Genomic DNA, 115,343 nt, shown 5'->3' with positions numbered 1-115,343 from the left:
AGAGATATTGTTTCAATCGGTGCTAGACCAATAAATTTATTAAATAGTTTACGCTTTGGTGAATTGTCAGAAAAACAAAATCGTCGATTATTACGTGGTGTAGTAGCCGGTATTGGCGGTTATGGCAATTGTATTGGGATTCCAACAACTGCGGGTGAGATAGTATTTGATGATAGATATGATGGCAATCCATTGGTCAATGCAATGTGCGTAGGTATCATTGATCACGATAAAATTCAAAAAGGTACTGCTAAAGGCTCCGGTAATTCAGTTATATATGTGGGATTAAAAACAGGACGTGATGGCATTCACGGTGCTACTTTTGCATCTGAAGAACTAAGTGAAGATAGTGAAAGTAAGAGACCTTCAGTACAAATTGGTGACCCATTTGTTGGAAAAAAATTAATGGAAGCAACTTTAGAAGCAATAACATTTGATGAGCTAGTAGGTATCCAAGATATGGGGGCAGCAGGATTAACATCATCATCTTCTGAAATGGCTGCTAAAGGTGGAAGTGGTTTACATCTACAATTAGAAAAAGTTCCAACAAGAGAAAAAGGTATTTCACCTTATGAAATGATGCTTTCTGAAACTCAGGAACGCATGTTATTAGTAGTTGAAAAAGGATCTGAAGATAAATTCTTAAATTTATTTGATAAGCATGAATTAGATAGTGCTGTTATCGGTGAAGTTACAGATACAGATCGTTTTGTACTTACATATGAAGATGAAATTTTCGCTGATATACCCGTACAGCCATTGTCAGATGAAGCACCTGTTTACGTGCTTGAAGGTGAAACTCCTCAATATAATGAACCTAAAAATGAATACAGTGACATAGATGTCGAAGATGTATTTAATCGTTTACTCATTCATCCAACGATTGCTTCAAAACGTTATTTATACGAGCAGTATGATCAACAAGTTGGTGCGAATACTATTGTCAAACCGGGCTTACAATCATCAGTTGTTCGTGTTGAAGGATCAAATAAAGCAATTGCTTCTACGATAGATGGTGAAGCACGATATGTCTTTAATCATCCATACGAAGGCGGAAAGATGGTAGTAGCAGAAGCATACCGTAATTTGATTTCTGTAGGTGCTACACCTTTAGCGATGACCGATTGTTTGAATTATGGATCACCGGAGAAAAAAGAAATTTATCAACAATTAGCAGATTCTACTAAAGGTATGGCTGAAGCCTGTGAAATATTAAAGACACCAGTCGTTTCTGGCAATGTATCCTTGTATAACGAAACAAAAGAAACTTCAATATTCCCAACACCAGTCGTAGGTATGGTTGGTTTGATTGAAGAAATTGATTATTTCAATGATTTTACGCCAAAAGTGGGTGATACGCTTTATGTTGTAGGCGATACATTTAGCGATTTTGGTGGGAGTCAAATTGAGAAATTACTTTTCAGTAAGGTGAATCATGAAGTTGAAACCATTGATTTATCAAATGAAGTCAAAAGAGGAGAGTCGATTAAAAGGGCAATACGTAATGGTATAGCATCCCACGTACAAACAGTGGGTAAAGGTGGCCTGTTAATGACTTTTGCTCGTATCAGTGCACATTATCAAATGGGCTTAAATGTAACTTTAAATCTAAAAAATGAGCAATTATTCAGTGAAACGCAAGGGCGTTATGTAGTAGCAGTAAAAGGTGACCAACCTTTAGATATCGCAGATGCTATTAAAGTTGGTACATTAACAGAAGATGGAAAATTTGTAGTTTCTAACGGGGACACGTTAATTTCACGTGATGTGAAACAATTGAATGAACAGTGGGAAGGAGCAATTCCTAAATGTATGACTACAACGGATTAAACGAAGAATGTGGCGTTTTTGGTATTTGGAATCATCATGAAGCAGCACAATTGACGTATATGGGTTTACATAGTTTACAACATAGAGGTCAAGAAGGCGCAGGTATGGTGTGTTCTGATGGACAAAAACTCACTGGAGAAAGAGGGCTTGGCTTATTGACTGAAGCCATTTCAGATACGCAGTTGGAATCATTTAAGTCCTATCAACATGCGATTGGTCATGTACGATATGCGACATCGGGGAATAAAGGTATAGAGAATATTCAGCCATTTTTGTACCATTTTTATGATATGAGTGTCGCAGTTTGTCATAACGGAAACCTTATAAATGCACAAAGTTTAAGAAAATCTCTTGAGCATCAAGGTTCTATTTTCCATTCTTCTTCAGATACTGAAGTAATCATGCATTTAATTCGTAAAAGTAAAGCGCCAACCTTTGAAGCAGCGTTACAGGAAAGTTTACGAAAAATAAAAGGTGGTTTTACATTTGCGTTATTAACAAAAGATGCATTATATGGTGCTGTTGATCCAAATGCAATCAGACCTTTAGTTGTAGGAAAAATGAAAACAGGTGCTTACATCATCGCAAGTGAAACTTGTGCTATAGATGTTTTAGGTGCAACGTATGTAAGAGATATCCATGCAGGTGAATATGTGGTTATCAATGATGAAGGTATTCGAGTAGAGTCTTATACGAGACATACGAATACGGCGATATCAGCTATGGAGTATATTTATTTTGCTAGACCAGATTCAACTATTGCAGGAAAAAATGTTCATGCGATTCGTAAACAATCTGGTAAACAATTAGCGTTAGAAAGTCCAGTTGAAAATGCAGATATGGTTATTGGTGTACCTAATTCTTCACTCTCAGCAGCCTCTGGTTATGCTGAACAAAGTGGTTTGCCATATGAGATGGGGTTAGTCAAAAATCAATATGTAGCGCGTACATTTATTCAACCAACTCAAGAATTAAGAGAGCAAGGTGTAAGGGTCAAATTATCGGCAGTAAAGGATATCGTACAAGGCAAAAATATCGTCTTAGTGGATGATTCTATTGTTAGAGGCACGACAAGTAAGCGTATAGTACAAATGCTAAAAGATGCTGGAGCTAATGAAGTGCATGTACGTATTGCTTCTCCTGAATTTATGTTTCCAAGCTTTTATGGTATAGACGTTTCAACTACTGCTGAACTCATATCAGCGAGCAAATCACCATCAGAAATCAGTGAACATATTGGTTCAGATTCTCTGGCCTATCTAACTGTAGCTGGTTTAATAGATTCAATTGGTCTTGATGTAGATGCTCCTTATAAAGGATTATGTGTAGAAAGTTTTACAGGTGATTATCCTGCTGGTCTTTATGATTATGAACAAGATTATTTTGAACATTTAAGCGAACGTCAAAAAGAATATTTAGCAAATCATAAACAATACTTTGATAGAGAGGGTAATTTAAATGTCTAAAGCATACCAACAAGCAGGTGTTGATATTAGTGCAGGTTATGAAGCGGTTGAACGTATGTCAAGTCATGTTCAAAGAACAATGCGTAAAGAAGTCTTAGGTGGATTAGGCGGTTTTGGTGCTACATTCGATTTATCACAGTTAAATATGAAAGCACCATTACTCGTATCTGGAACAGATGGTGTTGGTACTAAATTAAAGTTAGCGATTGATAATGACAAACACGATACGATAGGTATTGATGCAGTAGCGATGTGTGTCAATGATATTTTAACAACTGGTGCAGAACCATTGTATTTCTTAGATTATATTGCAACACATAAAGTTGTTCCAGAAGTTATTGAACAGATTGTTAAAGGGGTTAGTGACGGTTGTGAAGCTACAAATACAGCACTGATTGGTGGCGAAACAGCTGAAATGGGTGAAATGTATCATGAAGGTGAATATGATTTAGCAGGATTCGCTGTAGGAGCTGTTGAAAAAGAAGCGTATATAGACGGTTCAGCCGTGAAACCAGGTGATGTAATAATAGGTCTTGAATCAAGTGGTATACACTCTAACGGTTACAGCTTGGTACGTAATTTAATAAAAAAATCAGGTATTAATCTACAAGACAAATTTGATCAAAACCACACATTTTTAGATATCTTTTTAGAACCAACACGACTATATGTCAAGCCTGTATTAGCTGTAAAAGAACACGTAAACATACATGCGATGACGCATATTACTGGTGGCGGATTTATTGAAAATATCCCAAGAGCATTGCCTGAGGGTGTAGGTGCAAAAATTGATGTAACTCAATTTCCAACACCAAAGATATTTGAATGGTTGCAAAAACAAGGCAATATTTCGACTAAAGAAATGTACAATGTATTTAATATGGGGATCGGTTTCACCTTAGTTATTGATGCTAATGATGAAGCTAAAGTATTAAATTCGTTACAACAAGCACAAGTAAATGCATATAGAATTGGTGAAATTGTTAAAAGTGAAGCGCCAATTCATTTGACGGGGGTATGAAAGTGACAAAAATTGCTATCTTTGCTTCAGGGTCAGGAAGTAACTTTGAAAGTATCATGTCACAAATAGAAGCAGGTTATTTGCCGAACATTGAAGTGACTGCTTTATATACGGATCAGGTTAATGCTTATTGTATTGAGCGAGCAAGAAAATATCATTTAGATGTACATATTAATGAGCTTAAAAACTTTGATTCTAAAGCAGATTATGAGCGGAAAATCATTGAATGGTTAACAACCGAAAAAGTTGAATGGATTATTTTAGCTGGTTATATGAAATTAATCGGTGAAAATATATTAAATGCCTATCAAAAACGTATCATTAATATTCATCCTTCATTATTGCCGAAATATCGTGGTAAAGACGCGATTGGTCAAGCATTAAATAGTGGTGACAAGATCACAGGCACAACAGTACATTTTGTAGATAGTGGGATGGATACAGGAGAAATTATAGAACAACGTACATGTGAAATAAAACCGGATGATACGAAAGAACAATTAGAAGAAAGAATAAAAGCAATTGAACATGAATTGTATCCAGAAGTTATTTCAAAAATTATTCAATAAGAGGTGCCAATAAACATGAAAAAGGCAATTTTAAGCGTATCTAATAAAACAGGCATTGTCCCTTTTGCACAATCACTCCAACAGTTAGGTTATGAGTTATATTCGACTGGTGGTACGATGCGAACGTTAGTCGATGAAAATATTGCAGTTAAATCTATATCAGAACTTACACATTTTGACGAAATTATGGATGGGAGAGTCAAGACATTACATCCAGCCGTTCATGGTGGTATTTTAGCTGATCGTAATAAACCAGAACATTTAGAACAATTAAAAGAACAGCAAATTGATTTAATAGACATGGTTGTTGTAAATCTATATCCATTCAAGGAGACTGTTGCCAATCCAGATGTTACAGAAAATGACGCGATTGAAAATATAGATATTGGTGGGCCTACTATGTTACGTGCAGCAGCTAAAAACTTTAAACACGTTACTACTATTGTTCATCCATCAGATTATAATGAAGTGATTGAAAAACTAAAATCAAATCAATTAGATGAATCTTATAGAAAATCATTGATGATTAAAGTATTTGAACATACGAATCAATATGATAATGCAATTGTTGATTTCTTTAAAGAAAATAAAGAAAGTTTAAGATATGGTGAAAATCCACAACAACAAGCATCATTTGTAAGAACATCTGATGCCAATCATACGTTAGGTGGCGCGAAACAGTTGCATGGTAAGCAATTGAGTTATAACAACATTAAAGATGCAGATGCGGCGTTATCTTTAGTTAAGCAATTTGAAACACCTGCTGCAGTTGCAGTTAAACATATGAATCCTTGTGGTGTAGGTATTGGAACAAATATTTATGAAGCTTATCAGCGTGCATTTGAAGCGGATAGCCAATCCATTTTTGGAGGTATCGTTGCTTTAAATAGAACCGTTGATGCTACTTTGGCTGAAACGCTGCACAGCATATTCTTGGAAGTGATTATTGCACCGAAATTTTCCGATGAAGCGTTAGCGATTTTAAATAAAAAGAAAAATATTAGATTATTAGAAATTGATATGACAATTGATAATAATGAGCAAGAAATAGTATCTGTTTCAGGTGGATATTTAATACAAGATAAAGACAATGTATTAATCAAACGTGATGATTTAAAAGTCGTTACAGAAAATGCACCTACAGAAACTCAATGGGATGCAATGTTGCTTGGTTGGAAAGTGGTTGCCTCTGTTAAAAGTAATGCGATTATCCTATGTAACGATAAACAAACAGTCGGTATTGGTGCCGGTCAAATGAATCGGGTAGGATCAGCACAAATTGCAATAGAACGTGCGATTGAAATTAATGATAATGTCGTAATGGTATCAGATGGTTTCTTCCCGATGGATGATACGGTAGAACTAGCTGCGCAACATGGTATTAAAGCGATCATTCAACCAGGGGGTTCAATTAAAGATCAAGATTCAATAGATATGGCTAATAAATATGGCATTGCAATGGTAACGACTGGCATTAGACACTTTAAACATTAAAATATTGGAGGCAAAATTATTTATGAAAGTACTAGTCATTGGCACAGGCGGAAGAGAACATATTTTAGCACACAAGTTAAAACAATCTTCACTCGTAAATGAAATTTTTGCAATTCCAGGGAATGACGCAATGTCAGACATTGCAGATGTACATTGTGAAATAGCGGAAACGGACCACACTCAGATTGTTGAATTTGCTGTTGAGCATGATATTTCGTGGGTGATTATTGGCCCTGAACAACCACTTACAGAAGGTTTAGCAGATAAATTAAACGCAAAACAAATTAAAGTGTTTGGGCCAAACCAAGCAGCGGCTCAGATTGAGGGATCAAAATTATTCGCAAAGCAGTTAATGCAGAAATATCATATTCCTACTGCAGAATATAAAGAAATATCAAACAAATCTGATGCACTAAATTATATTGAAACATGCCAGTATCCTATCGTATTAAAGAAAGATGGTTTGGCAGCTGGTAAAGGTGTAATTATAGCTGAGAATTATGGTGAAGCTGAAGCAGCGGTTCATTCACTGTATCCACAAGAGCTTGGCACAGTTGTCTTTGAGCAATTTTTAGAAGGTGAAGAATTCTCATTGATGACATTTGTAAATGGTGATTATGCCGTGCCATTTGATTGTATTGCGCAAGATCATAAACGTGCATATGATGACGATAAAGGGCCTAACACAGGTGGTATGGGGGCGTATTGTCCTGTACCTCATATAGATAAGGAAGTACTTAACCTCACGAATGAAATCATTGCACAACCTATAGCTCAAGCAATGTATAAAGAAGGTTATGAATTTTTTGGCGTCCTTTATATTGGTGTGATTTTAACAGCAGATGGTCCGAAAGTAATAGAATTTAATGCTAGATTTGGCGACCCTGAAGCACAAGTATTACTAACGAGATTGGAAAGTGATTTAATGCAACATATCTTAGATTTAGAGGCTAAAAAGAAAATAGCATTTAAATGGAAAGATTCGTCTGTCGTTGGTGTAATGCTTGCTTCTAAAGGGTACCCTGGAAATTACGAAAAAGGTAAGACTGTTTCAGGTTTTGATTTAAATGGTAATTATTTTGTCAGTGGTTTGAAAAGAGATAAGGATAAATTTGTCACCAATGGTGGTCGTGTCATCTTAGCATTAGGAGAAGGTCATGATATTACTAGTGCTAAAGCAAATGCCTATAAAGCTGCAGAAAAAATTCAAAGCGATGGACTATTTTATCGAAAAGATATTAGTAATAAAGCAATAAAACATTTATAAATATTAAAAAAAGTCGTAATTTCTATTTAGAAGTGTATAGAAATTACGACTTTTTAAATTTTGAAACTGTATATCGTAAAAGCTATGTGTTCACAGATCAATCTATGTAAATTGACATATAAAAAGATAAGACAAAGTGGTTTAGTTTTTGTCTTATCTTTTCTTAATTGGATAGTAATGAATTTTGGATAAAATAAGGTAATCGTTAATATATATTTTTTATACGAACATCGTTTATACCTGTAATCGGTAAGTGAAGTGCTAAGAAATAAGCAACAACCAAAATGATGATAAAAACGATGATTAATAGAAAGTCTTTATACGAGAAAGGTGTATGATAATAGTAGGTGCGCGGACCATCTTTAAAACCTTTTTTCTCCATTGCAACAGCAAGTTGATGAGCTTTTCTAATGTTTTGGCTTAAAAGTGGAATCATAAGATGTTTGATTCTACTAAATAAATTATAATTTTGTTGAGAGATAATTTGATATCTCATTTTTAAAGACTTTCTAAGTTGAACTAAAGTGCTAATCATTAATGGTACCATTCTTATAGCAGCCATAAAAGCATAAGCAACTTTAGGCTTAACTTTTAAATGTTGCATTAGGCTGTAAAAGACCATTACAATTTCAGAAGTGAAAGCAATTAAAATACCGAAAAATGAAACGGTTGTTGTACGTAACGCTAAATGCAGCCCTCTAACTAAACTTTCAGTACTAATTTGAATAAATCCTAATTTAAACAATATATGAGTGCCTTCACCATAAAAAATCATGAATAAAGCTGAAATTAGGCTGAAAGTTATAGTAAAGAAAATAAAAGCAAATGTTATTTTAAATTTTATACCATTGAACATTAATAAAAACAGGAACATCAATAGACAAATATAAATCATAAAATCGAATTGATGTACAAATATAACAAAGAAAAACAAAAAAACAGCTAATGCTAACTTTGTAATGATATTCACATCATCCATGAAAGAGTAGTGTTTTTTCCACATTTCAAACATGATGCTCACCTGCTATCTCTAGAATTTGTTTTTGACTTACACACAATTTACGTGTTGGATAGCGTGCGATAATTTCAGGATCATGTGTAACCATAATAATTGTTTGGCCATCTCTAACGCGTTGTTGGAATAATTTAATTAAATTAAATGTATTATGACTATCTAAACCGAATGTTGGCTCATCTAATAAAATATATTCTGATGTAGAGCTTAAAGCTATAGCTACACTCAGTCTACGTTTCTGCCCGATTGACAGTTCATAAGGGTGTTGTGATTGAACATCTTCTAAATTTAACATTTTAAGCATTTGAATTGTTTTTTCTTCAGCTTCTGATATAGAAGGATAATTAGCTTTGTTTTGTATAAAAATTTCTTTGTAAACTGAATTCGCAATAAATTGAATTTCAGGATTTTGATATACAAGATACATATTTTTAGCAGCTTCTTTGATTTTAGTAAGCTTTTTGCCATCAAAAGACATTGTGCCTTCATATTTAATAAGTTGCATCATCGATTCTAATAAAGAAGTCTTGCCTGAGCCATTTGTACCGGTGATTGTAATCCATTCGCCACTAGTGATATTAAGTTTTGGTATATCGATAAGTGTCTTTTTACTTCTTTTTATAGTGCCTTGTTCAAAAAGAAATAGATGCTCATTGGCATATTGAATATTAGATTGCTGTAAATCTATAGGTAAAGGTGCTTCATCCCAAGCTTTTGGATGCCAAACGCCATATTCGGATAAAAGGTGTTCATAGTTGTTTAATATGTCAGCTGGTGAGGCATCACCAATAATAACACCATCATAGTTTAATAATATTACACGATCGATATGCTGCCATATATGTTCTACTTTATGTTCAACTATAATCACAGTTTGATCTTGCCATAACGCTTTAATCTTATTCCATAATTCTTCTGTTGATGTTACATCTAACATCGCGGTTGGTTCATCTAGAAATAAAGTATTAGCTTGTTGTAATAATGTTTCTGCAATTGCTAATTTTTGTTTCATACCGCCACTTAAATTATTGATATATTGGTCTTTATTGACGTTTAAATCAACAGACTCGAGTGCTGATTCAATCAATGCATCCATTTTATGTCGTGGCGTTTGTAAATTTTCAAGGACAAAGGCGAGTTCCTCATATACCTTTGGCATACAAAATTGGCTATCAGGTTCTTGAAAAATAACACCACAATCTTGATCAATCTCTAATTTATCGTATTTCATTGGCAAATCAATGAGATTTGGTACGATACCACTTAAAACATTCAATAACGTGCTTTTACCTGAACCAGAGGGACCAAGTATAAGCACCTTCTCTTTATCTTTAATTTCAAGTGATAAATTGTCGAATATTTTCTTTTGTCCATTTGGATATTTAAGACGTAGATTTTCAGTGACTATCAACTTTTATGCTCCTTATAAATTGTCATAATCTTTTTGTGTTGCAGGTCTGAATAATTTGGTTACGCCAGTTTGATCTAATATTTTCACAATATAATAGGACAACAATCCAGCCACAACAATACCGCTAATCAATCTAAATACGATATAAAGTGTTAAGTTCCATCCTGCAATTTCTCCTAAATAACCATAAGCAAAATCAAGAGGAAGTGTCGCAACAGATGCTAAAAATCCTGCTAACATAGCTACCATTGCTGAACGTGATTTATATCTAAAAATAGCGAAAATAATCTCACATGCTAATCCTTGAAGTAATGCATAGACCATTGTTGGAATATCAAATCTTCCCATGACAATTGTTTCACCTGCACCAGCAGCAAATTCAGCTAAAATCGCAATACCAGCTTTTGGTATAATCAAATATGCAACAATCGCAGCCATAAACCATGCACCATATGTTAGTTCTTCAATATGAAGACCAGAAACTTGCACTGCCTTATATACTAAAGTCCAAATATTATAGACGATAGCAAACACAACAGCTATAAGTACGGTTACTAAAATTTCTGATAGTTTTAAACCTTTTGACATAAATTCTCCTCCAATAAAAAAACGCACAACCATCTAGAAGTTGCGCGTTAAATATAGGCATACGGATACCGAAAAACATATCACGATACACTTTCCTACGCTAGTTTAATCTAGATCAGGTTCAAAGGGTTTGAGGGTATACCTCATCTCAGTCACTAAACACCCCTAGTGCGAATATTAAATTTAATTTTAACTATAATGTATGACTTTTAATTAGTTATGTCAAGGTGTATTAACGTTGAATTTGATATTTATGACTTCAATCACAGCACATAACATAAGGTTAAATAAAGACTTTTTGTATAGTGCATTGGGTGATGTGGCAGTGTGGTTTTGTTAATTTAAGTTTGTTTAATTCATCGTTTTTAATGAAAAAGGGAATTGTCAAGTTCAGTTACATATCACAATAAATACATGATGTAGTGTAATTTATAAGAAAGTGTTTTTAATTATTGTCCAAATATATCATTGTTAAGATGTTGTTGTGTGCTTCATCCATTTATTCATATGTGTGTCAGAGTATAGTCTCGAATCATATTTTGAGTAAGAAGTATGAAAATCAAATGACATGATATTAAATAAAGGACTAAAACCATGTAAAAGTGGTTTTAGTCCTTTAGACTAATTATGAGATTGATGTTTCAGATTTTTTAATATTAACCTTGATAGTATGAACAAAAATTAAATGCTATTGTTCACTTTTAATTTAAATTATAATGTTCATATAGAAATCAAGCACATTTAGTTTAATCTAAAGTATCTTGAATATTTTTTTTCGTTTCTTCAGTACTATCTTCAGCAGATTCTTTTTTATCTTTCAATTTATCTTCAGCTTCTTTTGCTTTTTCAGCTGCTTTTTTATTTAATTCTTCTTTACTCATAGTTAAACACTCCTTCAATATTCAAATGACTTATGTTTTCAATATACCACTTTATTTGGAAACTAAACCACAAAGATCTAACTGTATATTACGTTAAATTTGAAATATTTGTTTAATCGATTATGTTTGGTGGAAACTTGACTGTACAACTATTTTCTATCATACTATAGACTTATTTATTGATTTATTAAAGACAAGAACTAAATGTTAATATATAATAACTTTGAGGTGAATGGTATGTCTTTTTTAAAGAAACACGCTGAGATATTATATAGTTATATAATAGGCATCGTTTCGCTCTTCACAGGTCTCATCATTTTAATAAATTTATCTATGGTCCATGACTTAAAGGATAAAGGTAAAATTGAATTACATATTCATAATGTTTGGGATTTTATAAATGCATTTTTTGCAGAAATCATAAGAGTCATGAGTAATTATATAGGGAATTTCCCTGTTATAAGTGCAGTATTAATTATTTTATTTGGTATTGCGGTCATCTTACTCGGATTCACGCTATTAAGAACAACAAGATATGATTATGATGTTTCAATCTTCTTCTTAGTGATAGGTATACTGTTCTTCATTATAACACTTATTTTAATGACACAAGTTTATAGCTTCTTTGCTATCATTTTTATTATCCCATTTGTAGTTCATATTGGGTATATTGTATATAAAGATGAACTAAATCCAGATCACAGAAAATATCATTATTTATTAATTATTTTCAGTTATGGGATAAGTTATTTAATTACGCAAATCGTATTATATGGAAGAATAGATAGCGACGAAATTATTCCTATTGATATTTTGAGTGTAAATACATTCTTTTTATTAATGTGGTTACTAGGTCAAATGTCAATTTGGAATTTCTTGTTTTTAAGAAGGGCACTTCCTTTAACAAAACAAGAATTAGGTGAAGAAGAACCTGAATTATCTAGAACAAGCAAAGGTACAGTTACAAACCAAACGAAAGAGCATTTGAAAAGTTTACAAGATAAGACAACTGAGTTTACTCGGAAAACACGTAGAAGTGTTGATATTCAAAAATTAAGAGATAAAAAAGACAAATTTATCGAAAAATGGAAGAATATTATTGATATACAAGAGGATGATATTCCAAATTGGATGAAAATTCCAAAATGGGTTAAGTCAGCTTATGTAGAAATATTTTGTGGTGTTGTATTATTATTCTTTACAATTATAGAATTTAATAATAGAAATGCTTTATTTGTTTCAGGTAATTGGGAAATTTCTCAAACACAATATGTGATTGAATGGATTACCTTATTATTACTAATGCTGATTATTATTGCTTATATATTAACGACATTAACGAACTTCTTGAGAGATAAATTCTATTATCTGCAGTTGTTTATGGTTAGTATATTATTTTTCAAATTGTTAACGGAATTTATGAATATTATGGTTCATGGCCTATTATTGTCAATTTTCATTACGCCAATATTGTTTGTGATGCTAATCGCAGTAATTGTATCATTTATTATTAAATTGCGTGAACCTTCAAAAGATTAACAAGTAAATAAACTTTTAAAGGACTGGCTATTGCTAAATGCCAGTCCTTTTTGATTCATGATTGAAATAACACAAAAGATAAAAAACAATAATACAATGTTTGAATTGAGAAATCATTCAATTATAGATAAATGATGTTACGATATTTCTTGAGATGATAGAATAAGAAAGCATAAATTATAAAATTAGAAGAAAGGCTGACATATAATTATGAAAACTGCCGTATTAAATAAAGGTAAAGAAACGAAATATCTAAATGGATATCCATTAATCGATGATGATGACGTGTATGCGCATGATCATTTAAAAGAGGGCGATTTATTCTCGTTAGTAAATGATGAACAAACCTATATTGCAACTGCGTACGTCGGAAGGCAACATAAAGGACTTGGATGGGTATTGAGCTATGATGAAAATGAAGTGATTAATACTCAATTTTTTGAGAGACTTTTTGAAATCGCAATACAAGAAAGAGCGTATTTTTATAATATTGAAGGTACTAATGCTTTTAGAATATTTAATGGTGAAGGTGATGGTGTAGGTGGTCTAACTATTGATAATTATAACGGACACTTTTTAATACAATGGTATTCTAAAGGTATTTATAAATACCGTTATCAAATTTTAAATGCATTAAAAAATACCTTAGAATACAAATCTGTGTTTGAAAAAATGAGATTTAAAGATGCCCAAATAGCTGGAGGGTTTGTTGATGGGGAAGCACCAGAATTTCCTATTATAATCGAAGAAAATTTCACATTTTATAATGTGGATTTAAATGATGGTCCTATGACAGGTATTTTCTTGGATCAAAAAGAAGTACGAAAGAAATTAAGAGATCATTTTGCTGAGGATAGGTATTTGTTAAATGTGTTTAGTTATACTGGTGCTTTTTCAGTTGTCTCAGCAGAAAAGGCCAAAGTCACTACTAGCGTTGATTTAGCTAACAGATCACGCACATTAACAGAAGAAAATTTTGGCTTAAATGCAATTGATCCAAAGACACAATATATATTTGTAATGGATACCTTTGATTATTTTAATTATGCGCGCCGTCATGATTTACTTTATGACACAATCGTTATTGATCCACCTAGTTTTGCAAGAAATAAGAAAAAAACATTTTCAGTATTGAAAGATTACGATAAATTAATACTAGGTGCTTTGGAAGTACTTTCGCCAAATGGAACTTTATTATTGTGTACGAATAATAGTACATTTTCATTAAAAGCATTTAAAAAAATGATTAAAGATACATTGAATAATGCAGAAGTTGATTTTGAACTATCAGAGGTAATGGGGTTACCAAAAGATTTTAAAACACATCCACACTATAAACCATCAAAATATTTGAAGGCTATTTTTGTAAATATACAGTAATTTCTGTGAAAGAGGGTAATATTTTTACAGTACAAGATTTTACCAAGGAGTGAATATCATGAGTTTTAAAAATAAAATAACTAATAATGTAACACAGAAAGTCGGAAATAAAGTTTTAAATATTGAAGATATAAAAAATAAAAGCGATATACCAACGACTAACATAGAATTAGATGAACGTCGTCAACGCGCTCAAGCTATAGTGAGAAAAAAATCAATGTTATCTTCAAGTGTTAGTATTGTACCAATACCAGGCCTTGACTTTGGTGTCGATATCAAGCTAATGAGAGATATTATAGAAGACGTTAATAAAATCTATGGTTTAGATCACAAACAAGTAAATTCAATGAGAGAAGATGTAAAAGAACGTATTTTTACAGCTGCTGCAATACAGGGGAGTCAATTTATAGGTAGAAAAGTATCTAATGCCATATTAAAAGTCGTTATTAGAGATGTTGCAAAACGTATGGCTGCTAAACAAACAAAATGGTTCCCACTTGTAGGGCAAGCTATTTCGGCTTCAATCAGTTATTACTTTATGAAAAAAATCGGTGATGATCATATTGAAAAATGTGAAAAGGTTGTTAAATCTTTAATGTAATGGTGGAGCGTTTTCATAAAAAGTAACAATATTCATTGAATATTGTCATATCATGGGTGCAACGAATTGAATTTATATGTATAATTTGGTAATGTTATTATATAAAACTATGCTAGGTTTTATAATAAACTAACGATTCTAACTATACGAAGGAGACATCATATTATGGAACAAAAATCATATGTAATTATTGACGAAACAGGTATTCATGCACGTCCAGCTACAATGCTTGTTCAAACTGCATCAAAATTTGATTCAGATATTCAATTAGAATATAACGGTAAAAAAGTTAACTTGAAATCAATCATGGGTGTTATGAGTTTAGGTGTAGGTAAAGATGCTGAAATTACAATCTATGCTGATGGTAGCGATGAAACAGATGCAATGGAAGCGATTACTGATATCTTATCTAAAGAAGGATTAACTAAATAATATGTCTAATTATATTAATGGCATTGCTGCTTCAGATGGTGTAGCAATTGCTAAAGCATATTTATTAGTTGAACCTGATCTTTCATACGATAGTGAGAAGATTCGAGATGTCGACGCAGAAATTGCTAAGTTTCAAAATGCTATTGAAACATCTAAAGTTGAATTAACAAAAATTAGAAATAATGCTGAAAAAAATCTTGGTGCTGATAAAGCCGCTATTTTTGATGCACATTTACTAGTCTTAGATGATCCAGAGTTAATTCAACCGATTGAAGATAAAATAAAAAATGAACAAGTTAACGCACCAACTGCGCTTTCTGATGTAACTGGACAATTCATTACTATTTTTGAAGCGATGGATAATGAATACATGAAAGAGCGCGCTGCAGATATTCGTGATGTGTCAAAACGCGTTTTAGCACATATATTGGGTGTGGAATTACCAAATCCTAGTATGATTGATGAAAGCGTTGTTATTATAGGTAATGATTTAACACCTTCTGATACTGCTCAATTAAACAAGGAATTTGTACAAGGTTTTGTTACAAATATTGGAGGTAGAACTTCTCACTCAGCAATTATGAGTCGCTCACTTGAAATTGCTGCAGTAGTAGGAACGAAATCAATCACGCAAGAAGTTAAACAAGGTGATATGATTATTGTTGATGGTTTAACTGGCGAAGTGATTATTGATCCTACAGAAGACGAAGTCATTGCATATCAAAACAAGCGTGAACGTTTCTTTGAAGATAAAAAGGAACTTCAAAAATTACGCGATGAAGAAACAACAACTGTTGATGGTGCTCATGCTGAACTCGCTGCTAATATCGGTACACCAAATGATTTGAAAGGTGTAATTGAAAATGGCGCTGAAGGTGTCGGATTATATCGTACTGAATTTTTATATATGGGTAGAGACGAAATGCCGACTGAAGATGAACAATTTGAAGCTTATAAAAAAGTACTTGAAACAATGGAAGATAAACGCGTTGTTGTTCGTACTTTAGATATTGGTGGAGATAAGGAACTCCCATATTTAAATTTACCAGAAGAAATGAATCCATTCTTAGGATACCGTGCGATTCGTTTATGTTTAGATCAACCTGACATTTTCAGACCGCAATTGCGTGCTTTATTACGTGCGTCAGCTTATGGGAAATTAAATATTATGTTCCCAATGGTAGCGACAATTAAAGAATTCCGTGATGCGAAAGCATTGTTATTAGAGGAAAAAGAAAATTTAACAAATGAAGGTATTGAAGTATCTGATGATATAGAAGTTGGTATCATGGTAGAAATTCCTTCAACTGCAGCATTAGCAGATGTTTTTGCTAAAGAAGTAGATTTCTTCAGCATCGGAACGAATGATTTAATTCAATATACAATGGCCGCAGATCGTATGTCAGAGCGAGTATCTTACTTGTATCAACCATACAATCCAGCAATTTTACGTTTAGTACAACAAGTGATTGATGCTTCTCATAAAGAAGGCAAATGGACTGGAATGTGTGGAGAAATGGCCGGAGATGAAATTGCTATTCCATTACTATTGGGCCTAGGATTAGATGAATTCTCTATGAGTGCTACATCAATTCTTAAAGCACGTCGTCAAATTAAAGGATTAAGTAAAAATGAGATGGAAGAGTTAGCGCAAAAAGCGATTAACTGTGCTACTTCTGAAGAAGTACAAGATTTAGTAAGTAATTATACGAAATAAAAAAAGCTGGTAATTCATTATATAATGGATTACCAGTTTTTTAGTTATATTGCGATTTATTTTAATACTAAGCAGATATACATATAACAGTGGATAAGGAGCATCTATCTACTTGCTCATTTTGTTTAATATAGCTGAAATTAGGTTATGGTTAGTTAAAACAACTAAAGTGATAAATTGCTTTATTAGCCTAGTTGATTTAGGTTATTTTATAGAGTTGTAAAATTTAATGCGTTGTTTCAATATTTAAAACGTGGTTAATTTTATCCATATCAACTTGGTACATTGGTTCACCATTCAATAATATAAAGGGTGTTGCAAATGCATCATAATCAATCATTTCATTTCGATATTGCTGATTAGCAATGTTTTTTTCTATATATTTAAAACCTTTATCAGTTAAATAGTTTTTTATAAAGGTGCAAGGAGGACAATCATTTTGTGTGTAAATGATGATATCAGTCATTCAGCATCAATCCTTTCTACAAAGTCATTTTCTTTAATAGTAAGTGACTTTTAATTATAATTCAAGCTATAAAATTACATGTAATTGGTCATTAATTTGTCACTTAATTCTGAGTTTAACTAATTTTAAAACATAGCCATTGGGTTTATAATGAATGGACGTTGTGATTTTTGTCACAAATAAATTAAAAAGGTGATATTATGGATTCAGTTGAATTAGCTCGTTTTCTAACTGCAATGACACTTGCAGTGCATATCATATTTGCAACAATAGGTGTAGGTGTACCATTGATGTTTGCAGTTGCTGAGTTTTTAGGGATTAAAAAGAATGATCCCCATTATATAACGTTAGCCAAAAGATGGTCTAAAGGTTATACGATTACTGTGGCAGTGGGGGTTGTAACAGGTACGATTATAGGTTTACAACTGTCATTACTATGGCCAACATTTATGCAAATGGGTGGTCATGTGATTGCATTACCATTATTTATGGAAACATTTGCATTTTTCTTTGAAGCGATTTTCTTAAGTATATACTTATATACATGGGATAGATTTAAGGGTAAATGGACGCATTTTTTAATTAGTATACCAGTGATTATTGGAGGTTCTTTCTCTGCCTTCTTTATTACAGCGGTTAATTCATTTATGAATACACCGGCTGGTTTTGAAATTAAAAATGGTAAAATGATAAATGTTGAACCTTGGGTAGCAATGTTTAACGACTCATTTTTAATAAGATCTTTTCACGTTGTAACGACTGCTTTTATGACGATGGCTTTTGTACTAGCTGCCATTGCTGCATTCAAATTAGTGAAAAATAAGTTTAAAAAAGATGCAGAATATCATAAAAAAGCTTTAAAATTAACAATGATACTTGGCGTTGTCTTTACGTTAGGTTCTATGTTGGCAGGAGATTTATCTGCAAAATTTTTACATCAAGAACAACCAGAAAAATTAGCTGCGTATGAATGGCATTTTGATACGGAATCCAATGCTGATTTAGTGCTTTTTGGTTCTTTAAATGAAGAAACACAAGAAGTAACTGGTGCAATTAAAATTCCGAGTCTACTTAGCTTCTTGGCTGATAATAATGTTAATACTAAGGTGAAAGGCTTGGATGAATTTCCAAAAGAACTACATCCACCGATGATTGTCCATTATTATTTCGACTTAATGGTGTCGATGGGCGTGTTCTGTTTAATTGTTTCAGCTGCTTTTGTACTAACATTATGCTTTAAAAAATTACGGAAATTCACTTATTCCAAACCAATGCTATATGGCGCTTTATTAACTGGACCTGCAGCGATGTTGGCAATAGAATTTGGTTGGTTCTTAACGGAACAAGGTCGTCAACCTTGGATTGTGCGTGGTTATCTAAAAGTGGCTGAAGCTGCCACTCAAGCAGGTGGTTTAACGTTCGTAACAATATTATTTGGTATATTATATTTAATATTGATTGTTACTTCTTCTTATGTACTAATAAGGATGTTTAAAAATAAACCAGCATATAAAGAATTTGAAGTAACTTCATCGGAAAGAGGTGATGCATGATGATATTCGCATATATAGGTATCACAGTACTATGGATATTCTTATTTTGTTATATTATTGTTGCATCAATTGATTTTGGTGCTGGTTTCTTTACGTTACATGCTAAATTGACAAAACAAGATAAAAAAATAAACCATTTGATTGCACGTTACCTTAATCCAGTTTGGGAAGTTACGAATGTTTTCTTCGTATTCTTCTTTGTAGGAATGGTAGGGTTTTTCCCAGATTCCGCGATGTATTTTGGCACAGTATTGCTCTTACCAGCATCAATTGCGTTGATATTGTTGTCCATAAGAGGTGGCTTTTATGCTTTTGAAAACTATGGACCAGACACAAAGCTACCATGGCTTGCACTTTATGGTTTAGCAGGATTATTCATACCAGCTGCATTAGCCACTACATTAACGATTTCTGAGGGTGGTTATATTACCGGTTCAAGCAACCATTTAGATTTAAATTGGTTTGAATTATTGTTAAGTCCATATTCATGGTCAGTTGTATTTCTTGCAATCATATCTGTACTTTATATTTCATCTGGATTTTTAACTTATTATGCTTCTAAAGCGAATGATAAACCAGCTTATGATTTATTAAGATACTGGTTCTTATTTTGGGGACCACCAATGATCGCTATTTCATTATTTGTATTCTTATCGTTAAGATTGCAAAATGAAACGCATTTCTATACAGCGGTATTTGATTATTGGTGGATGTTTGCACTCAGCTTTTTATGTTTTGCTGGTACAATGTTACTCACATTGATGAAAAAATGGCATGGTTTTGCATTTGTCTTAGTTATTTTACAAATGGCTTTTGCGTTCTTCGGTTATGGTGTAAGTAAGTTACCATACATTTTATATCCATATATTCGTATAGATGAACATGTTGTGAATAGTGGCATGGCTATTGCTTTAATCATCGCATTTATTTTAGGTTTACTTTTACTAATTCCATCGCTAATATTATTATTGAAATTATTTGTTTTTGATAAAAAATATGTTGAAGGTAAAAAATAGACGAATATACTTAAATATAGTAGCGATGTTTATTGTTTAAGCTACGGATATTTGATATATTTCAATTATCTTATTTTTGGAGGACGCATATGGATAAAGAATATGTGGTTATAGGTTTAGGTCGTTTTGGCGGTAGTATTGTTAGAGAATTAAATGCTTTAGATATGGATGTTATGGCGATTGATATGGATGAAGCGCGTGTGAATGAATATAGTGATATTGCCACACATGCGGTAATTGCTGACACAACTGACGAAGCTGTGATGAAAAGTTTAGGCATTAGAAATTTTGATCACGTAATTGTTGCAATTGGTGAAAATATTCAATCGAGTACGTTAACGACTTTAATTTTAAAAGAGTTAGGTGTTAAGAAAGTAACGGCAAAAGCTCAAAATGATTATCATGCAAAAATTTTAAATAAAATTGGTGCAGATACCGTTGTTCATCCTGAAAGAGATATGGGTAGGAGAATTGCACATAATGTAGCTAGTGCTAGTGTTTTAGATTATTTAGAACTAGCAGATGAACACTCAATAGTAGAAATTAAAGTTAGTGAAAAAATGGCAGGACAAACCATTATAGAATTAGATATTAGAGCGCAATATGGTATAAGTATTATTGCCATTAAAAGAGGTAGAGACATTATCGTATCTCCAGACCCAAACATAAATATTGAAATTGGGGATATTTTAATTATGATTGGTCATGATAATGACTTAAACCGATTTGAAAAAAAGATAGTAAGATAAAAATTAATATATGAACTAACGTAGAAGAGGTGGAACAGAACAGTGAGTGATGTCCCACACTCTTCTTTTTTGTGTAAAGTGTATTCTTTAAGGGATTTTGATATTTGTGAATAGACAAGTTATACGAAGGTTCAAACTTAACTTTTAATTAATGTACTCAGTCAAAATAGCAAGTGTTTAATATAAAAATGCCTCATCCATTACAAATGGATGAGGCATTGAGTTTGATTATGATTTGGTTGATTGGTCCGTTTGGTTACCATCATTTTTTTGTTTTTGTTTTGCTTTCTGAGCGATGTTTTTATTATCTTTGTTGTTAGTATCTTTTGTATTTTTGTTTTGAGATTTACTATTGTGTTTTTTTGAATTGTCTTTTTTCTGATTTGGTTTATTTTGTGTTTTTTTATTTTGAGAAGATGTATTATCTTCATTTACCTTCATGATCACTGGTAAAATCATTGGTTTACGTGCAGTTTTTTCAAATAAATACGGCTGTAGTGTTTCAATGATTGATGATTTAATTTGATGCCATTGTATTTCTGGATTTTGATTCAGTTTAGAAATAACATCTGTTTTGATTTTTCTTTGGGCATCATAAATTAATTGACCAGATTCACGCATATAAACAAAACCACGAGAAATGATGTCAGGACCAGATAGTAATTTGTTCGTTTTAAAGTCTATACTAACAACGACGATGACTAGGCCTTCTTCTGACAATAGTTTTCTATCTCGGATAACTACGTTTCCGATATCTCCAATACCGCTACCATCCACTAAAACATTGCCAGATGGTATTCTTCCAGCTTTTCTAGCTGAATTATGTGTTAAAGCTAAAACATCACCGATGTCAAAGATAAACACGTTGTCTGGTTCCACACCACATTCAATTCCTGATTGGCCATGTGCTTTTAACATGCGATATTCACCATGAATTGGGAGGAAGAATTTTGGACGTAACAAGCGTAACATTAATTGTTGATCGCCTTTAGATCCGTGACCAGATGTGTGAATATTTGATACCTTATTGTGTATGACTTCAGCACCTGCTCGGTATAATGCATTTATAGTGCGGTTAATACTTTTAGTATTACCTGGAATAGGTGAAGAACTAAATACTACAGTGTCTTCTGGAATAATTTTAATTTGTTTGTGTGTACCATTAGCAATTCTTGATAGAGCCGCCATTGGTTCACCTTGAGACCCAGTACATAAAATTAGTAATTCATGTTTAGGCACACTATTAATTTTATTTGGTTCTATAAAAGTTTCAGGTGGTGCTTTAATATAACCGAGTTCCATACCAATTTTAATATTGTTTTCCATTGAGCGACCAAAAGTTACAATTTTACGATTGTGTTTAATTGCAGCTTCAACAGCTTGTTGAACACGATAGATATTAGATGCAAAAGTAGCAAAGATGATTCTACCGCTACAATTACGGAATATCTTTTCAACATTTTGGCCAACTTCACGCTCACTCAATGTAAAGTCAGGAACTAATGAATTGGTAGAGTCTGAAAGTAAACAAAGGACACCTTCTTCTCCAAGTTTTGCCATCTTCGCAATATTTGCTGGTTCACCAACTGGTGTAAAGTCAAATTTGAAATCACCAGTATGAACAATATTGCCTTCTGGTGTATTAACGATAACACCATATGATTCTGGGATACTATGTGTTGTTAAATAGAATGAAACTTCGAAATGTTTAGATTTAATAACAGAGCTTTCTTCGATTTCAACAAGTTCTGTTGTTCTTAACAAGTGATGTTCTTCTAATTTATTTCTGATTAAACCTAAAGCTAATGGTCCACCATATATAGGCACGTTTATTTGTTTTAATAGGTAGGGCACACCACCTATATGGTCTTCGTGGCCGTGTGTTATGAACAGACCAACTATTTTGTCTTGATTCTGTTCTAAATAAGTAATGTCAGGAATCACGTAATCAATTCCTAATAAATTATCATCAGGGAATTTGATACCTGCATCTATAATTACGATTTCATCCTGATATTCTACGGCATAAGTGTTTTTTCCGATTTCACCTAAGCCACCAAGGGCATATACCGCAACTTCATTTTTATGAATTTGTTTCATTACTCAGCTTGCTCCACATTAAAATGATCTGATTGTTTTTCATATTTTAAATGTGCGCCCTCAAGTTTAGTAATAAACTCGATATTGTAATTACGGTCTTTCAAATATCTTCTTACTTGTTCTTCTGATTGAGCTTCAACATAAATTGTTTGTGTGTGTTCTCTTACGACTACTTCATCTTTGTTATGTTGAAAAAATACTTTAAATACTGCCATTATATCTATTTCCTCCTAAGTTTTGGTTAGATTATTTTTATAAACCCTGAAATGTATAATATTTTGTGAGTTTCTCAATTTTAAATAAAATAAATTTCACTAAAAGTGAATTGAAACTACGTTTTATATAAAGAGAACATACGAGCAGTTGCCCAGTATGTTTCTAGGGTCATTTTAAATTCGTTCGTATAGAAAAATACAAATAGAACATATTCGTATGTTTTCAGTTATTTCTCATTTTACATGATGTAGTAGAATAAATAAAGCAGTTTTATTTTCTGCTAAAGCTTAATATGTAGAAAAAAGTGATTCACTTTATAAAAGGTATTTAACTAAGTAAATTTAGGCTACATATATTCAAATATTAAATGAATCATCATATAGCTTGAGTCAATAATAAAAATTAATTATGATTAAAAGGAAATATAATAATTAATAATTTAAAATAGAAAGTAATAGTAGAAAGTAATAAAGACGAGATGAGGATGATTGATATGGATAAAGTGAAGCGTATTGTTGAAGATATTAAAAGTGAGAAACAACGAACTGACAAGGTCTTTCAAGATATTACATTTGAAATACGTGCGGAACAAGTTATCATGTTTTTCAATTATAATGAAATCATTGACACTGTAAATGAAGATCAAAATTATGTGAAACACAATCATGACCCTGTATTTATTGATATTCAAGAATTAAATGCTTTGAAAAAAGAGTTACAAGAGCTCAATATTATATACCATGAAAGAAGAGACGACTTTATGTAAAAAGAACTGTTAGTAAGCGTACGCGATTGGCACGTTTACTAACAGTTCTTTTTTTATACTTCTACTGCATCTTCATGAGGTTGCAATGGATGTTCTGAATCTATGTGATCATAAAACATGATGCCATTAATATGATCTATTTCATGTTGAACTACAACGGCTGGATAACCCTTTAAACGTAATTTGACATCGTTACCATCTATATCTTTTGCTTTAACAGTAACTCTATATTTACGGTGTACTAGGCCTGGTATATTTTCGTCTACGCTTAAGCACCCTTCACCAGTAGGTAGATAAGCTTCTTGAATGCTATGACTCATAATTTTAGGATTCACTAACATCAAGTCATAACTTTTACCTTCGCCATCATCCGGTAAATAAACCGCAATCATTTTTTTAGAAATATTAATCTGTGGCGCTGCAAGTCCGACACCAGAACGAAGACCATATTTATTAGCAGTTTCTTCATCTTGACTATTTATTAAAAATGTTCTCATAGCTTTTAATGTTTCTCTATCTTCATTTGATAATGGAACCTCGACATCTTTAGCTTTTTCGCGTAGCGTAGGATGTCCATCTCGAATTATATCTTTCATTGTTAACATTTGTTCATACACCTTCCTTAATATAAAATATACCAAAGATTACCAAATAAAATACAGTAATTCATTTGATTTATTAAAATTTATTATATAATATAGCACACGAAAAAGGAGGATTTTTCAAAATGAAATTTAAATATGGTATTGGTGCCATACTAGCTTCCACAGTACTTATAGCTGGATGTACAACGGATAAAGGTGAGATTAAAGATTACAATGAAAAGATACAACAAGCATTTGATGAAGAAAAGCCTGTTTCTTCAGTAGGCAAAAAACTTAACGAACTAGAGCAAGAAAAACAAAAACTTGTGAAAAAAATCAATGGTAAAGACCAACAAGAAGCAAAACAAACTTCTGAAAAAATTGTAGATAATGTTGAGAAAAGAAAAAAAGAATTTAAAAAAGAAGAAAATGCTTTAGAAAATTCAGAAGAAGCGTTTAAAAAAGCTCAAAAACATTTAGATAATATTAGTGACAAAGATAAGAAAAAAGAAGTGAAAGAGTTAAATGATGCTTTGAAAGATAAATATAAGGCACATGATAACTATGCAAATTCATATAAAAATATTATGAATAAAGAAAAAGATTTATTTGAATATGGCTCACGTGATCAAGCTAATCAAGAAGAAATGAATAAAAAAACAGAAGCTGTATCCAAATCATATAAAACTATGGACAAATCATTTAATAAATACAAAGACGCAATAGAAAAAGTAAATAAAGAAAAACAAGATGTTGATAATTTAAATTAACATGAAAATGCTATTAATTTGAAATTTAATGTAAATAACTATAGCATTATAAATGAGGGCGCTTACATTCATTTGAACATTGACGCTTTGAAACTTGAGAATAATATAGTACAGCAAGTTTGAAATTAGTGATACAGTTTTAAAACTGTACCTATTTACTGTATTACAGAACTTTTCATATTTGTTTAACAGTGAAACAGTTTTGTGATACAATGTTAAAGGATAAAATGAATTTCTATTATACGGGAAAGGTATGGTGAATTGAATGGCTCCGAAATTAAAAGCCCAATTCGATGCAGAGAAAGTATTGAAAGATACTGAATCTCAATTTGAAATGATCCAAATTTTGGATGAAGACGGTAATATCGTTAATGAAGATCTAGTACCTGATTTATCAGACGAGCAATTAGTAGAATTAATGGAAAGAATGGTTTGGACACGTATTCTTGATCAACGTTCTATTTCTTTAAATAGACAAGGGAGATTAGGATTCTATGCGCCTACTGCTGGACAAGAAGCTTCACAATTAGCTTCACAATACGCATTAGAACAAGAAGACTTCATTCTTCCTGGTTATCGTGACGTACCACAATTAATTTGGCAAGGTTTGCCATTAACTGAAGCGTTTTTATTCTCTAGAGGCCACTTCAAAGGAAATAGAATGCCTGAGGGTGTTAACGCGCTAAGCCCACAAATTATTATCGGTGCACAATATGTACAAACTGCTGGTGTTGCACTTGGACTTAAAAAACGTGGGAAACAAGCTGTAGCAATCACATATACTGGTGATGGTGGTTCTTCACAAGGTGATTTCTATGAAGGTATTAACTTCGCTTCAGCTTACAAAGCGCCAGCAATTTTTGTGATTCAAAATAATAACTATGCGATTTCTACGCCACGTAGTAAACAAACAGCTGCTGAAACATTAGCTCAAAAAGCGATTTCAGTAGGTATTCCTGGCATACAAGTAGATGGAATGGATGCACTTGCAGTATATCAAGCAACTAAAGAAGCGCGTGATCGTGCTGTGAACGGTGAGGGTCCAACACTTATTGAAACAATTACTTATCGTTATGGTCCACATACAATGGCTGGTGACGATCCAACGAAATACAGAACTTCAGACGAAGATTCTGAATGGGAGAAAAAAGATCCGTTAGTTCGTTTTAGAAAACATCTAGAAAATAAAGGTCTATGGACTGAAGAGAAAGAAAACGAAGTAATCGATCGTGCGAAAGCTGAAATTAAAACTGCTATTAAAGAAGCGGATAATACAGAAAAACAAACAGTTACAGACTTAATGGAAAATATGTATGAAGAAATGCCTCAACATTTAGCAGAACAATATGAAATCTACAAAGAGAAGGAGTCGAAGTAACCGATGGCACAAATGACAATGGTTCAAGCGATTAACAATGCGCTTAAAACCGAATTACAAAATGATGAAAATGTCTTACTTTTCGGTGAAGACGTCGGTGTTAACGGTGGTGTATTCCGTGTAACTGAAGGATTACAAAAAGAATTCGGTGAAGACCGTGTATTTGATACACCTCTAGCTGAATCTGGAATTGGTGGCTTAGCTTTAGGTTTAACTACACAAGGCTACCGTCCAGTAATGGAAATCCAATTCTTAGGATTCGTATTTGAAGTATTTGACTCTGTTGCAGGTCAAATTGCACGTACACGTTTCCGTTCTGGTAACTCAAAACAAGCACCAGTAACAATTCGTGCTCCATTTGGCGGTGGTGTCCATACTCCAGAACTACACGCAGATAATTTAGAAGGTATCTTAGCGCAATCACCAGGATTGAATGTAGTTATTCCATCAAGCCCTTATGACGCAAAAGGATTATTAATTTCTGCAATTAGAAGTAATGACCCAGTTGTATATTTAGAGCACATGAAATTGTATCGTTCTTTCCGTGAAGAAGTTCCAGAAGAGGAGTATACAATTGAAATTGGTAAAGCAAGTGTCAAACAAGAAGGTAATGACATTACTTTAATTGCTTACGGTGCCATGGTACAAGAATCATTAAAAGCTGCTGAAGAGTTAGAAAAAGATGGTCATTCAGTGGAAGTGATTGATTTACGTACGGTACAACCAATCGACTTAGAAACGTTAGTTGCTTCAGTAGAAAAAACTGGACGTGCAGTTGTAGTTCAAGAAGCACAACGCCAAGCTGGTGTTGGAGCAACAGTTGCTTCAGAATTAGCTGAACGTGCAATCCTATCATTAGAAGCACCAATTGCTCGTGTAGCTGCTGCTGATACCGTTTATCCGTTTACTCAAGCAGAAAATGTTTGGTTACCAAACAAAAACGATATCATTGAAAAAGCAAAAGCAACATTAGAATTTTAATAAATATTAATAAGTTTGGGATAGCTTTTGAAATGTTATCCCAGCTTCAATTATTAATAATAAAACAGCATGAGATTGCGAATCATAAGTTCCGTTCTCATTTTCTAATTTTTGACTAAATATGAATTTTTAGGAGGATAATAACGTGGCATTTGAATTTAAATTACCCGATATTGGTGAAGGTATCCACGAAGGTGAAATTGTAAAATGGTTTGTTAAAGCTGGAGATAATATCGAAGAAGATGATGTTTTAGCTGAAGTACAAAATGACAAATCTGTAGTAGAAATCCCATCACCTGTGTCAGGTACAGTAGAGGAAGTACTCGTAGATGAGGGTACAGTAGCTGTTGTCGGCGATACAATTGTTAAAATTGACGCACCTGATGCAGAAGATATGGAATTTAAAGGTAGCGATAGCAGTGAATCTGCAGAAGAAACAGAAGCAGAACCTGCTAAAGAAGAAAGTTCTGAAGCAGCTGCGACACAATCATCAGCTGATGCAGATGTAGATGAAAACAAACGTGTTAAAGCAATGCCTTCAGTACGTAAATATGCACGTGAAAATGGTGTGAACATTAAAGCTGTTGTAGCTTCAGGTAAAAATGGACGTACAACGAAAGAAGACATTGATGCATACTTAAATGGAGATGCAAGTGCAGCTTCAACTGAGAGCGCACCTGAAACTGCAGAAGAAACTTCTGCGAGCGCAGCACAATCAGCGCCAGTTTCTAGTGAAGGAGAATTCCCAGAAACAACAGAAAAAATTCCTGCTATGCGTAAAGCAATTGCAAAAGCAATGGTGAATTCTAAACACACTGCACCTCACGTTACTTTAATGGATGAAATCGATGTTCAAGAACTATGGGATCACCGTAAAAAATTCAAAGAAGTAGCAGCTGAGCAAGGTACTAAATTAACATTCTTACCTTACGTTGTGAAAGCACTCGTTTCTGCGCTTAAAAAATATCCAGCGCTTAACACAGAATTTAATGAAGAAGCTGGCGAAATTGTACACAAACATTATTGGAATATTGGTATCGCAGCAGATACAGACAGAGGTTTATTAGTCCCTGTTGTAAAACATGCTGATCGTAAATCTATGTTCCAAATTTCAGATGAGATTAATGAATTAGCTGTAAAAGCACGCGATGGTAAATTAACTTCAGATGAAATGAAAGGTGCTACTTGTACTATTAGTAATATTGGATCAGCAGGTGGACAATGGTTTACACCAGTGATAAATCATCCAGAAGTAGCTATCTTAGGTATTGGTCGTATTGCCCAAAAACCTATCGTTAAAGATGGTGAAATTGTAGCTGCGCCAGTATTATCATTATCATTAAGCTTTGACCATAGACAAATCGATGGTGCTACTGGACAAAATGCAATGAACCATATCAAGCGTTTATTAAATAATCCAGAATTATTATTAATGGAGGGGTAAAACATGGTAGTTGGAGATTTCCCAATTGAAACAGATACTATTGTAATCGGAGCAGGACCTGGAGGATATGTTGCAGCAATTCGTGCAGCACAATTAGGTCAAAAAGTAACAATCGTTGAAAAAGGCGAATTAGGCGGTGTATGTCTTAACGTTGGATGTATTCCATCAAAAGCATTATTACACGCATCTCACCGTTATGATGAAACTAAAAACTCTGAAAATTTAGGTGTTATTGCTGAAAGTGTTTCACTTAAATTTGACAAAGTTCAAGAATTCAAACAGTCAGTAGTTAAGAAATTAACAGGTGGCGTTGAAGGATTATTAAAAGGTAATAAAGTAGAGATTGTTAAAGGTGAAGCTTATTTCGTAGATAACAACAGTTTACGTGTTATGGATGAGAAGAGCGCTCAAACTTATAACTTTAAACATGCAATTATTGCAACTGGTTCTAGACCAATTGAAATTCCTAATTTCGAATTTGGCAATCGCGTTATTGATTCAACTGGTGCTTTAAATTTACAAGAAGTTCCTGGTAAATTAGTAGTAGTTGGTGGCGGTTATATCGGTTCAGAACTAGGTACTGCTTTTGCTAACTTTGGTTCAGAAGTTACTATTTTAGAAGGTGCTAAAGATATCTTAGGTGGCTTCGAAAAACAAATGACACAACCTGTTAAAAAAGGTATGAAAGAAAAAGGCGTTGAAATTGTTACTGAAGCAATGGCTAAATCTGCTGAAGAAACAGACAACGGTGTTAAAGTAACTTACGAAGTTAAAGGTGAAGAACAAACGATTGATGCTGATTATGTATTAGTTACTGTAGGTCGTCGTCCAAACACTGATGAATTAGGCTTAGAAGAATTAGGTCTTAAATTCGCAGATCGTGGATTATTAGAAGTAGACAAACAAAGCCGTACTTCTATCGACAACATTTTCGCAATTGGTGATATCGTTCCTGGGCTACCGTTAGCTCATAAAGCGAGCTATGAAGCGAAAGTAGCTGCTGAGGTTATTTCTGGAGAAGCATCAGAAGTGGATTACATTGGTATGCCAGCTGTATGTTTCACTGAACCAGAATTAGCACAAGTAGGTTACACTGAAGCCCAAGCAAAAGAAGAAGGATTAGAAGTTACAGCTTCTAAATTCCCTTATGCAGCTAACGGTCGTGCATTATCATTAGATGACACAACTGGATTTGTTAAATTGTTAACACTTAAAGAAGATAATACACTTGTTGGTGCGCAAGTAGTTGGTACTGGGGCTTCTGATATTATCTCTGAATTAGGTTTAGCAATTGAATCTGGTATGAATGCTGAAGATTTAGCATTAACTGTACATGCTCACCCAACTTTAGGTGAAATGTCTATGGAAGCTGCTGAAAAAGCATTAGGATTACCAATTCATACAATGTAATAATTTATAAGCACAAATTGTTATGCTTTAGAAGTTTTTACTTAAGTGATTAGGAAGTATGCACAGGGACACTGTTCTCGCACTTTCAAGTCAATGTTCAAACATTTAAAGGCGATAACAAATATATAGGGCGGGAATAAGAAATCAATTTAATATATTGGTTTCTGTCCCGCTCTTTTTTTACTTTTTTAAAATTTTGATAACTACTTGTTAACAAAAGGGAGTGTAATGATATGGAATATTCATATCCTATTGATCTTGAATGGACAAATGAAGAAATGATGCAAGTGGTAGCTTTTTTTAATGCCATTGAGCAATACTACGAATCAAAAGTTGAGGGCAAGCTTTTGTTAGAACGCTACAGTCAATTTAAAAAAGTAGTTCCAGGTAAAGCTCAAGAAAAGCAAATATTTAAAGAATTTGAGAAGCAAAGTGGCTATAATAGCTACAAAGCTGTAAAATCAGTCAAAGAGGCTTCTAACCAAAAATATTTTAGCTCAGAATAAATTTAACTATTGTCATATTAGCCATATTTTGATACTTTTATTAAGCACTAAACATAATGTTTGATAAAAGTAAACAAAATATGGTTTTTTGTGTAGAGCATGCTAACGTTGTGATTAACAATTAAGCTTTAAATGTGTAAAAGTAGAAGTTATAAAATAAGGTGACAAAATGAAGATAGGGAAAAAATTAAAAAATCTAAGAAATATTAAACAACTTACTCAAAGTGAGTTAGCAGAACGTACAGATTTATCTAAAGGATATGTCTCGCAAATAGAAAGTGAACACGCTTCACCAAGTATGGAAACTTTTTTTAATATTTTAGAAGTGTTAGGTACGACCCCTCGTGAATTTTTTAATGATTCAGCAAATACTAAGGTGTTATATAAGAAAAATGAGCAAATTCACTATGATGAATCTGATAGAGGATATTTATTGAATTGGCCAATTACACAATCAAATAATTTCGAAATGGAACCTTTAATACTTACTTTAAGACCCAATGCATCTTATAAAAGTTTTGATCCTTCAGATTCCGACACATTCATATATTGTTTACAAGGTGAGATTTCGCTTTTATTAGGGAGTGATTATTATCACGCTGAAGAAGGGGACGCGTTATATTTTAAAGCAAACCAAATACATAGGTTAAAGAACCTTACGTCACAAGATGTGAAAGTGATGGTTGTTGCAACAGCATCATATTTATAGGAGGACAATACATGAACCCTTTATTGACATTTGAATCGGTAAGCAAAGCTTACGATGGAACTCAAATATTAGATAACATAGATTTAAATATTGAATCTGGACATTTTTATACACTATTAGGTCCATCTGGTTGTGGCAAAACTACAATTCTCAAATTGATTGCAGGCTTTGAACAAGTTGATCATGGCCAAATCATTTATCAAGGAAAATCAATTAATCAAGTTCCTGCTAATAAGAGAAAAGTAAATACAGTTTTTCAAGATTATGCACTCTTTCCGCATTTGACTGTATTTGATAACATCGCATTTGGATTAAAAATAAAAAAATTAAACAAGGAAGTCATTAAAACTAAGGTACAAGAAGCTTTAAAATTAGTGAAATTAACTGGCTTTGAAAACAGAATGATAGAAGGCATGAGTGGCGGACAAAAGCAAAGAATTGCGATTGCGCGTGCTATTGTAAATGAACCTGAGATTTTACTTCTAGATGAATCATTATCAGCACTAGATTTAAAACTAAGAACTGAAATGCAATATGAATTAAGAGAAATTCAATCTAGATTAGGCATTACATTTATATTTGTAACACATGATCAAGAAGAAGCATTGGCACTAAGTGACTATATATTTGTAATGAAAGATGGAAAAATACAACAATTTGGTACGCCGATTGATATTTATGATGAACCAGTAAATCGATTTGTTGCTGATTTTATTGGGGAATCTAATATTTTGCAAGGTACGATGGTCAAAGATTATGTCGTTAATATTTACGATCAATCATTTAAGTGTGTTGATATGGGAATTCCGAGTCAACAACAAGTTGAAGTCGTTATCAGACCAGAAGACATTGCATTAGTATCTCCTGGGGACGGGTTATTTGAAGTGACTGTTGAATCCATGTTATTTAGAGGTGTGCACTACGAAATCAATTGTGTAGATAGAAAGGGTTATGAGTGGATGGTGCATTCTACAAAGAAAACTGAAGTAGGCAGTAAAGTAGGTTTATATTTTGAACCAGAAGCGATTCATATTATGGTACCAGGTGAAACTGAAGCAGAATTTGATAAACGCATTAATAGTTATGAGGTAAATGATAATGCGTAAAATAAATGGATTTTTATTTGTACCATACATTTTGTGGATGATTTTATTTATTGTTGTGCCTGTTATTTTGTTAATTTATTTTTCTATGATTGATATCCATGGTGATTTTAGTTTAGAAAATTATAAACAAATGATGACAACCAAATATTTTTTGATGTTATGGGACTCTGTATTGTACGCTGTACTTATTACGCTGACTACATTACTTATTAGTTATCCAGCGGCGTATTTTATTCGTACATCAAAACATCAGAATGTATGGTTATTGATATTAATTATACCTACTTGGATTAATTTACTTCTAAAGACCTATGCATTTATCGGATTGTTCAGTCATGATGGTATTATCAACCGAATATTATATAGTTTACACTTACCTAGAACGGAACTGTTATTTACAGGACCAGCGTTTATAATTGTAGCAAGTTATATTTATATTCCATTTATGATTTTACCAATTTTTAATAATATGAAAGACATACCAAATAATTTATTACAAGCTTCAAGTGATTTAGGTGCTAGTCGTTTAGCCACTTTTAAAAAAGTAATCATGCCTTTAACTAAACGAGGTGTATTAACTGGAGTGCAAGTTACATTTATTCCTGCACTTTCTTTGTTTATGATTACAAGGTTAATTGCTGGAAATAAAGTGATTAATATTGGAACGGCGATAGAGGAACAATTTCTTGTAATTCAAAATTATGGAATGGGTTCTACAATTGCATTATTTCTCATTCTCTTTATGGCATTTGTCTTAATCATCACAAATAATAAATCTACAAATGGAAAAGGGTGAATCATATGAAATGGTATGGCAAACTATATATCGGTATATTAATTGCAGTATTGTACATCCCTATACTGTTTTTAATGTTTTATTCATTTAATTCAGCAGGTAATATGATTCATTTTGAGCATTTTACATTAGCGCACTATCTATCTTTATTTAACAATGACAGATTGTTATCGGTTATTTTTAATACGATTGCAGTGGCATTATTAGCTGCTGCAATTGCAACGGTCGTCGGAACAATGGGAGCCATTGCTTTATATCATTTAAGGAATAAGAAATTAAAAATTTCATTACTAACTTTAAATAATGTGCTAATGGTTTCTTCCGATGTTGTTATTGGTGCATCATTTTTGATTATGTTTACAGCAATTGGTCACTTTACAGGGTTAGGTCTTGGTTTTATCACTGTGCTCATTTCACATATTGCATTTTGCATTCCAATTGTAGTGATAATTGTGTTGCCTAAATTATATGAAATGAATGCACATACGTTAGATGCTGCTAGAGATTTAGGTGCCACTGAGTTACAAGTGTTAAACAAAGTGATGTTACCACATTTATTCCCAGCAATTCTTGGCGGTTTTTTTATGGCATTAACTTATTCATTAGATGATTTTACAGTTAGTTTTTTCGTTACGGGAAACGGATTTAGTGTATTATCAGTAGAAGTTTATGCTATGGCTAGAAAAGGTATAAGTATGGAAATTAATGCGATATCGACTATACTTTTTATAACAATAATCATAGGTATTCTTGGATATTATTTGATACAAAAAATTATCAAACGAAATAAAGCATTGAAGCAGGTGACTCAACAATGAAACGATTTTTACAATTAATCTTGCTCTCAATTTTTGTTGGATTACTATGTCTATGGATAAGTCAAAAACTCACTGAAAAAGAGCACTCTGCTTCAGGTGAAAAAATATATGTGTATAATTGGGGAGAATATATTGATCCAAGTTTAGTAAAAAAATTCCAAAAGGAAACTGGTATTGAAGTTGTGTACGAGACGTTTGATTCTAATGAGGCTATGGAAGCCAAAATACGCAATGGTGGAACAAATTATGATGTTGCTTTTCCAAGTGAATATACGATAGAAAAAATGAAAAAAGAAGGTTTGTTATTACCTTTAAATCATGAGAAAATACCAAATATAAAAAATTTAGATAAAGATTATATGAACATGTCATTTGATAGAGATAATCGTTATTCAGTACCATACTTTTTTGGTACAGTTGGTATTTTATATAATAAAAATGTGTATCCAAAAGATAACTTTAATTCGTGGGAAAGTTTATATAACCCAAAATATGAAAATGATATTTTATTAGTGGATGGTGCAAGAGAAGTTATAGGTTTAGGTTTAAACAAATTAGGCTACAGTTTAAATGATAAAAAAACACAACACTTAGCAGAAGTTGAACATGATTTGAAACAAATAAGTCCTAATATTAAAGGTGTCGTTGGTGATGAAATAACTATGATGCTTGAACAACATGAAGCAAATATCGCGGTTGTGTGGAGCGGTATAGCAGCGCCAATTGTGCAAAATAATAGCGACTTTGATTACGTGGTACCTAAAGAAGGGTCAAACTTGTGGTTTGATAACATGGTTATTCCCAAGACTGCTCAAAATAAAGCAGGTGCACACAAGTTTATCAACTTTATGTTAGATGCACAGAATAGTAAACAAAATACGGAATGGGTAGCTTATGCAACACCTAATAAGACTGCAAGAGCACAATTACCAAAAAATATCAAAGACGATGAACGATTTTATCCTTCAAAACGTACACAAGCAAGATTAGAAGTCTATAAAGATTTAGGTAAGGATACATTAAGTGAATATAATGAACGCTTTTTAAATTTTAAAATGTCGTTAAATTAAAGCGTAGTATAGTAGTTATTTTATCGTTTATTCGATATAATAGTTTGATAAGTAGTATAAGGAGTTGTATAGAAATGTCAGGAGAACAATATACTCAAGTTAGGCGTCCAGTGAGTCGACTAGCAGAAAAGGTATTGGGTTGGTTGAGCTGGATATTCTTACTATTATTAACAATCATCACAATGTTTATTGCACTAGTTTCTTTTAGTAGTGAAAGTTCTATTCAAAATTTAGAAACGTCGTTAAATGGTAATGATTTTATTCAGCAAATACTGGCGAATAATGGATTAAATACGATTCAATTCGTTATTTGGTTACAAAATGGTATATGGGCAGTTATCGTATATTTTATTGTTTGTTTATTAATATCGTTTTTAGCTTTAATATCAATGAATATTAGAATATTATCTGGTTTTTTATTTTTAATAGCTACAATCGTAACTTTACCTTTAGTTCTGTTATTTGTACCACTCATTATACCGATTCTATTTTTAATAGTGGCAATTATGATGTTTGCACGCAAAGATAAAGTAGAAATGATACCAGCATATTATTCTGGTGGTTATCAAGGTGGTTATAATGACTATGGACAAGAAAGAAAAGCAGAACCAAACCCTGAACCAAGAACAGAACCAAACTCACAATATAAAGCACAACAAGATACTTCTGACGTAGAACAACCATCAAATCAAGAACAACAATTAAGAAGAGGTGGGTATAGTTCCGAAGTTGCTAATAAAGTAAATTCGGATATCAATTCAAAAGAGGAAGAACCTCAAGTACTATCTCGACAAGCCAAATACAATTATAAATCAAAACAGCAGTCAAATGATAATGATGAAAATCTTCAAAATGACCTAGCAGATCAAAACTTTGATAGCCAAGCCTCTGAAGAAGAAGCTAGACGTAGACAAGAAGCATTTGAAAAAGAACAACAACTTCAACAAGAAGCATATGAAGAACAACAGCGAATCAAGCAAGAAAAGGCTGAGGAAGCTGCCAGATTGAAACAAGAAAAAGCAGAAGAAAAAGCTCGGATCAAGCAAGAAAAGAAAGCACGTAAACAGCGTGAAAAAGAAAGACGTAAGCAACAACCCAGTGCAGTTAATCAACGAAGAATGAATTTTGAAGAACGAAAGAAAATCACAAGTCAATCTGCAGAGTCATCAGAGAGTGATGAAGAACAAAACCAATCAAGTAAGAATATGCAAAGCGAAGCAGCAGATACAGATAAAGAAAAATAAAGCATGTATTTTATTATGCTATGCATAAAAAAGAGCAAATCCAAAATGGATTTGCTTTTTTTTATATGAATATTTGACAATTTTGACCGTTCACAAAATCACTATAATAATGAAAACATACAGAAATCGTCATTAAACAAAGGTATTAGATTTAAAAATAAACAAAACAGCAACTTCAATAAAGAAATTGCTGTTTTATTACTCTGTATATATTTAAGTAATATGTTTACATAAGTTCTTTAAATGTTTCTAATATTAAATATACATTTAATAAGCTTAAAATAATGATTAATAACCACGATATCGTATTAACCCAAGTTCTGTTTTTAAATTGTCCCATTAAATAACGATTGTTTGTTGCCAATTGTAAAGGTATTAATGAGAATGGTAAAGCTAAACTTAAAAATACTTGTGAAAATACTAGTAATTGTTCAATTTTAGCTTCATCACTTTTAAAAATAATGATACAGAATATAATTGGTAAAATTGCAAGTAGACGTGTAACAAGTCTACGTAACCAATTTGGAATTTTGAGGTGTAAAAAACCTTCCATTACAATTTGTCCAGCCATCGTACCAGTAATTGTAGAATTTTGGCCTGATGCTAATAAAGCAATTGCAAATAAGGTACTCATAATTGTCCCCATAGAAGCTCCTAATATAGGCTGGTTTTGTAAAGCATGATATAAATCGTAGAAACCACCTAATTGATCAGTGTTAACACCATAAAATAAGGCTGCACCTAAAACAAGTAATAAGCAATTAATAATAAATGCGATCGAAAGTTGAATATTAGAATCCATTGTAGCATATTTGATTGCATGTGCTTTTGATTTTAGACTATTTCTATCATACATTCTTGACTGCACAATAGAAGAGTGTAGGTATAAGTTGTGTGGCATAATTGTAGCACCAATAATCCCAAGTGCAATAAACAACGCGCTATTATTCGTTATGATTTCTTTGCTTGGTACAAAACCACTTAAAACCTCATTGACATTTGGTGAAGCGATAAACACTTCAAATATAAAGATCACAAGTACAGTGAAAATTAACGTACCTACGATTGCTTCTATCTTTCGGAAACCAAATCGCATAATAAAGAGTAATAAAAATACATCTAATACGGTGATAAGCGCACCAACAAGTAATGGAATGCCAAACAATAAATCTAATGCTATCGCACTTCCGATTACTTCTGCGATATCGGTTGCAATAATTGCTAATTCAGCAATAATCCAAAACACAAAAGATAATGGTTTATTTAAGTAATATTTTGTAGCTTGTGCTAAATCCATACCTGTAGCTATTCCTAATCTTACCGTCATACTTTGTAGTAACATTGCTGATAAGCTAGAGAGTAAAATGACGAATAGCAAAATGTATCCAAATTGTGCACCACCTTGCATTGAAGTAATCCAGTTACCTGGATCCATGTAACCAACTGCTACTAATAATCCTGGACCTAAATAAGATAATAACTTTTGACTAAATTTACCATTGGTATTAATAGAAACCGTATTGTTGATTTCTTCTAAACTTTTATTATGCATTTTTATATTATTAGTCAATAGTGATACCTCCTATACTTCTAACTAACTTTTTATAGATTACTCCAAAAAAATTATTAGGTCAACCTAACAAAGAAAAATTGTTAGGTTAAAATTTTACTGCTTTTAATTTTTTATTAGTAAATTAATATTTTGAAATATAGAAAATAATACTTTGTAATTTTGTAATATTGTTAAATTTGCTATGATAGTGATAATGAAAGAATAGGAGGAAAAAATGATGAATCGGAAAGCAGAAAAAATCCTTGCTTGGATTGCAAACGGTCTTAGTTTATTATTTTTAATACTCATGATTTTGGGGTTAATTTTATTGAATTTTCCCGAATCCAAGGAAGCATTAAATCAAATATATGAACAGCAAGGTATGTCTATATCAGCAGATGCACTTAAAGCGTCGATATTAATGCAAGGTGGATTTTTATTATTCGCGACGATTCTAGGATTCTGTGGTGTTTTTACAATTAAAGGAAACAGAATTTTAGCTGGGTGTCTTTTAATTGCAGCGGCTTTAATTAGTATTTTTACTGGTAATTTTATCGCATTAATACTTTGGATAATTGCTGGTATTATGCTGTTAGTAAAAAAAGACAAAATTCAATCACAATATCAAATGAAGTCAAATGACAATAGTGAAAATGGCAAGAATAATGATCCACGACAAAAAAGTGACATGAATCCAGAGCAAGAATTAAAAAAGAAAAAAGATGAGGATCCATATATTTATTAAATTATGTGAACGATTCGTACCATTAAAAGATTTATAAAAAATTGAAAATATACGCTAACTGCTAACAAAGTATTGTCTATGTTAGCAGTTTAGTTATGAGTATAATTTTTGGATTTAATATGAATACAGACATAGAAATTAAATAAATATATTTTTTTGCTTCGTCCGTTAATTTAAAGTTAGTTAACGAAATACGTTAAAGTACATTTATTAACATAAAAAAAGAGTCTAGGTCGACTCAACGATTTCCTAAACTCTTTCATATTATTCTTTTTTTAATTCTAATCAGCATAACTGGAGTGGGACGACGAATTTTTTAATAAAAATAAATTTCTGTCCCACTCTTTTTATAAGGTCTAAGCTATTTATACCTTGGTTGCTTTATAGAATCGGAGTTAAACATTATTTATAAAATTTTAATAACTGTGCGAAAGTCTCTTCTAAAAAGTTTAAGAAAGCTTTATCTGTTTTTAATTCATTCGCATTTGGGGCAAGTGTGCGTGCAACAAATAATTCACCTTTTTTCACTTTTTTAACACGATCAATTGCACTCTGTATATCATCGTCTGACATGTTTGCGATGTAAGTTTTTTCTTGAGACATGTGGTCCAAGCTTAAACTATAATCGGATGGTAAGTTTTTAAGGGTTTGAAATTGTTCTTCAAAAACCTTCACACGCTGCGCTTTATCTTTTGCTTCGTGCATAACACCATACATGACAAATAATTGGTTTTCAAAAAGACCTATTTGAAAATGAGGTAACATTTTATAACCGCGATTGTTAGTTGCAAATGCAACCCATGTATCCTTAGGCGGATTTACACTTCGTCTTGCATGTTTAGCAACGTGAGGATAAAATACTTCTCCTGTTGTTGCCTCTAAATATTGGGAAAAATATTCTCCTAATTCATGTAATTGTGGTCGAACATGTTTATTCAAAGCTTCCATTCTGTTATCTAAACCATCAACAGTAAATGCTTTAAAATCGTTTGCTTTAAATGTATATTTAGCCATTTTAACCTCCTAGTATGTAATTATTATTTTTATTTTAGCACAATATTATTCTATAAACATTGCCATTGCATTTTTCTTTGAACGATATTACATTGCACAGAAACGTGTATAAACCTATGAATCAGGGTAAAAACATAGTATTATTAACTAATATGATATTACATACAATTGACTATTTTAAATATATAGAACTTTATCTTATTAAATATTAATGAAAAGTGAGTCGTGAAAAAGGAGAGGGATACAATGACTGTTTATGAGTTTGCAAAAGGCCTTATTTTAGAAGCGGGCATCAATGTAAAAAAAATCATGAAACAAGGTATAGAAATAGAAACTAAGTCAAATCCCAATGATTTAGTGACGAATGTTGATAAAGCGACTGAAAAGTATATTTTTGACAATATTAAGCAGACTTATCCAGAACATTTAGTAATTGGTGAAGAGGGACATGGACATGACCTTAAAGATGAATCAGGTATTGTATGGGTTGTTGACCCAATCGATGGGACGTTGAATTTTGTACATCAAAAAGAAAATTTTGCAATTTCTATAGGCATATTTAATGATGGCAAACCATATGCAGGATTTGTATACGATGTCATAAATGATAAACTTTACCATGCAAAAGTTGGAGATGGTGCATTTGAAAATGGGAATTCGTTATCTACTATTCAATCGAGTCCTTTAAAAACAAGTATAATTGGTATTAATCCAAATTGGCTTACAAAGCCAAAGTTAGGTGAAGTGTTCAAACCAATTGTGGATGAAGCTAGAAGTGCGAGGGCTTATGGCTCGGCTGCCTTAGAAATTATTCATGTAGCTACGGGTAAATTAGGAGGCTACATTACACCTAGATTACAACCTTGGGATTTTGCTGGTGGTTTAATCATTTTGCAAGAAGTAGGTGGCATAGGCACAGATTTAATGGGAAATGCCTTGTCCATATATGAACCGAGTTCCATAGTAATGGCAAATCCTCAATTACATGCAGAACTATTAGAATTTCATTTTCAAAAAAATAATGAAATGATAGAAGCATTACAAAAACGATTAAAACATTAAGATGATTGTTTTGAATCATATAACTAATCAAATTTTAACTTTTAAAGTAAGTGATGTGATACAGAAAGTCAATGATGGTTTAATTAGTAGCGTGTTAAATACAAACTTTAATGCATTTTTAAATAAAATTAACATATAAAAAAGGACAGAAAATACATTTTTTAATGATTTTCTGTCCTCATTTATTTTATAATTATAACCAATTATTCTCACGATATTTCTTTTTTAAAGTGAAACCGCACCCAAATGTTGCAATGAATAGTATAAATGTTAAAATCATCATTGGAACATTTGTAGCAGCGATACTAAAGCTAAACAAAAGCAAAAATATAACAGCTATGATAGCGAGTACCCAGAATATTGATTTAGATTTTTTTTGTTGCATCCCAACCACACCTTTATAGTTTTCTTTAACCAATTATATGATATAATAAAAAAGTTGCAAAGAAAAGTGGGAATTTACTCGAGAAAGGAAATTATATAAAATGACTAAAATAAGAGAAGATGTTCGTAATATCGCAATCATCGCTCACGTTGACCATGGTAAAACAACATTAGTAGATGAATTATTAAAACAATCAGGAATTTTCCGTGAAAATGAGCATGTTGATGAGAGAGCAATGGATTCTAACGACATAGAAAGAGAACGAGGCATAACAATTCTTGCTAAAAATACGGCAATTAATTATAAAGATAACAGAATCAACATTTTAGATACACCTGGACACGCCGATTTCGGTGGCGAAGTTGAACGTATTATGAAAATGGTTGATGGTGTAATCTTAGTTGTAGACGCTTATGAAGGTACAATGCCACAAACACGTTTCGTATTAAAAAAAGCACTTGAACAAAATTTAAAACCTGTAGTAGTAGTAAATAAAATTGATAAACCTGAAGCTAGACCTGAAGGTGTAGTAGACGAAGTTTTAGATTTATTTATTGAATTAGAAGCTAATGATGAACAATTGGATTTCCCTGTTGTTTATGCATCAGCTGTTAATGGTACTGCAAGTTTAGATTCTGAAAAACAAGATGAAAACATGCAATCACTTTACGAAACAATTATTGATTATGTGCCAGCGCCAATTGATAATAGAGAAGAACCGTTACAATTCCAAATAGCATTGTTGGATTATAACGATTATGTTGGACGTATTGGTGTAGGACGTGTATTTAGAGGAACGATGCGTGTTGGTGATAGTGTATCTTTATTAAAATTAGATGGCTCTGTAAAGAATTTCAGAGTAACTAAAATTTTCGGTTATTTCGGATTAAAACGTGAAGAAATTGAAGAAGCTTATGCAGGCGATTTAATTGCTGTTTCAGGTATGGAAGACATTAACGTAGGTGAAACTGTAACACCTAATGATCATCAAGAGCCTTTACCGGTTCTTAGAATAGATGAACCTACATTGGAAATGACATTTAGAGTTAATAACTCACCGTTTGCTGGACGTGAAGGTGACTTTGTAACGTCTCGTCAAATTCAAGAGCGTTTAGATGAACAATTAGAAACAGATGTATCATTAAAAGTAACTCAAACAGAATCTCCAGATAAATGGATAGTTGCAGGACGTGGTGAACTACATTTATCTATTTTAATTGAAAATATGAGACGTGAAGGTTATGAATTACAAGTTTCAAAACCACAAGTTATCTTAAGAGAAATTGATGGCGTTAAATGTGAACCATTCGAACGTGTACAATGTGAAGTACCACAAGAATATACAGGTGCTGTCATAGAATCATTAGGTCAACGTAAAGGTGAAATGCTAGATATGGTGACTACTGATAATGGTTTAACTCGTCTGATATTTATGGTTCCAGCACGTGGTTTAATCGGTTATACTACTGAGTTTATGTCACAGACACGTGGCTACGGTATTATTAACCATACTTTTGAAGAATTCAAACCTCGTGTTAAAGGCCGTATAGGCGGTAGAAGAAATGGTGCGCTTGTGTCTATGGACAAAGGTCAAGCAAGTTCATATGCGATTATGGGATTAGAAGATCGTGGTACGAACTTTATGGAACCAGGTACTGAAGTATATGAAGGTATGATTGTCGGTGAACACAATCGTGAAAATGACTTAACAGTAAATATTACGAAAGAAAAACACCAAACTAACGTACGTTCAGCTACAAAAGATCAAACAGTTACAATGAAACGCCCAAGAAAATTAACTTTAGAAGAAGCATTACAATTTATCAATGATGATGAATTAGTAGAGGTAACGCCTGAAACGATTCGCATTAGAAAAACAATTTTAGAAAAAGCAGCGCGTGAAAAAGAAGCAAAACGAATCAAACAATTAATGCAAGAAGAAGAGTAATTAGTAAATCATCATAGTATTGGAGCAATAAATACTTTTGATTAACATGGCAATGTCAATTTCTATTGGAATAATATAGAGATTGATGTTGCTTTTTTTTATGATATTCACTTGTTAAGTAGTAAAAATGATCTGTATTTGGTAATATAATTAGTTCGATTTTTAATTAATTAGGCGTTTTAGTAAAGCAGAGGTGTTATATTAACTTATAACTTTTATACACATGACATCAAATTAAATCATTTAATTGTATTTATTCATGATAGATAAATATTTTGATTTTGTAGCGAATATCTTTGATAAGTAATCGTGAAATCTAGAATAGTAGTTACTGATAAAACTTCAAAGTATATCATGAGTTGCTTGAGTATACAGGATCAGTTTTGTTTCACATCAAGAAAGTTAATTGATAAGCAATGGTGATATAAAACAAACCCTATAAAAGTTTCAAATTGATAGAAACTTTCACAGGGCGTATTTTAAGGTTAAGGTTCCAGTTGACTTATAAAATATTAACAGTCGATGACGATGGTCAAAGCTATTAATGATTGCTAATATGATGAAGCTATATTTTGCTTTTTGGTTTAAAAGATGTGTAAGTCTGTACAAATAGATTATCGATGGTCGAAGGTTGTTGCTTGATTACGTTGTTTTGGTGTATCCAGACGACTTTTACATTCGTCGCACATAAAAGTGTGCATTGGATCATTTCTTAATCGTTTAGCTTCTAATGTATTTTGATCAATGAATACTTCGGTATCACAGATAATACATTGCACTTTTATCATTTAAATCACCTCGATGTGAGTAACATACTTGAACTCATATGAATAACCTTGTTCTGGAATATAGACAAAACTATCTACGAAGTTATCTTCATAAAGTCTTTTACCATCACGAGCGAATTGGAAGAAAAGATATGGTAGTAAATCTATTGGCACTTCTATTGAGTCATTATCATTAAATAAACGTATTGCTTTCGCATGATCATAAGGCTCAGCATTTTTGAAAAATGGTGACATATTAATTACAAATGAATTTTCTAAAACTGCTCTTTTTCTATATTTAATTTCTGAATTAAGTGTTGGAGGATTTGTTTGTCCTTCTAAAATTGCACGATTCCATTCCCGATTGTCATCGAAATTGATTGGTTTAGTGCCGTCAAAAACACCACTCTCTAAATCTTCTAATTTAACTTTTCTATCATCAAATATCCAAGTTGTACTATCTAAAGTAATTGGAAATTTAACTTCACCCTTAATTTGAATCATAATCCCACTCCTAATGTATTATAAAAATTTTAAATAAAATGAATCGACAAAAAGTTCAGCCGTTACAATAATTGACATTTTTGTGAATTTAGACGTAATTAAATAGTTTATATCATATGAGATGCTTCATATAAATAAAAATGTCTAATTGCATGAACGCTCATAGCACAATGATTTGTGTAGTTCGTTTCATTAATTATATATGTAGCTAAACTAAATATATCACTATTTCTAATATTATCATAAATAACTAGCCTTAGTATATTACTGAATTCGCTTGCTTTTTCTGTATCAGTAAGATAAACTTTTACATATAAAGTTACAATTGATAGGGGGAGTATGTCATGGTAAAGGGCCAAAAATTAAACAGTGCGGCATATGACCAATTAAATAAAGATGCAGACAGGATTCTTCAATTGATCAAAGTTCAAATGGATAATCTTACATTACCTCAATGCCCATTGTATGAAGAAGTTCTTGATACGCAAATGTTTGGTTTACAAAAAGAAGTTGATTTTGCTGTTGAACTAGGCTTGGTAGACAGAGAAGCGGGCAAAGATTTAATGCTTCGTTTAGAAAAAGAATTGTCCAAATTGCATGAGGCATTTACAAACGTTTAATTGGATTCAGTAATTTTAAAAGTATAAATTTATTTTTACTAAATAAAATGATATAAAGTGAAATTAAGTAGTTAAAAAACTACATAAGATATTTGAAGTGGCTAAGATGTCAATATTATATTGATTGTATCGTAGCCACTTTTTTTGTTTGATAACAAAGGATGTATCAGTATATTAATGATTGAACAACAAATTATATTTGTTCGAAAAATGAATACAATTTTTGATATACTGTTAAAGGTACAATTAATTTAAAAAACAATTTCGGTTTTTAGAATAACGTAACGTTTCTGAAACTTTTATTAAAAATGATTAATATGTAAAGAATATATAAAATAGAATTGGATGATATGTCGAATGAATAACATAAAGAGTTTTTTTCAATATATTAGCAAGAATGCTAAATATATTGATTATCCGTTAGTAATTACATATTTGTTGTTATGTCTCATTGGCTTAGTCATGGTATATAGTGCAAGTATGGTTGCAGCCACTAAAGGTTCTTTAACAGGCGGTGTACCTGTGACAGGAACATATTTTTACACTAGGCAATTAATGTACGTAATTATGAGTATCATTCTTGTTTTTATTATGGCTTTTGTGATGAATGTGAAGTTTTTGGAAACAATTAAGTTTCAAAAATGGATGATGCTTGGGATTATCTTATTATTAATGGCAACGCTTTTAGTAGGAAGTAATATTAATGGTTCGAAAAGTTGGATTAATTTAGGCTTTATGAATTTACAAGCTTCAGAACTGTTGAAAATTGCTTTGATATTATATATTCCATATATGATTGAAAAGAAAAGGCCAAAAGTTTTTAAAAATCCTAAATTAATGACTTCACCAATCATTTTATCTGCTATTTGTATTGGCCTTGTGTTTTTACAGCGCGATGTAGGGCAAACATTATTAATTTTAATAATTTTTTTCTCAATCTTATTTTATGCAGGTATTGGCGTTCAAAAATCGCTAAAATATGGTTTAATTGTTCTTACAGGTGTTGTACTTATTGGTGGCTTATTTTTACTCATAGGGCTCGTGCCAGATTATTTAACGGCTAGATTCAGTACCCTTACAGATCCATTTAGTAATGAAGGTGGCACAGGTTACCACATTTCTAATTCATTAATTGCAATTGGTAATGGAGGATTGTTAGGCCGTGGTTTAGGAAATAGTATTATGAAATTAGGTTATTTGCCGGAACCACATACTGACTTTATTTTCTCTATTATTTGTGAGGAACTTGGACTTGTTGGAGGGCTAATTGTCATTTGCCTATTATTCTTTATTGTATATCGTGCATTTGAACTTGCGAGTAAAACAAGCTCATACTTTTATAAATTAGTTTGTGTAGGTGTTGCGAGTTATATAGGTAGTCAAACATTTGTCAATTTAGGTGGTATTTCAGGCACGATACCTTTAACTGGTGTCCCGTTACCATTTATTAGCTTTGGTGGGTCATCAATGATTAGCTTAAGTATTGCAATGGGACTATTGTTAATTACAGCTAAACAAATTAAAGTAGATGAATCGAAAAGAAGACAGCAACGTAAACATACTAAAAATTTTAGCGTGCCAAAAAATAATTAATACGTGCAAAATAAGCAAACGATTCAACATGCAAATGTTGGAAACGTTTGCTTATTTTTTTATCTGTACAAGCTACTTTTGAAAAAGTTAATAAGTGTAACTCTTTTGATAAGTTTAAGTTATCAATAATGATAACTTTATATTATGTTGTTTTTGTGATATAATCTCTCTTAAATACGATAGGTATCCATTTTTTCAGTGTTAATTACAATAAAATAGTTAGTCTTATCTTTAAAATAAAAGTAATGGTTTTATTGTAATTTTAAATAATGTGAAAACTATTTTACTGTATACATAGTTCGTATTTTGCTATAATCAATTTTATATTCAACTTTTTAGAAAATTCAAAATTTAAGGGGGACCATGATTTGAAACAAATTAATAAACTTATGGTAGCCAATCGTGGAGAGATAGCAATAAGGATTTTTAGGGCTGCAACAGAATTGAATATTAAAACAGTTGCGATTTATTCAAACGAAGATAAAGGGTCTTTACATAGATATAAAGCTGATGAGTCATATTTAGTTGGGAAAGATTTAGGACCAGCAGAATCATATTTGGATATAGAGCGCATTTTAGATGTTGCGAAACGTGCAGGAGTGGACGCAATTCATCCTGGTTATGGATTTTTAAGTGAAAATGAAACTTTTGCTAAACGCTGTCAAGAAGAGGGGATAAAGTTTATCGGCCCACGTGTCGAACATCTAGACATGTTTGGGGATAAAGTTAAGGCAAGAACGACAGCTATAAATGCTGATTTAAGAGTTATTCCAGGTACAGATGGACCAATTGATAATCAATCCGATGCAATTGCTTTTGCAAATGAAGCCGGCTACCCATTGATGATTAAAGCTACAAGCGGTGGCGGCGGTAAGGGTATGCGTATTGTGCGTTCAGAAGATGAATTGGAAGAAGCATTTCACAGAGCAAAATCTGAAGCAGAGAAATCTTTTGGTAATAGTGAGGTTTATATTGAAAAATATATAGATAATCCAAAACACATTGAAGTACAAGTCATTGGTGATGAACATGGAAACATCGTTCATTTATATGAACGTGATTGTTCTGTCCAAAGACGACATCAGAAAGTTGTTGAAGTTGCGCCATCTGTTGCACTTACTGATGATTTAAGAGAGCGTATATGTGATGCTGCGATTCAATTAATGGAAAATATTGAATATGTAAATGCTGCTACAGTTGAATTTTTAGTATCTGGAGACGATTTCTATTTCATAGAAGTTAACCCTCGTGTACAAGTTGAGCATACAATTTCTGAGATGGTAACAGGTGTAGATATTGTTAAAACTCAAATTCTTGTAGCAGATGGTGAAAAACTATTTGATGATGAAATAGGCATGCCACAACAAAAAGATATTCAAACATTAGGCTATGCGATTCAATGTCGTATTACAACGGAAGATCCAACAAATGACTTTATGCCAGATACTGGTAGAATTATTGCTTATCGCTCAAGTGGTGGCTTTGGTGTCAGACTTGACGCTGGTGATGGTTTCCAAGGTGCCGAGATTTCACCATATTATGATTCATTACTTGTAAAATTATCTACACATGGTATGACGTTTAAACAAGCAAATGAAAAAATGGACCGTTCATTACAAGAAATGCGCATTCGTGGCGTGAAAACTAATGTGCCATTTTTAATTAATGTAATGAGAAATACTCAATTCAAGACCGGAGATTACACGACTAAGTTTATCGAAAGTACACCTGAGTTATTTGATATTGAACCTACATTAGATAGAGGAACAAAGACATTAGAATATATAGGTAATGTATCTATCAATGGTTTTCCTAACGTAGAAAAAAGGCCGAAACCGATTTATGAAACGTCGCCAATTCCTCAGGTTCCAAAAAAGGTTGTCGAAAAATTTGAAGGTACAAAGCAGTTATTAGATCATAAAGGGCCACAAGCAGTTGCGGAATGGTTAAAACAACAAGAAGATGTATTAATTACAGATACAACGTTCAGAGACGCACATCAGTCATTGTTGGCCACACGCGTACGAACTAAAGATATGATGAATATTGCTTCTAAAACAGCAGAAGTAATGAAAGATAGTTTTTCATTAGAAATGTGGGGCGGCGCAACATTTGATGTTGCTTACAACTTCTTAAAAGAAAATCCGTGGGAAAGACTTGAAAGATTAAGAAAAGCTATTCCAAACGTTTTATTCCAAATGCTTTTACGTGCATCTAACGCTGTTGGCTATAAAAACTATCCAGATAATGTCATTAAAAAATTTGTGAAAGAAAGTGCTGATGCAGGTATAGATGTCTTCCGCATATTTGATTCATTAAATTGGATAGATCAAATGAAAGTGGCAAATGAAGCCGTTCAAGAAGCAGGTAAGATTTCAGAGGGCGCTATTTGCTATACAGGTGATTTCTTAAATAGTAATCGTTCTGATATTTATACATTAGATTACTATATAAATATGGCGAAAACACTTGAATCAGAAGGATTCCACATTTTAGCAATTAAAGATATGGCCGGTTTATTAAAACCAAAAGCTGCGTATGAATTAATCGGTGAATTAAAAGCAGCGGTCAATTTACCAATTCATTTACACACACATGATACAAGCGGAAATGGGCTATTAACTTATAAAGAAGCTATAGATGCAGGTGTAGATGTCATTGACACAGCAGTTGCATCTATGAGTGGTTTAACCAGTCAACCTAGTGGTAATTCGTTGTATTATGCACTGAATGGTTTCGGTAGAAGCATGCGTGCAGATATTGATGGTATGGAAGAATTATCACATTATTGGGGTACTGTACGTCAATACTATAGCGATTTCGAAAGTGATATTAAGTCACCTAACACAGAAATTTATCAACATGAAATGCCAGGTGGACAATATTCGAATTTACGTCAACAAGCGAAAAGTTTAGGCTTAGGCAATAGATTTAATGAAGTGAAAGATATGTATAAACGTGTTAATTTCTTATTCGGTGATATTGTTAAAGTAACACCTTCATCAAAAGTTGTTGGTGATATGGCTTTATACATGGTTCAAAATGATTTAGATGAACAAACGATAATAAAAGATGGATATAAATTAGATTTCCCTGAATCTGTCGTATCATTCTTTAAAGGAGAAATTGGTCAGCCGGTAAATGGATTCAATAAAGACCTTCAAAAAGTGATATTGAAAGGTCAAACACCATTAACTGAACGACCAGGAGAATACTTAGAGCCAGTCGATTTTGAAACAGTGAGACAAGAATTAGAGGAAAAACAACAAAAAGAAGTCACTGAGCAAGATGTAATCAGTTATGTGTTATATCCTAAAGTCTATGAACAATTTATTTCGACACAAGAACAATATGGCAATGTATCACTTCTAGATACGCCAACATTTTTCTTTGGCATGAGAGCAAATGAAACTGTAGAAATTGAGATTGATACAGGTAAACGATTAATTATTACACTTAAAACGATTACAGAACCTGATGAAAAAGGCGTACGTACGATATTTTATGATATGAATGGTCAGGCTAGACGTATCTTTATACAAGATGAAAATGTGAAAGCCAATGCCAGCGTTAAACCCAAAGCGGATAAACTGAATCCAAATCATATTGGTGCACAAATGCCAGGATCAGTTACAGAAGTAAAAATTACAGAAGGTGAATCTGTGACGAGTGGGCAAGCATTATTGATTACTGAAGCTATGAAGATGGAAACAACTATTCAAGCACCATTTGATGGTGTCGTAAGAAAAGTGACAGTACAAAATGGTGATGCGATTGAAACAGGAGATTTATTAATAGAAATTGAAAAAGAGCAAGAAGATTAAACTAAAAAATGCTGGGATACGGTTAACGTATCCCAGCATTTTTGTAAGTTAATTAAAGTAGATTATCCGCCACTTCTTATCGTTCTTAGCATCAATACAATAAAGTAAGCAATTAAACCAAACAATATTGTTATGAATAGTGCGTGCAATAAAGCAATTAATAAATTCACTTCAGTAATAATAGATAAAGCACCTGTAATCACTTGTAAAATTATTAAAATAAATGCAGCGGTATAACCAAAACGAATTGTTCGATTTTCTTTGTAATTATTAATTGCGTGTATAAACGTAATTAAAATCCAAATAAAAGCGATTAAAGCCATACCTCTGTGAGTGAAGTTCACCCAATCTTGTACGTTATGAGGTATTAAATCATTAAATGGAAGCGGCCATTGACCATAAGCTAAACTTGCTTCTTTATGTCTAACTAAAGCTCCAGTATAAATCGTTAAATATACAATGACTGCCATAATCCATGTGTAGATTCTAAGTGGTTTACGAATAAATAATTCATCAGCTTCGTATTTACGGTCTACTTCAAAGATAATTAACGCTAAAACAAATACTGAAGAAAATGAAATTAATGAAATACCAAAATGTAACGCTAAAACATAATCGTTTTGTTGCCACATGACTGCTGCTGCACCAACAAGTGCTTGTAATAATAAGAAACCAATACTAATCATGCATAACGGTTTAACTTCTTTGATATAACCAATATGTTTCCAAGCAACTATCACTAGCCATAAAACAAGAATTAAAGATAGACCTGATACTGCACGATGACTTAATTCAATAATTGTTTGTATAGGCAAATTTTGAGGTAAAAAAGCACCATGACATAACGGCCAGTCAGAGCCACAACCATCAGCTGAACCAGTTTTAGTAACTAGGGCACCTCCTAACTGTACAAATGCCATTATTATCGCTGCCAATACAGATAACCATTTCAGGTTTTTTTTGTTAAACAAGAATTAACCCCCCACAAATAAATAAAACAGAATATGAGTAATGGTTCAGCTCAAATGATAACAACCATTATACTGTAAACCAAAGACTCTTTACATTTACTTCTTTATTTTTAAATAAAACTTAATTATTATTATAACAAGAAATACACTTCTAATTGTGTCACAAAAATGACTATTTGTGAATGTCGATAAAGTGTCACAAATAACTTTGTATAAATGTAGTCAATGACCTTAAATTGATATATCATTGTATTATATGGAAAATTTAGGAGGGAAATTATGAACAAAGAACAAACTTTGTCGCATAATTCTAGTCGTGTAACGTTTAAAGAGTTACAACAAATTATTAAGATGGGACTAGTACAGGGCAATTTAATTCCAGCGTTTGCTGGTTCATGGCTTGCAATTGTGTTGGCAAATCATTCCTTCCTCTCGTCAATACCACAGATTTTAATGATGTTGGTAGGTTCGACATTAATTATGGGGGGCGCATGCGCTTTAAATAATTACTATGATCAAGATATTGACAGTATCATGCCAAGTAAACAGCAAAGACCTTCAGTTAATGGGAAAATTTCAAATAGAAATTTATTATTACTTAGTTTTGGAATGATGCTCGTAGGGGAAGCATTATTATTTGCTTTAAATATACCATCCGGTGTAATTGGATTGTTAGGTATCGTTGGCTATGTGTCATTTTATTCAATTTGGTCTAAACGTCATACAGTTTGGAATACAGTAATTGGGAGTTTTCCTGGTGCTGTACCACCGATAATAGGTTGGACAGCTATCGAGAGCAATATTAGTATAATTGCTGTAGCGCTATTCTTAGTAATATTTTGTTGGCAACCAGTACATTTTTATGCATTGGCAATAAAACGTAAAGATGAATATAGCTTGGCAAATATTCCGATGTTACCTTCTGTTAAAGGTTTCAAACGCACGAGAGTGAGTATGTTTATATGGCTAATATTGTTATTACCATTGCCATTATTATTGAGTGATCTTGGTACAACGTTTATGGTATTAGCTACGTTATTAAACTTAGGATGGTTATATTTAGGTTTAACTAGTTTTAAAAAAGATTCAGATCAAACAAAATGGGCAACAAAAATGTTTATTTATTCTTTAAACTATTTAGTAGTTTTCTTCGTACTCGTTGTTGTTGTTTCATTAATTAAAATGTTCTAATAAATATTAATAAGGATGGAATTTATGAATTTACCAATCTTACCTACAATTAGCACAACATGTATAGTGATAAGCGCAATCCTTATTGCAATCGGATGGCGTAAAATATGGAAAAGAGAAATCGAAAGTCATAAAAAATTTATGTTACTTGCTGCTGTATTTGCGCTAACGTTTTTTATTATTTATGCTTCGAGAACGATATTTATTGGTAATACTGCTTTTGGCGGTCCAGAATCAATTAAGATTTATTATACAATATTCTTAATTTTTCATATCAATTTAGCTACCATTGGTGGGTTATTGGGACTTTTCCAAATTATCACTGCGTTCAAAGACAAGTTTAAACTTCACAGATTTGTAGGACCAATTGCATCAATTGTTTGGTTTTGTACTGCTATCACAGGCGTGATGGTTTATGTACTACTCTATGTATTATATCCAGGCGGAGAAACGACATCATTATTGAAAGCAACTTTCGGTTTTATAAATATACTTAGCTAAGGATGCGAGAGACTAATCTAGCTAAAATATTGATTATATCTAAAAATAACCTGCGACACTTTTGTGTCGCAGGTTATTTTTTATTTAAAGGTTACAGATACATTTGGATTTATTTTATATTAATAAAAATGTGAAAATATGAATTAAGTGTAGAAGCATCTTAACCTAAGATAAATATCTATTTAAGTGTTTTGCTGTAACAGAAGCAGTGTTTGTTAATAGACCATCCGGTTTCCCTTGATATAGTAATTTGCCACCTTTATTTCCAGCATATGGACCAATATCTATAATCCAATCCGCATGCGTCATCATTGTTAAATTATGTTCAATGATTATCACAGTGTTCCCTTGCTCAATTAAATTATAAAAACTAGCTAAAATAATTGGTATATCATCTTCATGTAAACCAGTGGTAGGCTCATCAAATACAAAGATATGGCCGCTTACAGTGTGTGTTAAATACTTGCTGAGTTTAACACGTTGTATTTCACCACCAGAAAGTGTATCAAGTGTTTGACCTAAACTCATATAATTTAAGCCAGTTGCCTTCAATGATTGTAAAGGTTCTGCAATAGACCTATTTGTATGGAAGAAATCTAACGCTTCATCCACCGTTAAGTTTAATATATCTGCTATTGAATAGCCTGCAATCGTTGCACTTAATACTTCAGGTTTATATCTTTTACCACCACATACATTACAAATTTGAGTGAAGTCTGGCATAAACGCAAGCTCAGTTTTTAACACGCCTTTGCCATGACACTCAGGACAAGCGCCTTCAGAGTTGTAACTGAATAATGATTTCTTTAAGCCTGTATGATTACTGAAATAGTTACGGACGTCTTCAAATATATCAAGATATGTTAATAAATGAGAACGACTTGAAGCGTGCACCGGTTTTTGATCAATAATAATAGCATCAGTATTATTTTTTAAGCCCCAGTGTATAAGTGTGCTCTTGCCAGATCCAGCTACACCGGTTACCACAGTCATTGCATGTTTAGGAATACGCGCTGAAATATCCTTTAAATTGTTTTGCGTCATATGGTTTAAGTTAATAAACGCATGAGTTGGTCTTACTTTTGATTTTAATTTGTGTTTTTTCTTTAGTGCTTGTCCAGTACTAGAATTTGATGATAACAGACTAGAATAACTACCAGTGAAAATAATTTCACCGCCATTTTTTCCGGCATAAGGTCCTAAATCTATGATGTGATCAGCGATTTTGATAACGTCAGGGTCATGCTCTACAACTAGAACTGTGTTACCTTTGTTTTTAAGCGATTGAATAATTTCATTTATTTTTTGAATATCCTCAGGATGTAGCCCGACACTCGGTTCATCAATGATATAAACTAGGTCACTTAAAGGACTATTTAGATGTCTGATAAGTTTAATACGTTGAGACTCTCCACCTGACAGGGTCTTCGTTTCACGATCCAAAGTAAGATAGTTAAGACCGATATAACTTAGAGATTCTAATTGCTTTAGCAAAGGGTTAATTATAAATTGTGCTTTACTAGACTCTAGTTTTTTTATGAAATGCATCGCATCATCAATAGATGAGTGTGTGAAATCAGCAATATCTAAGCCGTTAATTTTAGATTTTAATACATTTTGATTTAATCTCTTGCCATCACATGTCGGACATTTTTGTGACGTCACAACTCTTTCAATATCATTTTTGAATTTATTTTTTTCGAAATTATCATTTAATAAAAATGAACGTCTGAATCGATGGATCAGCCCTTCGAATTTTGCAGTTTTTGGCCAGTTTTCAGGAGGATTTTTCAATTTGGTAGGTTTCGTGTATAACAAAGTATCCAATTCTTCTTTAGTATAATGCTTTAATTTCTTGTCATTATCAAATAAACCTGAATATAAATAACGTTTACCACGCCAACTATCTGGTCTGAAAGAAGGGAAACGGATTGCATCTTCATTTAAAGATTTTTCAAAATCTAATAACTCTTCTAAGTTAATATCTTCTATGTATCCAAGGCCAGAGCATGTTTCGCACATACCTTTTGGGTTATTAAAAGAAAAGATATCAGAATATCCTACAAATGGTGTACCGATACGTGACCATAATAAACGGACTGAAGCATATATATCAGAAATTGTACCTACAGTTGAACGTGAATTTCCCCCTAATCTTTTTTGATTGATAATCATAGCTACGGGTAAGTGTTCTATTAAGTCTACGTTTGGTTTACTATATTGTTTTAATTGGTTTTGTATATATGTAGAATATGTTTCGTTAAGTAAACGTTCAGATTCGGCAGCAATTGTATTGAAGACTAATGATGACTTACCTGAACCAGAACGACCAGTGAATACAGAAATTTTATGTTTTGGTATATCTACGGAAATATCTTTCAAATTATTTTGTTTCGCACCGTGAATACGAATGATTGACATTTTTGTCACCCCTTTATTTATTTTATACCCAAAATTTTATTGTCTATTAAGTCGTGTTAAGATAATCTATGATGAAAATGTAAAGGGATGATTACAAATCAATAAATTTGAGGACATGCCTTGCTTGTATCTGTTATAAACATGTACAATGAACCAAAGAATAATGTAGGTGGATGAGCGATGAAGAAACTGATAATTAAAGTTATTGGTGTATTAGTATTGATTTGTTTTATAATTTATTTATTTTACTCACCGCGTTTGAAATTCGATGTTTTAGAAAATCCTAATAAAGATACGTCAAAAACAACACAAAATAAAGATTTTCGAAACACAAAAACAAATGTTGAAAATCCAAAGCTTAAAAAAGGTGTGGGTACTTGGATTGGACAAGATTTACATAATTTAACTGAAAATTATGGACAAGCTGATAGAGTGTATGCATATAAAGGTGGTTTTAAAAACTACGTCTTTAAACAAAAAGATCAATATTATCTTGTAACAACTAAAAAAAATAAGATTAAATCTGTGTATGCCACTGGTAAAAATGCTAACGCTAATCCGGTAGAAATTGGTGACAATGCATCTCATGTTTTCGAAAAGTACAGTATCAATCCGGAACCGACGATTAAAGCTAATGGCAAAACGTATGAAATAGAACTTTCTGATTCAGATATGAAAACACAGACATTAATTAAATTTAATGATGTTTATGCACAAATATATATTGATCAACAAGCTAACGAAATCGTAGGTGTAAGATATTTAGATAGTGAAGCATTAATGGCATTTAAACCTTATCAAATGATAACTGCACAAGAAGATAAAAAGGTGAAAAATAATTATAAAAAAATACCATATGAACAGAATGCAAATCAATTGATGACACTTTATGAAATAACTAATGAAATGCGTAAATTAAAAGATGCAAAACCTTTAAAAATCAACAATGACGTAGCTCATATCGCATCATACAATTTATACGAAGCTATTGATACTGACAGTGTAGAATTCACAGAAGATGCATTAAAACAAAAGCTGAATGAACAAAATATTTCTTTTGTTTCCACTAGTCAAAATGTGGGTTATGATTTTAACGAAGTACCAACTTTAATCCACAGTTGGTTAAACTCTGATATTCATAGATCAAGGATGTTAAATTCTAAATACAATGAAGTTGGCGGCGAAGTGTCAAACGGATATTATACAATTATTTTCATTGAAGATAAGTAGGAGAGATTATTATGATAACAGAAGAAACGGTGAATATTCTTGATGATATTGAGCATTTAAGTGATAAAATACTTGATTCACGATTATATCATTCATTTAAAAAAGCAGAACAAAATTTACAAGAAAACGATGAAGCACATTTACTCTATCAAGCCTTTTTAAAATCAAAAGAACAATATGATGAAATCATGAGATTTGGTAAATATCATCCAGATTACCAAAAAGTGATGTTAGAAACACGTAAACGTAAACGTGCTTATGAAATGCTACCTGTAGTTATGGATTACAAACAAAAAGAGGTTGCATTACAAAACTTAATAGATGAGGTTATCGTGAAAATAGCTTATGCTGTATCTGAAAATGTAAAGATAGAAACTGGCAATCCATTTTTCCAAAAAGATGCAAGTGGTTGTGCTACAGGTGGTTCTTGTAGCTGTTCTTTATAGCAAATCAACGCTGTAGTGTTAATTCATATAAAAGCTGGGCACTTGTAGTGACCCAGCTTTTGTATAATTATTTATTTCGATAGGTGTTTTTAAAACGTTCTGCTAAATCAGGTCTATCAGTGACTAACGTATGCACCCCAGTTTTAACTAAATCATTCATTAAATCTAAATTGTTAATGCCATAAAAGCCTGGAACGATGTTACGTTCATTTAACCACTGAATAAATCTAGGAGAAGTCAATTTAATACCATTAAAATTCACTGGCATTTGAAATGTATGTGCTTGTGGTTTAAACGTGTTACCTAAACCTGATTTGAATTTTAAGAAGCCTTCTGCCACTTCATTTTGGCTTGCGCCAATCGCTATTGTATGGTTGCTTTCTTTTTTGAACAAATTAATTTGATCGCTTTGAAAACTAGTAACTAAAACTCGATTTTGCGCGTGGTTTTTAACAATGATATCGTAAATTATTTTAGGTGCTAATTTACCTTGATTACTTTGTGAATCATCTTTAAGATCAACATTTATCAGTGTGTTAGGATATAATGTTAATAATTCATCAAAAGTCAGTATTTTAGCGTCAGGATGATTACGATAAGGTGTTGAGCCGTTTAAATCCTTGAAATGATAACCTGCGTCTAGCTGTTTTAATTCAGTTAAAGTATGTGTTGCTACTTTTCCAGAGCCATTTGTTGTACGATCAACGTCTGCATCATGAAAAACCACTAATTGTTGATCTTTAGTCAATCTCACGTCAATTTCGAATCCGTCTACGTGATGTGATAAAGCATTGTCAAATGCGAGTTTTGTTAGCTCAGGTTTTACTGCCATACCACCACGATGTGCGAAAATGTACGGTGCAGGCTTAGAGAAAAAAGCTGGAACTTCTTGGTTCGTAGGTTTAGCTTTATATTTAGAAAAGAAAATAACACTACCTACTAAACCAACCGTACCTAAAAATGCACCTTTTATTAATTTGTTTATTGTTGTCATGCGCAAATCCTCCTTGATTTGAGTATATACAGTAATATAGCAAATGTTAGCTATTGTTCAAAATAATTGTTATTTATTAATCGAATTAGGCATGATATTATAAAGTGGCTAATAAATGGAGTGATAATAGTATGAATATTGTATCTAGAACAAGTTTAGTTATATATTTAAAACATATGAAACACGAACGCCAAATTAGAAAATTTGGACATATAGTCAGTACGAATAAGTTACAACGTTATGTTATTATGTATATAAATGAAGAAGAGGCTGACACTATTGTAGACAAACTGATGAGCTTAAAATATGTAAAACATATAGCAGGTTCTCCTTATAAATATCTTAAAAAGGAGTATCCAAAAGAACAACATGAATTTTCGTGATTGTATTAAATTTAAATATTTTTTATTAATAAACAAAGTCACATTAGCTTTAAATATAACTACGTGACTTTGTTTTATTTACGACTATTGTAATGGTGGTATCCACCGTTGAAGTCTCAATACACTGATTAAATAATTGAAATAAATACTGTTGGAATGAAAATGCTCGGGTGGTTGCACATCAATTTCTTTCACATCAATGTTGAAACGTGCTGCTTGTTCATTAATTAAATTGAATTTTTTATTCGAATATGGATATGGATATTTAACTGCATTTACCATAATGTACATCGCCTGAAAATGTTGACCTTGGGTAGGTTTCATAATAATAGCCACTGAAGATAATTGTTTATCAAAAGTAGGGGTGTGGAAATAAACGATATGCTCGATTCGTGCGTGATTGTATTCAATGAGCGTTGTAAATTCAAATAAGTCTGTAAGGCCTTCGCCCAATTGTATAAAGGCTTGTTTCATTTTGCCCCTCCTTTCATGCAGTATGTATTATATAAAAATAACTTAAAGAATGGAAGTGTTTCTCAATGAGAGTGATTTCTGGAATCCATAAAAGTAAACCACTAGAAAGTATGGAAGGTCGTAACACTCGGCCTACGATGGACAAAGTTAAGGAAGGAATTTTTAACAGTCTACACGAAGTATCAGGCATTGGGTTAGATTTATTTGCCGGAAGTGGTGCCTTGGGTATTGAAGCATTGTCTCGAGGAATGGAAAAAGTGATTTTTGTAGATCAAAATTTCAAAGCAATAAAAATTATCAAAGCGAACCTTCAACATTTAAACATTGATGAACAAGCGGAAGTTTATAAAAATAATGCAGATAGAGCACTTAAAGCACTTTCAAAAAGAGAAATACAATTTGATGTTATATTTTTAGACCCACCTTATGATAAGGGATTAATTGATGAAGCGTTAGACGGAATTATAAAGTTTAATTTATTAAAAGAAAATGGTATTATCGTTTGTGAGTTCAATCATAAAGAAGAGATTGATACAAAATCATTTCATGTGATTAAAAGATATCACTATGGATTAACAGACACTTTGTTATTAGAAAAAGGAGATTAAAATGTCTACAACTAAAGCAGTGATTCCAGGAAGTTTTGATCCAATTACATATGGTCATATTGACATCATTGATAGGAGTGCCGATCGCTTTGATGAATTGCACATTTGTGTTTTGAAAAATAACAACAAGTCGGGCACTTTTTCAGTCGATGAGCGCATTGAGTTAATAGAAGCATCTGTAAAACACCTTGATAATGTTACAGTACATCATTTTAATGGATTACTTGTAGATTTTTGTGATGAAATTGGTGCGCAAACAATTATTAGAGGTTTGAGAGCTGTAAGCGATTTTGAATATGAATTGAGATTGACTTCAATGAACAAAAAGTTAAATAGTAATGTAGAAACGATGTACATGATGACAAGTACAAATTATTCCTTTATTAGTTCCAGTGTAGTGAAAGAAGTGGCTGCATATAAGGCTAATGTATCCGATTTTGTACCAGAACATGTTGAAAAAGCATTGAATGAAAAGTTTAAGAAATGATAAAGAACCACTTCCCAACTTGTTGGGTTAGTGGTTCTTATGCTTTCGAGCAGCAGAGAGAAAGTAAACTTATACACTTCCCAACTTGTTGGGTTAGTGGTTCTTATGCATGAGCAGAAGCTCAAGTAATCCTAAATACACTTCTCAACTTGATGGGTTAGTGGTTCTTATGCTTTCGAGCAGCAGAGAGAAAGTAAAAGATGTACACCTGTGATGAAAAATTCCTATCAAAAGGATGATAACCATTAATAATAATTCGAACTCACTATTTAATAAATTAAAAGAAACGAAATTAGCCTTTTCGTTTGAAGCCTTAAATATTGAAAACTGGAATCAAGCATATGAAGCTATCAATTTTATGTTTAATCACGTCACTTTTAAAAGTAGATTAGCTAAAAAAACACCAAAGAAAAACGGCTATTTTGTTGCGATATGGCGTAAAAATGATCAAGGAAACAACGTACCTTTTAATTATGATGAGATGGAAGATAAATTAGTTATTAATATATTAGATGGTGTGAAAAAAGGACAATTCATTTTTCAAAAAGAAATTCTTATGCGCAAAAATATTTTAAGTTCTGAAAAGCAAAAAGGGAAGATGGCTTTTCGTGTTTATCCAAGTTGGGAAAAAGACTTAAACAAAACTGCAAAACTTACTCAAAAGTGGCAACTCGACTATTTTGTAGATTTATCATATGATGTCGATGAACAGAAACTAATTGAATTATATACATAGTGTTGATTCGAGCTGTTTAATATAGACATCAGTCATTTTCGTACGCTATAAATACGAAAACTAAATGAGGCAAACGGATTTATTTTGATAAAAGTCAAATTGTAGGTAATTAATTACCATTATTACTGAAAATACCTATGGGATACTACTATTGAAAATTAAGCTAAATAATAAAAATAACGCTATATATAAAGCCTATAAATAAAATTCTAAAAAATTATTTACAGGCTCTATTACTAGGATCTTGTTTTAATTGTTTTGATTAGCATTCAGTCATTTTCAGTACGTATGACATGTGTATTGAAATCTGTTTCTGTATGGTGTGTGAGCAAATTATAAATATGTGTTGAATGGATTTCTCGTTCAAATAAATGCGCGTTTTGTTGATTTATTTGCGTAATAAAATGACGTTCTGGAAATTTTTGTTTTAAGTATTTTAAATATTGTTGACCCTTTGCTGACATACCAAGAATGTGCACTGCATTTACAGCGTTATGTTTATGGTTTTGTTGAAAGTTTAGTAAAATATTCATTAAAATACGCTGTATATGTGTATAAGTATACCTTTTTGTTTTAATGAGTGACATGAAATGCTCAAATGATGTAGCATATCTAATTTTATCTAATATGCGATTTTCTAATCCTTCGGACATCGTATAGATATTTTTCAGAGATTGTGGCGTATGACTTAAAACAGCATATTTAATATATGGAAACGTATCTTCTACAGTTGCTTGTGGTTCTTGATAGAGCTGTTGTATTGAGTCGGGAACAACTGATTTCCATTGGTCGTTATGGGCTTGTATTGCATTGCGAATGGAAGTGCCACTAGCGAAATCTAAATTTGAAATATTGGAATCATGGTGGTGACTGCTTTCTCTTGGTATCGTCCAAGGTTTGATATGAGGTGCTAACTTTTGAATCGCTCGCATATAAGAAATACCTAATGTATTATTGGGTGAAGATAATAATGTATGATTGTTTAAAAGTTCACTTAATATTCTTGGATAACTTTTGCCTTCTTTTAGTTTCTTAATAAATTCAGGCGATTGTTCTATTTTAGAGATATTTTGTAGCAATTCATGAAATGAATCGATGTCACCTGATTCACTACCAAATGATAGATGATCTGCATCAACGTAACTCGCTATTTGGACAGCTGTTTCTGCAAAATATTGGCCTGCTGATAATGCAGCTACCGCTGGTAATTCAATGACTAAATCCACTGCACTCAATGCCATTCGAGTACGTGTAAATTTATTATATATGGCAGGTTGACCTCTCATAACAAAATTACCACTCATAATGGCTATAGATATTTCAGAAGCAGTTATTGACTTTGATGTCTGGGCATGGTATAAGTGACCATTGTGGAAAGGATTATATTCAGTGACTAGTGCAACGCTTTTCATTTGCAATTCTCCCTTTCAGAATTCATTATAGATATTGTATCAGATTAATTTGTGTTAAGAAAAAATCTTGACAACTTTTGTCTATAAAGTTAAAATAAATTTTGTGCTTGTTAGAGGTGAAGCCATATGAAATGGTCAATAACACAATTAAGAAAATTCCAAGATAAACCATTTGAGTTCCATCAAACGGTGAATTTTGATCATTTAGTAAAATCATTAGATTTAATAGATTTATCTGATATTGATGTTGAGGGTGAACTAACTGTCAAATCAAATGAAGTCATTGCAGATATGCATATAACTGGAACCTATACGATGGCGTGCGCGCGTACGTTAGTACCAGTCGAAGTGCCTATTGACATAAAATCACAAGAAATTTTTGATTTGGAAGGTAACGCGTATATAGGTGATGACGAAGAAGATGAGCATTATCATGATGCCACAGACGGCATGATTAATCTAAAAGATATTGCTGAAGAACTTGTTATTATAGAAAAGCCAATGCGTGCTTTTGCAAATAATAGCGATCAGATGCTACGTGAAGGTAATGGTTGGGAAGTTATTGACGAGGAACAAGCGGTTGAGCTTGCTGAAGAAGAGGAAGCTGAGCAAATCGATCCTAGGCTTCAAAAACTACAACAATTATATGACGAAGAGCAATAGCGGATTTAAATAATTTATAGTATAATAGATTATTGAGTCTGAAAATAATTTAGTAATGTATGAATATAAGGAGGATATATCATGGCAGTACCAAAAAGAAGAACGTCAAAAACAAGAAAAAATAAACGTCGTACGCATTTTAAAATTTCAGTACCTGGTATGACAGAATGCCCAAATTGTGGTGAATACAAATTATCTCACCGTGTTTGTAAGAACTGTGGTTCATACAAAGGTGAAGAAGTTGTATCTAAATAATTTCATTTATTTAAAGGCTAATGTTTAGCCGAGATTAATCGTTCATTAATTATTCATATAATAATTTATGAGCGATTTTTTATTTTTAATAGTAATGTTATATACAATTGATGGGTTGTGTAAATGATGATTGAAATAAATGCACAAGTAATATTAGAAAAAATAGAAAATAGTGACAGCGAATGGTTGTATAATCAGTTTAGTGATTATTTTCAAGAAATTTCCTCCTATCACGAGTTAGAAAGATTATTGAAATCATATAATACAATTAGACATAAAAATAAATTATACAAACATATACAACTCAATTATAAAGAAGAATACATATGGTTAGATGTAAAGAAAACATCTGGTATTAGTGTGACGTTAAATAAGTATCATGAAATTATTGGTTTCGTGCTTATTCCTATGAATTTGTCAAACAGACATAAAGAAACGAAATTAAGGTATACGATACCAGTTCTAGACACGTGGTTTGTATACGCTGGTGGTGAAAATGAGCTTGTAAATCATCATTACTCATACAAAAATCAACGTCATGCATTAGACCTGATTCTAGTGAAAAATCATCTGACTTATCATGGCAATCCTAATTGCTGTGAAAGTTATTATAGTTATAATCAAAGTGTGATTGCTCCAGCAAATGGTGTTGTAATAGATATCGTAGACGGTATAGCAGATGCACTACCAGGAGAAAATAATATGAAACATCCAGAAGGTAATTACATCATTATTAAACACACGGACAAAGAGTTTAGTATGATAGCGCATCTTAAACCAAATTCCTTTGAAGTCAGTGTCGGAGAGCAGATAAGACGTGGACAATTAATTGCACGAGTGGGAAATTCGGGCAACACAATGGAACCGCACGTACATTTTCAAATTATGAATCAAAGCAATCCACAATTTGCTAAAACATATAAGTGTAAGTTGCTTGATAATGTTTTGCCTGAAAAAGGTGATATGGTAAGTTATAGTGGAGATAGTATAATATTAGAAAATCAGTTTGACTTAGCTAGAAGATGCAAACAATTAAGTTCAAATATAAGACATATATTTAAAATTTGAAATAAAGAGGCTATATTATGGAAATGATAACTTCTGCACAAAACAATAAGATTAAAAACGCAAATAAATTGAAAAAGAAACGTGAAAGAGATAAAACAGGTCATGTGCTTATCGAAGGCGTACACTTAATTGACGAAGCACATAAGAGTAATATCAAAATCGTTCAATTATTTGCTATTGATATCGATAGATTAGATGAACAACTCGTAAATGATGTTGAAGAAGTATATGAAATCAATTTAAAAGTAGCAGAATCACTGTCTGGTACGGTTACGCCGCAGGGGTTCTTTGCGATTATAGAAAAAGTGCATTATGAGGAAAAAGCATATCAACAAGTACTGTTACTAGATCGTATCCAAGACCCAGGAAATATGGGAACATTAATACGCACTGCAGATGCAGCAGGCATCGATTTAATCGTGTTAGAAAAAGGAACCGCAGATCCTTATCAAGACAAAGTACTCCGTGCAAGTCAAGGTAGCGTTTTTCATATACCTATTATAACGAGAGATTTAAGTGAATTTATCGAAGGTTTTAATGGAAATGTTTATGGTACAGCATTAGAGCATGCGATTCCTTATAATCAAGTGAAGCATCAAGAAAGTTTTGCACTGCTCCTTGGAAATGAAGGAGAAGGTGTCAATCCTGATTTATTAAAACAAACGACTCAGAATTTAAACATTCCTATATATGGTCAAGCCGAAAGTTTAAATGTTGCAATTGCAGGAAGTATATTATTGTATCATTTGAAAGGTTGACCCTTTGAATGAATTTCGTATATAATAAACACATCAATGAAAAATATTAACCTATAAAAAGACGTAAACTAATAGTAGCAGTTGTTCAAGGGAGATTATTCATAGACTGAAAGATAATCCACTGTGATTAGTTTTTTTCATCTTTTTGGTTACTTAAAGAAATTTAAGTCGGAAATCATTTCCGTTATCAAAGATTACAAGTGTATGCGTGTGCATAAATTTGGGTGGTACCACGGAAAGCTTTCGTCCCAGTTTTAAGGGGTGAAAGCTTTTTTGTATGCAATTATTGATCATTTGAAAATATAGATTTTAAATAGGAGGCAAAGTATGGCGCAAACAGAGGCAATGTCTGAGATTAAACAACAAGCATTAGTAGATATAAATGAAGCTCAAAATGAAAAAGAACTACAAGATGTCAAAGTCAAATATCTAGGTAAAAAAGGTTCTGTGACTGGTTTGATGAAACATATGAAAGAATTATCGAATGAAGAAAAACCAGCATACGGACAAAAAGTAAATGAAGTGAGACAAACAATTGAAGGTGAGATTGAATCACGTCGAGAGATTTTAGCAAATGCAAAATTAGAGCAACAATTAACAGAAGAAAAACTCGATGTGACTTTACCTAGCCGTAAAATTTCAATAGGTGCTAAGCATCCGTTAACAAGAACGATTGAGGAAATTGAAGATTTATTTTTAGGTTTGGGTTATGAAATTGTAGATGGATATGAAGTTGAAAAAGATTATTACAATTTCGAAGCATTAAATTTGCCAAAATCACACCCGGCGAGAGATATGCAAGATAGTTTTTATATTACTGAAGATATCTTAATGCGTACGCATACGTCACCGGTTCAAGCAAGAACAATGGAACAACGTAATGGCCAAGGGCCAGTGAAAATTTTATGTCCTGGTAAAGTTTACAGACGTGATTCTGATGACACAACGCATAGTCACCAATTTACGCAAATTGAAGGATTAGTTGTAGATGAAAATATTCAAATGAGCGATTTAAAAGGTACATTAGAATTGTTAGCTAAACAACTATTTGGTGAAGACAGAGAAATTCGTCTGCGCCCAAGCTACTTCCCATTCACTGAACCATCTGTAGAGGTTGACGTATCATGTTTCAAATGTGGCGGAGCAGGTTGTAATGTCTGTAAACAGACAGGGTGGATAGAAATTTTAGGTGCTGGTATGGTTCACCCTAATGTTTTAGAAATGGCTGGATTTGATGCATCGAAATATACAGGTTTTGCTTTTGGCATGGGACCAGATAGAATTGCGATGCTCAAGTATGGTATCGAAGATATACGACATTTTTATACAAATGATGTGCGTTTCTTAGATCAATTTAAAGCGGTAGAAGATAGAGGTGAATTATAATGTTTATTTCAAAAGAATGGTTAGAGTCGTTTGTAGCAATTAATCAACCTGTAAATGTTCTTGCAGAAAAAATAACACGCACAGGTATTGAAGTAGATGATATTATTGATTACACAAAAGACATTAAAAATTTAGTGGTTGGCTATGTTCAATCTAAAGCACCCCATCCAGATGCAGATAAATTAAGTTTATGCCAAGTTGATATTGGTGAAGAAGCGCCAGTACAAATTGTCTGTGGTGCACCAAATGTTGATGCAGGGCAGAGCGTCATTGTAGCTACAGTAGGTGGACGTTTACCTGGAGGTATAAAAATCAAAAGAGCAAAATTACGCGGTGAACGTTCGGAAGGTATGATTTGTTCATTACAAGAAATAGGTATTTCGCCAAACCTTGTTCCAAAGCAATTTGAATCAGGCATATATGTATTTACTTCAGATGTCAAACCTGGTACTGATGCACTTACTGCTTTATATTTAAATGATCAAGTTATGGAATTTGATTTAACACCAAATAGAGCAGATGCGTTAAGTATGATAGGTACTGCTTATGAAACAGCTGCACTTTATAATGTGCCAATGAAAAAGCCAGAAACGCAAAGTGAATTAACGAATGAACAAGCCACAAATGAATTAAGTATCAATGTTCAAAATCAGGACAAGGTGCCTTATTACAGTGCTAGAATAGTGAAAAATGTTAAAATTCATCCTTCACCAGAATGGATGCAAATGAGATTGATTAAAGCAGGTATTCGACCAATCAATAATGTTGTTGATATTTCAAATTATGTATTATTAGAATATGGTCAACCGTTGCATATGTTTGATAAAGATCAAATTGGTTCTGATCAAATAGAAGTGCGTCAAGCTAAGGCAGAGGAAAAAATGACAACACTAGATGATCAAGAGAGAATATTAAAAGATAGCGATATTGTTATTACTAATGGTAATACTCCAATTGCAATTGCAGGTGTGATGGGCGGAGATTTCTCAGAGGTGACTGAAAATACTACAAATGTCATTATTGAAGGTGCGATTTTCGACCCAGTTTCAATTAGACATACTTCTCGACGACTAAACTTACGTAGTGAAGCTTCAAGTCGATTTGAAAAAGGTATTGCAATCGAGTTTGTAGACGAAGCCGTGGACAGAGCATGTTATTTGCTACAACAATATGCAAGTGGAACAGTACTACAAGATCGTGTAGCTGAAGGCGATTTAGGTCAATTTGTGACACCTATTGAAATCACAGTTGAAAAAGTGAACAAAACAATTGGTTTTGAACTATCTAAAGAAGATATTGAAGCGATATTTGTTCAATTAGGATTTGAAACGACACAAGAAGGTAATACACTGACAGTAATGGTTCCTTCGCGTCGTAAAGATATTACAATAAAAGAAGATCTAATCGAAGAAATTGCTCGAATCTATGGTTATGATGAAATACCATCAACGTTACCAGTTTTTGAACACGTAACACCAGGCACACTAAATGATAGACAAGCAAAAACAAGAATTGTAAAAGCGACATTAGAAGGTGCTGGATTAAGCCAAGCGATTAATTATTCACTTGTAGATAAAGCACGTGCAACTGATTTTGCATTGCAGGATCGCTCAACGATATCATTACTGATGCCTATGAGTGAAGCTCATGCCACTTTGAGACAGAGTTTGATTCCACATCTTATTGATGATGTGTCTTATAATGTTGCTCGAAGTAATCATCATGTTGCGCTTTATGAATTGGGCCGTGTATTCTTTGGCAATGGAAAAGATCAATTGCCAGACGAAGTAGAATACTTAAGTGGTATACTAACAGGAGATTATGCTGTCAATACTTGGCAAAGTAAAAAAGAAGCGATTGATTTCTTTGTAGCAAAAGGTGTTGTTGAACGTATTGCTGAAATTTTAGATGTTCAATTTGAATATGAAGCTGGTGAAATAAGTGGATTACATCCAGGCAGAACTGCATTGGTTAAGCTGAATAATGAAATTGTTGGATTTGTAGGGGAATTACATCCACAAACTGAAAACGACTATGATTTAAAACGAACTTATGTATTTGAACTCAATTATGATAAGTTGATGTCAGTTTCCGTTGGTTATATTAATTATCAACCAATTCCAAGATTCCCTGGTGTATCGAGAGATATTGCATTAGTCATTAATCGCGCGATGCCATCAGCCAAAATCGTTAATGTGATTAAAAATAACGGTGGCGACATTTTACAAAATGCAGAAGTCTTTGATGTATATGAAGGTGAACATGTGGCAGAAGATGAAAAATCAATTGCACTTCGTTTATCATATTTAGATACAAAACAAACACTCACTGATGATAAAGTAAATGAAGTACACGATCGTATTTTAGAAGCGTTACAAGCAGAAGGTGCGACGATTAGATAATATTATAAAGCCTTGAATCTATGCCAAATGTGGCGATGATTCAAGGCTTTGTTTTTTACATTAAGAACGTTTTGGGTTATAGATTATCGTTTATTGATGTTTTTTATTTATTAAATTCAAAGCTTTTGTTCTGTTCGCAAAATGCTTTTTAGTCATAGCGTCTAAATAGTGGACACCGTTTTTATCAATTATTTTTGCAGCAGCTAAATCTACTTTATTGCTAGCGCCTTTAGGTAATTCAACTTTTGCATGCTTTGATAGTTGATCCATATTTTTCACAAAGGCATAACGTGAAATAATACTTGCAGCAGCGATTGCAATAGACTTTGATTCACCTTTTGTTTCAAATTTTGTCTTATTTTCAAACGGTAGATTGCTAAGTGCATATCTTTTATATACACCAGGCTCAGCAAATTGGTCAATCACAATATAATCAAGTTCATCCGTGTCAATTTTTGCAACGACATTTTTTATAGCTTCGTTATGTAACACTGCCTTCATTTTAACTTGAGACCAACCGGCTTTTTGTTTCTCATTGTATTTTTCATTATGCATTGTTAATAAAGAATGCGGGATGAAAGTTATAATTTGTTCGGCAATCTCTATAATTTTAGCATCAGTAAGTCTTTTAGAATCATCTACACCAAGTGTTTTTAAAATTTGAGCGTGCTTTTTGGATACATAGGCTGCACAAACCGTTAGTGGCCCGAAATAATCACCACTACCTGCTTCGTCGCTGCCGATACATTGAAATTGATTATAGGAGATGTGCTGTTTAGTTTGTTTGCTTTGATTGTGTTTGGTGTTGCTTTTTGAAGGTATTGATTTATTAGGCAACATAGCGTTTGCAACAGATTCGGCATCTTTACCTTGAAACATTACTTTATTAGAATTGTATATCGTAATAGCGGTGTTACGATATTTCGTCCGTGCTTTCATACCTTGTGAAAGATTAGTCGTATTAAAATCAATTTTAGTCATTAATTGTTGTATTTCTTGGTTTGTTAATTTTTGTACTATATTAGCCATTTAGTGACCTCTCTTTGTTCATATAACTTATTTTAAAATTGGATAATGCATATCATATCATAAATTTAAATAAGTTAGTTATTTATGATATAAATGGCAATATGATATGAAATAAAAATGATTTAAATAATTGTTGTATAATCATTAAATATTTCAAATAGAACAATTCACACCTCTTACAAAAAAATATCTTGTCGTGTATAATAGTTCGTAATAAATATTATAAATTACCAACATATAAATATAAATAAAGTAAAATCATTCAGATTAGAAATAAAATTTAAAAGTCAGGAGTTATTATATGGGTGAGTTTAAAAATCGGATTAACGTAACTATAAATGATCAACATTATACAATAGTCGGAGAAGATAATCCTGAGCATATCCGTTACGTAGCACATTTGGTAGATGAGAGACTCAAAGAGTTAGCAAGTAAAAGTGCAGGTTTAGATACAACTAGAAAAGCAATTCTTACTGCGGTTAATATCATGCATGAAAAAGTGCAAGTAGAAGAAGAAAATGACCGTTTAAGACAAGAAATAAATCAATTGAAGCATAGTGAAGATTAATGGTTTTTGATTTAGCGATAGTTGTCATCTTCATATATATTGGCATCATTGGCTTTAGAAGAGGCGTGTGGTTATCGACGATACATCTAATTGCAACTATTTTTGCTTTGTGGATGGCTCAAAAATATTATTTACAGATAGCACAGCGTTTGGAGTTATTTGTGCCATATCCTAAGACACGCGCTTACGATATGAATTTTGCATTTCAATTTGCAGATTTGCAGCAACGATTTGAGCATATTGTCGCATTTGTAACGATAGCGCTGATTACAAAAGTCATATGCTATGGCATTATCGTTATATTCGATTATACTCTTAAACAAAAAATTCCGAATATAACAAGCAGGTTATTTGGTATGATGTTAAGTATTATTCCATCAGTAACTATTAATATAATTTTGTTGTATAGTTGTGCCATTTATCCTAATAGGATGATACAGCAACAACTATCTAATTCGATTATAACAGAACATATATTATTACATATTCCGTTTATCTCAATGTTTATCACACAACTATAAAAATAGTGATGTGAAATTTATAGCTTTAAAAAACTAGGAGGTCAAGGCATAACTTAAATACCAAAATGGTTAGGTGATGCTGTCTTGACCTTTTTCTATGGAGTGAAACAAATGACTAAAAAAGAAATTATTCAATTATTAGAAAAAATTGCGGTATATATGGAAATAAAAGGCGAAAACACTTTCAAAATTTCTGCTTATAGAAAAGCTGCTCAAAGCTTGGAAATAGATGAGCGCCCTTTAGACCAAATCGAAGATGTTACAGAGTTAAAAGGTATTGGTAAAGGCGTAGGAGAGGTGATTAATGAATATAGAGAAACAGGTCATTCTACGACTTTAGCAACATTACAAGAAGAAGTGCCAGAAGGATTAATTCCTCTACTTAAAATACAAGGACTCGGTAGCAAAAAAATAGCGAAATTATATAAAGCGCTTAATATTGATGGAAAAGAAGCATTGCAAAAAGCGTGTGAAGAAGGAAAAGTAAGTGAGCTAAGTGGATTCGCTAAAAAAACTGAACAAAATATCCTTGAAGCAGTAAAAGCGTTAGGAGCGAAAAAAGAGCGTTATCCAATTGATCAAATGAGAGGACTCAATATAGAAGTTAGCGATTATTTATCCTCAATCGAGTCGATAGAAAAATACGAAGTTGCAGGGAGTTTCCGTCGCTATAAAGAAATGAGTAAGGACTTAGATTATATTATAAGCACAGAACAACCATTAGAAGTTCAAAAAGCTTTATTAAAAATCCCTAACAAGGTTAAAGAAGTAGCAGTTGGAGCAACGAAAATTTCGTTAGAGTTAACCTATGATGATGAAACCATTGGTGTAGATTTTAGATTAATCGAGCCATCTGCTTTTTACCATACACTACAGCATTTTACAGGTTCAAAAGAACATAATATTCGAATCCGTCAATTGGCTAAAGAAAAAAACGAGAAGGTTAGTGAGTATGGTATAGAAGAAGCGGATGGTTCATTAATTCAATATAACAGTGAACAAGAAATTTATAATCATTTTGGAGTAAATTGGATTGCACCTTCAATACGTGAAGATGGTAGTGAATTTGACAAAGATTTAACAGATATAATCAATATCAATGACATCAATGGTGATATTCATATGCATACAACATATAGTGATGGCGCGTTTAGTATTGAAGATATGATAGAGGCTAATATCACTAAAGGTTACCAGTTTATGGTTATTACAGATCATTCTCAGAGTTTAAAAGTAGCAAATGGACTTTCTGTTGAACGGTTGTTGCGACAAAATGAAGAAATTAAAGCACTAAACGAAAAATATGATGATATTGATATATACTCAGGCATTGAAATGGACATTTTACCTGATGGACGTTTAGACTATGATGATGAAATATTAGCACAGCTAGATTATGTCATTGCAGCGATACATCAAAGTTTCAACCAATCTCAAGAAGATATCATGTTTCGTCTAGAGCAAGCATGTCGTAATCCTTATGTCCGTCATATTGCACATCCAACGGGGCGTATCATAGGTAAACGTGCAGGTTATGGGCCTGATATTGATAAATTATGTGAAATCGCAGAAGAAACAAATACTATTTTAGAAATCAATGCGAATCCTAAACGCTTAGATTTAAATTCAGATATAGTTAAAAAGCATACGAATGTGAAACTAACGATTAATACTGATGCGCATCACGTAGACCATTTAGAATTTATGAAATACGGTATAGCTACTGCACAAAAAGGATTTGTAAACAAAGAGAGAGTTATAAACACAATGGATCGAGAATCTTTTAAAGCATTTATTGACAATAATATAAAATTGAAGAAATAGAGGGATTGTATGAGACAAAAATCATTAAATGTCCTAGAGTTCGATAAAATTAAAACACTTGTTGAAAAAGAAACAATGAGTGATTTAGGGAGAGAGAAAGTTGTTGAAATGGAACCAGCAACTGATATTCAAACAGTCGAATTTCAAATGAATGAAACAGATGAAATTGCTCAAATATACAATAAACACCGTTTACCTAGTTTGAGTGGATTATCAAAGGTTTCATCATTGATTCATAGGGCTACAATTGGTGGTGTATTAAGTGTTAAAGAACTTAATACAATTAAAAGATTAATTCAAATTCAAAATCAATATAAAACATTTTATAATAATTTATTGGAAGAAGAGGAAGCAGTGAATTATGCTATTCTACATGATAGGATGGAACAATTGCCTGTACTTTCAGAGTTGTATCAACATATTCATCAAAAATGTGATGCTAATGATTTATTCGATAATGCGAGTTATGAACTACAAGGTATCCGGAGTAAAATTTCTGGTACGACGCAACGGATAAAACAAAACTTAGATAAAATCGTAAAACGTCAAGCAAATCAGAAAAAATTGTCAGATGCTATTATAACGGTACGTAATGACCGTAATGTTATTCCTGTAAAAGCAGAATATCGTCAAGATTTTAATGGTATCGTTCATGACCAATCAGCTTCTGGTCAAACACTCTATATTGAACCTTCGTCTATTGTTGAAATGAATAATCAGATTAGTCGTCTGCGCAATGAGGAAGCGGCTGAAAGTGAACGAATTTTAACTGAGTTAACAGGTTATGTAGCCGCTGAAGCAGATGCCTGCTTAATTTCGGAAAATATTATGGGACAAATTGACTTTTTAACTGCTAAAGCGCGCTATGCACGTTCAATCAAAGGCACGAAACCTGAATTTACAAGTGAACGAACTGTTTATTTACCTAAAGCATTTCATCCTTTATTAGATAGAGACACGGTTGTAGCTAATACGATTGAATTTGCCGACGATATTGAAACGGTAATCATCACTGGACCTAACACAGGTGGTAAAACAGTAACGTTAAAAACACTGGGACTTATAATTTTGATGGCACAATCAGGGATGTTGATACCTACCTTAGACGGGAGTAAATTAAGCATTTTTGAAAATGTTTATTGTGATATCGGAGACGAACAATCTATTGAACAATCACTATCAACATTTTCATCACACATGAAAAATATTGTTGAAATTTTACAGCATACAAGCAGAAATAGTTTGATACTTTTTGATGAACTTGGTGCTGGAACAGATCCAAGTGAAGGTGCTGCTTTAGCTATGAGTATCCTAGATTATGTTCATGAAATAGGCTCATTAGTTATGGCGACAACGCATTATCCTGAACTTAAAGCATATAGTTACAACAGATCAGGAGTAATGAATGCTAGTGTAGAGTTTGATGTAAATACATTAAGCCCAACATATAAGTTGCTCATGGGTGTGCCGGGCCGTTCTAATGCTTTCGATATTTCAAAAAAATTAGGCCTTAATATGAAAGTGATTCAAAATGCGAAAGCAATGATTGGACAAGATGAACAAGAAATAAATGAAATGATTGCTTCATTAGAGAAAAATTCTAAACGTGTAGACGAACAGAGAATTGAATTAGATAGCTTACTGAGAGAAGCTCAAGAAACACATGATGAACTTGAAAAAGAATACGATAAATATCGTAATCATGAGAAACAATTAATGAGCGAGGCGAAAGACAAAGCCAATCAGCGTGTGAAAGCCGCTACTAAAGAAGCTGATGAGATTATTAAAGAATTACGTGAACTTAGAGACAAAAAAGGTGCCGATGTAAAAGAACATGAGCTCATCAATAAAAAGAAACAGTTAGATGATCAATATGAAGCCAAATCATTGAAACAAAATGTTGAAAAGAAAAAATGGGATGAAATTAAAGTTGGCGATGAAGTAAAAGTTCTAACATATGGGCAAAAAGGTGAAATATTAGAGTTACTAGATGATAATGAAGCAGTTGTTCAAATGGGCATCATTAAAATGAAATTACCTACCAGCGATTTAGAAAAAACAAAAAAGACAAAAGAAGCACCTTCTAAAATGGTTAAACGTGAAAATCGTCAAAGTATTAAAATGGAACTAGACTTACGTGGCTACCGTTATGATGAAGCAATGGTTGCCGTTGATCAGTATTTAGATCAAGCAGTGTTAAGTAATTACGAACAAGTATATATTATTCACGGTAAAGGAACTGGTGCGTTGCAAAAAGGTGTGCAAAAACATTTAAAACAACATAAAAATGTGTCATCATATAGGAACGGCATGCCAAGTGAAGGTGGATTTGGCGTGACCGTCGCAGAATTGAAATAAATGTGAGCAAGAGGTATGCAGATTTGCTTAAAGTCTGTTATAATTTCTTCATCATTTGAAATTTAAGGAGGATTGGCAGTTATGGCAATCGTAAAAGTAACAGATTCAAACTTTGATGAAAATATTCAATCAGGTGTCAATTTAGTAGATTTTTGGGCAACTTGGTGTGGCCCATGTAAGATGATTGCTCCAGTATTAGAAGAATTAGCTGGTGATTATGATGGAAAAGCTAATATTTTAAAACTTGATGTAGATGAAAATCCATCAACAGCTGCTAAATTTGAAGTAATGAGTATCCCAACTTTAATCTTATTTAAAGATGGCGAGCCTGTCGATAAAGTTGTAGGTTTCCAACCTAAAGAAAACTTAGCAGAAGTTATTGAGAAACATTTATAAAAGTACAACGCAACGACCTGGGGCATCTATGAATGTCTCAGGTTTTTTCTGTGACTTTTTGTTATTCCAACTGAAGTCAAAGTTGTTTGAAGTGTCTTTTTTCAGAGCCACACTTCCATTTTGAGGATGAAAGCATTTTATGAATAACAATTAAAATATCTAGTTGTTAGATTTTTGATATGGAAATGAATACTTTGGTTTAATGCTATTGTATATTCTATAATGTAGGTAAGAGTTGAAAAGTTTTATTTGCAAACAAGCGTTAATCTCTATATAACTGTTATGCAAATTTTTATAATTACTATTTTAACAATGTACTTTTATTAAGAAAGGAGGGGAACTTAAATGGAAAAATACCAAGAAGATATTAAACAAAAATTAACGGTAGTCCCCACTGAACCAGGTTGCTATTTAATGAAAGATCGAAATGATCAAGTCATTTATGTCGGCAAGGCTAAAAAATTAAGAAATAGATTAAGGTCTTATTTTACAGGTGCACATGATGCTAAAACGACACGACTTGTTTCAGAAATTAGAAACTTTGAATATATTGTAACTTCGAGTGAAACAGAATCTTTACTACTCGAACTTAATTTGATTAAACAATATCAACCGAGATATAACATTTTGTTGAAAGACGATAAAAGTTATCCTTTTATCAAAATTACAAAAGAAAAGTATCCTCGTTTAATCGTGACACGCACAGTTAAAAAAGGCACAGGAAAATATTTTGGACCTTATCCTAATGCTTATTCAGCTCAAGAAACAAAAAAGTTATTAGATAGAATTTATCCATTTAGAAAATGTGATAAAATGCCCGACAAATTGTGTTTATATTACCATATTGGTCAGTGTTTAGGACCTTGTGTTTACCCGGTAGATTTAAATAAATATGCGGAAATGACTAAAGAAATCACTGATTTTTTAAATGGTGAAGATAAAACAATACTGAATAACTTAGAACAGAAAATGAACGAAGCGAGTGAATCGTTAGACTTTGAAAGAGCAAAAGAGTATCGAGATTTAATCCAACATATTCACAATTTAACTAAGAAACAAAAAATCACTACTTCAGATAATACTATAAGAGACGTATTTGGCTACAGTGTGTCAAAAGGTTGGATGTGTATTCAAGTGTTTTTCATAAGACAAGGGAATATGATTAAACGAGATGCTACTATGATTCCGCTGCAGCAAACAGAAGAAGAAGAATTTTATACTTTTATAGGTCAGTTTTATGATTTAAATCAACATATTCTCCCTAAAGAAGTGCATATTCCTAAAAATTTAAACAAAGATATTATCCAATCGGTTGTAGATACAAAAATAGTTCAGCCGATTAAGGGCAAGAAAAAAGAAATGATTGATTTAGCAAATCATAATGCTGAAGTTACTTTAGAGAATAAATTTGAACTCATTGCTAAAGATGAATCACGTACCGTGAAGGCGATTGAAGAATTAGGTGACCGCATGGGAATTCAGACACCTATTCGTATAGAAGCTTTTGATAATTCAAACATCCAAGGTGGACACCCAGTTTCAGCCATGGTGTCGTTTATTGATGGTAAACCAAATAAAAAAGGATACCGCAAATATAAAATCAAAACGGTAGATGGCCCAGATGATTATAAATCTATGAGAGAAGTTGTGCGTAGACGTTATACTCGTGTTTTAAATGAAGGTACTCCATTACCAGATTTAATCATCGTTGATGGTGGTAAAGGTCATATGAGCGGGGTTATCGATGTGCTTGAAAACGAATTAGGTTTGGATATACCAGTCGCTGGGTTGCGTAAAAATGATAAACACCAAACTTCAGAGATTTTATACGGTGAAAGTGCAGAGATTGTACCTTTGAAAAAAAATAGCCAAGCATTTTATTTACTTCAAAGAATACAAGACGAAGTTCATAGATTTGCAATTACATTTCATAGACAAACTCGCCAAAAAACTGGCTTGCAATCAGTATTAGATACCGTCGATGGTATTGGTTCTAAACGAAAAACTAAATTATTACGAACTTTTGGTTCCATAAAGAAAATGAAAGAGGCAAGCATTGAGGATTTAAAATCTTCTGGTTTACCTCAAAAAGTTGCTGAGAATCTTCATCACGCACTATATAACAAATAGATAAAAAAGAATATGGCATGAGAATCATTCTCATGCCCAAAATTTTATGAATTAGTGTTACAATAGCAAATAACAGGAATTCTTTTTTTAAAAGTATATGGAAGCGTTTACTAATTGAGAAAAGTTATCACTTAAATCTATATAATAAAACAATTGTCAAATTCAACTAGGGGTATTACTTCATTGTTTTATACATACATGTTGAAGTTTATATTGCTATAAATATAAAGCGATTGCATAACATGTTGTTGTTTAGTTTTAGTTGATAAGTATCATCACATTTATACTTTAAAAAAAGATACCAAAAAATTAATTGTTTCACAGGGGGGACTTCCTTTTGGCATATTCGAAAAATCAATTCTATTTAAGACGCTTACATTCTTTGTTAGGCGTAATACCGATAGGTGGATTCTTATTAGTGCATCTACTTGTTAACCATCAAGCTACAAAAGGCGTTGAAGCGTTTAACAAGGCTGCTGGATTTATGGAATCTTTACCATTCTTGATTGCATTGGAGTTTATCGTGATTTATATTCCAATTCTTTATCATGCGGTATATGGTGTACATATTGCCTTTACGGCAAAAGAAAACGTAGGACATTATTCTCAATTTAGAAATTGGATGTTCTTATTACAACGTTTGACTGGTATTATAACGTTTATTTTCATCGGAATACATTTGTGGCAAACACGTATTCAGCGTGCATTAGGTGAAGAAGTTAACTTCGATATGGTACATGATATTGTATCTAATCCAATTTGGTTAATTTTCTATATCATCTGTTTACTTGCTGTAACATTCCACTTTGCAAATGGCTTATGGTCATTTTTAGTTACATGGGGTGTTTTACAATCTAAAAGATCACAACAAATCTTTACATGGGTATCACTTGTTGTATTTATCGTAGTTTCATATATCGGAATAAGTGCTATCCTTGCTTTCGTATAATTTAAAAATGTTTCAGATATATTTAGGGGAGTGACTATTTATGGCAGAGAAGAAAATTATTGTTGTCGGTGGAGGACTTGCCGGTCTGATGTCAACAATTAAAGCAGCAGAACAAGGCGCACATGTTGACTTGTTCTCATTAGTGCCTGTTAAACGTTCACACTCTGTATGTGCACAAGGTGGCATAAACGGAGCAGTGAATACAAAAGGTGAGGGTGACTCACCTGCTGTTCACTTTGATGATACAGTTTACGGTGGAGATTTCTTAGCGAATCAACCACCAGTAAAAGCAATGGCAGAGGAAGCGCCAAACATTATACATTTACTTGACCGTATGGGTGTAATGTTCAATAGAACAAATGAAGGTTTGCTAGATTTCCGTCGCTTCGGTGGTACCATGTATCATAGAACGGCATATGCTGGAGCAACAACAGGTCAACAATTAATGTATGCCTTAGATGAACAAGTACGTAGCTATGAAGTGGATGGTTTAGTTACAAAATATGAAGGATGGGAATTCTTGGGTATTGTCAAAGATGATGACAATATGGCTAGGGGTATTGTGGCTCAAGACATGACATCTTCTGAAATAAAATCATTCGGTTCAGATGCAGTTATTATGGCTACTGGTGGTCCGGGTATCATATTTGGTAAAACAACTAACTCAATGATTAATACTGGTTCTGCTGCGTCAATCGTCTATCAACAAGGTGCGATTTATGCAAATGGTGAGTTTATTCAAATTCATCCAACAGCAATTCCTGGCGATGACAAACTACGATTGATGAGTGAATCAGCTCGTGGTGAAGGTGGCCGAATTTGGACATATAAAGATGGTAAACCATGGTACTTCTTAGAAGAAAAATATCCAGATTATGGTAACTTAGTACCTCGTGATATAGCTACACGTGAAATTTTTGATGTATGTGTGAATCAAAAATTAGGTATTAATGGTGAAAACATGGTCTACCTTGACCTTTCACATAAAGATCCGCATGAGTTGGATGTAAAATTGGGCGGAATCATTGAAATTTATGAAAAATTCACTGGTGACGATCCAAGAAAAGTACCGATGAAAATCTTCCCAGCGGTGCACTATTCAATGGGTGGACTTTATGTAGATTATGATCAAATGACAAATATCAAAGGTTTATTTGCAGCTGGTGAATGTGATTTCTCACAACATGGTGGTAACCGTTTAGGTGCTAATTCATTGTTATCTGCCATATACGGTGGAACAGTTGCAGGACCAAATGCGATTGAATATGTCGCTAATATTGAAAAATCATATACTGATTTAGATGATAGTATTTATGAAAAACGTGTTAAAGAAGAACAAGATAAATTCGATAATTTATTGAAAATGAACGGTACAGAAAATGCGTATAAACTTCATAGAGAACTTGGTGAAGTCATGACAGCAAACGTTACTGTTGTACGTGATAATAAAGCATTATTGGAAACAGACAAGAAAATCGTAGAATTGATGGAACGTTACCAAAATATTGATATTGAAGATACTCAAACTTGGAGTAACCAAGCGGTATTCTTTACGCGTCAGTTATGGAATATGTTAGTATTAGCACGTGTAATTACAATCGGTGCATATAACCGAAATGAGTCTCGTGGGGCACATTATAAACCTGAATTCCCTGAAAGAAACGACGAAGAATGGTTAAAAACGACTTTAGCATCATATCAAGGAAAAACAGAAGCGCCTAAATTTACATACGAGCCAGTAGATGTAAGTTTAATCCCACCTCGTAAACGTGACTATTCAAGTAGTTCTAAAGGAGGTAAATAAAATGGCAGATACTAAAGAAGTAAATGAAACTCAAGCGCAAGACGAACAACAAAGCCAACAACAAAATCAAAATACAATTAAGCTCATCATTAAACGACAAGATGATGCAGAGTCTAATCCTTATGAAGAAGAATTTGAAATTCCTTACAAAGAGAATTTAAATGTTATTGCTTGTTTAATGGAAATTAGACGTAATCCAGTCAATAGTAAAGGTGAGAAAACAACACCTGTTATTTGGGATATGAACTGTTTAGAAGAGGTTTGTGGTGCTTGTTCTATGGTTATCAATGGTAAAGCAAGACAATCTTGTACAGCAATTGTTGATCAATTGGAACAACCAATAAAGTTAGAACCAATGAGTACATTCCCAGTTATTCGTGACTTACAAGTTGATCGTAGTAGAATGTTTGATAATTTGAAACGTATGAAAGCATGGGTACCGATTGACGGTACGTATGACCTTGGACCAGGTCCTCGTATGCCAGAGAAAAAACGTCAAACTGCATATGAATTATCTAAATGTATGACGTGTGGTGTATGTTTAGAAGTTTGTCCAAACGTTACAAGAAACAACGATTTTGTTGGTGCGCAAGCTATTTCACAAGTTAGATTGTTTAACTTACACCCAACAGGTTCAATGACTAAAGATGAACGTTTAAATGCATTGATGGGTGCAGGTGGGTTACAAGAGTGTGGTAACTCACAAAACTGTGTTAACGCATGTCCGAAAGGCATTCCTTTAACGACATCAATTGCTGCATTAAACCGTGAAACTTCTTTCCATATGTTTAAATCATTCTTTGGTTCAGACCACCAAGTAAACTAATATATAATGAAAATGCCAACAAAGTTTAAACTTTGTTGGCATTTTTTTATGAAATATTTTATAGATACAAATTTAATACAGTGATTAAGCTTTAAAAAAGTATATATACTATAATAAAAATATTAAGTTATTAGTGTATTAAAATATTAATATATAGATAATCTGATTATATAAAAATTTTCCATTAGTAATATTGTGAATTTTGTTAAATAGCGAAGCACTGATGTGACTCTATGAATCAATGATGCTAACCTATTGATAAGTATAACATTTGAATTGTCTGCTATTTTGTATTTTAGGTCTTGGAAAATGATTTTGAAAACGCAGCTATGCTACAATAAAAGACAAGTAAATATATAAGGATGAACAAGATATGGAGAAACCAATTGGAGTTATTGACTCTGGCGTTGGAGGTTTAACAGTTGCTAAAGAAATCATGCGCCAATTACCAAATGAAACCATTTATTATTTAGGAGATATAAAACGCTGTCCATATGGACCAAGAGAAGCTTCTGAGGTAAGACAATTTACTACAGAATTAGCTGAAAAACTCATGACGTTTGATATCAAGATGTTAGTGATTGCATGTAATACTGCAACGGCAGTGGCATTAAAACATTTACAAAACTTATTGGCAATACCTGTTATTGGCGTTATTGAACCAGGTGCTAGAACAGCGATTATGACAACAAAAAATCAGAATGTTTTAATATTAGGTACAGAAGGTACGATTAAATCAGAGGCATATCGACATCACATTAAACAAATAAATCCAAATGTAGAAGTATCTGGTGTGGCATGCCCAGGCTTTGTGCCTCTCGTAGAACAAATGAGATACAAGGATCCAACGATTACGAGTATCGTTATACATCAAACGTTAAAACAGTGGAGAAATAGCAAAGCAGATACAGTTATTTTAGGATGTACACATTATCCTTTACTTTATCAGCCGATTAATGATTATTTTCACGGAGAAAAAGTAGTTATTTCATCTGGACTAGAAACAGCCAGAGAAGTGAGTGCATTATTAACATTCAGTAATGAACACGCAGGTTATAAGAAACAGCCCGCACATAAATTTTTTGCGACAGGAGAAACAGAACATATCGAACGTATTATTGAAGAATGGTTAAATATGAAAGCAACAGTTGAAAAAATAGAAGTTTAAAGTGAGGCGTAAAAAATGGAAGATATTGTTATTGCATCAAATAATAAAGGGAAAATAAATGATTTTAGAGTTATTTTCCCTGATCATAATGTTATAGGCATTTCAGAACTCATCGAAGATTTTGACGTTGAGGAAACAGGTGACACGTTTGAAGAAAATGCAAGACTAAAATCTGAAGCAGCTGCAGAAGCATTAAATAAGCGTGTTATTGCTGATGATAGTGGATTGGAAGTTTTTGCTTTAAATGGAGAGCCAGGTATATATTCAGCGCGTTATGCTGGTGAAACAAAAGATGATAATGCAAATATTGAAAAACTCCTAACTCAGTTAGGTGATGAAACAGACCGTAGTGCACAATTTGTTTGTGTTATTAGCATGAGCGCACCGGGTGAAGATACAGTACAATTTAAAGGAACTGTACAAGGAGAAATCACACTAAATAAAATTGGTGAACATGGCTTTGGATATGATCCTATCTTTTTTGTAGAAGACAAAAATAAAACAATGGCTCAGCTAACTGCAGAAGAAAAAGGACAAATTAGTCATAGAGGTAAAGCAATAGAACAGCTACAAGAATATCTAGAAGGTGATCAATAATGTCGAAATGGATTATAGTTAGTGACAATCATACTGAACAAGGTGTGCTATTTGATATTATAAATCAGCATAAGGATATAGATGCTGCCATTCATTTAGGTGACTCTGAATTCGCTTATGATGATAGTGAACTCAGTTACTTTTATAGAGTAAAAGGGAATACTGATTTTTATCCTGAGTTTCCAAATGAGCAAACAATCGATATAAATGGTATTAAGGCATTTTTAACTCACGGTCATTTATATCAAGTGAATCGTACAAGAATGCCTTTAGCGGAACAAGCAAAAGCAGCAGACTGTAAATTTGCTTTTTATGGTCATACACATGTTGCTAAACATGAAACAATAAATGGTGTGCATGTCATAAATCCAGGTAGTATTTCACAGTCGAGAAGTAATATTGAAGAAACATATGTTGAATTGCTTATTGATGATACGAGATTAGAAGCAACTTTAAATTTCCGTAATCGAAATCATGAAATCATCAGTAGTGAAAATTTTGTAATCTAAATAGGTGGGGTGAATCTACGTCTAGAAATGATTGAATCGTAGGTTCATCTTCGTATTACTGTAAAGCGTTGAATGTAAGAAACATTTTACATTTCAGTGTTGTAAAAATAGTGCTCACGTTAATGGATTGTACTATTTAAAGAATTTAAATAAATTAGCAATATTATGATAAAAAGTTTACAATAGTGAAAAATCATATTTATTTTTAAGGGATAGAGTATTGCTTTATCAGTGTAAATTAGATATAATTATTCTTGTGTTCAAAAGATAATGTCCTGGTAGCTCAGCTGGATAGAGCAATGGCCTTCTAAGCCATCGGTCGGGGGTTCGAATCCCTCCCAGGACGCTAATAACGTAAAATACAAAATAAATTATGTGTTTACTGACTAGATCGCTAATATATTAGCGGTCTTTTTTTGTTTTTTTACATGCGCAGTGAACAACATATACTGTTAATTTATGGCTTAATAAAGTTAAACTGCTAATTGCAAAATAGGGTTACTTATGAAATTTGTTATTGAATCAAGTAAATTATACTCAAAATATATGAAAGTTTTGTCAGAAAGTAATGCTTTAGCTAGTAAATTTAAACGCGGCTTTGATCATATAGTTATGGCATAACAATTATTATTATATATTGTTGTAATCATTTAAATTTATTAGTTGCTTAAATTGTATATAGACGATTAAGACAATAAATATGTTTTAGGCTAATGCTAAGTGGTATTGAATATATAACTATAAGGTAATATAATTTAATGATTATTTGCGTTTGCGCTACTTCAATTTGAAGTGGCGCTTTTTTGATGTTTGTATCGAATCAATAAATGCATGTATAAACTGTCAGATAAAAATATTGAGAAATACCACAACAAATATAATCATCGTTAAAGCATTTGTTAATTTTATTTATATATAAATTTTATAAATAAATTCTATTTTGTAAATTGTATGACATGGAATTGCGTAAAATACAGTTGGGCATTCAAAACTGTAAACCAATGTATTTTTTGCTACAGTTTTTACTACTATTTAACGAAGTATGAAATAAAACACAAATTTATATGCAAATGTCTTATAGTTATAGATAACAAACGATACTTAATTAAATAACAAATTAACAGTATCGTTTAAAACATAAAAAGCAGTCATAAGCATTTATCTTATAATAAGGAGTGTTTATAATGGAAGGTTTATTTAATGCAATCAAAGATACAGTACAAGCTGGCATAGCAGGAGACGGTGCTAAATTAGGTACAAGTATCGTAAGTATCGTAGAAAACGGAGTAGGTTTAGCAAGTAAATTATTTGGATTCTAATATAAATATATAAATAATAAAGGAGAAATAAATTATGACTAAATTAGCAGAAGCAATTGCAAACACAGTAGAAGCAGCAAAATCAGGTAACGGTTCAGAATTAGGTACAAGTATTGTAGATATCGTTTCAAGTGGTGCAGGTTTACTAGGAAAACTTTTCGGATTTTAAAAAATAGCAGATTATTTATTCTAAATAATATAATGAGGAGTGTTTATAATGGAAGGTTTATTTAATGCAATTAAAGATACAGTACAAGCTGGCATAGCAGGAGACGGTGCTAAATTAGGCACTAGTATTGTAGATATCGTAGAAAATGGTGTAGGTTTAGCAAGTAAATTATTCGGATTTTAATTTGAATTTCTATGACGGACTGGCCAAGGTAATAACCTTGGCCTTTTTTGTTTGCTAATATTTGAAATATGGTATGATGAAATAAAATTCGACTATGTTTATACATTAACGATGACATAATTAATTGACTTTATTAAGTGAATTCATTAAGGGGTTAGAAAATACTATGAATAAAAGATGTTTGCTTATCGATTTTGACGATACAATTGTAGATTTTCATGATGCTGAAGCATATGCATTTCATCAACTTACAAAAAAATATAATTTAGAGACAGATCAAAATGATTTAAATCAATTTATAACTGTAAATCAAGCACATTGGGAAGCGTTTCAACAAAATCAATTAACAAAAACTGAAGTGTTAAGTAAAAGGTTTGAAGTGTATTTTGATTTACATCAAATCAATGTGAATGGGCAAGAAGCGGATGTAATCTTTCGGGATGAACTCGCAAATGCCCCAATAAAGTATTTTATGAATACGGTGGAAACATTGGGTATGCTCAAAAACACTCACGATCTATATATTGTTACCAATGGAGTTTTGGAAACACAACAAAGACGTATAGCAAAAACAGAAATGGGAGATTGGTTTAAAGGTGTGTTTGTATCTGAACAAACTGGATATCAAAAACCTATGCCAGAATTTTTTGATTTTGTTTTTAATAAAATCGGTCATGACAAAAGAGCTCATGCAATGATTGTTGGCGATTCAATAACATCAGATATTTTAGGTGGAAAAAATGCGGCAATAAAAACATGTTGGTTTAATCCAAGAAATAAAATAAATGATACAGAAATTAATCCAGATTATACTATCGAATCGCTTGATCAATTGTTAGATATAGCAAAATAAAAGAAGCGTGAATTATAATCAGAAAAATTGATTGTAATTCACGCTTCATATTATGTTAATGATAATTTAAGAAATGAAAAAGTTTACTTTATAAAAAACATATACTATATATTAAAAATGCGTGTATCATTATTTAGTGGTAGTGGACAGGAAAATCATGGTGTCCAAATAAGTATATCGTGACCGTCTTTATTTTGTTGTTCGATATCTTTAAAGCCATGTTTAATGAAGAAATTTTTTGATTGATTACGAGCAATGACTTTAATAGGTTGACCTTGTTCCTTAGCAAAATCTAGCAGTGCTTCGCCGTAACCACGACCTTGGAAATCACGTAAAACTTCTAATTTCCATAAAATATTATAATCATCAAAATCTGAGAAGTATACTTCTTCAACTTCTCCTTTACGGTATAAAGCCATACGAGCACCTAACCTATCACCGACATATATGCCATAAAATGGTGAGTCCGAACTAGCGTCTATCATTTCACCGCGTAATTCATCTACTAAATATAAATCTTCATTTCCGAAGTTCCTAAAATCTTCAAATAATTCATCTGTTTTGTAATTAATATCTAGTCGTTTAACATTACTCACTTTAGCTTCCCCCTTTGCTTTATTACTAACTATTATACCTTATTTTATTGGATATTTCACAAAAATGAATGCTTAAAACATTTTATGTAAAATCAATATTAATTTGTGCTTTGTTTTAATATATTTAAAGGTACTGATCGTATGTATAAGCATTGGATTACAATGTTGAAAGAGAGTATGTATATTTTCTAATAAATTTATAAGCCGTAAAATTGTCAATGTTGAATATAAACTTTATACTAAATAGGAATAGAGTAACGTAAGGAGAATTACGAATGGATTGTATGACAACGAAACTTAATGAAAAAGATCAATTTATAGCGAATATTAAAAATAGTGATTCAACTTTAGCTAAGTATTATCATCTTGATGCAATGGATGAACAAAATTATAAAAAAAGACTACTTTCAGAAAATAACGGAAGAGAAGCGTCTCTAGCCAAAATCATTGAAGCATATATGGATGATTTAACATTAGATTATCAACAAAATAAAAATTTAAAAGCGCTTAGTGAAGGTGCGAAAGTTGTAATCGGTGGTCAACAAGCTGGTTTGTTTGGTGGACCTTTATATACGTTTCATAAAATATTTTCGATTATTACATTAAGTGAAAAACTATCGAAAGATTACGATACACATGTTGTCCCTGTTTTTTGGATTGCAGGTGAAGATCATGATTTTGATGAAGTAAATCATACTTATGTTTTTAATGAACATACGGCAACGTTACAAAAAATAAAATATAGTATTATGACGCCTCCAGAATCTAGTGTTTCAAAGTATACGCCAGATAAAGAAGCGTTACATAAAGCATTAAATGAATTTTTCAAAGAATTAAAAGAAACTGAGGCTTCTCCAAAACTACTAAACATGTGTAGAAAGATTATCGATAACTATGATGGTTGGACTGACATGTTTAAAGCGTTATTACACGAAGTTTTCAAACATTACGGATTATTACTGATAGATGCAAATGATAAAGCATTGCGCCGTTTAGAAAAGCCAATGTTCAAGGACATTATTAAAAATCATAATTTAGTTGACGATGCCTTTAGGCAAACACAGGCTCAAACTATCACTGACGGTTTAGATCAAATGATACAGACAGAGACGAATGTACATTTGTTTATGGATGATGGTGGTGTAAGACAACTATTAACTTTTGAAAATGGACGTTTCTATTTAAATAAATCAGAGAAATCGTTTTCGGAACAAGAACTTCTTAATATGGTAGAAACAGACCCAGAAAAATTTTCTAATAATGTCGTTACGAGACCAGTAATGGAAGAATGGCTATTTAATACAGTAGCATTCATAGGCGGCCCTAGTGAAATTAAATATTGGACAGAATTAAGTGAAGTTTTTCGAACATTACAAGTAGATATGCCTATCGTTTTACCACGATTAAGGATTACGTATTTAAATACCAGAATAGAAAAATTAGTAGCACAATATCGATTGAATTGTAATAATATCATTGAAAAAGGAATTGAAGCAGATAAAACAAAGTTTATTAGATCTAAAGCTTCGCAATCTTTTATAGAACAGATTGAAGCTTTAAAAGAACAGCAAAATGATTTGTTTCAATCTCTTCAGGCAGAAGTTAAAGACAATCATGATAATAAGGTATTGTTGAACAAAAATAACGAAATTCACCAAAAGCAATTTGATTATTTAATAAAACGGTATTTATTGAATGTTGAAAGAGAAAATGACATTAGCATGAAACATTTTGAGCTCATAAGTCAAACACTCCATCCAATGGGTGGATTACAAGAAAGAATTTGGAATCCACTTCAAATTATGAATGATTTTGGGATAGATGTGTTTAGTCCCTCCACTTATCCACCACTTTCATACACATTTGATCATATATTGATAAAACCTTAGAGTATCAAGGGAAGCACCCGGTTCATTTAAAAGATGAATCGGGTGTTTTTTTCTATGTTTCAAGAAATTTTGGTGAAATTTGTATAATTAGTGGAGGATAGTGGTGAGATGTGGTAAATTATATATATAAGAAGGTGAGGTGATTATAAATGTTCATGGGTGAATACGAGCATCAATTGGATACTAAGGGACGTATGATTGTTCCGTCCAAATTTCGTTATGACCTAAATGAGCGTTTTATAATTACCCGTGGCCTTGATAAATGCTTATTTGGTTACACTTTAGAAGAATGGCAAGTAATTGAAGAGAAAATGAAAACCTTACCAATGACAAAAAAAGATGCGCGTAAATTCATGCGTATGTTCTTTTCAGGTGCTGTTGAAGTGGAATTAGATAAGCAAGGGCGTATAAATATTCCTCAAAATTTGAGGAAATATGCCAATTTGAGTAAGGAATGTACGGTAATAGGTGTCTCAAACCGTATTGAAATTTGGGATAGAGAAACTTGGAATGATTTTTATGATGAATCAGAAGATAGTTTTGAAGATATTGCCGAAGACTTAATTGACTTTGATTTTTAAATGGAGGCGTTAAATTGTTTCATCATGTCAGCGTTATGCTAAAAGAAACTATAGATTATTTAGATATTAAAGAAGATGGCATATATGTCGACTGTACATTAGGTGGAGCAGGCCATGCCCTCTATTTATTAAATCAAATTGGAGACGAAGGTAGACTTATTGCAATTGATCAAGATACAACAGCCCTTGAAAATGCAAAAGAAGTATTGAAAGACCATATACATAAAGTTACCTTCGTCCATAGCAACTTTAGAAAATTAACTGAAATTTTAGATGATTTAAATATTGAAAAAGTAGATGGCATTTATTATGACTTGGGTGTGTCTAGCCCCCAATTAGACGTACCTGAAAGAGGTTTTAGTTATCATAATGATGCGAAATTAGATATGCGTATGGATCAAACCCAATCATTATCAGCGTATGAAGTAGTTAATGATTGGTCATTTGAAAAATTAGTGAGAATTTTTCATCGTTATGGCGAAGAAAAATTTTCGAAACAAATTGCTAGACGAATAGAACAAAATAGAGCACAAAAGCCAATTGAAACAACTTTAGAACTGGTGGATGTTATTAAAGAAGGAATACCTGCTAAGGCAAGACGAAAAGGCGGGCATCCTGCTAAAAGGATTTTCCAAGCAATTAGAATTGCAGTTAATGATGAATTGTCTGCATTTGAAAATTCATTAGAACAAGCAATCGAGCTTGTGAAAGTGAACGGAAGAATATCTGTGATTACGTTCCACTCGTTAGAAGATCGCCTTTGTAAACAAATGTTCCAAGAATATGAAAAAGGCCCCGAAGTGCCAAGAGGCTTACCTGTTATTCCAGAAGCTTATACACCAAAATTGAAAAGAGTTAATCGAAAACCAATTATTGCTACAGATGAAGATTTAGAAAAAAATAATCGAGCGCGTAGTGCCAAGTTACGTATAGCTGAAATACTAAAATAAGGAGTGATTTTTGAGTGGCAGTAGAGAAGATATACCAACCGTATAGTGGAGCAGAACAACAAATACCACAAACGCAACCGTCGCCTCATCCCCAGAGTCAACCCCAGACAGTTAAGCGTAAAGTAATTGTCAAGCTAACTAAGTTTGAAAAGATGTTATACATAGGACTTATAACAGTGATTGCTTTAATAAGTATTTATATGCTATCTTTAAAAATGGATGCGTATGAAACTCGAGAAAAAATTGCAGATTTAGATACAAAAATTGAAAAACAATCTAGTGAAAACAGCGCAATAAAATCTGAAATTAAAAAGAACTCCTCATATGAACGCATTTACGATAAGGCCAAAAAAGATGGAATGAGCCTTAAGAACGATAATGTAAAGGTAGTGCGTAATAATGGCGAAGCGAAGAATTAAATTAAAGAAACCGAAGTTTTCAATTAAAAAAAGTAAAATAGGGGCAGTCCTACTCATTCTTGGATTTGGACTGCTCTTTTTTACGTTGGTTTTAAGATACTCATATATTATGTTGACAGGACACTCTTCTGGTGAAGATTTAATTATGAAAGCGAACGAAAAATACTTAGTAAATAGTCAGCAGCAACCAGAACGAGGTAAGATTTATGACAGAAATGGCAAAGTGTTAGCGGAAGATGTGGAACGGTATAAAGTTGTGGCAGTTGTTGATAAAAAAGCAAGCGAAGGCAGCGATAAACCTAAGCATGTAAAAGACAAAAAAGAAACTGCAAAAAAACTTGCGACAGTGATTGATATGTCAGCAAAAGAAATTGAGAAAAAACTAGATAATAAAAAAGCCTTTCAAGTTGAATTTGGTCAAAAAGGCACAGATTTAACGTATCAAGAGAAAGAAAAAATTGAAAAAATGAAACTTCCTGGTGTGACGTTATATCCAGAAACCGAAAGATTTTATCCTAATGGAAACTTTGCATCTCACTTGATAGGTATAGCTCAAAAAGATCCAGATAGTGGAGAATTAAAAGGTGCTTTAGGTGTTGAAAAAATATTTGATAGCTATCTTTCAGGACAAAAAGGTGCTTTATCGTATATTCATGATATTTGGGGGTATATTGCACCAAACACCAAAAAAGAAAAAGTGCCTAAACGTGGAGATGACGTACATTTAACACTTGATTCAAATATACAGGTTTTCGTTGAAGAAGCGCTAGATGGTATGGTTGAACATTATAAGCCAAAAGATTTGTTTGCCGTAGTGATGGATGCGAAAACAGGAGAAATCTTGGCATTTAGTCAAAGACCAACTTTTAATCCAGAAACTGGTAAAGATTTTGGAAAAAAATGGGCAAATGATTTATATCAAAACACATATGAACCAGGGTCAACTTTTAAATCTTATGGTCTAGCGGCAGCAATTCAAGAAGGTAAATTTAAACCTGATAAAAAATATACTGCTGAACCTAGAGAAGTAATGGGCTCTAAAATATCTGACTGGAATAAAGTAGGTTGGGGAAAAATCTCAATGTCTACTGGTTTCACGTATTCTTCAAACACTTTAATGATGCACTTACAAGATTTAGTTGGCTCAGATAAGATGAAAGAATGGTATGAAAAATTTGGTTTTGGTAAATCTACTAAGAGTATGTTTGATGGTGAATCTACAGGCGGTATAGCTTGGGATAATGAAGCACAGCAAAAAACATCCTCATTTGGTCAATCTACAACCGTAACACCAGTCCAAATGTTAAGAGCGCAATCCGCTTTTAATAATGAAGGTAAAATGCTGCAACCATGGTTTGTAGATAGCGTGAGCAATCCTGTTACTGATGATACTTTTTATAAGGGTAAAAAAGAGTTTGCAGGAAAACCAATTACGAAAGACACTGCTAAGAAAGTGCGTACTGAATTAGACAAAGTTGTAAACAGTGAAGATAGTCATGCTAAAAACTATCAAATTGATGGTTATGACGTAGCAGGTAAAACAGGTACAGCACAAGTTGCTGACTCTGATAATGGAGGTTATGTTCAAGGGGAAAATCCATACTTTGTAAGTTTTATTGGTGATGCACCTAAAGATGATCCAGAAGTAATAGTGTATGCTGGTATGAGTTTAGCACAAAAAAATGACCAAGAAGCTTATGAAATGGGTGTAAGTAAAGCGTTTAAACCTATTATGGAAAACACATTGAAATACTTAAACGTAGGAGATAAAAACTCTAAAGATAAATCTGATGTGAAGTATAGTAAAGTGCCAGATGTTCAAGGTCAGGAAACGCAAAAAGCACAAGATAAGGTGAATGGTAAGTCTCTCGAACCAATTGTCATAGGAAGTGGAGATAAAGTTGTTAAACAATCAGTATCACCAGATAAAGAAGTGCTACCGAATAGTAAGGTATTATTACTGACAGATGGGGATATAACTATGCCAGACATGACAGGTTGGACAAAAGAAGAAGTGATTGCTTTTGAAACCTTGACGCAAACAAAAGTAACTACAAAAGGTAGTGGCTTCGTTTCTAATCAATCTGTTAGTAAAGGACAAAAAGTTGATAAAAAAGATAAAGTAGAAGTGACGTTATCTGCAGAAGCGGTTAATGGTGAGGCTTCGACGACATCATCCAAAGAAAAAGAATCGTCCAAAGATGATTCTAATAAAAAAGATGATAATAACTCAGATTCAAACAGTGACAAACAAAGTGAATAAAAATTTATTGTATTTCTGACGTCACTGGTAAAACATGTTAAAATGTATCATTTGAAAATTGATGCGAGGTAGTAATTTAAATGTTGAATACAAAATATAATTTTGAAATTTGAAACATACTTACTGCCTCGTTACATATGATTTATAAGTTGCACTTAGCATTAACGATATCAATCCAATTTAATATTAAAGGAGCATAATATGGTTTATTTACTAGCGATCATTGCACTACTAATAACATTTATATTAGTCCCTGTATTGATACCAACACTAAAGCGAATGAAATTTGGACAAAGTATAAGAGAAGAAGGCCCTCAAAGCCATATGAAAAAAACAGGTACACCGACGATGGGAGGATTAACTTTCCTACTTAGTATCATTGTCACATCAATATTAGCTATTATTTTTATGGATAATGCAAATCCGATTATATTGTTGTTGTTTGTGACGATTGGTTTTGGATTAATTGGTTTTATTGATGACTATATCATTGTTGTTAAAAAGAACAATCAAGGATTAACGAGTAAACAAAAATTCCTTGCTCAAATCGCTATTGCAGTTGTTTTCTTCATATTAAGCCAAGTGTTTAATCTAACAGACTTTTCAACGGGAATTCATATTCCATTTACAGGTTTAGAAGTACCATTATCAATTGCATATGTAATTTTCATTGTATTTTGGCAGGTTGGTTTTTCTAATGCGGTCAATTTAACAGATGGATTAGATGGACTTTCTACTGGGCTTTCTATTATTGGATTTATTATGTATGCGCTTATGGCATATATCCAAGGCGCAAATTCTATTGGCTTGTTTTGTATTATCATGATTTTCGCATTACTTGGATTCTTACCTTTTAATTTAAATCCCGCTAAGGTATTTATGGGAGATACAGGTAGTTTAGCTCTAGGCGGTATTTTTGCTACAATTTCAATTATGCTAAATCAAGAATTATCACTTATTTTTATCGGTTTTGTATTTGTAGCTGAAACATTATCAGTTATGATTCAAGTCACATCATATAAGCTTACAGGAAAAAGAGTTTTCAAAATGTCACCACTACATCACCACTTTGAGCTAGTAGGTTGGAATGAAAGAAAAGTTGTTACTGTATTTTGGACAGTTGGTATTATTTCAGGTCTTATTGGCTTATGGATTGGAGTGAATTAAATTGCTGAAATATACAGGTTTAGAAAATAAAAATGTATTAGTAATAGGATTAGCAAAAAGTGGGTATGAAGCTGCGAAATTGTTACAAAAACTTGGTGCAAATGTCGTTGTTAACGATGGCAAAGATTTAAGCCAAGATGCACATGCAATCGATTTAGAAAATATGGGTGTCAAAGTTGTTGGTGGAGCGCATCCATTTTCCTTACTTGATAATGAACCCCTCATTTTTAAAAATCCAGGTATTCCATACACGGTTCCGTTAATTCAAGAAGCGGAACGTCGAGGATTACACATACTTACTGAAGTAGAACTAAGTTATTTAGTTTCCAAAGCGCCCATTATTGGCGTGACTGGAACAAATGGAAAAACAACGGTCACTTCTTTAATAGGTGATATGTTTAAAAAAAGTAGAATTACTGGTAAATTATCTGGCAATATAGGTTATGTAGCTTCAAAAGTGGCACAAGAAGTAGAAGAAGAGGATTACCTTATAACTGAACTCTCTTCATTTCAATTACTAGGTATCGATCAATATAAGCCGCATATATCGATTATTACAAATATTTATTCTGCACATTTGGATTATCATGAGAATTTAGAGAATTATCAAAATGCAAAAAAACAAATATATAAAAATCAAACTGAAGAGGATTATTTAATATGTAATTATCATCAACGTCACCTGATTGAATCAGAATCCTTAAAAGCAAAAGTGTATTACTTTTCTACACAACAAGAGGTTGATGGTATATACGTAAAAGATGGTTATATTACATTTAAAGGTTTCCGACTTATTCATAAAGATGACTTAGTATTACCTGGTGAACACAATTTAGAAAATATACTCGCAGCTGTGTTAGCGGCACTGTTAGCAGGGGTTTCAGTAAGAGCCATAATAGATAGTTTGACAACTTTTTCCGGTATAGAGCATAGACTTCAATATGTAGGTTCAAACAAAACCAATAAATATTATAATGATTCTAAGGCTACCAATACTTTAGCGACACAGTTTGCTCTAAATTCATTTGAACAACCCATTATTTGGTTGTGTGGTGGTTTAGACAGAGGCAATGGATTTGATGAATTGATTCCATATATGAATAATGTCAGAGTGATGGTGACCTTTGGTGAGACGCAAGAAAAATTTGTGAAATTAGGCGAGAATCAAGGTAAATATGTAATAAAGGCCACAGATGTAGAAGATGCAGTCGATAAAGTACAATCAGTTATTGAGCCTAATGACGTTGTATTATTATCACCAGCTTGTGCAAGTTGGGATCAATACAATACATTTGAAGAGCGCGGAAATAAGTTTATTAAGAGCTTCCAAGCGCACTTACCTTCACTTTAAAGGTTGTGAAATAAATGTCAGATAAAGTTAGTGAATTTGATTCTGAATATTTAAAAGAGAAACGTGCAAAACGACGTAAAAAACAAAAACAAATCCAATACGCAATCTTCGGTATTTTGCTATTTATTATTTTACTGATTCTTATTTATATGTTCACGCCATTGAGTAAAATCAACTCGGTGACAATTGAAGGTAATGACAATGTATCTAAAGCTTCTATAAAAAAAGCGATAGATGTAAAAGATGACTCTAGAATGTATACCTATAGTACTTCATCAGCTGTTAATAATTTAAAAAAGAATAAATTAATAAAGCATGCAGAAGTAACTAAAGTATTGCCGAATAAGGTGAAGGTTAAAGTGACAGAAAGCCAAATCGTTGGTTTAGTTAAAAAGAAAGATCATTATGTACCGATTCTTGAAGATGGAACAGAATTAGAAAATTATGAAGAAAGTAATGTAACAGATGACGGTCCCGTCCTTGAAGGATTCAAAAAAGAGAAAAAAGAAAAAATAATACAAGAATTAGCAAAAATGCCTACAAAAGTGCGTAGCATGATCGCCGAAGTGCAATATGACCCGCAAGAAAATTTACAAAACCAAATCAAGTTATATACGACAGATGAGATTCAAATTGTGGGTAATTTGAATACTATTGCAAATAAAATGAAGTATTATCCTCAAATGTCACAGTCGTTAGAACGTGATGAATCAGGAAGCTTAAAAAAATCAGGCTACATTGATTTGTCTGTTGGTGCTTCTTTTATTCCTTATAGTGGTGGAAGTACTACTAAATCAACAAGTGATCAAAATGTTGACAAAGGAAACACAGAAGAAGATAAGGCGAAAGACGAGTTACAAAGTGCCTTAAATAAGATAAATAAAGAATCAGACAAAAATAATTAAAAAATTTAGACAAATACATGTGTTTATAGTTCACAAGCGTCAAAACGTATTGTAAACTGTTAATAGTGTGAACATGAATAAGTTATTGTCAGGAGGTGCCTATCTATGGAAGAGCATTATTATGTAAGTATAGATATCGGTTCGTCAAGTGTTAAAGCGATAGTGGGCGAAAAATTTCACAATGGAATAAATGTGATAGGTACAGGACAGACCTACACAAGTGGTATAAAAAATGGTCTTATTGATGATTTCGACATCGCAAAACAAGCGGTTAAAGATACAATCAAAAAAGCCTCTATTGCATCAGGCGTCGATGTTAAGGAAGTATTTTTAAAACTTCCAATTATCGGAACTGAGGTATTTGATGAGTCAAATGAAATTGAATTTTATGAAAATACTGAACTAGATGGTACACACATTGAGCGTGTACTTGAAGGTATTCGTGAAAAAAATGATGTACCCGAAACAGAAATAATAAACGCTTTCCCAATTAAATTTGTTGTGGATGACGATAATGAAGTGTCAGATCCTAAAGAACTCATTGCAAGACATAGTTTGAAAGTTGAAGCTGGTGTTATTGCGATTCAAAAATCAATTTTAATAAACATGATTAAATGTGTAGAATCTTGTGGTGTAGATGTATTGGATGTATACTCTGATGCATATAACTATGGCTCAGTACTTTCGGCAACTGAGAAAGAACTTGGCGCATGCATTATTGACATTGGTGAGGATATAACACAATTGGCATTTTACGAAAGAGGAGAGCTTGTAGATGCTGATGCTATAGAAATGGCTGGTAGAGATATAACGGAAGATATTGCAAAAGGTTTAAATACTTCTTATGAAACGGCTGAAAAAATCAAACATCAATATGGTCACGCTTTCTTTGATTCAGCGTCGGATCATGATGTGTTTACTATTGATCAAATAAATAGCGAAGAAGAAGCACAATTTACTCAAAAAGATTTGGCAGATGTGATAGAAGCACGTGTGGAAGATATATTCTTTAATGTGTTTGATGTATTACAAGAGTTAGGTCTTACAAAAGTAAATGGTGGTTTCGTTGTAACAGGTGGTTCGGCCAATTTACTAGGCGTTAAAGAATTGCTGCAAGACATGGTAAGTGAAAAAGTAAGAATTCATACGCCATCCCAAATGGGTATAAGAAAACCAGAGTTTTCTTCAGCGATTTCAACGATTTCTAGTAGCATTACTTTCGACGAATTACTAGATTATGTTACAATAAATAATCATGACAGTGAAGAATTTGAAGAAGAAGTCATAGAATCAAATGATCGAGAAAATAGTACGAAGTCAAGCGGATTTGATTGGTTCAAAAAGAAATCAAACAAACAAGAAGAGCCACATACATCAACTTCTGATATAGAAGAACCAGAAGCGTCTGAGGCATACGAACATGAAGACAACATAGAACAAGAAGAAGAAAGTAAACCTCAAGACAAAGAAGAAAGTAAGTTCAAGAAACTTATGAAATCTCTATTCGATTGATTGGCCACTAAAACTAGGAGGAAATTTAAATGTTAGAATTTGAACAAGGATTTAATCATTTAGCGACGTTAAAAGTCATCGGTGTAGGGGGCGGCGGAAATAACGCTGTTAACCGAATGATTGATCATGGTATGAATAATGTTGAATTTATTTCAATCAATACGGATGGACAAGCTTTAAACTTATCTAAAGCTGAGTCTAAAATCCAAATTGGTGAAAAATTAACACGTGGTTTAGGCGCTGGTGCAAACCCTGAAATTGGTAAAAAAGCTGCCGAAGAATCTCGTGAGCAAATTGAAGATGCAATCCAAGGTGCTGATATGGTATTCGTAACAGCAGGAATGGGCGGCGGTACTGGTACAGGTGCTGCTCCAGTTGTAGCAAAAATTGCAAAAGAAATGGGAGCGTTAACAGTTGGTGTTGTTACACGTCCATTCGGGTTTGAAGGCCGTAAGCGTCAAACACAAGCAGCTGCTGGTGTAGAATCAATGAAAGCTGCTGTTGATACATTAATCGTCATCCCTAACGACCGTTTATTAGATATTGTTGATAAGTCAACACCAATGATGGAAGCATTTAAAGAAGCAGATAATGTATTACGTCAAGGTGTTCAAGGTATTTCAGACTTAATCGCTGTTTCAGGTGAAGTTAACCTTGACTTTGCAGACGTTAAAACAATTATGTCTAACCAAGGTTCTGCATTAATGGGTATCGGTGTATCTTCTGGTGAAAACCGTGCTGTAGAAGCTGCTAAAAAAGCTATTTCTTCTCCATTATTAGAAACTTCTATTGTAGGTGCACAAGGCGTGCTAATGAACATTACTGGTGGAGAGTCATTATCATTATTTGAAGCACAAGAAGCAGCAGACATTGTTCAAGATGCAGCTGATGAAGATGTTAATATGATTTTCGGTACTGTGATTAACCCAGAATTACAAGATGAAATCGTAGTAACAGTCATTGCTACTGGATTTGAAGATAAACCTTCATCTCAAGGGCGCAAAGCTTCAAATACTGGATTTGGCAACAGTGCATCATCTGGAAGTACAACTGCAAAAGAAGATTCATTCTCTTCTAGTGCATCACAAACGACAGACAGTGCAAATGAAGGTAGAACACATACTACAAATGAAGATGATATTCCTAGCTTTATCAGAAATCGTGAAGAAAGACGTTCTAGAAGAACTAGACGTTAATCTCGAATGGACTTCTTCTTCTGTTAGTTTTTCATAATAATTAATAATAATTTAGACAATATAAAATATATAAATGTCATCAGGTCCAAAGATCTGATGACTTTTTTGAATTTAGAAGTTGGCATATCATTTGTTGTGAACTACATTATTATGTAGAAAAATATAGTTTTCAATTATTTAGAATCTCCCGAATGTCTTTAGATAGTTTATAAATGTTGAATAGCTGGAGGTTTATAGCATGCAAGAGAAATTTATCAAAGATCGTCATATTTTAAAATATGACGATAATCAATTAAAGAATGTGAAATTGGGTATAACAACAAGAGAAGAAGGATACAGCCATTACCCGAAAGATGCATTTAATATGGCTAGATACATTAATGATGATCAAGATAATGTAACGAGACACCAAGCGTTACTTGCTTCTGTAATTCAGTTTCCGAGAAATCAATGGGTTTTCCCGATTCAAACACATGAAAATAAGGTAGTTGAAATTACAAACAAAGATAAAGGTACTAATATTGATAGTCTTTCTAATGCATTACATGGTATAGATGGTATGTATACATTTGAAAATGACATTTTATTAACTATGTGTTATGCAGATTGTGTACCAATTTATTTTTATAGCGAAAAACATCACTTTGTAGGCTTAGCTCATGCAGGTTGGCGTGGCACAGTAGGTCAAATTGTCAATCAAATGTTAAAACGTATACCATTTGATTGGAACGACTTAAGCGTTGTTATTGGACCAGCAACTGCAAATTCATATGAAATTAATGATGATATTAAAAGCAAGTTTGAGCAATTACCTATAGATGCTCATCAATATATCGAAACAAGAGGTGACAATCGTCATGGCATAGACCTAAAAAAGGCGAATGCTATGTTGTTAGAGTATGATGGTGTTCCGAAAAATAATATTTATATAACGAATTATGCGACATCGGAAGATTTAAATTTATTCTTTTCATATAGAGTAGAGAAAGGCGATACAGGTCGTATGTTAGCTTATATTGGTCAATAACTAAGAGGTGTATAAAAATTGGATGTACAACAAAGTTTAGCGCAAATAAATGAACAATTGAAAATACATTGCGAAAAAGGTAATATTACAACAGTCCCGCACGTGATAGCAGTGACAAAATATGTTACAATAGAGCGAGCTAATGATGCTTATCAAGCAGGTATTAGACATTTTGGTGAGAATCGTTTAGAAGGTTTTCAACAAAAGAAAGCAGCTTTACCAGACGATGTAGTCATGCATTTTATCGGTTCTTTACAAACAAGAAAAGTTAAAGAGGTCATTAACGATATCGACTATTTTCACGCTTTAGATCGTCTGAAATTAGCAAAAGAGATTAATAAAAGAGCTGAACATAAAGTGAAATGTTTTGTTCAAGTCAACGTTTCTGGAGAAACGTCAAAACAAGGTATCGCTTTAGATGAGGTAGATACGTTTATTAAGGATTTAGAGCAATATGAAAACATAGAAATAATTGGTCTTATGACGATGGCACCTTATACGGATGATGAACCGTATATTAAAGATTTATTCAAATCATTAAGAGCAAAGAGAGATGAAATTAAAGCGCTCAATTTAAATTATGCACCATGCACAGAATTGTCAATGGGAATGAGTAATGATTACCATTTAGCAGCCGAAGAAGGTGCATCATTTGTGAGAATTGGGACTAAACTTGTAGGAAAAGAGGAGTGAGCCCCGTGGCTTTAAAAGATTTATTTAGTGGTTTTTTCGTAGTTGAAGAGGAAGACGATGATTTACAAGCGCCACCTGAAGAAGAACAAGATAGACAACAAGCGCAGTCTCAAACAAATTATAATAATCAACAAAATGACAATACAGAAAGACAACGCATACAGTCCGTACCCAAAAAACAACCAACAAGATTACAACAATCAACCGGGGAAAGGAAGTATCAAATGAATAACAGTGCACCTAAAAATAATACTAGGAACGTTGTGAACATGAATAATCAAGATCAAAACAATTATGGTTTTACGCAAGAAAGTTCTAAAATGTGTTTATTTGAACCACGCGTCTTTTCAGATACTCAAGACATTGCGGACGAATTAAAAAATCGCAGAGCAACTTTAGTGAACTTACAACGTATTGATAAAGTATCTGCAAAAAGAATTATCGATTTTCTAAGTGGTACCGTTTATGCAATTGGTGGAGACATTCAACGTGTAGGTTCTGACATATTCTTATGTACGCCAGATAATGTTGAAGTTGCAGGAAGCATAACAGACCAAATCGAAAATATGGAATACCAAGGTGAATAGAGGTAAACATTCATGGATATAGGTTTATTAGCAAATATATTTCAATTTATTTTATTCTTGGTTCAAATTTATTACTTTGGGATGATTGTATATTTCTTTATGTCATGGCTTCCAGGCGCACGTGAAAATAAATTCGGTCAATTTTTATCAAAATTGTATGAACCGTTTTTAGAACCATTCCGTAAAATTATTCCACCTATTGGCATGATTGATATTTCATCCATTGTTGCAATAATTGTACTTGTATTATTCCGAACTGGTTTAGAAAATATTTTTAATTTGATTTTAAATTATTTAGTGTAAGTTTTGTATTGAGGATAAAATGATATTTGAATAAATTATAAAATAAATGTTAAGCACCTAACGTTAAAAACGCGAGGTGCTTTAACTTATATTTGGAGTGAAATCACATCGATATTTATCAACATTTTAGAAAAGAAGAACATGAATTAATCGATCAACTCATCGATAAGTGTTATCGTGCCAACGACCAGTTTGCACCTGTATTAACTTCCTTTTTAGATCCCAGAGGCCAATATATATTAAATGTTGTAGTTGGTAGTTTTCAAGATTTAGAAGTTACTTTTTATGGTGGGCCATATGCTGAGAGACAAAGAGCCATCATAGCACCAGATTACTTTCAACCTGAGGTGGAAGATTTTGAAATCATTCTTTTTGAAATCGATTATCCTCAAAAATTTGTTACACTTCAACACCAACATGTCTTGGGCACAATTATGTCATTGGGAATCGAAAGAGACCAATTAGGTGATATTGTTGTAGATAATCGCATACAATTTACTTTGACAAAGCAATTAGAATCATATATTATATTGGAATTAAATAAAATTAAAGGCGCGACAGTTAAACTAAATGCGCTACCAATAAAAGATATGATACAATCAGTAGAGAACTGGCACTCATCCGAAACAACCGTATCTGGTTTACGATTAGATGTCGTTCTAAAAGAAATGATTCGTAAATCTCGTTCCATTAGCAAACAGTTAATCGAAAAGAAACGTGTTAAAGTTAATCATACGATTATTGATTCTGCAGATTTCCAACTGGATAAAGGAGACTTACTATCTATTCAAGGTTATGGCAGAGCAATGATTACTGATATTGGTGGAAAAACAAAAAAAGATAAAGTACGAATTTCCTACAAAACTTTATTTAAATAAGTTATACTTATAAAGTGTAGAACAACCGAATTTTAACGACTAAAATAAGCAATGATACCATATAAGATGAAATTTTATTTATGATATTTAATGAAATTACAAAATAGTGTATGATAGAAGGAGGATAATGACGCATGCCTTTTACACCAAGTGAAATAAAAAACAAATCCTTTACTCGTGTGAAAACGGGTTTTGAACCAACTGAAGTTGAAAGTTATCTAGAACAGCTCAGTAATGAAATTGAACGTTTAAAAGAAGATAAAGCACAACTAGAAAAAGTTGTCGAAGATAAAGAAACAAATATTCAATCTTATAAAGATGTGCATCAATCTGTGAGCGATGCATTAGTTCAAGCGAAACAAGCTGGAGAAGAGACGAAAGCAGCAGCCAATAAAGATGCAGAGGCAACAATTGCTAAAGCAAAAAGCGAAGCAGATCGTATTGTCAATGATGCAGTTGAAAAAGCTCGCCGCCTTTCTTTCCAAACAGAAGATATGAAACGCCAATCTAAAATATTTAGATCTCGTTTCCGTATGTTAGTAGAAGCACAGTTAGATTTACTTAAAAATGATGATTGGGATTATTTATTAAATTATGACCTTGATTCTGAACAAGTAACACAAGAGAATATTAATCATTTAAATGAAAATGAATTAACTGAAGAAGAAAAAGCGATGAAAGCAAAAGCTGAAGCAGATAGTACGGCAGAGGCGGATGCAGAAGCAACAGATAACAGCGGTTCAACAGATAATGAGAATAATAAACAATAAACAGCAGACGCGTAAGAAACAGTCGATATATTCAAGCGAGTTAGGGATAGTGTGAGCCTAATATATATTTGTTTCTTATATCACTGTAGTTTTAACTGAATAACATGCAATGAGAGAACTCTAAGTTGAGTTAATCAGGGTGGTAACGCGGTATATATCGTCCCTGTTAATTGAACTTAGAGTTCTTTTTATTGTTAAATACTAAACAAGTCAGAATATTGTAATAAGGAGTGTAGGAAATGGACTACAAAGATACGTTATTAATGCCGAAAACGAATTTTCCAATGCGTGGAGGATTACCGAATAAAGAGCCAAAAATCCAAGAAGAATGGGATGCTAATGATATTTATCAAAAAGCATTAGACAAAAATAAAGATAACGAACATTATATTTTACATGATGGTCCACCATATGCAAATGGTAACTTACATATGGGACATGCGTTAAATAAAATTTTGAAGGATTTTATTACGCGTTATAAAACAATGCAAGGTTTCTATACACCATATGTTCCTGGTTGGGATACACATGGGTTACCAATCGAACAAGCGCTTACTAAAAAAGGTGTTAAGCGTAAAGAATTATCAATTGCTGAATTTAGAAGAAAATGTGAAGCATTTGCGTTAGAACAAATAGAAAATCAAAAAAAAGATTTTAAACGCCTTGGTGTTAAAGGAGATTTTGCTGATCCATATATTACATTAAAACCGGAATATGAAGCTGCACAAATTCGTTTATTTGGTGAAATGGCTGATAAAGGTCTTATTTACAAAGGTAAAAAACCAGTTTATTGGTCACCATCTAGTGAATCATCACTTGCTGAAGCAGAAATTGAATATCAAGATAAGCGTTCGCCATCTATTTATGTAGCATTTGATGTTAAAGATAGCAAAGGTATTGTTGATGAAGATGCAAAATTCGTTATTTGGACTACTACACCTTGGACATTACCATCGAATGTTGCGATCACAGTACACCCAGATTTAATTTATGGTCAATATAATGTGAATGGTGACAAATATATCATCGGTAAAGACTTAGTTGCTAATGTTGCTGAAGCATTAGGATGGAACGAAGATGCCATTGAATTAGAAAAAGAATTCAAAGGTAGTGACTTAGAGTATATCGAAACACAACATCCTTTTGTTGATCGTGTGTCACTCGTGATTAATGGATTACATGTGACAACAGATGCTGGTACAGGGTGCGTCCATACGGCACCTGGACATGGGGAAGACGACTTTGTAGTAGGTCAAAAATATAACTTGCCTGTTATTAGCCCTGTAGATGATAAAGGTGTATTTACAGAAGAAGCCGGTCAATTTGAAGGTATGTTCTACGATAAAGCGAACAAAGAAATTACAGATTTATTAAAAGAAAATGGTTCATTATTAAAATTAGAATTTATTACTCATAGTTACCCACATGATTGGCGTACTAAAAAACCTGTTATTTTCCGTGCAACACCACAATGGTTTGCCTCTATTGATAAAGTACGTCAAGATATTTTAGATGCAATCGAAGATACACACTTCAAGGTTGATTGGGGTAGAACTCGTATTTATAACATGGTAAGAGATCGTGGCGAATGGGTTATATCACGTCAACGTGTTTGGGGTGTACCATTACCAGTATTTTATGCGGAAAATGGCGATATTATTATGACTAAGGAAACTGTTAATCATGTTGCAGATTTATTCCAAGAACATGGTTCAAATGTATGGTTTGAGCGAGAAGCTGCAGAGTTACTACCTGAAGGGTTCACACATCCAAGCAGTCCAAATGGTGTGTTTACAAAAGAAACAGATATCATGGACGTTTGGTTCGATTCTGGATCATCACACCGTGGTGTATTAGAAGAACGTCCGGAACTTTCATATCCTGCTGATTTATATCTAGAAGGTAGTGACCAGTACCGTGGTTGGTTTAACTCTTCAATTACAACTTCTGTTGCTACGAGAGGAATTTCACCATATAAAATGTTACTTTCGCATGGATTTGTGATGGATGGTGAAGGTAAAAAGATGAGTAAATCATTAGGTAATGTCATTGTACCTGATCAAATCGTCAAACAAAAAGGTGCAGATATTGCGCGTCTTTGGGTAAGTAGTGTAGATTATTTATCAGATGTGCGTATTTCTGATGAAATTTTAAAACAAACTTCTGATGTATATCGTAAAATTAGAAATACCTTAAGATTTATGTTAGGTAATTTAAATGATTATAATCCTTCAACAGATGCAATTGCAGAATCTGAGCTATTAGAAGTAGATAAATATTTATTAAATAGATTACGTGAATTTACTGCGAATACGCTAGACAATTACGATAATTATGATTATTTAGATATATATCAAGAATTACAAAATTTCATTAACGTTGAATTAAGTAATTTCTATTTAGATTACGGTAAAGATATCTTGTACATTGAAGAGCAGAATGCACATAAACGTCGCAGTATGCAAACAGTGTTGTACCAAATTGTAGTAGACATGACAAAATTATTAGCGCCTATCCTAGCGCATACGTCTGAAGAAGTGTGGTCACATATCCCACATGTAGAGGAAGAAAGTGTTCATTTAACACGTATGCCTGAACGTGTAGCAGTTGATGCTGAATTCATGGAAAAATGGAATACATTTATGAAATTGCGTGACGATGTGAACCGTGCTTTAGAAGTTGCGCGTAATGAAAAAGTAATTGGTAAATCATTAGAAGCCAAAGTGGTAATCGGTAGCAATGATAACTTTGATGCGACTACATTTTTACAACAATTCTCTGACCTACAACAATTATTTATTACTTCACAAGCGGAGGTAGTTGATAAAGTTGAAAATGGAGAATCATATCAATATGGTGATATCCACATTGAACATGCTCACGGAGAAAAGTGTGAACGTTGTTGGAACTATAGTGAATCATTGGGTTCAGTAGGTGAATTAGATAACCTATGTCCACGTTGTCAAGCAGTAGTTAAAACACTTGTTTAAATATTGATAAATGTTAAAGTAAGAACATGGCAAATACGTTATTCATAAAATATTAAACGGTTTTGTTCTGATGTATTTAAATAGAATTATAAAAAGTGCGATATGTATTTTTACATTAAAACAAGTTATGACTAATATTTTTGAAAAACCTGAGACATCAGTACGATGTCCCAGGTTTTCTTTTCGCTAATATAAAAATGAAACGAGTTATTTCACGAATCCAAAAGTAAGATTAAAATGAGCATATTAAAATTTAAAATTAAATAAATCAGATATAATGGATGCAATAAGCAATTAGAAAGGTGTTAAATATGTTCCATAACGAAAGTGCCCATTTTGTAAATGGCATTATATTAAATGTAAGAGATAAAGATGAAATGAAAAAATTTTATGGAGATATTATTGGATTAAATGTAGTAAATGAATCATATTCTACAATTCAATATGAGGTTGGTAATCTGAATCACTTCATGACACTTAATCAAATCAATATGGGAAGAGAACCTCTTGTTTCAGAAGCAGGTTTATTTCACTTAGCGATAAAATTACCATCTAAAACAGACTTAGCAGACTTGCTTGTGCAATTCAGTGAATATAAAATACCTATCAATGGTGGCGAACACGACATTTCAACTTCATTATATTTAGAAGATACGGAAGGAAACGGCTTGGAGTTTTATGTAGATAATCCCATTGATGAATGGTCTATTGAAAATGAAAAAGCAGTTTTAGAAACAAAACCATTAAATGTACCTAAATTACTAACTTATGTCTCAGATGAGAAGTGGCAAGGTATTCCTGATGAAAGTATTATTGGATATATAAATTTAAAAACAATTCGATTAAATAGAGTTAAGCAATATTATAAAAATTACTTTGGTTTGGTACCTTCTTCTTTAGAAACTGACAGTGCGGTTTATTTAGCTTCAAATGGTTATCACCAACATCTCGTAGTGAATAATTGGTTATCAAGTGTAAAACGTATAGAAAATCATAGAACTTATGGTTTAGCGTGTGTAGATTTTCATTTTCCAGAAACAACACATAAATTATTAGCTGGACCTGATGGTATTCAATTTAGGTTTAATTATTATTCCGTACTCTAGAATAATGTCTATTTTAATAACATTTTAAAAAATCAACTTATTATTTGAACTGTAACTTTTTTTATAAGTTTGATTAGGATATAATGAGAGTTGTTGTAAAAAGCGACCGCACGAAGAACAAATAGGAGGTACAGACATGAAACGTCAGTACTATATTGGTATTTCTATATTTATAACAATTGTTATACTTATATTAGATCAAATCACAAAATTTATAATAACTAAAACAATGCAAATTGGTGACTCATTTGAAGTAATCCCTAATTTTTTGAGTATCACTTCACATAGAAATAATGGTGCAGCATGGGGAATTTTAAGTGGAAAGATGGCTTTTTTCTATATTATAACTGTCATTATTCTGATCATACTCATTGTCTTTTTTATAAAAGAAGCGAAGCATAATTTGTTAATGCAAATTGCTATAAGTTTATTGTTTGCTGGTGCTTTAGGTAACTTTATTGATCGTGTATTAAATGGTGAAGTTGTAGACTTTGTTGATACTTATATATTTAGTTATAATTTTCCAATATTTAACGTAGCTGATTCTAGTTTAACTATAGGCGTCGTTTTAGTAATAATCGCATTATTAAGGGATATGAGGACAGAAGAATAGGAGAGATAGTGTATGGAATTTCATGAGTTTAATATAGACGACCCAGCTAATGTAGGACAACGAATAGATAAATTATTGCCTGAATTTAATACTGAATGGTCACGTACTCAAATGCAAGATTGGATTAAAGAAGGCCTGGTTAAAGTCAATGGTAAAGTGATAAAATCCAATTATAAAACTAAGTCAAATGATAAAATTATAGTAACTGAGAAAGAAATTGTTGAGGCAGATATTAAACCAGAAAATCTTAATCTGAATTTTTATTATGAAGACGATGATGTCGCAATTGTATATAAACCTAAAGGGATGGTAGTACATCCATCAGCAGGTCATTATACGGGTACATTAGTAAATGGACTAATGTATCAAATGAAAGACTTATCTGGTATAAACGGAGAGATACGTCCAGGAATTGTACATCGTATTGACAAAGACACTTCCGGGTTATTAATGATTGCAAAAAATGATGTTGCACATCGTAGTTTAGTAGAACAGTTGATAGATAAATCAGTAACGCGTAAATATATTGCATTGGTACATGGTAACATTCCACATGATTATGGTACTGTTGATGCACCTATTGGTAGAAATAAGAATGACCGCCAATCTATGGCTGTAGTTGATGATGGTAAAGACGCGATTACTCACTTTAATGTATTAGAACATTTTAATAAATATACGCTAATAGAATGTCAGTTAGAAACAGGCCGTACTCACCAAATTCGTGTGCATATGAAATACATTGGTTACCCATTAGTAGGAGATCCCAAATATGGTCAGAAAAAAACATTAGATATTGGTGGTCAAGCATTGCATGCTGCAGTAATCGGTTTTGAACATCCAGTTACACAAGCGTATATTGAAAAAACAGCACCTTTACCAGAGGAATTTGAGCAACTCTTAAATGATATTCGTAAATCTGATAATTAATAATGCTTTGCTAAGTTATATCGTGAATTTTAGATAATACCATGATATATAAATGGGATTGGAACAGAAATCTAATTTTATTAATTAGATTTCGTTATCTCACCCCAACAAGGATGACTAGAAGTGAAAAAATGATTTAAAGGCAAACGATCGCTTTTATAAAACGAACGATATTCTAATATAGACTTGCAACGATATGTTATTCATGATAATATAATGACAGTTTAATAAAGAACGAACGTCTTTAATTGAAAGTCCAGAGAGGCTTCGAAGACATGTAATGAAAATAGAATATACAAACAAAGTATTTAAGTTATAACAATAGCTAAAGCCATCGTAGTTTTTCGTAAAACGCGATAAAAGTCATAATCACAAGTACAAAAATGGTTATGATGGAGAAATCATCTAAGTTTTAGATATGTCTCTACATTTTGTTTGTAATATTTTATTACGCTACCTCATGTCTTCTGAAGATGTGAGGTTTTTTAATATCATTAAGATTAAGGTAGGTGCCAAAAATGTCAGAACGCGTAATTATGGATGAAGCAGCAATACAAAGAACCGTTACACGTATTGCACACGAAATCTTAGAATACAACAAAGGTACTGATGAATTAATTTTATTAGGCATTAAAACAAGAGGGGCATTTTTAGCACGACGTATCCAACAAAAAATTGAACAAATTGAGCAAATAATTGTCCCAACAGGTACGATTGATATTACACAATTTAGAGATGATTTAGAACAGACAATAGATCAAGTTGCAGAACAGACGTATGAAATTGATGTCAATATAACAAATCAAGTCGTGATTATTGTGGATGATGTTCTATATACTGGGCGTACAGTTAGAGCATCCCTTGATGCAGTACTTCAATATGCAAGACCTAGTAAAATAGGATTAGCAACGCTTATTGATCGTGGACATAGGGAGCTTCCAATACGCGCAGACTTTGTTGGTAAAAATATACCGACCGCTAGAGAAGAAGCTGTCTCGGTTTTTCTTAGTGAAATAGATAGTAGAAATGCAGTTGTAATTGAATAAATCAACACCTTTTAATTCAGTACGAGAGACTGAAAAAGGGAAGAGAATCATGTGGAAGTCAAAGGCAAGTTTCTAGGAAGCCACACTTCAAAATATAGTTATATTATAAAAACATATACTATAGATTCTCTCCATATCATCTGAACTTAATTTAAGCTAAGTATTCAAACAGCAATGCTAACGATTTAAGTCGTAATGTTGTTTGAACAAGCTGAATTTTGATTTGAGGATAGATACTTTTTAAGTCTCTTTACATGAAAACAATGTAAAGGGACTTTTTTTATGAGAGGAAGCGGAAAGTCATGGAAAATGAAACAATGTTTGAACGGACAGCTAAACCAGTATTAGATGTACGAGATAAACCTAAATTAGGACAATGGGCATTTCTAAGCACTCAACATTTATTTGCAATGTTTGGATCGACTGTCCTCGTACCATTTTTAACTGGATTACCGATATCATCTGCTTTACTAGCATCAGGGATAGGGACATTATTATATATATTAATTACACAAGCGAAAATACCCGCATATTTAGGTTCAAGTTTCGCATTTATCACACCAATCATAACTGGATTGAATTCACATAGCTTAGGTGACATGTTAGTAGCATTGTTTATGAGCGGAGTGATGTATGTGCTTATTGGATTAGCTATTAGGTTAAGTGGAACAGGGTGGCTTATGCACTTACTTCCCCCGGTTGTTGTTGGACCAGTTATTATGGTGATTGGTTTGAGTCTGGCACCTACCGCAGTCAATATGGCGATGTTTGAAAATTCAGGAGATATGAAAGGCTATAACTTAAGTTATTTAGTAGTAGCATTGATTACGCTGCTGGTGACGATTATAGTTCAAGGATACTTTAAAGGTTTCTTGTCCCTTATACCTGTATTAATCGGCATTATAACGGGGTACATTGTGTCAATATTTATGGGGCTTGTTAATTTTAAACCTGTAGCTGAAGCAAAATGGCTGCAACTTCCAGAAGTGTACCTACCATTTAAAGATTACACACCATCATTTCATCTAGGTTTAGTACTTGTCTTAATACCAATCGTTTTTGTGACAGTTAGTGAGCACATTGGACATCAAATGGTGATTAACAAAATCGTAGGAAGAAATTTCTTTAAGGATCCAGGATTAGACAAATCAATTATTGGTGACGGAGTGTCAACGATGTTTGCAAGTATTATAGGTGGCCCACCAAGTACAACATACGGAGAAAATATAGGTGTCTTAGCTATCACGAAAATTTATAGTATATATGTTATTGGAGGTGCTGCAGTCATCGCTATAGTATTAGGATTTGTAGGCAAATTCACAGCATTAGTTTCATCTATACCAACCCCAGTTATGGGAGGTGTATCGATATTACTTTTCGGAATTATTGCAGCAAGTGGTCTGCGAATGCTTGTAGAAAGTGAAGTTGATTTTGCAAGTAACCGAAATCTAGTCATCGCATCAGTCATATTAGTTATAGGTATTGGTAACCTAGTCTTCAATCTAAATGGTATAGGTATAAATTTAGAAATTGAAGGGATGGCATTAGCAGCATTGGCAGGTATTCTACTAAACTTAATTTTACCGCAAGAGATTGAGTCAAATAAATAAACGTCTATTTCAATACTAGGAGGCTGAAAAAATGGATAACTTACTATCAATGGAACATCTAACTACAAATGAGATTTATGAACTAATAGAAATTGCAAGTGGTATTAAAAATGGATCATTTAAACCACATAATTATGAAGACAAATTTGTAGCAAACTTATTTTTTGAAAATTCTACCCGTACGAAAAGTAGCTTTTTAGTAGCAGAGCAAAAATTAGGATTAAAACTGATTGATTTCGAAACGAGCACTTCTTCTGTTCAAAAAGGTGAGAGCTTATACGATACGTGTAAAACATTAGAACAAGTAGGTGCAGATGTTCTAGTAATTAGACATTCAGATACAACATACTATAATGATTTAAATTCACTTAAGTTACCGATTATTAATGCAGGTGATGGTAGTGGACAGCATCCAACACAAAGTTTATTAGACCTAATGACAATATACGAAGAGTATGAAACCTTTAAAGATTTAAATATATTAATATGTGGAGATATTAAAAACTCCCGTGTAGCGAGAAGTAACTTTCAAAGTTTAACCGCACTCGGTGCAAATGTGATGTTCTCAAGTCCAGAAGCGTGGAGAGATGACACTTTAGAAGCACCTTATGTTGATATAGATAAAGTCATAGAGGACATAGACATTGTCATGCTACTAAGAGTACAGCATGAAAGACATGGTGATGAAGAAACAATGAATTTTGAAAATCAAAATTATCATGAAAATTTTGGTTTGACAAAAGCGCGTTATAATCGATTGAAGTCATCTGCAATTGTTATGCATCCCGCGCCTGTCAATCGCGGTGTTGAAATAGATGATTGCTTAGTAGAAGCAGAAAAATCTCGCATCTTTAAACAGATGGAAAATGGTATGTATACACGTATGGCAGTAATTGAGTATATATTACAAACAAAGGAGGCAGCAATAAATGAAATTGCTAACTAATGCGAAAATCTTAGAAAATGGTGAACTTAAAACCACTTCAATTTTAATAGAAGGTAAAACCATAAAAAAAATTGCGTCAGACATAGAGGTTGATGCCGATGTTGAAATCATTGATTTAAAAGGACACTTTGTTGCTCCAGGTTTAGTTGATATTCATGTACATTTGCGTGAACCAGGCGGTGAACATAAAGAAACAATTGCAACGGGAACACAAGCAGCTGCAAGAGGCGGTTTTACGACAGTTTGTCCAATGCCAAATACACGACCTGTACCTGACTCTGTTGAAAATTTAGAACGTTTAAACAAATTAATCGACGAAAATGCACACGTCAGAGTTTTACCATATAGTGCAATCACAGTTAGGCAAGCAGGTACTGAACATGTTGATTTTGAAGCTTTAGCCCAGTTAGGCACATTTGCTTTTACTGATGATGGCGTAGGTGTACAACAAGCAAATATGATGTATGAAGCTATGCAACAAGCAGCTAAAGTGAATAAAGCAGTCGTTGCTCATTGTGAGGATAATAGCTTGATATATGGCGGCGCTATGCATGAAGGGGAACGTAGTAAAGCATTAGGCATACCGGGGATACCTAATATTTGTGAAGCGGTACAAATTGCGAGAGATGTTTTGCTAGCTGAAGCAGCAGGTGCACATTACCATGTCTGTCACGTATCTACAAAAGAAAGTGTACGAGCTATAAGAGATGCTAAAAAGGCAGGAATTCATGTAACAGCAGAAGTGACACCGCATCATTTATTATTAACAGAAGATGATGTGCCTGGTGATGATGCAATTTATAAAATGAATCCACCTTTAAGAAGTAAAGCAGATCGAGCTGCACTAATCGAAGGATTATTAGATGGGACAATTGATTGTATTGCTACAGACCATGCGCCACATGCGAAAGAAGAAAAAGCACAACCAATGACAAAAGCGCCTTTCGGCATTGTTGGTAGTGAAACAGCATTTCCATTATTGTATACACACTTTGTAAAAAATGGTAACTGGTCATTGCAACAATTGGTTGACTATTTAACGATTAAACCATCTCAAATATTTGATTTACCTTATGGAAGATTAGAAGAGGGCGGTTTAGCTGACCTTACTGCTATTAATTTAGAAGACGAGAAAGAGATTAGGGCAGAAGATTTTGCGTCAAAAGGGTCAAACACACCATTTATAGGTGGAAAAGTATACGGAACTCCAGTATTAACATTGGTAGAAGGTGAAGTTAAATTTAAGGAGGAAAAGTAATGTTGCAAAAACGCTATTTAGTTTTAGAAGATGGAACATATTATGAAGGTTATCCATTAGGATCGGACCATTTAACGAAAGGCGAAATAGTATTTAATACGGCTATGACTGGGTATCAAGAAACGATATCAGATCCATCTTATACAGGGCAAATTATTACGTTTACTTATCCATTAATAGGAAACTACGGAATTAATCGAGATGATTTTGAATCTTTGATACCAACATTGAATGGTGTTGTTGTCAAAGAAGCAAGCACATATCCGAGTCATTTTCGCATGCAAAAATCATTCCACGAAGTGTTAAAAGATTATGATATCCCAGGTATTTCAGGTGTGGATACACGTAGTATTACTCGAAAAATTAGAAACTATGGCGTTTTAAAAGCAGCTTTTACAGATGACAAGGCAGATATTCCACAATTAATAGAAGAGTTGAAAGTAATTGAATTACCTAGAGATGAAGTGAAAACAGTGTCTACCAAAACACCATATGTCTCTACGGGTTATGATTTAAGTGTTGTACTTGTAGATTTTGGTAAAAAACAAAATATTGTGAGAGAACTTAATTTACGTGGTTGTAATGTTACAGTTGTACCTTATGATTCGACAGCAGAAGAAATTATTAGAATGTCACCAGATGGTGTCATGTTGTCTAATGGACCTGGTGATCCAGAAGAAGTCAAAGTTGCAGTTAATATGATTAATGGTATTTTAGGAAAAATTCCTTTCTTTGGTATCTGTTTAGGCCATCAATTATTTGCACTTTCACAAGGCGCTAGATCGTTTAAAATGAAATTTGGACATAGAGGGGCAAACCATCCTGTGAAAGATTTAAAGAGTGGGAAAATAGCATTAACTAGCCAAAATCATGGTTATGCGATCGATAAAGATTCATTAGCCAGTACACCTTTAGAAATAACACATATAGCGATTAATGACGGTACAGTTGAAGGTTTAAGACACCAATCATTACCTGCGTTTTCAGTACAATATCATCCTGAAGCAAGTCCTGGACCTACAGATTCAAATTATTTGTTTGATGAATTTATTAAAATGATGCATGACTTTAAAGAAAAGGAGATTTTGACAAATGCCTAAACGTAACGATATTAAAACGATTTTAGTTATAGGATCTGGACCCATTATTATAGGCCAAGCTGCAGAATTTGATTATGCGGGGACACAAGCATGCTTAGCATTACGAGAAGAAGGTTATCGCGTTATATTAGTAAATTCAAATCCAGCTACAATCATGACAG

The 115,343-nt window shown here is 32.7% G+C and carries 109 protein-coding genes, 1 tRNA gene and 1 riboswitch (2 of these 111 running past the window's edge); of the genes, 90 read left to right on the top strand and 20 right to left on the bottom strand.

The window, feature by feature from the left end:
* The 6 genes in view from purL to purD are tightly spaced (at most 22 nt apart) and all read left to right on the top strand, a layout consistent with a single transcriptional unit that may run on beyond the window.
* Positions 1–1,830, top strand: partial view of a phosphoribosylformylglycinamidine synthase subunit PurL gene (gene purL / locus AB1J10_RS08420; protein ID WP_070038038.1) — the 3' portion only. The gene continues 360 nt to the left of window position 1, outside the view; 1,830 of the gene's 2,190 nt are visible here — the last part of the coding sequence; its start codon lies off the left edge, out of view; the stop codon is at positions 1,828–1,830.
* On the top strand, positions 1,809–3,296 hold the full coding sequence (purF, locus tag AB1J10_RS08415; RefSeq protein ID WP_070038035.1) for an amidophosphoribosyltransferase: 1,488 nt from the start codon (positions 1,809–1,811) through the stop codon (positions 3,294–3,296). The genes purL and purF overlap by 22 nt, the downstream gene beginning before the upstream one ends.
* Positions 3,289–4,317 carry a phosphoribosylformylglycinamidine cyclo-ligase gene (purM, locus tag AB1J10_RS08410; RefSeq protein WP_107365343.1) on the top strand — a complete coding sequence of 343 codons (1,029 nt, stop codon included), beginning with the start codon at positions 3,289–3,291 and terminating at the stop codon, positions 4,315–4,317. Before purF ends, purM begins: the two co-directional genes overlap by 8 nt.
* Before the next feature lie 2 nt (positions 4,318–4,319).
* Entirely contained in the window at positions 4,320–4,886 is a 567-nt protein-coding gene (gene purN, locus AB1J10_RS08405) for a phosphoribosylglycinamide formyltransferase (RefSeq protein ID WP_070038029.1), read from the top strand.
* A 15-nt stretch (positions 4,887–4,901) separates the two neighbouring features.
* A complete protein-coding gene (purH, locus tag AB1J10_RS08400; RefSeq protein WP_070038026.1) occupies positions 4,902–6,380 on the top strand; it encodes a bifunctional phosphoribosylaminoimidazolecarboxamide formyltransferase/IMP cyclohydrolase in 1,479 nt (492 codons plus the stop codon).
* A gap of 22 nt (positions 6,381–6,402) precedes the next feature.
* On the top strand, positions 6,403–7,647 hold the full coding sequence (gene purD, locus AB1J10_RS08395) for a phosphoribosylamine--glycine ligase (protein WP_046207889.1): 1,245 nt from the start codon (positions 6,403–6,405) through the stop codon (positions 7,645–7,647).
* A 205-nt stretch (positions 7,648–7,852) separates the two neighbouring features.
* On the opposite strand, the gene AB1J10_RS08390 is transcribed toward purD, so the two are convergent.
* The 4 genes from AB1J10_RS08390 to graF all read right to left on the bottom strand — a co-directional run bounded on the left by AB1J10_RS08390 (position 7,853) and on the right by graF (position 11,542).
* Complete coding sequence (locus AB1J10_RS08390; RefSeq protein ID WP_046207888.1) at positions 7,853–8,659, bottom strand: energy-coupling factor transporter transmembrane component T family protein; 807 nt, start codon at positions 8,657–8,659, stop codon at positions 7,853–7,855.
* On the bottom strand, positions 8,652–10,073 hold the full coding sequence (locus AB1J10_RS08385) for an ABC transporter ATP-binding protein (RefSeq protein ID WP_046207887.1): 1,422 nt from the start codon (positions 10,071–10,073) through the stop codon (positions 8,652–8,654). The genes AB1J10_RS08390 and AB1J10_RS08385 overlap by 8 nt, the downstream gene beginning before the upstream one ends.
* A gap of 12 nt (positions 10,074–10,085) precedes the next feature.
* Positions 10,086–10,661, bottom strand: a complete 576-nt coding sequence (locus AB1J10_RS08380; protein ID WP_046207886.1) for an ECF transporter S component — start codon at positions 10,659–10,661, stop codon at positions 10,086–10,088.
* Between the two features lie 75 nt (positions 10,662–10,736).
* Positions 10,737–10,838, bottom strand: a riboswitch (TPP riboswitch).
* A 569-nt stretch (positions 10,839–11,407) separates the two neighbouring features.
* Positions 11,408–11,542 carry a glycopeptide resistance-associated protein GraF gene (graF, locus tag AB1J10_RS08375; protein ID WP_196296357.1) on the bottom strand — a complete coding sequence of 45 codons (135 nt, stop codon included), beginning with the start codon at positions 11,540–11,542 and terminating at the stop codon, positions 11,408–11,410.
* A gap of 237 nt (positions 11,543–11,779) precedes the next feature.
* On the opposite strand from graF, the gene auxA reads away from it, so the two are divergent.
* The 5 genes from auxA to ptsP all read left to right on the top strand — a co-directional run bounded on the left by auxA (position 11,780) and on the right by ptsP (position 17,211).
* Positions 11,780–13,081 (top strand): lipoteichoic acid stability factor AuxA, encoded by a 1,302-nt coding sequence (gene auxA / locus AB1J10_RS08370; protein WP_070038023.1) that lies wholly within the window; start codon positions 11,780–11,782, stop codon positions 13,079–13,081.
* Positions 13,082–13,291: 210 nt separating this feature from the next.
* Entirely contained in the window at positions 13,292–14,461 is a 1,170-nt protein-coding gene (locus AB1J10_RS08365; protein WP_064209109.1) for a class I SAM-dependent rRNA methyltransferase, read from the top strand.
* 58 nt (positions 14,462–14,519) lie between these two features.
* The gene (locus AB1J10_RS08360) at positions 14,520–15,062 is read left to right on the top strand and encodes a DUF697 domain-containing protein (protein WP_046207883.1); all 543 of its coding nucleotides are present in this window, start codon (positions 14,520–14,522) and stop codon (positions 15,060–15,062) included.
* A gap of 165 nt (positions 15,063–15,227) precedes the next feature.
* On the top strand, positions 15,228–15,494 hold the full coding sequence (locus AB1J10_RS08355; RefSeq protein ID WP_019467646.1) for a phosphocarrier protein HPr: 267 nt from the start codon (positions 15,228–15,230) through the stop codon (positions 15,492–15,494).
* Position 15,495: 1 nt separating this feature from the next.
* A complete protein-coding gene (ptsP, locus tag AB1J10_RS08350; protein WP_070038019.1) occupies positions 15,496–17,211 on the top strand; it encodes a phosphoenolpyruvate--protein phosphotransferase in 1,716 nt (571 codons plus the stop codon).
* A gap of 226 nt (positions 17,212–17,437) precedes the next feature.
* Here the strand turns inward: ptsP and AB1J10_RS08345 are convergent, their stop codons facing one another.
* The gene (locus tag AB1J10_RS08345; RefSeq protein ID WP_070038015.1) at positions 17,438–17,677 is read right to left on the bottom strand and encodes a glutaredoxin family protein; all 240 of its coding nucleotides are present in this window, start codon (positions 17,675–17,677) and stop codon (positions 17,438–17,440) included.
* A 200-nt stretch (positions 17,678–17,877) separates the two neighbouring features.
* Here AB1J10_RS08345 and AB1J10_RS08340 point away from each other — a divergent pair, with 200 nt between their 5' ends.
* The 3 genes from AB1J10_RS08340 (at position 17,878) to AB1J10_RS08330 (ending at position 20,995) form a co-directional block, all read left to right on the top strand.
* Positions 17,878–19,230 carry a cytochrome ubiquinol oxidase subunit I gene (locus AB1J10_RS08340; RefSeq protein ID WP_064209106.1) on the top strand — a complete coding sequence of 451 codons (1,353 nt, stop codon included), beginning with the start codon at positions 17,878–17,880 and terminating at the stop codon, positions 19,228–19,230.
* On the top strand, positions 19,230–20,246 hold the full coding sequence (locus tag AB1J10_RS08335) for a cytochrome d ubiquinol oxidase subunit II (protein ID WP_070038289.1): 1,017 nt from the start codon (positions 19,230–19,232) through the stop codon (positions 20,244–20,246). The genes AB1J10_RS08340 and AB1J10_RS08335 overlap by 1 nt, the downstream gene beginning before the upstream one ends.
* An 89-nt stretch (positions 20,247–20,335) precedes the next feature.
* A complete protein-coding gene (locus AB1J10_RS08330) occupies positions 20,336–20,995 on the top strand; it encodes a potassium channel family protein (protein WP_369003094.1) in 660 nt (219 codons plus the stop codon).
* A gap of 228 nt (positions 20,996–21,223) precedes the next feature.
* Here the strand turns inward: AB1J10_RS08330 and rnjA are convergent, their stop codons facing one another.
* Both rnjA and AB1J10_RS08320 read right to left on the bottom strand, forming a co-directional pair.
* Positions 21,224–23,095, bottom strand: a complete 1,872-nt coding sequence (rnjA, locus tag AB1J10_RS08325) for a ribonuclease J1 (RefSeq protein WP_064209105.1) — start codon at positions 23,093–23,095, stop codon at positions 21,224–21,226.
* Positions 23,095–23,310 carry a DNA-dependent RNA polymerase subunit epsilon gene (locus AB1J10_RS08320; RefSeq protein WP_070038009.1) on the bottom strand — a complete coding sequence of 72 codons (216 nt, stop codon included), beginning with the start codon at positions 23,308–23,310 and terminating at the stop codon, positions 23,095–23,097. The genes rnjA and AB1J10_RS08320 overlap by 1 nt, the downstream gene beginning before the upstream one ends.
* A gap of 494 nt (positions 23,311–23,804) precedes the next feature.
* Between AB1J10_RS08320 and AB1J10_RS08315 the strand changes: the two genes are divergently transcribed.
* On the top strand, positions 23,805–24,077 hold the full coding sequence (locus tag AB1J10_RS08315; RefSeq protein WP_064209104.1) for a hypothetical protein: 273 nt from the start codon (positions 23,805–23,807) through the stop codon (positions 24,075–24,077).
* Between the two features lie 53 nt (positions 24,078–24,130).
* On the opposite strand, the gene def is transcribed toward AB1J10_RS08315, so the two are convergent.
* The gene (def, locus tag AB1J10_RS08310; protein ID WP_046207876.1) at positions 24,131–24,682 is read right to left on the bottom strand and encodes a peptide deformylase; all 552 of its coding nucleotides are present in this window, start codon (positions 24,680–24,682) and stop codon (positions 24,131–24,133) included.
* 122 nt (positions 24,683–24,804) lie between these two features.
* Between def and AB1J10_RS08305 the strand changes: the two genes are divergently transcribed.
* The 12 genes from AB1J10_RS08305 to auxB all read left to right on the top strand — a co-directional run bounded on the left by AB1J10_RS08305 (position 24,805) and on the right by auxB (position 36,893).
* Complete coding sequence (locus tag AB1J10_RS08305; RefSeq protein ID WP_070038007.1) at positions 24,805–25,431, top strand: YkyA family protein; 627 nt, start codon at positions 24,805–24,807, stop codon at positions 25,429–25,431.
* Positions 25,432–25,696: 265 nt separating this feature from the next.
* Positions 25,697–26,809, top strand: coding sequence for a pyruvate dehydrogenase (acetyl-transferring) E1 component subunit alpha (gene pdhA / locus AB1J10_RS08300; RefSeq protein ID WP_046207874.1), 1,113 nt, complete (start codon positions 25,697–25,699; stop codon positions 26,807–26,809).
* A 3-nt stretch (positions 26,810–26,812) separates the two neighbouring features.
* Entirely contained in the window at positions 26,813–27,790 is a 978-nt protein-coding gene (locus AB1J10_RS08295) for an alpha-ketoacid dehydrogenase subunit beta (protein ID WP_046207873.1), read from the top strand.
* A 145-nt stretch (positions 27,791–27,935) separates the two neighbouring features.
* The gene (locus tag AB1J10_RS08290) at positions 27,936–29,234 is read left to right on the top strand and encodes a dihydrolipoamide acetyltransferase family protein (protein ID WP_064209103.1); all 1,299 of its coding nucleotides are present in this window, start codon (positions 27,936–27,938) and stop codon (positions 29,232–29,234) included.
* 3 nt (positions 29,235–29,237) lie between these two features.
* Complete coding sequence (gene lpdA, locus AB1J10_RS08285) at positions 29,238–30,644, top strand: dihydrolipoyl dehydrogenase (protein ID WP_046207871.1); 1,407 nt, start codon at positions 29,238–29,240, stop codon at positions 30,642–30,644.
* A 233-nt stretch (positions 30,645–30,877) separates the two neighbouring features.
* Positions 30,878–31,150 (top strand): UPF0223 family protein, encoded by a 273-nt coding sequence (locus tag AB1J10_RS08280; protein WP_046207870.1) that lies wholly within the window; start codon positions 30,878–30,880, stop codon positions 31,148–31,150.
* 169 nt (positions 31,151–31,319) lie between these two features.
* Positions 31,320–31,859, top strand: coding sequence for a helix-turn-helix domain-containing protein (locus AB1J10_RS08275; protein ID WP_070038004.1), 540 nt, complete (start codon positions 31,320–31,322; stop codon positions 31,857–31,859).
* Between the two features lie 11 nt (positions 31,860–31,870).
* Entirely contained in the window at positions 31,871–32,965 is a 1,095-nt protein-coding gene (locus tag AB1J10_RS08270; protein ID WP_064209101.1) for an ABC transporter ATP-binding protein, read from the top strand.
* Positions 32,958–33,761 (top strand): ABC transporter permease, encoded by an 804-nt coding sequence (locus AB1J10_RS08265; RefSeq protein WP_064209100.1) that lies wholly within the window; start codon positions 32,958–32,960, stop codon positions 33,759–33,761. The genes AB1J10_RS08270 and AB1J10_RS08265 overlap by 8 nt, the downstream gene beginning before the upstream one ends.
* 5 nt (positions 33,762–33,766) lie before the next feature.
* Entirely contained in the window at positions 33,767–34,579 is an 813-nt protein-coding gene (locus AB1J10_RS08260) for an ABC transporter permease (protein ID WP_046207866.1), read from the top strand.
* A complete protein-coding gene (locus AB1J10_RS08255) occupies positions 34,576–35,649 on the top strand; it encodes an ABC transporter substrate-binding protein (RefSeq protein WP_064209099.1) in 1,074 nt (357 codons plus the stop codon). The genes AB1J10_RS08260 and AB1J10_RS08255 overlap by 4 nt, the downstream gene beginning before the upstream one ends.
* A gap of 74 nt (positions 35,650–35,723) precedes the next feature.
* Positions 35,724–36,893: a lipoteichoic acid stability factor AuxB gene (auxB, locus tag AB1J10_RS08250; protein WP_070038000.1), complete on the top strand. Its 1,170-nt coding sequence runs from the start codon at positions 35,724–35,726 to the stop codon at positions 36,891–36,893.
* 226 nt (positions 36,894–37,119) lie between these two features.
* On the opposite strand, the gene AB1J10_RS08245 is transcribed toward auxB, so the two are convergent.
* Positions 37,120–38,445: an Nramp family divalent metal transporter gene (locus AB1J10_RS08245; RefSeq protein WP_369003096.1), complete on the bottom strand. Its 1,326-nt coding sequence runs from the start codon at positions 38,443–38,445 to the stop codon at positions 37,120–37,122.
* Between the two features lie 238 nt (positions 38,446–38,683).
* Between AB1J10_RS08245 and AB1J10_RS08240 the strand changes: the two genes are divergently transcribed.
* Positions 38,684–39,190 carry a DUF4064 domain-containing protein gene (locus AB1J10_RS08240; RefSeq protein ID WP_046207863.1) on the top strand — a complete coding sequence of 169 codons (507 nt, stop codon included), beginning with the start codon at positions 38,684–38,686 and terminating at the stop codon, positions 39,188–39,190.
* Positions 39,191–39,592: 402 nt separating this feature from the next.
* Here AB1J10_RS08240 and AB1J10_RS08235 read toward each other — a convergent pair whose 3' ends face one another.
* Positions 39,593–40,204: a YktB family protein gene (locus tag AB1J10_RS08235; RefSeq protein WP_046207862.1), complete on the bottom strand. Its 612-nt coding sequence runs from the start codon at positions 40,202–40,204 to the stop codon at positions 39,593–39,595.
* A gap of 246 nt (positions 40,205–40,450) precedes the next feature.
* On the opposite strand from AB1J10_RS08235, the gene AB1J10_RS08230 reads away from it, so the two are divergent.
* Positions 40,451–41,266, top strand: coding sequence for an inositol monophosphatase family protein (locus AB1J10_RS08230; protein WP_046207861.1), 816 nt, complete (start codon positions 40,451–40,453; stop codon positions 41,264–41,266).
* A 193-nt stretch (positions 41,267–41,459) separates the two neighbouring features.
* Here the strand turns inward: AB1J10_RS08230 and AB1J10_RS08225 are convergent, their stop codons facing one another.
* Positions 41,460–41,651: a DUF5325 family protein gene (locus AB1J10_RS08225; protein ID WP_046207860.1), complete on the bottom strand. Its 192-nt coding sequence runs from the start codon at positions 41,649–41,651 to the stop codon at positions 41,460–41,462.
* Between the two features lie 100 nt (positions 41,652–41,751).
* Here AB1J10_RS08225 and typA point away from each other — a divergent pair, with 100 nt between their 5' ends.
* The gene (gene typA, locus AB1J10_RS08220; protein ID WP_046207859.1) at positions 41,752–43,599 is read left to right on the top strand and encodes a translational GTPase TypA; all 1,848 of its coding nucleotides are present in this window, start codon (positions 41,752–41,754) and stop codon (positions 43,597–43,599) included.
* A gap of 614 nt (positions 43,600–44,213) precedes the next feature.
* Here the strand turns inward: typA and AB1J10_RS08215 are convergent.
* Positions 44,214–44,387: a DUF2197 domain-containing protein gene (locus AB1J10_RS08215; protein ID WP_073342466.1), complete on the bottom strand. Its 174-nt coding sequence runs from the start codon at positions 44,385–44,387 to the stop codon at positions 44,214–44,216.
* Positions 44,388–44,870: a hypothetical protein gene (locus AB1J10_RS08210; protein WP_046207858.1), complete on the bottom strand. Its 483-nt coding sequence runs from the start codon at positions 44,868–44,870 to the stop codon at positions 44,388–44,390.
* 344 nt (positions 44,871–45,214) lie between these two features.
* Here AB1J10_RS08210 and AB1J10_RS08205 point away from each other — a divergent pair, with 344 nt between their 5' ends.
* The 3 genes from AB1J10_RS08205 to AB1J10_RS08195 all read left to right on the top strand — a co-directional run bounded on the left by AB1J10_RS08205 (position 45,215) and on the right by AB1J10_RS08195 (position 50,907).
* Positions 45,215–45,490, top strand: coding sequence for a YlaN family protein (locus AB1J10_RS08205; protein ID WP_019469266.1), 276 nt, complete (start codon positions 45,215–45,217; stop codon positions 45,488–45,490).
* Positions 45,491–45,847: 357 nt separating this feature from the next.
* Positions 45,848–47,083 carry a cell division peptidoglycan polymerase FtsW gene (gene ftsW / locus AB1J10_RS08200; RefSeq protein ID WP_046207857.1) on the top strand — a complete coding sequence of 412 codons (1,236 nt, stop codon included), beginning with the start codon at positions 45,848–45,850 and terminating at the stop codon, positions 47,081–47,083.
* 368 nt (positions 47,084–47,451) lie between these two features.
* Positions 47,452–50,907 carry a pyruvate carboxylase gene (locus AB1J10_RS08195; protein WP_070037998.1) on the top strand — a complete coding sequence of 1,152 codons (3,456 nt, stop codon included), beginning with the start codon at positions 47,452–47,454 and terminating at the stop codon, positions 50,905–50,907.
* A 62-nt stretch (positions 50,908–50,969) separates the two neighbouring features.
* Here the strand turns inward: AB1J10_RS08195 and AB1J10_RS08190 are convergent, their stop codons facing one another.
* Complete coding sequence (locus tag AB1J10_RS08190) at positions 50,970–51,878, bottom strand: COX15/CtaA family protein (protein WP_046207855.1); 909 nt, start codon at positions 51,876–51,878, stop codon at positions 50,970–50,972.
* A 279-nt stretch (positions 51,879–52,157) separates the two neighbouring features.
* On the opposite strand from AB1J10_RS08190, the gene cyoE reads away from it, so the two are divergent.
* Positions 52,158–53,069, top strand: a complete 912-nt coding sequence (gene cyoE / locus AB1J10_RS08185) for a heme o synthase (RefSeq protein WP_070037996.1) — start codon at positions 52,158–52,160, stop codon at positions 53,067–53,069.
* Positions 53,070–53,093: 24 nt separating this feature from the next.
* On the top strand, positions 53,094–53,570 hold the full coding sequence (locus AB1J10_RS08180) for a DUF420 domain-containing protein (RefSeq protein WP_046207853.1): 477 nt from the start codon (positions 53,094–53,096) through the stop codon (positions 53,568–53,570).
* Positions 53,571–53,735: 165 nt separating this feature from the next.
* Here AB1J10_RS08180 and AB1J10_RS08175 read toward each other — a convergent pair whose 3' ends face one another.
* Positions 53,736–55,991: an ATP-binding cassette domain-containing protein gene (locus AB1J10_RS08175; RefSeq protein WP_070037993.1), complete on the bottom strand. Its 2,256-nt coding sequence runs from the start codon at positions 55,989–55,991 to the stop codon at positions 53,736–53,738.
* Positions 55,992–56,171: 180 nt separating this feature from the next.
* Between AB1J10_RS08175 and AB1J10_RS08170 the strand changes: the two genes are divergently transcribed.
* Positions 56,172–57,221 (top strand): CAP-associated domain-containing protein, encoded by a 1,050-nt coding sequence (locus AB1J10_RS08170; RefSeq protein WP_046207851.1) that lies wholly within the window; start codon positions 56,172–56,174, stop codon positions 57,219–57,221.
* Between the two features lie 11 nt (positions 57,222–57,232).
* Positions 57,233–57,667, top strand: coding sequence for a YlbF family regulator (locus AB1J10_RS08165; RefSeq protein WP_046207850.1), 435 nt, complete (start codon positions 57,233–57,235; stop codon positions 57,665–57,667).
* 67 nt (positions 57,668–57,734) lie between these two features.
* Here the strand turns inward: AB1J10_RS08165 and AB1J10_RS08160 are convergent, their stop codons facing one another.
* The gene (locus AB1J10_RS08160; RefSeq protein WP_064209092.1) at positions 57,735–58,661 is read right to left on the bottom strand and encodes a glycerophosphodiester phosphodiesterase; all 927 of its coding nucleotides are present in this window, start codon (positions 58,659–58,661) and stop codon (positions 57,735–57,737) included.
* 131 nt (positions 58,662–58,792) lie between these two features.
* Between AB1J10_RS08160 and AB1J10_RS08155 the strand changes: the two genes are divergently transcribed.
* Complete coding sequence (locus AB1J10_RS08155) at positions 58,793–59,044, top strand: YlbG family protein (RefSeq protein ID WP_064209091.1); 252 nt, start codon at positions 58,793–58,795, stop codon at positions 59,042–59,044.
* An 84-nt stretch (positions 59,045–59,128) separates the two neighbouring features.
* Here AB1J10_RS08155 and AB1J10_RS08150 read toward each other — a convergent pair whose 3' ends face one another.
* A complete protein-coding gene (locus AB1J10_RS08150) occupies positions 59,129–59,518 on the bottom strand; it encodes a DUF7147 family protein (protein ID WP_064209090.1) in 390 nt (129 codons plus the stop codon).
* A 65-nt stretch (positions 59,519–59,583) separates the two neighbouring features.
* Here AB1J10_RS08150 and rsmD point away from each other — a divergent pair, with 65 nt between their 5' ends.
* The 3 genes from rsmD to AB1J10_RS08135 all read left to right on the top strand — a co-directional run bounded on the left by rsmD (position 59,584) and on the right by AB1J10_RS08135 (position 61,349).
* A complete protein-coding gene (gene rsmD, locus AB1J10_RS08145) occupies positions 59,584–60,126 on the top strand; it encodes a 16S rRNA (guanine(966)-N(2))-methyltransferase RsmD (RefSeq protein ID WP_046207846.1) in 543 nt (180 codons plus the stop codon).
* Between the two features lies 1 nt (position 60,127).
* Positions 60,128–60,613 (top strand): pantetheine-phosphate adenylyltransferase, encoded by a 486-nt coding sequence (gene coaD / locus AB1J10_RS08140; protein WP_019469279.1) that lies wholly within the window; start codon positions 60,128–60,130, stop codon positions 60,611–60,613.
* 235 nt (positions 60,614–60,848) lie between these two features.
* A complete protein-coding gene (locus AB1J10_RS08135) occupies positions 60,849–61,349 on the top strand; it encodes a MepB family protein (protein WP_070037991.1) in 501 nt (166 codons plus the stop codon).
* Positions 61,350–61,618: 269 nt separating this feature from the next.
* Here AB1J10_RS08135 and AB1J10_RS08130 read toward each other — a convergent pair whose 3' ends face one another.
* On the bottom strand, positions 61,619–62,761 hold the full coding sequence (locus AB1J10_RS08130) for a nucleotidyltransferase (protein WP_064209089.1): 1,143 nt from the start codon (positions 62,759–62,761) through the stop codon (positions 61,619–61,621).
* A 126-nt stretch (positions 62,762–62,887) separates the two neighbouring features.
* Here AB1J10_RS08130 and AB1J10_RS08125 point away from each other — a divergent pair, with 126 nt between their 5' ends.
* From AB1J10_RS08125 to pheT, 6 genes are all read left to right on the top strand, one after another.
* Positions 62,888–63,424: a YceD family protein gene (locus AB1J10_RS08125; RefSeq protein WP_046207843.1), complete on the top strand. Its 537-nt coding sequence runs from the start codon at positions 62,888–62,890 to the stop codon at positions 63,422–63,424.
* A gap of 81 nt (positions 63,425–63,505) precedes the next feature.
* Positions 63,506–63,679, top strand: a complete 174-nt coding sequence (gene rpmF, locus AB1J10_RS08120) for a 50S ribosomal protein L32 (protein WP_019469283.1) — start codon at positions 63,506–63,508, stop codon at positions 63,677–63,679.
* A gap of 123 nt (positions 63,680–63,802) precedes the next feature.
* Complete coding sequence (locus AB1J10_RS08115; RefSeq protein WP_107391358.1) at positions 63,803–64,747, top strand: M23 family metallopeptidase; 945 nt, start codon at positions 63,803–63,805, stop codon at positions 64,745–64,747.
* 17 nt (positions 64,748–64,764) lie between these two features.
* Positions 64,765–65,505, top strand: a complete 741-nt coding sequence (locus tag AB1J10_RS08110; RefSeq protein ID WP_070037989.1) for a TrmH family RNA methyltransferase — start codon at positions 64,765–64,767, stop codon at positions 65,503–65,505.
* Positions 65,506–65,832: 327 nt separating this feature from the next.
* The gene (gene pheS / locus AB1J10_RS08105) at positions 65,833–66,891 is read left to right on the top strand and encodes a phenylalanine--tRNA ligase subunit alpha (protein ID WP_070037987.1); all 1,059 of its coding nucleotides are present in this window, start codon (positions 65,833–65,835) and stop codon (positions 66,889–66,891) included.
* Positions 66,891–69,293 carry a phenylalanine--tRNA ligase subunit beta gene (gene pheT / locus AB1J10_RS08100; RefSeq protein ID WP_070037985.1) on the top strand — a complete coding sequence of 801 codons (2,403 nt, stop codon included), beginning with the start codon at positions 66,891–66,893 and terminating at the stop codon, positions 69,291–69,293. Before pheS ends, pheT begins: the two co-directional genes overlap by 1 nt.
* A 90-nt stretch (positions 69,294–69,383) precedes the next feature.
* Here the strand turns inward: pheT and rnhC are convergent, their stop codons facing one another.
* Positions 69,384–70,322 carry a ribonuclease HIII gene (gene rnhC / locus AB1J10_RS08095; protein ID WP_070037982.1) on the bottom strand — a complete coding sequence of 313 codons (939 nt, stop codon included), beginning with the start codon at positions 70,320–70,322 and terminating at the stop codon, positions 69,384–69,386.
* A gap of 301 nt (positions 70,323–70,623) precedes the next feature.
* Here rnhC and zapA point away from each other — a divergent pair, with 301 nt between their 5' ends.
* The 17 genes from zapA (at position 70,624) to AB1J10_RS08010 (ending at position 86,496) form a co-directional block, all read left to right on the top strand.
* Entirely contained in the window at positions 70,624–70,890 is a 267-nt protein-coding gene (gene zapA / locus AB1J10_RS08090) for a cell division protein ZapA (RefSeq protein ID WP_019469289.1), read from the top strand.
* Entirely contained in the window at positions 70,890–71,411 is a 522-nt protein-coding gene (locus tag AB1J10_RS08085; RefSeq protein WP_070037979.1) for a CvpA family protein, read from the top strand. Before zapA ends, AB1J10_RS08085 begins: the two co-directional genes overlap by 1 nt.
* 111 nt (positions 71,412–71,522) lie before the next feature.
* Positions 71,523–73,235: a DNA polymerase/3'-5' exonuclease PolX gene (polX, locus tag AB1J10_RS08080; protein ID WP_369003093.1), complete on the top strand. Its 1,713-nt coding sequence runs from the start codon at positions 71,523–71,525 to the stop codon at positions 73,233–73,235.
* A gap of 9 nt (positions 73,236–73,244) precedes the next feature.
* Positions 73,245–75,593, top strand: coding sequence for an endonuclease MutS2 (locus tag AB1J10_RS08075; protein ID WP_070037977.1), 2,349 nt, complete (start codon positions 73,245–73,247; stop codon positions 75,591–75,593).
* An 81-nt stretch (positions 75,594–75,674) separates the two neighbouring features.
* Positions 75,675–75,989 (top strand): thioredoxin, encoded by a 315-nt coding sequence (gene trxA / locus AB1J10_RS08070; protein WP_019469293.1) that lies wholly within the window; start codon positions 75,675–75,677, stop codon positions 75,987–75,989.
* 345 nt (positions 75,990–76,334) lie between these two features.
* Positions 76,335–78,119: an excinuclease ABC subunit UvrC gene (uvrC, locus tag AB1J10_RS08065; protein WP_070037975.1), complete on the top strand. Its 1,785-nt coding sequence runs from the start codon at positions 76,335–76,337 to the stop codon at positions 78,117–78,119.
* A gap of 337 nt (positions 78,120–78,456) precedes the next feature.
* Positions 78,457–79,068 (top strand): succinate dehydrogenase, cytochrome b556 subunit, encoded by a 612-nt coding sequence (gene sdhC / locus AB1J10_RS08060; RefSeq protein WP_046207834.1) that lies wholly within the window; start codon positions 78,457–78,459, stop codon positions 79,066–79,068.
* A gap of 40 nt (positions 79,069–79,108) precedes the next feature.
* Positions 79,109–80,872 (top strand): succinate dehydrogenase flavoprotein subunit, encoded by a 1,764-nt coding sequence (gene sdhA / locus AB1J10_RS08055; protein ID WP_046207833.1) that lies wholly within the window; start codon positions 79,109–79,111, stop codon positions 80,870–80,872.
* A 1-nt stretch (position 80,873) separates the two neighbouring features.
* Positions 80,874–81,698, top strand: coding sequence for a succinate dehydrogenase iron-sulfur subunit (gene sdhB / locus AB1J10_RS08050; protein ID WP_046207832.1), 825 nt, complete (start codon positions 80,874–80,876; stop codon positions 81,696–81,698).
* A 373-nt stretch (positions 81,699–82,071) separates the two neighbouring features.
* A complete protein-coding gene (gene racE, locus AB1J10_RS08045) occupies positions 82,072–82,866 on the top strand; it encodes a glutamate racemase (protein ID WP_046207831.1) in 795 nt (264 codons plus the stop codon).
* A gap of 15 nt (positions 82,867–82,881) precedes the next feature.
* On the top strand, positions 82,882–83,463 hold the full coding sequence (locus AB1J10_RS08040; RefSeq protein WP_070037973.1) for an XTP/dITP diphosphatase: 582 nt from the start codon (positions 82,882–82,884) through the stop codon (positions 83,461–83,463).
* Positions 83,463–83,972, top strand: a complete 510-nt coding sequence (locus tag AB1J10_RS08035; RefSeq protein ID WP_070037971.1) for a YfcE family phosphodiesterase — start codon at positions 83,463–83,465, stop codon at positions 83,970–83,972. The genes AB1J10_RS08040 and AB1J10_RS08035 overlap by 1 nt, the downstream gene beginning before the upstream one ends.
* Positions 83,973–84,244: 272 nt before the next feature.
* A tRNA-Arg gene (locus AB1J10_RS08030) sits at positions 84,245–84,318 on the top strand.
* 838 nt (positions 84,319–85,156) lie between these two features.
* Positions 85,157–85,291 carry a beta-class phenol-soluble modulin gene (locus AB1J10_RS08025; RefSeq protein ID WP_019469301.1) on the top strand — a complete coding sequence of 45 codons (135 nt, stop codon included), beginning with the start codon at positions 85,157–85,159 and terminating at the stop codon, positions 85,289–85,291.
* A gap of 34 nt (positions 85,292–85,325) precedes the next feature.
* On the top strand, positions 85,326–85,460 hold the full coding sequence (locus AB1J10_RS08020) for a beta-class phenol-soluble modulin (RefSeq protein ID WP_046208718.1): 135 nt from the start codon (positions 85,326–85,328) through the stop codon (positions 85,458–85,460).
* Positions 85,461–85,508: 48 nt separating this feature from the next.
* The gene (locus AB1J10_RS08015; protein ID WP_019469303.1) at positions 85,509–85,643 is read left to right on the top strand and encodes a beta-class phenol-soluble modulin; all 135 of its coding nucleotides are present in this window, start codon (positions 85,509–85,511) and stop codon (positions 85,641–85,643) included.
* 166 nt (positions 85,644–85,809) lie between these two features.
* Positions 85,810–86,496, top strand: coding sequence for a YjjG family noncanonical pyrimidine nucleotidase (locus tag AB1J10_RS08010; protein WP_070037968.1), 687 nt, complete (start codon positions 85,810–85,812; stop codon positions 86,494–86,496).
* A 155-nt stretch (positions 86,497–86,651) separates the two neighbouring features.
* Here the strand turns inward: AB1J10_RS08010 and AB1J10_RS08005 are convergent, their stop codons facing one another.
* Positions 86,652–87,092, bottom strand: coding sequence for an N-acetyltransferase (locus tag AB1J10_RS08005; RefSeq protein WP_046208716.1), 441 nt, complete (start codon positions 87,090–87,092; stop codon positions 86,652–86,654).
* A gap of 275 nt (positions 87,093–87,367) precedes the next feature.
* On the opposite strand from AB1J10_RS08005, the gene bshC reads away from it, so the two are divergent.
* The 26 genes from bshC to carB form a co-directional block, all read left to right on the top strand.
* Positions 87,368–88,981, top strand: a complete 1,614-nt coding sequence (bshC, locus tag AB1J10_RS08000; RefSeq protein ID WP_070037965.1) for a bacillithiol biosynthesis cysteine-adding enzyme BshC — start codon at positions 87,368–87,370, stop codon at positions 88,979–88,981.
* A gap of 149 nt (positions 88,982–89,130) precedes the next feature.
* Positions 89,131–89,562: a division/cell wall cluster transcriptional repressor MraZ gene (gene mraZ, locus AB1J10_RS07995; protein ID WP_046208714.1), complete on the top strand. Its 432-nt coding sequence runs from the start codon at positions 89,131–89,133 to the stop codon at positions 89,560–89,562.
* A 14-nt stretch (positions 89,563–89,576) separates the two neighbouring features.
* Entirely contained in the window at positions 89,577–90,512 is a 936-nt protein-coding gene (rsmH, locus tag AB1J10_RS07990) for a 16S rRNA (cytosine(1402)-N(4))-methyltransferase RsmH (RefSeq protein WP_046208713.1), read from the top strand.
* 14 nt (positions 90,513–90,526) lie between these two features.
* The gene (gene ftsL / locus AB1J10_RS07985) at positions 90,527–90,931 is read left to right on the top strand and encodes a cell division protein FtsL (RefSeq protein WP_046208712.1); all 405 of its coding nucleotides are present in this window, start codon (positions 90,527–90,529) and stop codon (positions 90,929–90,931) included.
* Positions 90,912–93,194: a penicillin-binding protein gene (locus tag AB1J10_RS07980; protein ID WP_046208711.1), complete on the top strand. Its 2,283-nt coding sequence runs from the start codon at positions 90,912–90,914 to the stop codon at positions 93,192–93,194. The genes ftsL and AB1J10_RS07980 overlap by 20 nt, the downstream gene beginning before the upstream one ends.
* A gap of 201 nt (positions 93,195–93,395) precedes the next feature.
* A complete protein-coding gene (gene mraY, locus AB1J10_RS07975) occupies positions 93,396–94,361 on the top strand; it encodes a phospho-N-acetylmuramoyl-pentapeptide-transferase (RefSeq protein ID WP_046208710.1) in 966 nt (321 codons plus the stop codon).
* Between the two features lies 1 nt (position 94,362).
* Positions 94,363–95,712 carry a UDP-N-acetylmuramoyl-L-alanine--D-glutamate ligase gene (murD, locus tag AB1J10_RS07970; RefSeq protein WP_064209076.1) on the top strand — a complete coding sequence of 450 codons (1,350 nt, stop codon included), beginning with the start codon at positions 94,363–94,365 and terminating at the stop codon, positions 95,710–95,712.
* Positions 95,713–95,726: 14 nt separating this feature from the next.
* Positions 95,727–96,617 (top strand): cell division protein FtsQ/DivIB, encoded by an 891-nt coding sequence (locus AB1J10_RS07965; protein WP_107360190.1) that lies wholly within the window; start codon positions 95,727–95,729, stop codon positions 96,615–96,617.
* Between the two features lie 105 nt (positions 96,618–96,722).
* Entirely contained in the window at positions 96,723–98,129 is a 1,407-nt protein-coding gene (ftsA, locus tag AB1J10_RS07960; protein WP_369003090.1) for a cell division protein FtsA, read from the top strand.
* A 29-nt stretch (positions 98,130–98,158) separates the two neighbouring features.
* A complete protein-coding gene (ftsZ, locus tag AB1J10_RS07955) occupies positions 98,159–99,325 on the top strand; it encodes a cell division protein FtsZ (RefSeq protein WP_046208707.1) in 1,167 nt (388 codons plus the stop codon).
* Between the two features lie 238 nt (positions 99,326–99,563).
* Positions 99,564–100,352, top strand: coding sequence for a peptidoglycan editing factor PgeF (gene pgeF / locus AB1J10_RS07950; protein WP_046208706.1), 789 nt, complete (start codon positions 99,564–99,566; stop codon positions 100,350–100,352).
* An 18-nt stretch (positions 100,353–100,370) separates the two neighbouring features.
* A complete protein-coding gene (locus AB1J10_RS07945; RefSeq protein ID WP_070037957.1) occupies positions 100,371–101,045 on the top strand; it encodes a YggS family pyridoxal phosphate-dependent enzyme in 675 nt (224 codons plus the stop codon).
* Between the two features lie 5 nt (positions 101,046–101,050).
* Positions 101,051–101,632, top strand: a complete 582-nt coding sequence (locus tag AB1J10_RS07940; RefSeq protein ID WP_046208704.1) for a cell division protein SepF — start codon at positions 101,051–101,053, stop codon at positions 101,630–101,632.
* Positions 101,633–101,644: 12 nt separating this feature from the next.
* Positions 101,645–101,935 carry a YggT family protein gene (locus AB1J10_RS07935; protein WP_046208703.1) on the top strand — a complete coding sequence of 97 codons (291 nt, stop codon included), beginning with the start codon at positions 101,645–101,647 and terminating at the stop codon, positions 101,933–101,935.
* 107 nt (positions 101,936–102,042) lie between these two features.
* Positions 102,043–102,813: an RNA-binding protein gene (locus tag AB1J10_RS07930; protein WP_046208702.1), complete on the top strand. Its 771-nt coding sequence runs from the start codon at positions 102,043–102,045 to the stop codon at positions 102,811–102,813.
* 134 nt (positions 102,814–102,947) lie between these two features.
* The gene (locus AB1J10_RS07925; protein WP_369003088.1) at positions 102,948–103,583 is read left to right on the top strand and encodes a DivIVA domain-containing protein; all 636 of its coding nucleotides are present in this window, start codon (positions 102,948–102,950) and stop codon (positions 103,581–103,583) included.
* A gap of 239 nt (positions 103,584–103,822) precedes the next feature.
* The gene (gene ileS / locus AB1J10_RS07920) at positions 103,823–106,573 is read left to right on the top strand and encodes an isoleucine--tRNA ligase (protein WP_046208700.1); all 2,751 of its coding nucleotides are present in this window, start codon (positions 103,823–103,825) and stop codon (positions 106,571–106,573) included.
* A 311-nt stretch (positions 106,574–106,884) separates the two neighbouring features.
* Positions 106,885–107,679 (top strand): VOC family protein, encoded by a 795-nt coding sequence (locus AB1J10_RS07915; RefSeq protein ID WP_070037951.1) that lies wholly within the window; start codon positions 106,885–106,887, stop codon positions 107,677–107,679.
* A gap of 136 nt (positions 107,680–107,815) precedes the next feature.
* Positions 107,816–108,292 carry a signal peptidase II gene (gene lspA, locus AB1J10_RS07910; RefSeq protein ID WP_064209066.1) on the top strand — a complete coding sequence of 159 codons (477 nt, stop codon included), beginning with the start codon at positions 107,816–107,818 and terminating at the stop codon, positions 108,290–108,292.
* Between the two features lie 12 nt (positions 108,293–108,304).
* A complete protein-coding gene (locus AB1J10_RS07905) occupies positions 108,305–109,222 on the top strand; it encodes an RluA family pseudouridine synthase (protein ID WP_064209065.1) in 918 nt (305 codons plus the stop codon).
* 518 nt (positions 109,223–109,740) lie between these two features.
* On the top strand, positions 109,741–110,268 hold the full coding sequence (gene pyrR, locus AB1J10_RS07900; RefSeq protein WP_070037948.1) for a bifunctional pyr operon transcriptional regulator/uracil phosphoribosyltransferase PyrR: 528 nt from the start codon (positions 109,741–109,743) through the stop codon (positions 110,266–110,268).
* Positions 110,269–110,570: 302 nt separating this feature from the next.
* Positions 110,571–111,878, top strand: coding sequence for a uracil-xanthine permease family protein (locus AB1J10_RS07895; RefSeq protein ID WP_070037946.1), 1,308 nt, complete (start codon positions 110,571–110,573; stop codon positions 111,876–111,878).
* A gap of 31 nt (positions 111,879–111,909) precedes the next feature.
* A complete protein-coding gene (locus AB1J10_RS07890; protein ID WP_046208694.1) occupies positions 111,910–112,824 on the top strand; it encodes an aspartate carbamoyltransferase catalytic subunit in 915 nt (304 codons plus the stop codon).
* Positions 112,808–114,082: a dihydroorotase gene (locus AB1J10_RS07885; protein WP_369003085.1), complete on the top strand. Its 1,275-nt coding sequence runs from the start codon at positions 112,808–112,810 to the stop codon at positions 114,080–114,082. The genes AB1J10_RS07890 and AB1J10_RS07885 overlap by 17 nt, the downstream gene beginning before the upstream one ends.
* Positions 114,082–115,182 (top strand): carbamoyl phosphate synthase small subunit, encoded by a 1,101-nt coding sequence (locus tag AB1J10_RS07880; RefSeq protein ID WP_107365344.1) that lies wholly within the window; start codon positions 114,082–114,084, stop codon positions 115,180–115,182. Before AB1J10_RS07885 ends, AB1J10_RS07880 begins: the two co-directional genes overlap by 1 nt.
* Positions 115,175–115,343: the beginning of a carbamoyl-phosphate synthase large subunit gene (carB, locus tag AB1J10_RS07875; RefSeq protein ID WP_369003083.1), read on the top strand. Its footprint extends 3,005 nt past the window's final position; the window shows 169 of its 3,174 coding nt (coding positions 1–169); its start codon is at positions 115,175–115,177; the stop codon falls past the right edge of the window. The genes AB1J10_RS07880 and carB overlap by 8 nt, the downstream gene beginning before the upstream one ends.

Origin of the sequence: Staphylococcus cohnii species complex 1663, from assembly GCF_041008415.1 — a bacterium.
GTDB classification, from domain to species: Bacteria; Bacillota; Bacilli; order Staphylococcales; family Staphylococcaceae; genus Staphylococcus; species Staphylococcus ureilyticus.
The sequence above is the reverse complement of the archived record's forward strand: the minus strand, read 5'-3'. Positions and strand labels throughout refer to the sequence as shown.

Excerpts from the sequence above, each read along its gene's own strand:
- AB1J10_RS07925 (WP_369003088.1), top strand. The coding sequence starts at position 102,948 with ATGCCTTTTACACCAAGTGAAATAAAAAACAAATCCTTTACTCGTGTG.
- AB1J10_RS08315 (WP_064209104.1), top strand. The coding sequence starts at position 23,805 with ATGGATAAAGTGAAGCGTATTGTTGAAGATATTAAAAGTGAGAAACAA.
- AB1J10_RS07885 (WP_369003085.1), top strand. The coding sequence starts at position 112,808 with ATGAAATTGCTAACTAATGCGAAAATCTTAGAAAATGGTGAACTTAAA.
- coaD (WP_019469279.1), top strand. The coding sequence starts at position 60,128 with ATGTCTACAACTAAAGCAGTGATTCCAGGAAGTTTTGATCCAATTACA.
- AB1J10_RS08135 (WP_070037991.1), top strand. The coding sequence starts at position 60,849 with ATGATAACCATTAATAATAATTCGAACTCACTATTTAATAAATTAAAA.
- AB1J10_RS08295 (WP_046207873.1), top strand. The coding sequence starts at position 26,813 with ATGGCACAAATGACAATGGTTCAAGCGATTAACAATGCGCTTAAAACC.
- cyoE (WP_070037996.1), top strand. The coding sequence starts at position 52,158 with ATGAACAAAGAACAAACTTTGTCGCATAATTCTAGTCGTGTAACGTTT.
- purF (WP_070038035.1), top strand. The coding sequence starts at position 1,809 with ATGTATGACTACAACGGATTAAACGAAGAATGTGGCGTTTTTGGTATT.
- AB1J10_RS08340 (WP_064209106.1), top strand. The coding sequence starts at position 17,878 with ATGGATTCAGTTGAATTAGCTCGTTTTCTAACTGCAATGACACTTGCA.
- auxB (WP_070038000.1), top strand. The coding sequence starts at position 35,724 with ATGTCAGGAGAACAATATACTCAAGTTAGGCGTCCAGTGAGTCGACTA.
- purM (WP_107365343.1), top strand. The coding sequence starts at position 3,289 with ATGTCTAAAGCATACCAACAAGCAGGTGTTGATATTAGTGCAGGTTAT.
- graF (WP_196296357.1), bottom strand. The coding sequence starts at position 11,542 with ATGAGTAAAGAAGAATTAAATAAAAAAGCAGCTGAAAAAGCAAAAGAA.
- AB1J10_RS07935 (WP_046208703.1), top strand. The coding sequence starts at position 101,645 with ATGGATATAGGTTTATTAGCAAATATATTTCAATTTATTTTATTCTTG.
- AB1J10_RS08345 (WP_070038015.1), bottom strand. The coding sequence starts at position 17,677 with ATGACTGATATCATCATTTACACACAAAATGATTGTCCTCCTTGCACC.
- AB1J10_RS07880 (WP_107365344.1), top strand. The coding sequence starts at position 114,082 with ATGTTGCAAAAACGCTATTTAGTTTTAGAAGATGGAACATATTATGAA.
- AB1J10_RS08380 (WP_046207886.1), bottom strand. The coding sequence starts at position 10,661 with ATGTCAAAAGGTTTAAAACTATCAGAAATTTTAGTAACCGTACTTATA.
- polX (WP_369003093.1), top strand. The coding sequence starts at position 71,523 with ATGACTAAAAAAGAAATTATTCAATTATTAGAAAAAATTGCGGTATAT.
- AB1J10_RS08025 (WP_019469301.1), top strand. The coding sequence starts at position 85,157 with ATGGAAGGTTTATTTAATGCAATCAAAGATACAGTACAAGCTGGCATA.
- AB1J10_RS07915 (WP_070037951.1), top strand. The coding sequence starts at position 106,885 with ATGTTCCATAACGAAAGTGCCCATTTTGTAAATGGCATTATATTAAAT.
- AB1J10_RS08010 (WP_070037968.1), top strand. The coding sequence starts at position 85,810 with ATGAATAAAAGATGTTTGCTTATCGATTTTGACGATACAATTGTAGAT.
- AB1J10_RS08160 (WP_064209092.1), bottom strand. The coding sequence starts at position 58,661 with ATGACAACAATAAACAAATTAATAAAAGGTGCATTTTTAGGTACGGTT.
- pheS (WP_070037987.1), top strand. The coding sequence starts at position 65,833 with ATGGCGCAAACAGAGGCAATGTCTGAGATTAAACAACAAGCATTAGTA.
- AB1J10_RS08240 (WP_046207863.1), top strand. The coding sequence starts at position 38,684 with ATGAATCGGAAAGCAGAAAAAATCCTTGCTTGGATTGCAAACGGTCTT.
- AB1J10_RS08305 (WP_070038007.1), top strand. The coding sequence starts at position 24,805 with ATGAAATTTAAATATGGTATTGGTGCCATACTAGCTTCCACAGTACTT.
- uvrC (WP_070037975.1), top strand. The coding sequence starts at position 76,335 with ATGGAAAAATACCAAGAAGATATTAAACAAAAATTAACGGTAGTCCCC.
- sdhB (WP_046207832.1), top strand. The coding sequence starts at position 80,874 with ATGGCAGATACTAAAGAAGTAAATGAAACTCAAGCGCAAGACGAACAA.
- AB1J10_RS08020 (WP_046208718.1), top strand. The coding sequence starts at position 85,326 with ATGACTAAATTAGCAGAAGCAATTGCAAACACAGTAGAAGCAGCAAAA.
- AB1J10_RS08180 (WP_046207853.1), top strand. The coding sequence starts at position 53,094 with ATGAATTTACCAATCTTACCTACAATTAGCACAACATGTATAGTGATA.
- AB1J10_RS07965 (WP_107360190.1), top strand. The coding sequence starts at position 95,727 with ATGTCAGATAAAGTTAGTGAATTTGATTCTGAATATTTAAAAGAGAAA.
- AB1J10_RS08230 (WP_046207861.1), top strand. The coding sequence starts at position 40,451 with ATGACTGTTTATGAGTTTGCAAAAGGCCTTATTTTAGAAGCGGGCATC.
- AB1J10_RS08075 (WP_070037977.1), top strand. The coding sequence starts at position 73,245 with ATGAGACAAAAATCATTAAATGTCCTAGAGTTCGATAAAATTAAAACA.
- AB1J10_RS08280 (WP_046207870.1), top strand. The coding sequence starts at position 30,878 with ATGGAATATTCATATCCTATTGATCTTGAATGGACAAATGAAGAAATG.
- AB1J10_RS08110 (WP_070037989.1), top strand. The coding sequence starts at position 64,765 with ATGGAAATGATAACTTCTGCACAAAACAATAAGATTAAAAACGCAAAT.
- AB1J10_RS07890 (WP_046208694.1), top strand. The coding sequence starts at position 111,910 with ATGGATAACTTACTATCAATGGAACATCTAACTACAAATGAGATTTAT.
- AB1J10_RS08205 (WP_019469266.1), top strand. The coding sequence starts at position 45,215 with ATGGTAAAGGGCCAAAAATTAAACAGTGCGGCATATGACCAATTAAAT.
- AB1J10_RS08225 (WP_046207860.1), bottom strand. The coding sequence starts at position 41,651 with ATGCAACAAAAAAAATCTAAATCAATATTCTGGGTACTCGCTATCATA.
- AB1J10_RS08365 (WP_064209109.1), top strand. The coding sequence starts at position 13,292 with ATGAAAACTGCCGTATTAAATAAAGGTAAAGAAACGAAATATCTAAAT.
- mraZ (WP_046208714.1), top strand. The coding sequence starts at position 89,131 with ATGTTCATGGGTGAATACGAGCATCAATTGGATACTAAGGGACGTATG.
- lpdA (WP_046207871.1), top strand. The coding sequence starts at position 29,238 with ATGGTAGTTGGAGATTTCCCAATTGAAACAGATACTATTGTAATCGGA.
- AB1J10_RS08125 (WP_046207843.1), top strand. The coding sequence starts at position 62,888 with ATGAAATGGTCAATAACACAATTAAGAAAATTCCAAGATAAACCATTT.
- sdhA (WP_046207833.1), top strand. The coding sequence starts at position 79,109 with ATGGCAGAGAAGAAAATTATTGTTGTCGGTGGAGGACTTGCCGGTCTG.
- rpmF (WP_019469283.1), top strand. The coding sequence starts at position 63,506 with ATGGCAGTACCAAAAAGAAGAACGTCAAAAACAAGAAAAAATAAACGT.
- AB1J10_RS08330 (WP_369003094.1), top strand. The coding sequence starts at position 20,336 with ATGGATAAAGAATATGTGGTTATAGGTTTAGGTCGTTTTGGCGGTAGT.
- AB1J10_RS08355 (WP_019467646.1), top strand. The coding sequence starts at position 15,228 with ATGGAACAAAAATCATATGTAATTATTGACGAAACAGGTATTCATGCA.
- AB1J10_RS08040 (WP_070037973.1), top strand. The coding sequence starts at position 82,882 with ATGGAAGATATTGTTATTGCATCAAATAATAAAGGGAAAATAAATGAT.
- AB1J10_RS08390 (WP_046207888.1), bottom strand. The coding sequence starts at position 8,659 with ATGTTTGAAATGTGGAAAAAACACTACTCTTTCATGGATGATGTGAAT.
- AB1J10_RS08170 (WP_046207851.1), top strand. The coding sequence starts at position 56,172 with ATGAAGAAACTGATAATTAAAGTTATTGGTGTATTAGTATTGATTTGT.
- ftsA (WP_369003090.1), top strand. The coding sequence starts at position 96,723 with ATGGAAGAGCATTATTATGTAAGTATAGATATCGGTTCGTCAAGTGTT.
- AB1J10_RS07895 (WP_070037946.1), top strand. The coding sequence starts at position 110,571 with ATGGAAAATGAAACAATGTTTGAACGGACAGCTAAACCAGTATTAGAT.
- AB1J10_RS07905 (WP_064209065.1), top strand. The coding sequence starts at position 108,305 with ATGGAATTTCATGAGTTTAATATAGACGACCCAGCTAATGTAGGACAA.
- AB1J10_RS08210 (WP_046207858.1), bottom strand. The coding sequence starts at position 44,870 with ATGATTCAAATTAAGGGTGAAGTTAAATTTCCAATTACTTTAGATAGT.
- AB1J10_RS08245 (WP_369003096.1), bottom strand. The coding sequence starts at position 38,445 with ATGCATAATAAAAGTTTAGAAGAAATCAACAATACGGTTTCTATTAAT.
- ftsW (WP_046207857.1), top strand. The coding sequence starts at position 45,848 with ATGAATAACATAAAGAGTTTTTTTCAATATATTAGCAAGAATGCTAAA.
- lspA (WP_064209066.1), top strand. The coding sequence starts at position 107,816 with ATGAAACGTCAGTACTATATTGGTATTTCTATATTTATAACAATTGTT.
- pheT (WP_070037985.1), top strand. The coding sequence starts at position 66,891 with ATGTTTATTTCAAAAGAATGGTTAGAGTCGTTTGTAGCAATTAATCAA.
- def (WP_046207876.1), bottom strand. The coding sequence starts at position 24,682 with ATGTTAACAATGAAAGATATAATTCGAGATGGACATCCTACGCTACGC.
- AB1J10_RS08270 (WP_064209101.1), top strand. The coding sequence starts at position 31,871 with ATGAACCCTTTATTGACATTTGAATCGGTAAGCAAAGCTTACGATGGA.
- AB1J10_RS08130 (WP_064209089.1), bottom strand. The coding sequence starts at position 62,761 with ATGAAAAGCGTTGCACTAGTCACTGAATATAATCCTTTCCACAATGGT.
- bshC (WP_070037965.1), top strand. The coding sequence starts at position 87,368 with ATGGATTGTATGACAACGAAACTTAATGAAAAAGATCAATTTATAGCG.
- AB1J10_RS08155 (WP_064209091.1), top strand. The coding sequence starts at position 58,793 with ATGAATATTGTATCTAGAACAAGTTTAGTTATATATTTAAAACATATG.
- rnjA (WP_064209105.1), bottom strand. The coding sequence starts at position 23,095 with ATGAAACAAATTCATAAAAATGAAGTTGCGGTATATGCCCTTGGTGGC.
- ftsZ (WP_046208707.1), top strand. The coding sequence starts at position 98,159 with ATGTTAGAATTTGAACAAGGATTTAATCATTTAGCGACGTTAAAAGTC.
- rnhC (WP_070037982.1), bottom strand. The coding sequence starts at position 70,322 with ATGGCTAATATAGTACAAAAATTAACAAACCAAGAAATACAACAATTA.
- ptsP (WP_070038019.1), top strand. The coding sequence starts at position 15,496 with ATGTCTAATTATATTAATGGCATTGCTGCTTCAGATGGTGTAGCAATT.
- AB1J10_RS08265 (WP_064209100.1), top strand. The coding sequence starts at position 32,958 with ATGCGTAAAATAAATGGATTTTTATTTGTACCATACATTTTGTGGATG.
- AB1J10_RS08235 (WP_046207862.1), bottom strand. The coding sequence starts at position 40,204 with ATGGCTAAATATACATTTAAAGCAAACGATTTTAAAGCATTTACTGTT.
- AB1J10_RS08335 (WP_070038289.1), top strand. The coding sequence starts at position 19,230 with ATGATATTCGCATATATAGGTATCACAGTACTATGGATATTCTTATTT.
- AB1J10_RS08115 (WP_107391358.1), top strand. The coding sequence starts at position 63,803 with ATGATGATTGAAATAAATGCACAAGTAATATTAGAAAAAATAGAAAAT.
- pyrR (WP_070037948.1), top strand. The coding sequence starts at position 109,741 with ATGTCAGAACGCGTAATTATGGATGAAGCAGCAATACAAAGAACCGTT.
- AB1J10_RS08255 (WP_064209099.1), top strand. The coding sequence starts at position 34,576 with ATGAAACGATTTTTACAATTAATCTTGCTCTCAATTTTTGTTGGATTA.
- AB1J10_RS08260 (WP_046207866.1), top strand. The coding sequence starts at position 33,767 with ATGAAATGGTATGGCAAACTATATATCGGTATATTAATTGCAGTATTG.
- AB1J10_RS07980 (WP_046208711.1), top strand. The coding sequence starts at position 90,912 with ATGGCGAAGCGAAGAATTAAATTAAAGAAACCGAAGTTTTCAATTAAA.
- AB1J10_RS08015 (WP_019469303.1), top strand. The coding sequence starts at position 85,509 with ATGGAAGGTTTATTTAATGCAATTAAAGATACAGTACAAGCTGGCATA.
- AB1J10_RS08175 (WP_070037993.1), bottom strand. The coding sequence starts at position 55,991 with ATGTCAATCATTCGTATTCACGGTGCGAAACAAAATAATTTGAAAGAT.
- pdhA (WP_046207874.1), top strand. The coding sequence starts at position 25,697 with ATGGCTCCGAAATTAAAAGCCCAATTCGATGCAGAGAAAGTATTGAAA.
- pgeF (WP_046208706.1), top strand. The coding sequence starts at position 99,564 with ATGCAAGAGAAATTTATCAAAGATCGTCATATTTTAAAATATGACGAT.
- racE (WP_046207831.1), top strand. The coding sequence starts at position 82,072 with ATGGAGAAACCAATTGGAGTTATTGACTCTGGCGTTGGAGGTTTAACA.
- AB1J10_RS08360 (WP_046207883.1), top strand. The coding sequence starts at position 14,520 with ATGAGTTTTAAAAATAAAATAACTAATAATGTAACACAGAAAGTCGGA.
- auxA (WP_070038023.1), top strand. The coding sequence starts at position 11,780 with ATGTCTTTTTTAAAGAAACACGCTGAGATATTATATAGTTATATAATA.
- purD (WP_046207889.1), top strand. The coding sequence starts at position 6,403 with ATGAAAGTACTAGTCATTGGCACAGGCGGAAGAGAACATATTTTAGCA.
- AB1J10_RS08215 (WP_073342466.1), bottom strand. The coding sequence starts at position 44,387 with ATGATAAAAGTGCAATGTATTATCTGTGATACCGAAGTATTCATTGAT.
- ileS (WP_046208700.1), top strand. The coding sequence starts at position 103,823 with ATGGACTACAAAGATACGTTATTAATGCCGAAAACGAATTTTCCAATG.
- AB1J10_RS08320 (WP_070038009.1), bottom strand. The coding sequence starts at position 23,310 with ATGGCAGTATTTAAAGTATTTTTTCAACATAACAAAGATGAAGTAGTC.
- AB1J10_RS08150 (WP_064209090.1), bottom strand. The coding sequence starts at position 59,518 with ATGAAACAAGCCTTTATACAATTGGGCGAAGGCCTTACAGACTTATTT.
- AB1J10_RS08275 (WP_070038004.1), top strand. The coding sequence starts at position 31,320 with ATGAAGATAGGGAAAAAATTAAAAAATCTAAGAAATATTAAACAACTT.
- mraY (WP_046208710.1), top strand. The coding sequence starts at position 93,396 with ATGGTTTATTTACTAGCGATCATTGCACTACTAATAACATTTATATTA.
- AB1J10_RS08085 (WP_070037979.1), top strand. The coding sequence starts at position 70,890 with ATGGTTTTTGATTTAGCGATAGTTGTCATCTTCATATATATTGGCATC.
- purH (WP_070038026.1), top strand. The coding sequence starts at position 4,902 with ATGAAAAAGGCAATTTTAAGCGTATCTAATAAAACAGGCATTGTCCCT.
- AB1J10_RS08165 (WP_046207850.1), top strand. The coding sequence starts at position 57,233 with ATGATAACAGAAGAAACGGTGAATATTCTTGATGATATTGAGCATTTA.
- rsmD (WP_046207846.1), top strand. The coding sequence starts at position 59,584 with ATGAGAGTGATTTCTGGAATCCATAAAAGTAAACCACTAGAAAGTATG.
- trxA (WP_019469293.1), top strand. The coding sequence starts at position 75,675 with ATGGCAATCGTAAAAGTAACAGATTCAAACTTTGATGAAAATATTCAA.
- zapA (WP_019469289.1), top strand. The coding sequence starts at position 70,624 with ATGGGTGAGTTTAAAAATCGGATTAACGTAACTATAAATGATCAACAT.
- AB1J10_RS08035 (WP_070037971.1), top strand. The coding sequence starts at position 83,463 with ATGTCGAAATGGATTATAGTTAGTGACAATCATACTGAACAAGGTGTG.
- typA (WP_046207859.1), top strand. The coding sequence starts at position 41,752 with ATGACTAAAATAAGAGAAGATGTTCGTAATATCGCAATCATCGCTCAC.